The organism is Pseudomonas sp. UBA5666, assembly GCF_002420785.1.
GTDB classification, from domain to species: Bacteria; Pseudomonadota; Gammaproteobacteria; order Pseudomonadales; family Pseudomonadaceae; genus Aquipseudomonas; species Aquipseudomonas fulva.
Genome location: NZ_DIIQ01000024.1, coordinates 1 through 113,150 on the forward strand (window position 1 = coordinate 1; position 113,150 = coordinate 113,150).

Annotated in this window: 105 protein-coding genes, 4 tRNA genes and 4 pseudogenes (1 of these 113 running past the window's edge); 76 read left to right on the plus strand and 37 right to left on the minus strand. The window is 59.6% G+C overall.

Features of this window, described 5'->3' with window-relative positions:
- Window positions 1-185: 185 nt before the first annotated feature.
- Genes B2Y33_RS11935 through B2Y33_RS11945 form a run of 3 tightly spaced genes read left to right on the plus strand, consistent with a single transcriptional unit; the run spans window position 186 to window position 3,748 of the window.
- Window positions 186-845, plus strand: coding sequence for a paraquat-inducible protein A (locus tag B2Y33_RS11935; protein WP_049695400.1), 660 nt, complete (start codon window positions 186-188; stop codon window positions 843-845).
- Window positions 832-1,455, plus strand: a complete 624-nt coding sequence (locus B2Y33_RS11940; RefSeq protein ID WP_027915686.1) for a paraquat-inducible protein A — start codon at window positions 832-834, stop codon at window positions 1,453-1,455. The genes B2Y33_RS11935 and B2Y33_RS11940 overlap by 14 nt, the downstream gene beginning before the upstream one ends.
- The gene (locus B2Y33_RS11945; RefSeq protein WP_027915687.1) at window positions 1,448-3,748 is read left to right on the plus strand and encodes a PqiB family protein; all 2,301 of its coding nucleotides are present in this window, start codon (window positions 1,448-1,450) and stop codon (window positions 3,746-3,748) included. The genes B2Y33_RS11940 and B2Y33_RS11945 overlap by 8 nt, the downstream gene beginning before the upstream one ends.
- A gap of 128 nt (window positions 3,749-3,876) precedes the next feature.
- Here B2Y33_RS11945 and rpsT read toward each other — a convergent pair whose 3' ends face one another.
- Window positions 3,877-4,155: a 30S ribosomal protein S20 gene (gene rpsT / locus B2Y33_RS11950; RefSeq protein WP_023533220.1), complete on the minus strand. Its 279-nt coding sequence runs from the start codon at window positions 4,153-4,155 to the stop codon at window positions 3,877-3,879.
- Between the two features lie 250 nt (window positions 4,156-4,405).
- On the opposite strand from rpsT, the gene murJ reads away from it, so the two are divergent.
- The 6 genes from murJ (at window position 4,406) to ispH (ending at window position 11,741) form a co-directional block, all read left to right on the plus strand.
- Window positions 4,406-5,944: a murein biosynthesis integral membrane protein MurJ gene (gene murJ / locus B2Y33_RS11955; RefSeq protein WP_027915688.1), complete on the plus strand. Its 1,539-nt coding sequence runs from the start codon at window positions 4,406-4,408 to the stop codon at window positions 5,942-5,944.
- Between the two features lie 118 nt (window positions 5,945-6,062).
- Window positions 6,063-7,013, plus strand: coding sequence for a bifunctional riboflavin kinase/FAD synthetase (ribF, locus tag B2Y33_RS11960; protein WP_027915689.1), 951 nt, complete (start codon window positions 6,063-6,065; stop codon window positions 7,011-7,013).
- Window positions 7,010-9,841 carry an isoleucine--tRNA ligase gene (gene ileS, locus B2Y33_RS11965; RefSeq protein WP_206405835.1) on the plus strand — a complete coding sequence of 944 codons (2,832 nt, stop codon included), beginning with the start codon at window positions 7,010-7,012 and terminating at the stop codon, window positions 9,839-9,841. The genes ribF and ileS overlap by 4 nt, the downstream gene beginning before the upstream one ends.
- Window positions 9,834-10,349: a signal peptidase II gene (gene lspA, locus B2Y33_RS11970; RefSeq protein WP_027915691.1), complete on the plus strand. Its 516-nt coding sequence runs from the start codon at window positions 9,834-9,836 to the stop codon at window positions 10,347-10,349. The genes ileS and lspA overlap by 8 nt, the downstream gene beginning before the upstream one ends.
- Window positions 10,342-10,779 (plus strand): FKBP-type peptidyl-prolyl cis-trans isomerase, encoded by a 438-nt coding sequence (gene fkpB / locus B2Y33_RS11975; protein WP_027915692.1) that lies wholly within the window; start codon window positions 10,342-10,344, stop codon window positions 10,777-10,779. The genes lspA and fkpB overlap by 8 nt, the downstream gene beginning before the upstream one ends.
- A gap of 14 nt (window positions 10,780-10,793) precedes the next feature.
- Window positions 10,794-11,741: a 4-hydroxy-3-methylbut-2-enyl diphosphate reductase gene (gene ispH / locus B2Y33_RS11980; RefSeq protein ID WP_027915693.1), complete on the plus strand. Its 948-nt coding sequence runs from the start codon at window positions 10,794-10,796 to the stop codon at window positions 11,739-11,741.
- 36 nt (window positions 11,742-11,777) lie between these two features.
- On the opposite strand, the gene B2Y33_RS11985 is transcribed toward ispH, so the two are convergent.
- Entirely contained in the window at window positions 11,778-12,275 is a 498-nt protein-coding gene (locus tag B2Y33_RS11985) for a GspH/FimT family pseudopilin (protein ID WP_027915694.1), read from the minus strand.
- 109 nt (window positions 12,276-12,384) lie between these two features.
- On the opposite strand from B2Y33_RS11985, the gene B2Y33_RS11990 reads away from it, so the two are divergent.
- Genes B2Y33_RS11990 through thiO form a run of 5 tightly spaced genes read left to right on the plus strand, consistent with a single transcriptional unit; the run spans window position 12,385 to window position 15,205 of the window.
- The gene (locus tag B2Y33_RS11990) at window positions 12,385-12,567 is read left to right on the plus strand and encodes a type IV pilus modification PilV family protein (protein ID WP_027915695.1); all 183 of its coding nucleotides are present in this window, start codon (window positions 12,385-12,387) and stop codon (window positions 12,565-12,567) included.
- Window positions 12,564-13,202 (plus strand): PilW family protein, encoded by a 639-nt coding sequence (locus B2Y33_RS11995; RefSeq protein ID WP_027915696.1) that lies wholly within the window; start codon window positions 12,564-12,566, stop codon window positions 13,200-13,202. Before B2Y33_RS11990 ends, B2Y33_RS11995 begins: the two co-directional genes overlap by 4 nt.
- Window positions 13,199-13,663 (plus strand): hypothetical protein, encoded by a 465-nt coding sequence (locus B2Y33_RS12000; protein WP_027915697.1) that lies wholly within the window; start codon window positions 13,199-13,201, stop codon window positions 13,661-13,663. Before B2Y33_RS11995 ends, B2Y33_RS12000 begins: the two co-directional genes overlap by 4 nt.
- A 1-nt stretch (window position 13,664) precedes the next feature.
- Entirely contained in the window at window positions 13,665-14,051 is a 387-nt protein-coding gene (locus B2Y33_RS12005) for a type IV pilin protein (protein WP_027915698.1), read from the plus strand.
- A gap of 56 nt (window positions 14,052-14,107) precedes the next feature.
- Entirely contained in the window at window positions 14,108-15,205 is a 1,098-nt protein-coding gene (thiO, locus tag B2Y33_RS12010) for a glycine oxidase ThiO (protein ID WP_088523216.1), read from the plus strand.
- 8 nt (window positions 15,206-15,213) lie between these two features.
- On the opposite strand, the gene B2Y33_RS12015 is transcribed toward thiO, so the two are convergent.
- On the minus strand, window positions 15,214-15,444 hold the full coding sequence (locus tag B2Y33_RS12015; protein ID WP_023533255.1) for a PP0621 family protein: 231 nt from the start codon (window positions 15,442-15,444) through the stop codon (window positions 15,214-15,216).
- Between the two features lie 94 nt (window positions 15,445-15,538).
- Window positions 15,539-16,558 carry an outer membrane protein assembly factor BamD gene (locus B2Y33_RS12020; RefSeq protein ID WP_027915700.1) on the minus strand — a complete coding sequence of 340 codons (1,020 nt, stop codon included), beginning with the start codon at window positions 16,556-16,558 and terminating at the stop codon, window positions 15,539-15,541.
- Between the two features lie 147 nt (window positions 16,559-16,705).
- On the opposite strand from B2Y33_RS12020, the gene rluD reads away from it, so the two are divergent.
- The 7 genes from rluD to B2Y33_RS12055 all read left to right on the plus strand — a co-directional run bounded on the left by rluD (window position 16,706) and on the right by B2Y33_RS12055 (window position 23,023).
- A complete protein-coding gene (gene rluD, locus B2Y33_RS12025) occupies window positions 16,706-17,668 on the plus strand; it encodes a 23S rRNA pseudouridine(1911/1915/1917) synthase RluD (protein ID WP_288632955.1) in 963 nt (320 codons plus the stop codon).
- The gene (gene pgeF / locus B2Y33_RS12030) at window positions 17,665-18,405 is read left to right on the plus strand and encodes a peptidoglycan editing factor PgeF (RefSeq protein ID WP_027915701.1); all 741 of its coding nucleotides are present in this window, start codon (window positions 17,665-17,667) and stop codon (window positions 18,403-18,405) included. The genes rluD and pgeF overlap by 4 nt, the downstream gene beginning before the upstream one ends.
- 177 nt (window positions 18,406-18,582) lie before the next feature.
- Complete coding sequence (gene clpB / locus B2Y33_RS12035; protein ID WP_023533276.1) at window positions 18,583-21,147, plus strand: ATP-dependent chaperone ClpB; 2,565 nt, start codon at window positions 18,583-18,585, stop codon at window positions 21,145-21,147.
- Between the two features lie 467 nt (window positions 21,148-21,614).
- A tRNA-Asn gene (locus B2Y33_RS12040) sits at window positions 21,615-21,690 on the plus strand.
- 4 nt (window positions 21,691-21,694) lie between these two features.
- Window positions 21,695-21,771 (plus strand) — tRNA-Pro (locus B2Y33_RS12045).
- A gap of 6 nt (window positions 21,772-21,777) precedes the next feature.
- Window positions 21,778-21,853: transfer RNA gene (locus tag B2Y33_RS12050), tRNA-Lys, on the plus strand.
- Window positions 21,854-21,976: 123 nt separating this feature from the next.
- Window positions 21,977-23,023, plus strand: coding sequence for an NAD(P)/FAD-dependent oxidoreductase (locus tag B2Y33_RS12055; protein ID WP_260507332.1), 1,047 nt, complete (start codon window positions 21,977-21,979; stop codon window positions 23,021-23,023).
- Between the two features lie 35 nt (window positions 23,024-23,058).
- Here B2Y33_RS12055 and B2Y33_RS12060 read toward each other — a convergent pair whose 3' ends face one another.
- Together B2Y33_RS12060 and B2Y33_RS12065 are read right to left on the minus strand one after the other, a co-directional pair.
- A complete protein-coding gene (locus tag B2Y33_RS12060) occupies window positions 23,059-24,354 on the minus strand; it encodes an NAD(P)/FAD-dependent oxidoreductase (RefSeq protein ID WP_027915703.1) in 1,296 nt (431 codons plus the stop codon).
- Window positions 24,355-24,703: 349 nt separating this feature from the next.
- Window positions 24,704-25,333, minus strand: coding sequence for a DUF1780 domain-containing protein (locus B2Y33_RS12065; protein WP_023533234.1), 630 nt, complete (start codon window positions 25,331-25,333; stop codon window positions 24,704-24,706).
- A gap of 146 nt (window positions 25,334-25,479) precedes the next feature.
- On the opposite strand from B2Y33_RS12065, the gene B2Y33_RS12070 reads away from it, so the two are divergent.
- Entirely contained in the window at window positions 25,480-26,163 is a 684-nt protein-coding gene (locus B2Y33_RS12070) for an energy-coupling factor ABC transporter permease (protein ID WP_027915704.1), read from the plus strand.
- Window positions 26,164-26,211: 48 nt separating this feature from the next.
- On the opposite strand, the gene yacG is transcribed toward B2Y33_RS12070, so the two are convergent.
- Genes yacG through B2Y33_RS12090 form a run of 4 tightly spaced genes read right to left on the minus strand, consistent with a single transcriptional unit; the run spans window position 26,212 to window position 29,108 of the window.
- Window positions 26,212-26,412, minus strand: a complete 201-nt coding sequence (gene yacG, locus B2Y33_RS12075; RefSeq protein WP_027915705.1) for a DNA gyrase inhibitor YacG — start codon at window positions 26,410-26,412, stop codon at window positions 26,212-26,214.
- Window positions 26,409-27,032, minus strand: a complete 624-nt coding sequence (coaE, locus tag B2Y33_RS12080; RefSeq protein WP_027915706.1) for a dephospho-CoA kinase — start codon at window positions 27,030-27,032, stop codon at window positions 26,409-26,411. Before coaE ends, yacG begins: the two co-directional genes overlap by 4 nt.
- Entirely contained in the window at window positions 27,029-27,898 is an 870-nt protein-coding gene (locus B2Y33_RS12085) for a prepilin peptidase (RefSeq protein WP_049695406.1), read from the minus strand. Before B2Y33_RS12085 ends, coaE begins: the two co-directional genes overlap by 4 nt.
- A gap of 1 nt (window position 27,899) precedes the next feature.
- Window positions 27,900-29,108 (minus strand): type II secretion system F family protein, encoded by a 1,209-nt coding sequence (locus B2Y33_RS12090; protein WP_196110195.1) that lies wholly within the window; start codon window positions 29,106-29,108, stop codon window positions 27,900-27,902.
- Between the two features lie 213 nt (window positions 29,109-29,321).
- On the opposite strand from B2Y33_RS12090, the gene B2Y33_RS12095 reads away from it, so the two are divergent.
- From B2Y33_RS12095 to B2Y33_RS12200, 22 genes are all read left to right on the plus strand, one after another.
- Window positions 29,322-29,732: a pilin gene (locus tag B2Y33_RS12095; RefSeq protein ID WP_027915709.1), complete on the plus strand. Its 411-nt coding sequence runs from the start codon at window positions 29,322-29,324 to the stop codon at window positions 29,730-29,732.
- 70 nt (window positions 29,733-29,802) lie between these two features.
- Window positions 29,803-29,878, plus strand: a tRNA-Thr gene (locus tag B2Y33_RS12100).
- A 160-nt stretch (window positions 29,879-30,038) separates the two neighbouring features.
- Window positions 30,039-31,361, plus strand: coding sequence for a tyrosine-type recombinase/integrase (locus B2Y33_RS12105; RefSeq protein WP_181074052.1), 1,323 nt, complete (start codon window positions 30,039-30,041; stop codon window positions 31,359-31,361).
- Window positions 31,362-31,416: 55 nt separating this feature from the next.
- On the plus strand, window positions 31,417-32,205 hold the full coding sequence (locus B2Y33_RS12110; protein ID WP_181074051.1) for a DUF6387 family protein: 789 nt from the start codon (window positions 31,417-31,419) through the stop codon (window positions 32,203-32,205).
- Between the two features lie 95 nt (window positions 32,206-32,300).
- Window positions 32,301-32,558: a helix-turn-helix transcriptional regulator gene (locus tag B2Y33_RS12115; protein ID WP_181074050.1), complete on the plus strand. Its 258-nt coding sequence runs from the start codon at window positions 32,301-32,303 to the stop codon at window positions 32,556-32,558.
- Window positions 32,559-32,912, plus strand: a complete 354-nt coding sequence (locus B2Y33_RS12120; protein ID WP_181074049.1) for a hypothetical protein — start codon at window positions 32,559-32,561, stop codon at window positions 32,910-32,912.
- 320 nt (window positions 32,913-33,232) lie between these two features.
- Window positions 33,233-33,460, plus strand: a complete 228-nt coding sequence (locus B2Y33_RS12125) for a hypothetical protein (RefSeq protein WP_058603146.1) — start codon at window positions 33,233-33,235, stop codon at window positions 33,458-33,460.
- Window positions 33,460-33,609, plus strand: a complete 150-nt coding sequence (locus tag B2Y33_RS12130; protein WP_178102750.1) for a hypothetical protein — start codon at window positions 33,460-33,462, stop codon at window positions 33,607-33,609. Before B2Y33_RS12125 ends, B2Y33_RS12130 begins: the two co-directional genes overlap by 1 nt.
- A complete protein-coding gene (locus B2Y33_RS12135; protein WP_181074048.1) occupies window positions 33,606-33,938 on the plus strand; it encodes a hypothetical protein in 333 nt (110 codons plus the stop codon). Before B2Y33_RS12130 ends, B2Y33_RS12135 begins: the two co-directional genes overlap by 4 nt.
- Entirely contained in the window at window positions 33,935-34,234 is a 300-nt protein-coding gene (locus B2Y33_RS12140; protein ID WP_181074047.1) for a hypothetical protein, read from the plus strand. Before B2Y33_RS12135 ends, B2Y33_RS12140 begins: the two co-directional genes overlap by 4 nt.
- Complete coding sequence (locus B2Y33_RS12145; RefSeq protein ID WP_058603143.1) at window positions 34,231-34,446, plus strand: hypothetical protein; 216 nt, start codon at window positions 34,231-34,233, stop codon at window positions 34,444-34,446. The genes B2Y33_RS12140 and B2Y33_RS12145 overlap by 4 nt, the downstream gene beginning before the upstream one ends.
- Window positions 34,443-35,159: a hypothetical protein gene (locus tag B2Y33_RS12150; RefSeq protein ID WP_058603142.1), complete on the plus strand. Its 717-nt coding sequence runs from the start codon at window positions 34,443-34,445 to the stop codon at window positions 35,157-35,159. Before B2Y33_RS12145 ends, B2Y33_RS12150 begins: the two co-directional genes overlap by 4 nt.
- A gap of 2 nt (window positions 35,160-35,161) precedes the next feature.
- Window positions 35,162-35,446, plus strand: a complete 285-nt coding sequence (locus B2Y33_RS12155) for a hypothetical protein (protein WP_206405833.1) — start codon at window positions 35,162-35,164, stop codon at window positions 35,444-35,446.
- The gene (locus B2Y33_RS12160) at window positions 35,439-35,666 is read left to right on the plus strand and encodes a hypothetical protein (protein WP_060709044.1); all 228 of its coding nucleotides are present in this window, start codon (window positions 35,439-35,441) and stop codon (window positions 35,664-35,666) included. The genes B2Y33_RS12155 and B2Y33_RS12160 overlap by 8 nt, the downstream gene beginning before the upstream one ends.
- Complete coding sequence (locus B2Y33_RS12165; protein WP_181074045.1) at window positions 35,663-36,553, plus strand: toprim domain-containing protein; 891 nt, start codon at window positions 35,663-35,665, stop codon at window positions 36,551-36,553. The genes B2Y33_RS12160 and B2Y33_RS12165 overlap by 4 nt, the downstream gene beginning before the upstream one ends.
- Window positions 36,540-38,339, plus strand: coding sequence for a DUF927 domain-containing protein (locus B2Y33_RS12170; RefSeq protein ID WP_181074044.1), 1,800 nt, complete (start codon window positions 36,540-36,542; stop codon window positions 38,337-38,339). Before B2Y33_RS12165 ends, B2Y33_RS12170 begins: the two co-directional genes overlap by 14 nt.
- A gap of 336 nt (window positions 38,340-38,675) precedes the next feature.
- Complete coding sequence (locus tag B2Y33_RS12175; RefSeq protein WP_058603137.1) at window positions 38,676-38,978, plus strand: hypothetical protein; 303 nt, start codon at window positions 38,676-38,678, stop codon at window positions 38,976-38,978.
- Window positions 38,975-39,574: a hypothetical protein gene (locus B2Y33_RS12180; protein WP_181074043.1), complete on the plus strand. Its 600-nt coding sequence runs from the start codon at window positions 38,975-38,977 to the stop codon at window positions 39,572-39,574. The genes B2Y33_RS12175 and B2Y33_RS12180 overlap by 4 nt, the downstream gene beginning before the upstream one ends.
- A 3-nt stretch (window positions 39,575-39,577) precedes the next feature.
- Window positions 39,578-40,522 carry a hypothetical protein gene (locus B2Y33_RS12185; protein WP_241015282.1) on the plus strand — a complete coding sequence of 315 codons (945 nt, stop codon included), beginning with the start codon at window positions 39,578-39,580 and terminating at the stop codon, window positions 40,520-40,522.
- Window positions 40,523-40,588: 66 nt separating this feature from the next.
- The gene (locus B2Y33_RS12190) at window positions 40,589-40,981 is read left to right on the plus strand and encodes a hypothetical protein (RefSeq protein WP_181074042.1); all 393 of its coding nucleotides are present in this window, start codon (window positions 40,589-40,591) and stop codon (window positions 40,979-40,981) included.
- Window positions 40,982-40,983: 2 nt separating this feature from the next.
- Window positions 40,984-41,574 (plus strand): tail assembly protein, encoded by a 591-nt coding sequence (locus tag B2Y33_RS12195; RefSeq protein WP_058603133.1) that lies wholly within the window; start codon window positions 40,984-40,986, stop codon window positions 41,572-41,574.
- Window positions 41,575-41,642: 68 nt separating this feature from the next.
- Window positions 41,643-42,056 carry a hypothetical protein gene (locus B2Y33_RS12200; protein WP_193754387.1) on the plus strand — a complete coding sequence of 138 codons (414 nt, stop codon included), beginning with the start codon at window positions 41,643-41,645 and terminating at the stop codon, window positions 42,054-42,056.
- Between the two features lie 434 nt (window positions 42,057-42,490).
- Here B2Y33_RS12200 and B2Y33_RS12205 read toward each other — a convergent pair whose 3' ends face one another.
- Complete coding sequence (locus B2Y33_RS12205; protein WP_181074041.1) at window positions 42,491-43,216, minus strand: hypothetical protein; 726 nt, start codon at window positions 43,214-43,216, stop codon at window positions 42,491-42,493.
- A gap of 194 nt (window positions 43,217-43,410) precedes the next feature.
- Window positions 43,411-43,794 carry a DUF2513 domain-containing protein gene (locus B2Y33_RS12210; RefSeq protein WP_181074040.1) on the minus strand — a complete coding sequence of 128 codons (384 nt, stop codon included), beginning with the start codon at window positions 43,792-43,794 and terminating at the stop codon, window positions 43,411-43,413.
- Window positions 43,795-44,249: 455 nt separating this feature from the next.
- On the opposite strand from B2Y33_RS12210, the gene B2Y33_RS12215 reads away from it, so the two are divergent.
- The 6 genes and pseudogenes from B2Y33_RS12215 (at window position 44,250) to B2Y33_RS12245 (ending at window position 50,726) form a co-directional block, all read left to right on the plus strand.
- Window positions 44,250-45,131 (plus strand): hypothetical protein, encoded by an 882-nt coding sequence (locus B2Y33_RS12215; RefSeq protein WP_181074039.1) that lies wholly within the window; start codon window positions 44,250-44,252, stop codon window positions 45,129-45,131.
- Between the two features lie 1,091 nt (window positions 45,132-46,222).
- Complete coding sequence (locus B2Y33_RS12220; protein WP_181074038.1) at window positions 46,223-46,426, plus strand: hypothetical protein; 204 nt, start codon at window positions 46,223-46,225, stop codon at window positions 46,424-46,426.
- A 625-nt stretch (window positions 46,427-47,051) separates the two neighbouring features.
- On the plus strand, window positions 47,052-48,206 hold the full coding sequence (locus tag B2Y33_RS12225) for a Fic family protein (RefSeq protein ID WP_121757543.1): 1,155 nt from the start codon (window positions 47,052-47,054) through the stop codon (window positions 48,204-48,206).
- Window positions 48,207-48,483: 277 nt separating this feature from the next.
- A pseudogene (locus tag B2Y33_RS12230) lies at window positions 48,484-48,657 on the plus strand (integrase); the annotation flags it as partial.
- A 286-nt stretch (window positions 48,658-48,943) separates the two neighbouring features.
- Window positions 48,944-50,344: a PAAR domain-containing protein gene (locus B2Y33_RS12240; protein WP_206405832.1), complete on the plus strand. Its 1,401-nt coding sequence runs from the start codon at window positions 48,944-48,946 to the stop codon at window positions 50,342-50,344.
- On the plus strand, window positions 50,337-50,726 hold the full coding sequence (locus B2Y33_RS12245; protein ID WP_049695408.1) for a hypothetical protein: 390 nt from the start codon (window positions 50,337-50,339) through the stop codon (window positions 50,724-50,726). Before B2Y33_RS12240 ends, B2Y33_RS12245 begins: the two co-directional genes overlap by 8 nt.
- A 77-nt stretch (window positions 50,727-50,803) precedes the next feature.
- Here the strand turns inward: B2Y33_RS12245 and B2Y33_RS12250 are convergent, their stop codons facing one another.
- The 3 genes and pseudogenes from B2Y33_RS12250 to vapB form a co-directional block, all read right to left on the minus strand.
- Window positions 50,804-51,325: a cysteine hydrolase family protein gene (locus tag B2Y33_RS12250; RefSeq protein WP_206405831.1), complete on the minus strand. Its 522-nt coding sequence runs from the start codon at window positions 51,323-51,325 to the stop codon at window positions 50,804-50,806.
- 256 nt (window positions 51,326-51,581) lie between these two features.
- Window positions 51,582-51,983 (minus strand): annotated as a pseudogene (vapC, locus tag B2Y33_RS12255) (type II toxin-antitoxin system tRNA(fMet)-specific endonuclease VapC).
- Window positions 51,983-52,213, minus strand: coding sequence for a type II toxin-antitoxin system VapB family antitoxin (vapB, locus tag B2Y33_RS12260; protein WP_028688069.1), 231 nt, complete (start codon window positions 52,211-52,213; stop codon window positions 51,983-51,985). Before vapB ends, vapC begins: the two are co-directional and overlap by 1 nt.
- Window positions 52,214-52,678: 465 nt before the next feature.
- On the opposite strand from vapB, the gene B2Y33_RS12265 reads away from it, so the two are divergent.
- Window positions 52,679-53,209 (plus strand): ATPase AAA, encoded by a 531-nt coding sequence (locus tag B2Y33_RS12265; protein WP_028688070.1) that lies wholly within the window; start codon window positions 52,679-52,681, stop codon window positions 53,207-53,209.
- An 18-nt stretch (window positions 53,210-53,227) separates the two neighbouring features.
- On the opposite strand, the gene B2Y33_RS12270 is transcribed toward B2Y33_RS12265, so the two are convergent.
- Window positions 53,228-55,186 carry an ATP-binding protein gene (locus B2Y33_RS12270; protein ID WP_206405830.1) on the minus strand — a complete coding sequence of 653 codons (1,959 nt, stop codon included), beginning with the start codon at window positions 55,184-55,186 and terminating at the stop codon, window positions 53,228-53,230.
- A 211-nt stretch (window positions 55,187-55,397) separates the two neighbouring features.
- On the opposite strand from B2Y33_RS12270, the gene B2Y33_RS12275 reads away from it, so the two are divergent.
- The 3 genes and pseudogenes from B2Y33_RS12275 to B2Y33_RS23245 form a co-directional block, all read left to right on the plus strand.
- A complete protein-coding gene (locus B2Y33_RS12275; RefSeq protein ID WP_028688071.1) occupies window positions 55,398-57,173 on the plus strand; it encodes a sensor domain-containing phosphodiesterase in 1,776 nt (591 codons plus the stop codon).
- Between the two features lie 176 nt (window positions 57,174-57,349).
- A pseudogene (locus tag B2Y33_RS23240) lies at window positions 57,350-58,036 on the plus strand (PAS domain-containing protein); the annotation flags it as partial.
- A gap of 102 nt (window positions 58,037-58,138) precedes the next feature.
- Window positions 58,139-58,588, plus strand: a pseudogene (locus tag B2Y33_RS23245) (methyl-accepting chemotaxis protein); the annotation flags it as partial.
- Window positions 58,589-58,663: 75 nt separating this feature from the next.
- On the opposite strand, the gene B2Y33_RS12285 reads toward B2Y33_RS23245, so the two are convergent.
- Together B2Y33_RS12285 and B2Y33_RS12290 are read right to left on the minus strand one after the other, a co-directional pair.
- Window positions 58,664-59,485, minus strand: a complete 822-nt coding sequence (locus B2Y33_RS12285; protein ID WP_028688073.1) for an amino acid ABC transporter permease — start codon at window positions 59,483-59,485, stop codon at window positions 58,664-58,666.
- On the minus strand, window positions 59,482-60,303 hold the full coding sequence (locus B2Y33_RS12290) for an ABC transporter substrate-binding protein (protein WP_128610158.1): 822 nt from the start codon (window positions 60,301-60,303) through the stop codon (window positions 59,482-59,484). The genes B2Y33_RS12285 and B2Y33_RS12290 overlap by 4 nt, the downstream gene beginning before the upstream one ends.
- Before the next feature lie 118 nt (window positions 60,304-60,421).
- Here B2Y33_RS12290 and B2Y33_RS12295 point away from each other — a divergent pair, with 118 nt between their 5' ends.
- The gene (locus B2Y33_RS12295) at window positions 60,422-61,306 is read left to right on the plus strand and encodes a homocysteine S-methyltransferase family protein (RefSeq protein WP_206405837.1); all 885 of its coding nucleotides are present in this window, start codon (window positions 60,422-60,424) and stop codon (window positions 61,304-61,306) included.
- Between the two features lie 164 nt (window positions 61,307-61,470).
- Window positions 61,471-63,444 (plus strand): choline BCCT transporter BetT, encoded by a 1,974-nt coding sequence (betT, locus tag B2Y33_RS12300; RefSeq protein ID WP_288632960.1) that lies wholly within the window; start codon window positions 61,471-61,473, stop codon window positions 63,442-63,444.
- Between the two features lie 6 nt (window positions 63,445-63,450).
- On the opposite strand, the gene B2Y33_RS12305 is transcribed toward betT, so the two are convergent.
- A complete protein-coding gene (locus B2Y33_RS12305) occupies window positions 63,451-64,407 on the minus strand; it encodes an arsenic resistance protein (RefSeq protein WP_206405829.1) in 957 nt (318 codons plus the stop codon).
- Between the two features lie 147 nt (window positions 64,408-64,554).
- Here B2Y33_RS12305 and B2Y33_RS12310 point away from each other — a divergent pair, with 147 nt between their 5' ends.
- The 9 genes from B2Y33_RS12310 to B2Y33_RS12350 all read left to right on the plus strand — a co-directional run bounded on the left by B2Y33_RS12310 (window position 64,555) and on the right by B2Y33_RS12350 (window position 78,344).
- Window positions 64,555-65,100: a fimbrial protein gene (locus B2Y33_RS12310; RefSeq protein ID WP_206405828.1), complete on the plus strand. Its 546-nt coding sequence runs from the start codon at window positions 64,555-64,557 to the stop codon at window positions 65,098-65,100.
- 73 nt (window positions 65,101-65,173) lie between these two features.
- Window positions 65,174-65,929: a fimbrial biogenesis chaperone gene (locus B2Y33_RS12315; protein WP_027915491.1), complete on the plus strand. Its 756-nt coding sequence runs from the start codon at window positions 65,174-65,176 to the stop codon at window positions 65,927-65,929.
- Between the two features lie 40 nt (window positions 65,930-65,969).
- A complete protein-coding gene (locus B2Y33_RS12320) occupies window positions 65,970-68,501 on the plus strand; it encodes a fimbria/pilus outer membrane usher protein (RefSeq protein ID WP_241194966.1) in 2,532 nt (843 codons plus the stop codon).
- Window positions 68,498-69,847 carry a fimbrial protein gene (locus B2Y33_RS12325; RefSeq protein WP_042139696.1) on the plus strand — a complete coding sequence of 450 codons (1,350 nt, stop codon included), beginning with the start codon at window positions 68,498-68,500 and terminating at the stop codon, window positions 69,845-69,847. The genes B2Y33_RS12320 and B2Y33_RS12325 overlap by 4 nt, the downstream gene beginning before the upstream one ends.
- Window positions 69,837-70,574 (plus strand): fimbrial biogenesis chaperone, encoded by a 738-nt coding sequence (locus B2Y33_RS12330; protein WP_033695094.1) that lies wholly within the window; start codon window positions 69,837-69,839, stop codon window positions 70,572-70,574. The genes B2Y33_RS12325 and B2Y33_RS12330 overlap by 11 nt, the downstream gene beginning before the upstream one ends.
- A gap of 72 nt (window positions 70,575-70,646) precedes the next feature.
- On the plus strand, window positions 70,647-73,469 hold the full coding sequence (locus B2Y33_RS12335) for an ATP-binding protein (protein WP_027915487.1): 2,823 nt from the start codon (window positions 70,647-70,649) through the stop codon (window positions 73,467-73,469).
- Window positions 73,466-74,653, plus strand: a complete 1,188-nt coding sequence (locus B2Y33_RS12340; protein ID WP_097223527.1) for an EAL domain-containing response regulator — start codon at window positions 73,466-73,468, stop codon at window positions 74,651-74,653. Before B2Y33_RS12335 ends, B2Y33_RS12340 begins: the two co-directional genes overlap by 4 nt.
- A 114-nt stretch (window positions 74,654-74,767) precedes the next feature.
- Window positions 74,768-77,668 (plus strand): ATP-binding protein, encoded by a 2,901-nt coding sequence (locus tag B2Y33_RS12345; RefSeq protein ID WP_027915485.1) that lies wholly within the window; start codon window positions 74,768-74,770, stop codon window positions 77,666-77,668.
- 28 nt (window positions 77,669-77,696) lie between these two features.
- Window positions 77,697-78,344, plus strand: coding sequence for a response regulator (locus B2Y33_RS12350; protein ID WP_027915484.1), 648 nt, complete (start codon window positions 77,697-77,699; stop codon window positions 78,342-78,344).
- A gap of 145 nt (window positions 78,345-78,489) precedes the next feature.
- Here B2Y33_RS12350 and B2Y33_RS12355 read toward each other — a convergent pair whose 3' ends face one another.
- From B2Y33_RS12355 to B2Y33_RS12365, 3 genes are all read right to left on the minus strand, one after another.
- On the minus strand, window positions 78,490-79,077 hold the full coding sequence (locus B2Y33_RS12355; RefSeq protein ID WP_027915483.1) for a hypothetical protein: 588 nt from the start codon (window positions 79,075-79,077) through the stop codon (window positions 78,490-78,492).
- A 135-nt stretch (window positions 79,078-79,212) separates the two neighbouring features.
- Window positions 79,213-80,466 carry a serine hydroxymethyltransferase gene (gene glyA / locus B2Y33_RS12360; protein WP_023533265.1) on the minus strand — a complete coding sequence of 418 codons (1,254 nt, stop codon included), beginning with the start codon at window positions 80,464-80,466 and terminating at the stop codon, window positions 79,213-79,215.
- Window positions 80,467-80,717: 251 nt separating this feature from the next.
- Window positions 80,718-84,587 (minus strand): sensor domain-containing protein, encoded by a 3,870-nt coding sequence (locus B2Y33_RS12365; RefSeq protein ID WP_110606912.1) that lies wholly within the window; start codon window positions 84,585-84,587, stop codon window positions 80,718-80,720.
- Window positions 84,588-84,786: 199 nt separating this feature from the next.
- Between B2Y33_RS12365 and B2Y33_RS12370 the strand changes: the two genes are divergently transcribed.
- From B2Y33_RS12370 to B2Y33_RS12380, 3 genes are all read left to right on the plus strand, one after another.
- Window positions 84,787-85,182 (plus strand): hypothetical protein, encoded by a 396-nt coding sequence (locus B2Y33_RS12370; RefSeq protein WP_028688085.1) that lies wholly within the window; start codon window positions 84,787-84,789, stop codon window positions 85,180-85,182.
- A 960-nt stretch (window positions 85,183-86,142) separates the two neighbouring features.
- A complete protein-coding gene (locus tag B2Y33_RS12375) occupies window positions 86,143-87,126 on the plus strand; it encodes an AAA family ATPase (RefSeq protein WP_046784617.1) in 984 nt (327 codons plus the stop codon).
- A 23-nt stretch (window positions 87,127-87,149) separates the two neighbouring features.
- Window positions 87,150-89,564 carry a S8 family peptidase gene (locus tag B2Y33_RS12380; RefSeq protein WP_046784616.1) on the plus strand — a complete coding sequence of 805 codons (2,415 nt, stop codon included), beginning with the start codon at window positions 87,150-87,152 and terminating at the stop codon, window positions 89,562-89,564.
- A gap of 611 nt (window positions 89,565-90,175) precedes the next feature.
- Here the strand turns inward: B2Y33_RS12380 and B2Y33_RS12385 are convergent.
- The 3 genes from B2Y33_RS12385 to B2Y33_RS12390 all read right to left on the minus strand — a co-directional run bounded on the left by B2Y33_RS12385 (window position 90,176) and on the right by B2Y33_RS12390 (window position 91,706).
- Entirely contained in the window at window positions 90,176-90,775 is a 600-nt protein-coding gene (locus tag B2Y33_RS12385; protein ID WP_080952059.1) for a DUF6088 family protein, read from the minus strand.
- Window positions 90,776-90,830: 55 nt separating this feature from the next.
- Window positions 90,831-91,097, minus strand: coding sequence for an antitoxin Xre/MbcA/ParS toxin-binding domain-containing protein (locus tag B2Y33_RS23250; protein WP_080952058.1), 267 nt, complete (start codon window positions 91,095-91,097; stop codon window positions 90,831-90,833).
- 321 nt (window positions 91,098-91,418) lie between these two features.
- Window positions 91,419-91,706: a helix-turn-helix domain-containing protein gene (locus B2Y33_RS12390; protein WP_046784614.1), complete on the minus strand. Its 288-nt coding sequence runs from the start codon at window positions 91,704-91,706 to the stop codon at window positions 91,419-91,421.
- 85 nt (window positions 91,707-91,791) lie between these two features.
- Here B2Y33_RS12390 and B2Y33_RS12395 point away from each other — a divergent pair, with 85 nt between their 5' ends.
- Window positions 91,792-92,244, plus strand: a complete 453-nt coding sequence (locus B2Y33_RS12395; protein ID WP_046784613.1) for a hypothetical protein — start codon at window positions 91,792-91,794, stop codon at window positions 92,242-92,244.
- Between the two features lie 340 nt (window positions 92,245-92,584).
- Here B2Y33_RS12395 and chrA read toward each other — a convergent pair whose 3' ends face one another.
- Window positions 92,585-93,955 (minus strand): chromate efflux transporter, encoded by a 1,371-nt coding sequence (gene chrA, locus B2Y33_RS12400; RefSeq protein ID WP_046784612.1) that lies wholly within the window; start codon window positions 93,953-93,955, stop codon window positions 92,585-92,587.
- Window positions 93,948-94,889 carry a chromate resistance protein ChrB domain-containing protein gene (locus B2Y33_RS12405; protein ID WP_144415396.1) on the minus strand — a complete coding sequence of 314 codons (942 nt, stop codon included), beginning with the start codon at window positions 94,887-94,889 and terminating at the stop codon, window positions 93,948-93,950. The genes chrA and B2Y33_RS12405 overlap by 8 nt, the downstream gene beginning before the upstream one ends.
- Before the next feature lie 188 nt (window positions 94,890-95,077).
- On the opposite strand from B2Y33_RS12405, the gene B2Y33_RS12410 reads away from it, so the two are divergent.
- Together B2Y33_RS12410 and B2Y33_RS12415 are read left to right on the plus strand one after the other, a co-directional pair.
- Window positions 95,078-96,382, plus strand: a complete 1,305-nt coding sequence (locus B2Y33_RS12410) for an MFS transporter (RefSeq protein ID WP_046784611.1) — start codon at window positions 95,078-95,080, stop codon at window positions 96,380-96,382.
- A gap of 43 nt (window positions 96,383-96,425) precedes the next feature.
- On the plus strand, window positions 96,426-97,397 hold the full coding sequence (locus B2Y33_RS12415; RefSeq protein WP_046784610.1) for a zinc ABC transporter substrate-binding protein: 972 nt from the start codon (window positions 96,426-96,428) through the stop codon (window positions 97,395-97,397).
- Between the two features lie 2 nt (window positions 97,398-97,399).
- Here the strand turns inward: B2Y33_RS12415 and B2Y33_RS12420 are convergent, their stop codons facing one another.
- From B2Y33_RS12420 to B2Y33_RS12430, 3 genes are all read right to left on the minus strand, one after another.
- Window positions 97,400-98,842 carry a sensor histidine kinase gene (locus B2Y33_RS12420; RefSeq protein WP_046784609.1) on the minus strand — a complete coding sequence of 481 codons (1,443 nt, stop codon included), beginning with the start codon at window positions 98,840-98,842 and terminating at the stop codon, window positions 97,400-97,402.
- Between the two features lie 293 nt (window positions 98,843-99,135).
- Window positions 99,136-99,813, minus strand: coding sequence for a hypothetical protein (locus B2Y33_RS12425; protein WP_046784608.1), 678 nt, complete (start codon window positions 99,811-99,813; stop codon window positions 99,136-99,138).
- A gap of 10 nt (window positions 99,814-99,823) precedes the next feature.
- A complete protein-coding gene (locus B2Y33_RS12430) occupies window positions 99,824-100,561 on the minus strand; it encodes a HupE/UreJ family protein (RefSeq protein WP_046784607.1) in 738 nt (245 codons plus the stop codon).
- 512 nt (window positions 100,562-101,073) lie between these two features.
- Here B2Y33_RS12430 and B2Y33_RS12435 point away from each other — a divergent pair.
- Genes B2Y33_RS12435 through B2Y33_RS12445 form a run of 3 tightly spaced genes read left to right on the plus strand, consistent with a single transcriptional unit; the run spans window position 101,074 to window position 102,567 of the window.
- Entirely contained in the window at window positions 101,074-101,391 is a 318-nt protein-coding gene (locus B2Y33_RS12435; RefSeq protein WP_046784606.1) for a metal-sensing transcriptional repressor, read from the plus strand.
- A gap of 4 nt (window positions 101,392-101,395) precedes the next feature.
- Window positions 101,396-101,836 (plus strand): YqaA family protein, encoded by a 441-nt coding sequence (locus tag B2Y33_RS12440; RefSeq protein ID WP_046784605.1) that lies wholly within the window; start codon window positions 101,396-101,398, stop codon window positions 101,834-101,836.
- Entirely contained in the window at window positions 101,833-102,567 is a 735-nt protein-coding gene (locus B2Y33_RS12445) for a TraX family protein (RefSeq protein ID WP_046784604.1), read from the plus strand. Before B2Y33_RS12440 ends, B2Y33_RS12445 begins: the two co-directional genes overlap by 4 nt.
- A 59-nt stretch (window positions 102,568-102,626) precedes the next feature.
- On the opposite strand, the gene B2Y33_RS12450 is transcribed toward B2Y33_RS12445, so the two are convergent.
- The 7 genes from B2Y33_RS12450 to B2Y33_RS12480 all read right to left on the minus strand — a co-directional run bounded on the left by B2Y33_RS12450 (window position 102,627) and on the right by B2Y33_RS12480 (window position 110,362).
- Window positions 102,627-102,758 (minus strand): YHYH domain-containing protein, encoded by a 132-nt coding sequence (locus B2Y33_RS12450; protein WP_144415395.1) that lies wholly within the window; start codon window positions 102,756-102,758, stop codon window positions 102,627-102,629.
- A 513-nt stretch (window positions 102,759-103,271) separates the two neighbouring features.
- A complete protein-coding gene (locus B2Y33_RS12455) occupies window positions 103,272-104,300 on the minus strand; it encodes a DUF4238 domain-containing protein (RefSeq protein ID WP_046784603.1) in 1,029 nt (342 codons plus the stop codon).
- A 69-nt stretch (window positions 104,301-104,369) separates the two neighbouring features.
- The gene (locus B2Y33_RS12460) at window positions 104,370-104,663 is read right to left on the minus strand and encodes a hypothetical protein (RefSeq protein WP_189339939.1); all 294 of its coding nucleotides are present in this window, start codon (window positions 104,661-104,663) and stop codon (window positions 104,370-104,372) included.
- Between the two features lie 215 nt (window positions 104,664-104,878).
- Window positions 104,879-105,277: a hypothetical protein gene (locus B2Y33_RS12465; RefSeq protein WP_046784602.1), complete on the minus strand. Its 399-nt coding sequence runs from the start codon at window positions 105,275-105,277 to the stop codon at window positions 104,879-104,881.
- 2 nt (window positions 105,278-105,279) lie between these two features.
- Complete coding sequence (locus B2Y33_RS12470; protein ID WP_206405827.1) at window positions 105,280-107,517, minus strand: hypothetical protein; 2,238 nt, start codon at window positions 107,515-107,517, stop codon at window positions 105,280-105,282.
- A complete protein-coding gene (locus B2Y33_RS12475) occupies window positions 107,514-109,100 on the minus strand; it encodes a tyrosine-type recombinase/integrase (protein WP_046784600.1) in 1,587 nt (528 codons plus the stop codon). The genes B2Y33_RS12470 and B2Y33_RS12475 overlap by 4 nt, the downstream gene beginning before the upstream one ends.
- Entirely contained in the window at window positions 109,097-110,362 is a 1,266-nt protein-coding gene (locus B2Y33_RS12480) for a site-specific integrase (RefSeq protein ID WP_046784599.1), read from the minus strand. The genes B2Y33_RS12475 and B2Y33_RS12480 overlap by 4 nt, the downstream gene beginning before the upstream one ends.
- A 147-nt stretch (window positions 110,363-110,509) precedes the next feature.
- Between B2Y33_RS12480 and ettA the strand changes: the two genes are divergently transcribed.
- The gene (gene ettA, locus B2Y33_RS12485; RefSeq protein ID WP_206405826.1) at window positions 110,510-112,204 is read left to right on the plus strand and encodes an energy-dependent translational throttle protein EttA; all 1,695 of its coding nucleotides are present in this window, start codon (window positions 110,510-110,512) and stop codon (window positions 112,202-112,204) included.
- A 288-nt stretch (window positions 112,205-112,492) separates the two neighbouring features.
- Window positions 112,493-113,150, plus strand: partial view of an NADP-specific glutamate dehydrogenase gene (gene gdhA, locus B2Y33_RS12490; RefSeq protein ID WP_110606942.1) — the start only. The gene runs 683 nt beyond the window's last position; only the first 658 of its 1,341 coding nucleotides appear in the window; its start codon is at window positions 112,493-112,495; its stop codon lies off the right edge, out of view.

Genomic DNA, 113,150 nt, shown 5'->3' on the forward strand with positions numbered 1-113,150 from the left:
CAGGTAGGGGTTTTGTCTTTGGGCTGAAAAAAACCTTTCTAGCCTGCCTGTCGCTCAAGGCACCCCTTCCTGTTCGTCAAGAGCCCGCATTTCGAGCGCCGGGCCATTCGAACCGCAATCTCCAGCCTATGCCGGCCTCCATAAGATCACTAGAATAACCCCACGCACTTACTCAGAAGCGTCCTATGTCCAACCCCGTCGAGCCAGAAACGCTGGCTGATCTGCCACTCGAAGACCTGGTCGCATGCCATGAATGCGATCTGCTCTTGCGCAAACCTGTGATCCACCCCGGTGAAAAAGCGCTTTGCCCGCGCTGCGGCTACGAGCTCTATGCGCACCGGCATAATGTGGTCAACCGCAGCCTGGCGTTGGTGCTGACGGCGCTCGCGCTGTTCATCCCAGCCAATTTCCTGCCGATCATGCAGTTGCATCTGCTAGGCCAGACATCGGACGACACGGTCTGGAGCGGCGTACTGGGGCTGTATGATTCGGGCATGCAGGGGGTGGCCATCGTGGTTTTCCTGTGCAGCATGGCCATACCGCTGGCAAAACTGATGTGTCAGCTGGCCGTTCTACTGGCGATTCGGCTCAACACAGGGCGCAGGTTAGGTTTGTTGCTGTACAGAACCTATCACCACTTGCGTGACTGGGGCATGCTCGAGGTCTACTTCATGGGCGTGCTCGTGGCCATCGTCAAATTGGTGGACTTGGCAGAACTTACCGTAGGGGTTGGTCTGTTCTGCTTCATCAGCTTGCTGTTGATTCAGGTTTGGCTGGAGGTTGTCATGTCACCGCACCAGGTCTGGAGTGCGTTATCGGGGGAGGACCCGCATGCGGGCGATTGATGCAGGTATCGTTGTCTGCAACGAGTGTCATGAACTGAACAGGCAAACCACAGGTGACGCATCCCAAACGTGTACGCGGTGCGGTGCCAGGGTGCATCCGCGTCGACCGAACAGCATCATGCGTACCTGGGCGCTGCTCATCGCTGCATCCATTCTCTATATTCCGGCCAACGTGCTGCCGATCATGACCGTCAGCTCATTTGGTCAAGGCACGCCCGACACCATCATGTCGGGCGTCATCGCCCTGCTCAAGCACGGGATGGTTCCGATTGCGGCCGTGGTATTTACGGCCAGTATTCTCGTACCTACGTTCAAACTGGTAGGAATCGGTTTGCTCCTGTATTCCGTGCAGCGCAGACAGCCCCTGTCGGCGCGGCAACGGATCTGGATGTACCGTTTCATCGAATTCATAGGACGTTGGTCCATGCTCGACATATTCGTCATCGCCATTCTGGTGGCAGTGGTGAATTTCGGCAGGATAGCCAATGTCGAAGCCAATCTGGGCGCTGTCGCCTTCGCAACTGTGGTGATCCTGACGATGCTTGCTGCTTTGACCTTCGATCCCCGATTGATTTGGGATAACACGGAGTCGGATGACGACCATGAGTGACCTGCCAACGGCTAAAACTCGGCCTGCCTCCAATTGGTCGGCCATCTGGATCCTGCCCTTGATCGCGCTGATGATCGGAGGCTGGCTCGCATGGCAGGCTTACCGTGAGGCCGGGGTGCAGATCGAGGTGCGTTTCGAATCGGGCGAAGGCATCGTCGCCAACAAGACCGAAGTCATCTACAAAGGCATGCCGGTCGGTAAGGTCAAGAGTTTGGTACTCGATGCCGAGGGCGAGAATCAGGGTGTCATCGCCACCATCGAGATGAACCAGGCGGCTGAAGGGCACCTGAACAAAGGCACGCGTTTCTGGCTGGTCAAGCCGAGCGTCAGCCTGGCGGGCATTTCCGGCCTCGAGACGTTGGTATCGGGTAACTACATTGCCGTCAGCCCCGGAGAGGGTGAGCCAACCAAGCGGTTCACCGCGCTCAAGGTGGCACCGCCCCTGTCGGATTCCGAACCTGGTTTGCACCTCACCCTCAAGGCCGAGCGCCTGGGGTCGCTCAATAAAGACAGCCCGATCTTCTACAAGCAAATCCAGGTCGGCCGCGTGAAAAGCTACCGGCTTTCCGACGACCAGAGCACGGTCGAGGTAAAAATCTTCATCGAGCCTGCCTACGCGAGCCTGGTGCGCAAGCATACGCGCTTCTGGAACGCCAGCGGCGTCAGCATCGATGCCTCGCTATCGGGGGTCAAGGTGCGCAGTGAATCGCTGTCGAGTATCGTCGCCGGCGGCATCGCCTTTGCCACGCCAGAGCACCGCAAGGACAGCCCGCCTACCGACCCAAGCCTGCCATTTCGCTTGTACGAGGACTTCGATGCAGCCCAGGCCGGTATCCGGGTGAAAGTGAAGCTGAGCGACTACGAGGGCCTGCAGGCCGGGCGTACGCCTGTCATGTACAAAGGCATCCAGGTGGGCTCTCTGAAGACCCTGAAAATGGAGGACAACCTTGCCAGCGCCACTGCCGAGCTGACACTGGACCCGTTGACCGAAGATTACCTGGTGGAGGGCACTCAGTTCTGGGTGGTCAAACCTTCCATTTCCCTGGCGGGTATCACGGGCCTGGAAGCACTGGTCAAGGGTAACTACATTGCCATCCGCCCTGGGGAGAAAGGTGCTCGACCTGAACGGGAGTTCGAAGCGCGCGCCAAGGCGCCGCCGCTGGACCTGAAGGCGCCGGGCCTGCACATGGTGCTGTTCGCAGATACCCTGGGTTCCCTGGAGGTGGGTAGCCCCGTGACCTTCAAACAGGTGAAGGTAGGTAGCGTGCAAAGCTATCAGTTCGCCCGTGACAGCAACCGTATTCTGATCGGTGTTCACATCGAGAAAGAATACGAAAAACTGGTAAACGGCTCGACACGGTTCTGGAACGCCAGTGGTATTACCCTCACCGGTGGCCTGTCTGGCATCAAGATCAAGAGTGAGTCCCTGCAAACCCTGATGGCAGGGGGCATCGCCTTCGACACGCCAAGGCCCAATGTGCCGCTAAAACGCCATATCCCGCGTTTCCGCCTGCATGAAAGCCAGGAGGCAGCCAACCGTGCCGGGACCCTTATCACGATCCGTGTGGAGCGCGCCGATGGGCTCAAGCCAGGCACCGCCATCCGCTTCCGGGGGCTGGATGTGGGCAGTGTGGAAAGTGTCGACCTTACCAAGGACATGCAGGCCGTGCTGTTGAAGGCACGTATTACCGAAGCTGCAGAGCGCATTGCCCGTGCCGGCACTCAGTTTTGGGTGGTCAAGCCATCCTTCGGCCTGGTGCGCACCGAAAACCTCGACACGCTGGTGGGCGGGCAGTACCTGGAAGTACAGCCTGCGGTCAAGGACAGGGGCCCGCAGCGTGACTTCATCGCACTGGCCGAAGCGCCCGAAGTAGCCGGTCCGGAGGTGGGTCTGCCAGTGACCCTCAGCGCACCTCGGCTAGGCTCCATCAAGCCCGGTGTGCCCGTGACATTCCGCGAGGTGGCGGTTGGCAAGGTGACCGACGTCGAGCTAGGCCAGAGTGCCGACAGGGTGCTGATCCACATTCTGATCGAGCCGCGTTATGCCAGCCTGGTACGTAGCGGCAGCCGCTTCTGGAACAGCAGCGGTTTCGGCTTCGACTGGGGCTTGTTCAAGGGCGCTACCGTGCGCACGGAGTCGCTGGAAACACTGATCGATGGTGGTATTGCCTTCGCGACGCCCGAGGGGGAACGCATGGGCACTCCGGCTCGGCCAAGGCAAACGTTCCCGCTGTTCGAGAAAGCTGAAGATGAATGGCTGCAGTGGGCACCCAAGATTCAGATCGCCAAGTAATGCAGGGTAGGGCCGCCATGCGGCCCTGCCACTTTACAGCGCGTGCGTTGAGCCGCGAGCCTGGCACTTCACAAAACCCAGGCATAAAAAAACCGACCCTGAGGTCGGTTTTTTGACTAGCGCGTCGCTTAGGCAGCTGCAGCTTCTTTCAGCGCCTTGATGTGGCCATTCAGACGGCCTTTGTGACGAGCAGCCTTGTTCTTGTGGATGATACCTTTGTCGGCCATACGGTCGATTACAGGTACAGCCAGAACGTAAGCGGCTTGCGCTTTTTCGGCGTCTTTTGCGTCAATGGCTTTGACTACATTCTTGATGTAGGTGCGGACCATGGAACGCAGGCTGGCGTTGTGGCTGCGACGCTTCTCAGCCTGTTTTGCACGTTTCTTGGCGGAAGGTGAGTTGGCCACCGTCGAGCTCCTCGAAAGACTTTAGGTAAATAGCAAACAAAATAGGCCGCGAATCATGCCGATCAGTCGGGCGGATGTCAAGGCCACTTGCAAGGTTCCGCCGAGCGGTGCGCCAACAAGCGGGAAAGATTCCTTTCTGCTGCGCGACCTGTACACTCGGGAATTTTTGGCTCCCCTGCGAAGGCGCGGGAGTATCGCACATTCGGACGCGCTCTGGCAGCGTCCTCTGTCATTGGCGTGAATCTTTTCGATGAACCTGCTCAAATCCCTCGCTGCGGTAAGCTCGATCACCATGATTTCGCGGGTGCTGGGTTTTGTCCGCGACACCATCCTGGCGCGTATTTTTGGCGCCGGCGTTGCTACCGATGCTTTCTTCATTGCGTTCAAGCTACCCAACCTGCTGCGCCGCATCTTCGCCGAGGGTGCGTTCTCCCAGGCATTCGTGCCTATTCTTGCCGAATACAAAAGCCAGCAGGGCGAAGAGGCCACGCGTACCTTCGTGGCCTACGTCAGCGGCCTGCTGACGCTGGTGCTGGCCGTGGTGACCGGCATCGGTATCCTGGCCGCGCCCTGGGTGGTGTGGGCCACGGCGCCTGGCTTCGTCGACAACGCCGAGAAATACCAGCTCACCACCGATCTGCTGCGGGTCACCTTTCCTTATATATTGCTGATCTCGCTGTCATCCCTGGTGGGCGCCATCCTCAACACCTGGAACCGCTTCAGCGTGCCGGCCTTCACGCCGACCTTGCTCAACGTGGCGATGATCGTGTTCGCCGTATTGCTCACGCCGTATTTCAATCCGCCGATCATGGCGCTGGCCTGGGGCGTGCTGGCCGGTGGCCTGGCGCAACTGCTCTACCAGCTTCCGGCCCTGAAAAGGATCGGCATGCTGGTGTTGCCGCGGCTGAACCTGAAAGATGCAGGCGTGTGGCGGGTGCTCAAGCAGATGCTCCCTGCCATCCTCGGCGTCTCGGTGAGCCAGATATCGCTGATCATCAATACCATCTTCGCCTCGTTCCTGGTGGCAGGCTCCGTCTCCTGGATGTACTACGCAGACCGGCTCATGGAGCTGCCGTCGGGTGTTCTGGGCGTGGCTCTGGGTACCATCCTGCTGCCGACCCTGGCCAAGACCTACGCCAACAAGGACCGGGAAGAGTACTCGCGCATTCTCGACTGGGGCCTGCGCTTGTGCTTTTTGCTGGTGCTGCCGTGTACGCTGGGGCTGGCGATCCTAGCCGAGCCGCTGACCGTGGCCCTGTTCCAGTACGGCAAGTTCAGTGCAACCGATGCCGCCATGACCCAGCAGGCGCTGATCGCCTATTCCGTCGGCCTGCTGGCAATCATTATGGTCAAGGTGCTGGCGCCGGGCTTCTATGCGCAGCAGAATATCCGCACGCCGGTAAAGATCGCCGTCTTCACCCTGGTCTGCACGCAGCTGTTCAACCTGGTGCTCATCGGCCCGCTGGCGCATGCCGGACTGGCCCTGGCCATCAGCCTTGGCGCCTGCCTCAATGCCGGCTTGCTGTTCTGGAAGCTGCGCACCCAGCAGCTATTCCAACCGCAACCAGGTTGGGCCATGTTTCTGCTCAAGCTGGTGTTGGCGGCAGGCCTGATGTCCGGTGTCCTGCTGGCTGGCATGCACTACCTGCCGGCCTGGGTCGAGGGAAACATGCTTGAACGACTGATGCGGCTGATGGCGCTGATCATGGCAGCCGTCGTCACCTACTTTGGTTGCCTGTACCTGTGCGGTTTCCGACCTCGGCAGTTCGCCCGCAAAGCCTTGCACTAAGGCTGCGGGCGCGTCAGGCGTCGGTTTTTCGCAATCCACGCCGCCCTTGGGCGCTGCTGCCTGTCACCGGCGCCCGGGTGTGGTTATAATCGGCCACTTTATGAGCAAGAAGCGCGTTATGCAGCTGGTTCGAGGTCTTCACAACCTGCGCCCCGAGCACCGGGGGTGTGTCGCCACCATTGGCAACTTCGACGGGGTTCACCGCGGCCACCAGGCAATCCTGGCGCGCCTGCGCGAGCGAGGCCAGGCCCTGGGCCTGCCGACCTGCGTGGTAATCTTCGAACCGCAACCGCGCGAGTACTTCACGCCCGATACCGCGCCGGCCCGCCTGGCCCGGCTGCGGGACAAGATCGCGTTGCTGGCCGGCGAAGGCATCGACCGCGTATTGTGCCTGGCCTTCAACCAGCGCCTGGGTGAGCTCGACGCCGATGACTTCGTCAGGACCATCCTGGTCGATGGCCTGGGCGTGCAGCATCTCGAAGTGGGTGACGACTTCCGCTTTGGCTGTGATCGCAAAGGCGATTTCGCCTTCCTGGTCCAGGCCGGCGCGCAGTATGGTTTTACCGTAGAAGCCGCCAACACCGTGATACAGGACGGCCTACGGGTCAGCAGCACCGAAGTACGCAAGGCGCTGGCGCAAGGCAATTTCGAGCTGGCCGAGCATCTGCTGGGCCGCCCGTACAGCATCACCGGCCGCGTATTGCATGGCCAGAAGCTGGCCCGCCAGCTCGGCACACCCACTGCCAACATCCAGCTCAAGCGTCGCCGCGTACCGTTGGCCGGTGTCTACCTGGCCAGCATCGAGATCGACGGCAAGGCCTGGGCGGGTGTCGGCAACATTGGCGTGCGTCCTACCGTTGCCGGTGACGGGCGCCCGCACCTGGAGATCCATCTGCTGGACTATGCCGGTGACCTTTATGGTCGCCGTCTGACGGTGGTGTTCCACCACAAGCTGCGTGAAGAGCAGCGATTCGCCTCCCTGGAGGCGCTGAAGTCGGCGATCGACGCGGATATCGCCGCCGCACGTGCACATTGGCACGCTCAACCGCTAACCAAGAGCCTGAAATGACCGACTACAAAGCCACGCTAAACCTTCCGGACACCGCCTTCCCCATGAAGGCCGGCCTGCCTCAGCGCGAACCGCAGATTCTGCAGCGCTGGGACAGCATTGGCCTGTACCAGAAGCTGCGTGAGATTGGCAAGGATCGTCCCAAGTTCGTCCTGCACGACGGCCCGCCCTACGCCAATGGCAAGATCCACATCGGTCATGCGCTGAACAAGATCCTCAAGGACATGATCGTCCGCTCCAAGACCCTGGCCGGCTTCGATGCGCCGTACGTGCCGGGTTGGGACTGCCATGGGCTGCCGATCGAACACAAGGTCGAAGTCACCCACGGCAAGCACCTGACCGCCGACCGTACCCGCGAGCTGTGCCGCGAGTACGCTGCCGAGCAGATCGAAGGGCAGAAGACCGAGTTCATTCGCCTGGGCGTGCTGGGCGACTGGGACAACCCCTACAAGACCATGAACTTCGCCAACGAGGCTGGTGAAATCCGCGCCCTGGCCGAGATGGTCAAGCAGGGGTACGTGTTCAAGGGCCTCAAGCCGGTGAACTGGTGCTTCGATTGCGGCTCGGCACTGGCCGAGGCGGAAGTCGAATACGCCGACAAGAAGTCGCAGACCATCGACGTGGCGTTCCCTGTCGCCGATGACGCCAAGCTGGCCGCAGCCTTCGGCCTGGCGGCACTCGAAAAACCGGCCGCCATCGTGATCTGGACCACCACCCCGTGGACCATCCCTGCCAACCAGGCGCTGAACGTTCACCCCGAGTTCCAGTACGCCCTGGTCGACATCGGCGAGCGTCTGCTGGTCCTGGCCGAAGAGCTGGTCGAGTCCTGCCTCAAGCGCTACGAACTGGAAGGTTCGGTGATCGCCACCGCCCCAGGCTCGGCCCTTGAGCTGGTCAACTTCCGTCACCCGTTCTACGACCGCCTTTCGCCGGTTTACCTGGCCGAGTACGTGGAACTGGGCGCAGGCACTGGCGTGGTGCATTCTGCGCCGGCCTACGGTGAAGACGACTTCGTGACCTGCAAGCGCTACGGCATGATCAACGATGAAATCCTCACGCCCGTGCAGAGTAACGGCGTGTACGTCGAATCGCTGCCGTTCTTCGGCGGGCAGTTCATCTGGAAGGCCAACCCGGCCATCGTCGAGAAGCTGGGCGAAGTCGGTGCGCTGATGCACACCGAAACCATCAGCCACAGCTACATGCACTGCTGGCGTCACAAGTCGCCGCTGATCTACCGTGCCACCGCACAGTGGTTCGTCGGCATGGACAAGCAGCCACGCGACGGCGAACCGCTGCGCGAGCGTGCCCTGAAGGCCATCGAGGACACCAAGTTCGTCCCGGCGTGGGGCCAGGCACGCTTGCACTCGATGATCGCAAACCGGCCTGACTGGTGCATCTCGCGCCAGCGTAACTGGGGCGTGCCTATCCCGTTCTTCCTGAACAAGCAGACGGGCGAGCTGCACCCTCGGACCGTCGAGCTGATCGAAGAGGTCGCCAAGCGCGTCGAGCAACAGGGCATCGAGGCCTGGTTCAAGCTGGACGCCGCCGAGCTGCTCGGCGTCGAAGCCGAGCAGTACGACAAGATCGCTGACACCCTGGACGTATGGTTCGACTCCGGCACCACGCACTGGCATGTACTGCGCGGCTCCCACGACATCGGCCATGCCACCGGCCCCCGCGCCGACCTGTACCTGGAAGGTTCCGACCAACACCGCGGCTGGTTCCACTCGTCGCTGTTGACCGGCTGCGCCATCGACGGCCACGCGCCATACCGCGAGCTGCTGACCCACGGCTTCACCGTGGACGAGAACGGCCGCAAGATGTCCAAGTCGCTGGGCAACACCATCGAGCCCGAGAAGGTCAACAACACCCTGGGTGCCGACATCCTGCGCCTGTGGGTCGCTGCTACCGACTACTCCGGTGAAATGGCAGTGTCCGAGCAGATCCTGCAGCGCAGCGCCGATGCCTACCGGCGTATTCGCAACACCGCACGCTTCCTGCTCTCCAACCTGACCGGCTTCGACCCGGCACGCGACCTGCTCGCGCCGCAGGACATGCTGGCCCTGGACCGTTGGGCGGTGGATCGCACCCTGTTGCTGCAACGCGAGCTGGAAGAGCACTACGGCGAGTACCGCTTCTGGAACGTCTACTCGAAGGTGCACAACTTCTGTGTGCAGGAGCTGGGTGGTTTCTACCTCGACATCATCAAGGATCGCCAGTACACCACGGGTGCCAACAGCGTCGCCCGCCGTTCCTGCCAGACCGCGCTGTACCACATCAGCGAGGCGCTGGTGCGCTGGATCGCGCCGATCCTGGCCTTTACCGCCGACGAAATCTGGCAGTACCTGCCGGGTGAGCGTAACGAGTCGGTCATGCTCAATGGCTGGTATGAAGGCCTGAGTGAGCTGCCGGAAGGCACCGAACTCGATCGCGCCTATTGGGACCGCGTCATGGCGGTCAAGGCTTCGGTCAACAAGGAACTGGAAAACCAGCGTACCGCCAAGGTCATCGGCGGCAACCTGCAGGCCGAAGTCACCTTGTACGCGGACGAGGGCCTGAGCGCCGATCTGAACAAGCTGGGCGATGAGTTGCGTTTCGTGCTCATCACCTCGGCTGCCAGCGTGGTGCCGTTCGCGCAGGCGCCTGCCGAAGCGGTGGCGACCGAGGTCGAAGGCCTCAAGTTGAAAGTGGTCAAGTCCGGCTACACCAAGTGCGGCCGTTGTTGGCACTTCCGTGCAGACGTCGGCAGCCATCCGGAGCATCCGGAAATCTGCGGTCGCTGTGTGGAAAACCTGACCGGCTCCGGCGAGGTGCGCCACTATGCCTAACCTTGCAGCGGGGCGCTTCGGGCGCCTCGTATGGCTGTGGCTGAGCTTGCTGGTCCTGGTCGTCGACCAGGCCACCAAGCTGTACTTCAACAACGCCCTGACCATGTACCAGCAAATTGTCGTCATCCCCGACTACTTCAGCTGGACCCTGGCCTACAACACCGGCGCTGCGTTCAGTTTTCTGGCCGATGGCGCCGGCTGGCAGCGCTGGTTGTTCGCCCTGATCGCCGTGGTGGTCAGTGCAGTGCTGGTGGTGTGGCTCAAGCGCCTCGGCCGTCATGAAACCTGGCTGGCCGTAGCGCTGGCCCTGGTGCTGGGCGGGGCCATCGGCAACCTCTACGACCGTATCGTGCTGGGCCATGTGGTCGATTTCATCCTGGTGCACTGGCAGAACCGCCACTACTTCCCGGCCTTCAACGTGGCCGACAGCGCCATTACCGTCGGCGCAATCATGTTGGCGCTGGACATGTTCAAGAGCAAGAAATCCGAGGAGCCGGTCCATGACTGACATTCGTATCGGCCAGAACACCGAAGTTACCCTGCATTTCGCCCTGCGCCTGGAAAACGGTGACACGGTCGACAGCACCTTCGACAAGGCGCCTGCCACCTTCAAGGTGGGCGACGGCAACCTGCTGCCGGGCTTCGAGGCCGCGCTGTTCGGTTTCAAGGCTGGCGACAAACGCACCGTGGAGGTGGCCCCGGAGAACGCCTTCGGCCAGCCTAACCCACAGAATGTGCAGGTTATGCCAAGGTCTCAGTTCGAAGGCATGGAGCTGTCCGATGGCTTGCTGATCATCTTCAAGGACGCCGCCAACGCCGAGCTACCGGGCGTGGTGAAGGCCTTCGACGACGATCAGGTGACCATCGACTTCAATCACCCACTGGCTGGCAAGACCCTGACCTTCGAGGTAGAGATCCTCGAGGTGAAGGCCCTGTAGGCCTGGAGCCGATCATGCAAATCAAACTCGCCAACCCGCGCGGCTTCTGCGCGGGGGTCGACCGGGCGATCGAAATCGTCAACCGCGCGCTGGAAGTGTTCGGCCCGCCCATCTATGTGCGCCACGAAGTGGTACACAACAAGTTCGTCGTCGAGGACCTGCGCAGCCGTGGCGCCATTTTCGTCGAGGAGCTGGACCAGGTGCCTGACGATGTCATCGTCATCTTCAGCGCCCATGGGGTTTCCCAGGCCGTGCGTCAGGAAGCCGGTGGGCGTGGCCTGAAGGTATTCGATGCCACCTGCCCATTGGTCACCAAGGTGCACATCGAGGTGGCCAAGTACAGCCGCGATGGCCGTGAGTGCATCCTGATTGGCCATGCCGGCCACCCGGAAGTCGAAGGCACCATGGGGCAGTATGACGCTAGCAACGGCGGGGCCATCTACCTGGTAGAAGACGAGGACGACGTAGCCAATCTGCAGGTGAGAGACCCTGACCACTTGGCATTCGTGACCCAGACCACCTTGTCGATGGACGACACCAGCCGCGTGATCGACGCGCTGCGTGCGCGCTTTCCGAACATCGGCGGGCCGCGCAAGGACGACATCTGCTACGCCACGCAAAACCGCCAGGATGCCGTTAAGCAACTGGCCGACGAGTGTGATGTGGTCCTGGTGGTCGGCAGCCCTAACAGCTCCAACTCCAACCGCCTGCGTGAGCTTGCCGAGCGAATGGGTACCCCAGCCCATCTGATCGACGGCGCTGAAGACCTGCAGCGGGCCTGGTTCGACCAGGTTGGCCGCATCGGCATCACCGCAGGCGCGTCCGCGCCGGAAGTGCTGGTGCGCGGCGTCATCGAACAGCTCAAGGCCTGGGGCGCTACGGGCGCCGAGGAGCTGGACGGGCGTGAAGAGAACGTCACCTTCTCGATGCCCAAAGAGCTGCGTGTGCGCTCGTTGATCTGATCGCCTGCGCGGGCCTGAGCGGTTAGCCGCGAACGCTCAGGCCCCTGCACCTGCGCACCCTCGGGTGTCGCGAGTTTCATTCGATACCCTGACTCTGCCGCTGGACGCCATCACCACTTGATGCTGGCTGGTGCCAGCCGACCGCGCGCATACTTCGAAAGTCGCCGCCAGCCAGTTGCCGGCGGGGTTCACTGGCAGGCCCATGGCCGTGAACGTCATCGTCGTACCTAGGTTCGCGGCGATCTGCAGAGGCCGACGCAGGCGGTGTTCATGCAGCACCCGCGAATCCTGCTCCAGCGTCACTCGCCATCCATTGCCCCATGCTTCGTCCAGCGCTTGCACCCGCACGGCCTCACCCAGCAGCATGGCGCGCCCACGCGCGCTCCGCAGCGTTTGCGCCAAGTCTCGCGTGACGGCAGCGCGGTGCACGTCATCGCTGAGCTTGACGTAGGCAGGCGCCCCCAGCTGCGTCAGGACAGCGAGCACCGCCAATGCCGACACCGTTTGTATCAGTGTTACTCCCTGTTGCTTCACCGTGCATTTCTCCTTGGACGTGCTTGGCTTTAGCTTCACGCACGCTGGGCCACCCTTCCAGTGGCAGGCGTACATCGACAATGCATGAAAAGTCGCAGGAGCTGCAGGGATGCAGGTAACGCAACGGGGCATGACGCTCCTGGAAACGCTGTTGGCCATGGTGGTGATTGCGGTGGGCATGTTTGCCGCAGCAGCGCTGCACATGCAGGCTTTGCAGGCCTCGCAAGACGCTCGGCAGCAGGTGCAGGCGGTGCTGGCATCTGCCAGTGCACATGAGCAGGCGCTGCCATGAGGCCCTGGCAAAAAGGGGTCGGATTGCTCGAGCTGCTACTGGCGCTGGCACTCGGGTTGATGCTGTTGGCCGGCGCCAGCCAGTTGTTCACCTCTGCCCACCGAGCGTGGCAGCTGCAAGGGGCAGCGCTGCGCATGCAGGAAGATGCACGGCTGGCCTTGTTGCGCATGGCCCAGGACATCCGCATGGCTGGCATGTTCGGCTGCCTGCGGTTGGAGCCCGCGGATCTGCCAGACGGCGACACCTTTACCGCATTTAGCCGACCTCTGGAAGTCGAGGGCTCAAACCTTGAGGTGGTGGTGGCCGACCTTCCTGGCCATCCGCTGAAGCCTCAATGGACCCTGCTCACTGACTGCGTGGGGTACGCCAAGGTACATCGAGGGCATGTCCAAGCCGCCGCGCCGCTAATGGCCATCCCCATCACCCGGCATCGTTACGCCGTCAGGGGCGCTACCCTGTACTTCACCCGTGGCAGCAGCACCCAGCCCCTGCTTGAGCATGTGCGCCGTCTGCACGTGGTGGCTGCGGCCGATGGCCAGCGCATCGACCTGCACTTGGATCTGTTCGATCCCGTGTTGGCGCTGGAGCAGCAGTACGTTGTCAGTGTGGCCCGCCGCAACGGGGGCGAGCCATGACGCGCGAACGTGGGGTGGTGCTGCTGTTGGCATTGGTGCTGAGCCTCTTGCTGGGTGTGCTGACCACCTCGGCGCTACGTGCGGCCGCCGTTGAGACGCAAATGGTGGGCCTGTTCAAAGAAGGGCAGCTGGCCTTCGAGCAGGCCGAAGCCACATTGGACGTTGGCAAGCAGTCGATCATGCAGGTACGGCCACCGCCATGTGAAGTGTGCCCGCCGCCTGAGCAGCCGCATCGCCTGGCCGGGGTCTGGGAAGCCGGGCCAGAAGGCTTTTTTCAGGTGCAGAACCTGGGCACCACGCAACGCGCCGTGGGTGTCCCGGCCGGGCGATCAGTGACAGTGTTCCGGGTAACCGCGGTCAGCCAGCTAAGTCATCCTCGTCAGGTGGTGGAAGCGGTGTATGCCAGCGATGGTAGTGCGCTTGTACGCATGACGTGGCGACAAAGATTCAGAGGAGACTGACATGCAGCAAGGCATCAGCCTGATCGAGCTGTTGATTGTGCTGGCCGTCACCGGCATTCTGGCAGCCATTGCCTACCCCCGTTACAACGACCACCTGCGGCAGGCAGCGCGCCACGAGGTGGTCGCCCTGTTGCAGGATGCTGCATTGCGCCTGGAACGCCATCGCTTGGTTACTGGCCAGTATGCCGAAGGCGACCCGAGCCTGCCTTCGGGCAATCGCTACTACAGCCTGCAAGCGCTGCGCGAAGACCAGACCTTCACCCTGCGCGCCCGACGTTTGCCAAAAGGGCTGATGGCCGAAGACCGCTGTGGCGATTTCGAGCTTGATCAAGCTGGGGTAGGGCGCAACCACGGCGCCATCGACAGCGCGCGCTGCTGGGGAGGCTGAACGGTCACAGGTGCCCGGTGCATCGCGGTTTTTTACTTCAGGTGTTGAATCGACAGATGAGCAAGCAAGTAGTGGTGGTCGGTGGCGGGGTCATTGGCCTGCTGACGGCATTCAACCTGGCGGCGAGCGTCGACCAGGTAGTGATATGCGACCAAGGCGAGGTAGGTCGCGAGTCCTCCTGGGCCGGGGGCGGTATCGTCTCGCCCCTGTACCCCTGGCGCTACAGCCCGGCAGTGACCGCCCTGGCGCATTGGTCGCAGGACTTTTATCCACAGCTGGGTGAGCGCTTATTCGCCAGCACGGGCCTGGACCCTGAAGTACATACCACCGGGCTGTACTGGCTTGACCTGGATGATCAAGCCCAGGCCTTGGCATGGGCGGACCGTCAGCAGCGGCCGTTGAGCGCCGTGGACATTTCGGCGGTGTACGACGCAGTCCCTGTGCTCGGGCCAGGCTATGAGCGAGCCCTCTACATGGAGGGCGTGGCCAATGTGCGCAACCCGCGCCTGGTCAAATCGCTGAAGGCGGCGTTGCTGGCATTGCCCAATGTGAGTGTGCGGGAGCACTGCCAGATCACGGGGTTCGTGCAGCAGGGCGGTCGTATCATTGGGGTGAGCACCGCTGAAGGCGAGCTGGCGGCCGACGAAGTCGTACTCAGCGCCGGTGCCTGGAGCGGCGAACTGCTGCGCTACTTGGGCCTTGAGCTTCCGGTCGAGCCGGTGAAAGGGCAGATGATCCTGTTCAAATGCGCTGAAGACTTTCTGCCAAGCATGGTGCTTGCCAAAGGTCGTTATGCAATTCCGCGCCGGGATGGTCACATTCTGGTGGGCAGTACGCTGGAGCATGCCGGCTACGACAAAACACCCACCGATGAGGCGCTGGCAAGCCTCAAGGCATCGGCAGTGGATCTGCTGCCCGGCCTGGAAGGCGCGCCTGTGGTTGCCCACTGGGCCGGGCTACGGCCAGGTTCGCCTGAAGGCGTTCCGTTTATCGGGCCGGTGCCCGATTTCGAGGGGCTATGGCTGAATTGCGGCCATTATCGAAACGGGCTGGTGCTGGCGCCAGCCTCGTGCCAACTGCTGGCCGATTTGCTCAATGGCGCCGAGCCTATCATCGATCCGGCACCCTACGCCCCGCAGGGGCGCCTTGGCTAACCGCCCGATCAGCCCTGTCGGCCAGGCCCCTGCTGCAAGTGTGCCTGGCTGCAATACCAGGTGTTGCCCTGCGCCAATGCCTGGTCGGTGGGCAGGTGCACGCCACAATGCGCGCAGCGAACCATTTTCAGCGGCGCGTCGAGCTTGGCCTCTTGGCGCGGTTGCTGGCTGAGTTTGAATTTGCGCCACAGCCAGAACGCGGCGGCGATCAGGACGATCCAGAAAAGTAGGCGAACCATGGTGTTCAGCTTGTCGAATGAAAGAGGATGACAGTCTAGGGCGCAGGCATAAAAAAAGGGAGGTCCCAGACCTCCCTTTCATGCAACGGCTGAATCAGTCGAACAGACCGAAGGTCATGTAGCTGAACCAGGAGCGGTTGCTGTCGGCTTCCTTCGGCCCTGGTGGCTCGATCGGGTCGCCGTTTTCATCCTTGGGCAGCAGCTCCTTGGGCATTTCATCACGCGCATCCTGGAACTGCTTGATCACGTCCTGGTTGGCGCGGGTCTGACCCGGTGGCAGCGGGGTGTCGGTTTCGATCAGGCCCAGCGTGGCCTTGGACAGCCAGCCGCGACCGTCAGACTCGGTCTGCTTGGGCTGGAACTCACCATCGGCCAGGCTTGGGTGGTCCGGGTAGTTGAGCTTCAGGGTTTCCAGGCTGGTGGCAGCCAGGTCGTCCAGGTGCATCTTCTGGTACGCCTCGACCATCACCGCCAGGCCGTCGCCAACCGAGGGCGTTTCCTGGAAGTTCTCGACCACGTAGCGGCCACGGTTGGCGGCAGCCACGTATGCCTGACGGCTGAGGTAGTAGTCGGCCACGTGGATTTCATAGGAGGCCAGCAGGTTGCGCAGGTAAATCATGCGCTGCTTGGCGTCTGGGGCGTAACGGCTGTTGGGGAAGCGGCTGGTGAGCTGCGCGAACTCGTTGTACGAGTCGCGGGCCGCGCCCGGGTCGCGCTTGGTCATGTCCAGCGGCAGGAAGCGCGCCAGCAGGCCACGGTCCTGGTCGAAGGAGGTCAGACCCTTGAGGTAGTACGCGTAGTCGACGTTCGGGTGCTGCGGGTGCAGGCGGATGAAGCGCTCGGCGGCAGACTTGGCAGCCTCCGGCTCCGCGTTCTTGTAGTTGGCGTAGATCAGCTCCAGCTGCGCCTGGTCGGCATAGCGGCCGAACGGGTAACGCGACTCCAGGGCCTTGAGCTTGTTCACGGCGCTGGTGTAGCTGGAATTGTCCAGGTCAGCCTGGGCCTGTTGATACAGCTCGGCCTCGCTGAGGTTCTCGTCGATGACTTCCTTATTAGAGGAACAGGCCGCGGTGAGCCCGAGGATGGCGATCAGCAGCAGGTGTTTCACTTGCATGGCGGCTTGCGTCCCTTTGACGGCCGCTGTCTTGGGCGGGGCCGTCCTGTTATGATGAGCGCCCCGGCCAACCCCGGGACAAAAGAAGCCGTATTTAACCACAAGCTCGCAGCTGAAACCAAAGGCTGTGCGCCCACTGAATCGAGCATGTCCGAGATCATTCAACTTAGCGCAGAGGTCCCGTCCGAACTGGGCGGTCAACGCCTCGACCAGGTCGCCGCCCAATTGTTCGACGAGTATTCGCGCTCGCGGCTGACGGCATGGATCAAAGATGGCCGTCTGACGGTCGACGGGGCTGTCCTGCGCCCGCGTGACACCGTGCATGGCGGTGCCGTGCTGGCCCTGGAAGCCGAGCAGGAGGCCCAGGGCGAATGGGAGGCCGAGGACATCGCGCTGGACATCGTCTATGAAGACGACCATATCCTGGTCATCAACAAGCCTGCGGGCCTGGTGGTGCACCCGGCTGCCGGCCATGCCAGCGGTACCTTGCTCAACGCCTTGCTGCACCACGTGCCCGACATCATCAACGTGCCACGTGCCGGCATCGTCCACCGCCTGGACAAGGACACCACTGGCCTGATGGTCGTGGCCAAGACCTTGCAGGCGCAAACCCACTTGGTCGACCAGCTGCAGAAGCGGTCGGTCAGCCGTATCTACGAATGCATCGTGGTGGGCGTGGTCACCGCCGGTGGCAAGATCGACGCCCCCATCGGTCGTCACGGCGGCATGCGCCAGCGCATGGCCGTCACCGACGGCGGCAAGCCAGCGGTCAGCCACTACCGTGTGCTCAAGCGCTTCCGCTCGCACACCCACGTGCGGGTCAAGCTCGAAACCGGGCGTACCCACCAGATCCGCGTGCACATGGCCCACGTCGGCTTCCCCCTGGTTGGTGACCAGACCTACGGCGGGCGTTTCCGCATCCCGCCTGCGGCAAGCCCGACCATGGTCGAGGCGGTCAAGACCTTCCCGCGGCAGGCCCTGCACGCACGCTTCCTGGCACTGGTGCACCCGGCGACGGGCGAGCGCATGGAATGGGAATCGCCTCTGCCCGACGATTTCGTCTGGCTGCTGTCGCTGCTCAATCAGGATCGCGAGAGCTTCATCGGATGAGTGGCTTGACGCAGTCGCTGCTGACGCCGGACTGGCCTGCACCAGCCTCGGTTCGCGCCTGCGTCACCACCCGCCAGGGCGGCGTCAGCCTGCCGCCTTTCGATACTTTCAATCTGGGTGACCATGTGGGGGACGACCCTGCGGCCGTTGCCCAGAACCGCCTGCGCCTAAGCGGCGAGTTCGACATCCAGCCCGCCTGGCTCAAGCAGGTGCACGGTCTGGCCGTCGCCGATGCAGACCCTTCCCGCGTGGTCGAAGCCGATGCCAGCTGGACCAACCGGCCAGGCATCGCCTGTACGGTGATGACCGCCGATTGCCTGCCTGTATTGTTTTGTGACCAGGCAGGTACGCAAGTGGCGGCCGCTCATGCAGGCTGGCGCGGGCTTGCCGGCGGTGTGCTCGAAGCCACCCTGGATCGTCTGAACGTACCACCGGCTCAGGTGCTGGTGTGGTTGGGCCCGGCCATTGGGCCGCAGGCATTCGAAGTGGGCCTGGAGGTGCGCGATGCTTTTACTGCGGTGCACCCTGAGGCCGCACGGGCATTCGTCGACGGCGAACGACCCGGCAAGCTGATGGCCGATATCTACGCCCTGGCCCGTATTCGCCTGGCAGCCCGTGGGGTCACGGCTGTTTACGGTGGCGGCTTGTGCACGGTGAGCGACGAGCGGTTCTTCTCCTATCGGCGTACCCCGCAAGGCGGGCGTTTCGCTTCTTTGGTGTGGCTGGCGCCGCGCTAGCGCGCAATGGGCTGTACCTGCCATTACACCTGTGCAAATCCAGCAGCTTGACCTCCGTCAACCGCGCTACGCTTGAATCTTCCAGAATCAGCCTTATCTATAAGACATCTCAGGCAGGTTTCTTCATAAACAGGCGCTGTCCATCGCTCCGACCTGCCCTTTACAGGAAGGTACATCATGCGAATAGACCGTTTGACCAGCAAGCTCCAGCTTGCAATATCCGATGCGCAATCCCTGGCCGTTGGCATGGACCACCCTGCCATCGAGCCTGTCCACTTGCTGCAGGCCCTGCTCGAACAGCAGGGTGGCTCCATCAAGCCACTGCTGATGCAGGTCGGCTTCGACATCAATAGCCTGCGTCAGGCCATGGTCAAGGAGCTCGACCAACTGCCGAAAATCCAGAACCCAACGGGCGACGTGAACATGTCGCAGGATCTGGCGCGCCTGCTCAACCAGGCAGACCGCCTGGCCCAGCAAAAGGGTGACCAGTTCATTTCCAGCGAGTTGGTAGTGCTGGCGGCCATGGATGAGAACAGCAAGCTGGGCAAGTTGCTGCTCAGCCAGGGCGTGAGCAAGAAAGCCCTTGAAAACGCCATCAATAACCTGCGCGGTGGCGCGGCCGTAAACGATGCCAACGCCGAGGAATCACGCCAGGCGCTGGACAAGTACACCGTCGACCTGACCAAGCGTGCCGAGGAAGGCAAGCTTGACCCTGTGATCGGCCGTGACGACGAAATCCGCCGCACCGTCCAGGTGCTGCAACGCCGTACCAAGAACAACCCCGTGCTGATCGGTGAGCCCGGCGTGGGCAAGACCGCCATTGCCGAGGGCCTCGCCCAGCGCATCATCAACGGCGAAGTGCCAGATGGCTTGAAAGGCAAGCGCCTGCTCGCCCTGGACATGGGGGCCCTTATTGCCGGCGCCAAGTACCGGGGTGAATTCGAGGAGCGCCTCAAAGGCCTGCTCAACGAACTGTCGAAGCAAGAAGGGCAGGTGATCCTGTTCATCGACGAATTGCACACCATGGTCGGCGCCGGTAAAGGCGAGGGTGCCATGGACGCAGGCAACATGCTCAAGCCTGCCCTGGCCCGTGGTGAACTGCACTGCGTAGGCGCCACCACCTTGAACGAATACCGCCAGTTCATCGAGAAGGATGCGGCCCTGGAACGTCGCTTCCAGAAGGTACTGGTGGAGGAGCCTAGCGAAGAGGACACCATCGCCATTCTGCGTGGCTTGAAAGAACGTTATGAAGTCCACCACAAGGTGGCCATCACCGACGGCGCTATCATCGCGGCGGCCAAGCTCAGCCACCGCTACATCACCGATCGTCAGTTGCCCGACAAGGCCATCGACCTGATCGACGAGGCAGCCAGCCGTATTCGGATGGAAATCGACTCCAAGCCAGAGGTGCTCGACCGTCTTGACCGCCGTCTGATTCAGCTGAAGGTCGAGTCCCAGGCACTCAAGAAAGAAGAGGATGAGGCTGCCAAGAAGCGCCTGGAGAAACTGACCGAGGAAATCGAGCGCCTGGAGCGTGAATATTCCGACCTCGAAGAGATTTGGGCGTCGGAAAAAGCTGAAGTCCAGGGTTCGGCCCAGATTCAGCAGAAGATCGAACAAGCGCGCCAGGAGCTCGAGGCCGCCCGCCGCAAAGGCGACCTGAGCCGCATGGCTGAGCTGCAGTACGGGGTTATCCCGGACCTGGAACGCAGCCTGCAGATGGTCGACCAGCACGGCAAGACCGATAACCAGTTGCTGCGCAACAAGGTCACCGAGGAAGAAATTGCCGAAGTGGTTTCCAAGTGGACGGGCATCCCAGTGTCCAAGATGCTGGAGGGCGAGCGCGAGAAGCTGCTGAAAATGGAAGCGCTGCTGCACCAGCGCGTCATTGGCCAGAGCGAGGCCGTTACTGCCGTGGCCAACGCGGTGCGCCGGTCCCGGGCAGGTCTGTCCGACCCCAACCGGCCCAGCGGCTCGTTCATGTTCCTCGGCCCGACCGGCGTGGGCAAGACGGAGCTGTGCAAGGCGCTGGCCGAATTCCTGTTCGACACCGAGGAAGCCATGGTGCGTATCGACATGTCCGAGTTCATGGAGAAACACTCCGTGGCGCGGCTGATCGGTGCACCGCCAGGCTATGTGGGGTACGAGGAGGGCGGTTACCTGACCGAGGCCGTGCGCCGCAAGCCGTATTCGGTGGTGCTGCTCGATGAGGTGGAGAAGGCTCACCCCGACGTCTTCAATGTGCTGTTGCAGGTGCTGGAAGACGGACGCCTGACCGACAGCCATGGCCGCACCGTGGACTTCCGCAATACGGTCATCGTGATGACGTCCAACCTGGGCTCGGCGCAGATTCAGGAGTTGGTGGGCGACCGCGAGGCGCAACGTGCCGCTGTAATGGATGCGGTAGGTGCGCACTTCCGTCCCGAGTTCATCAACCGGATCGACGAAGTGGTGGTGTTCGAACCGCTGGGCCGCGAGCAGATCGCCGGCATTACCGAGATCCAGCTGGGACGGCTGCGCAGCCGCCTGATGGAGCGTGAGCTTTCGCTGAGCTTGAGCCCGCAGGCCCTGGACAAGCTGATCGCAGTCGGTTACGACCCGGTGTATGGCGCGCGGCCGCTCAAGCGTGCGATTCAGCGATGGATCGAAAACCCGCTGGCGCAGTTGATCCTGTCGGGCAAGTTCGTGCCAGGTACGGCGATCACTGCCACCGTGGAAGGCGACGAGATCGTGTTTGCGTGATGTTGGTCGCATAGGATTGTTGGGGCCGTCTCGCGGCCAATGGGCCAGGCAGGCCCCGCGCGGTCAATGTAGGCGCGCCCTTGCCGGGGCGCCGGACCGGCCGTGATGGGACGCAACGCGGCCCCAACAACCTCTATGCTGTCTTCAAGGAGACCAGCTAACCCCCGTAAATCCGGGCCTTTGTACCCATCCAAGATAACTCGCTGAAATTTTTGAAATTTATGCTTGCATGATCAATCGAGTGGCCCTAATATACGCCGCGTTGTCAGGCACTAAGCGAATCACCAGCAACACCGGTGACCGCAAAACAACTTAGAAATCAGTAAGTTGAATGAAAAAAAGTTGTTGACAAGCAAAACGAAGAATGTAGAATAGCCGGCCTCAGCAGCGATAACGCGAAAGCGGATAGCCAAAGAGACCGAAGTTAACACAAGCTTCGAAGATGCAAGGTTGTACCGAAGTTCAGTTCCGCGATAGCTCAGTCGGTAGAGCAAATGACTGTTAATCATTGGGTCCCTGGTTCGAGTCCAGGTCGCGGAGCCAATCTCGGGGTGTAGCGCAGTCCGGTAGCGCGCCTGCTTTGGGAGCAGGATGTCAGGAGTTCGAATCCCCTCACCCCGACCATTTTCCGGGTCGTTAGCTCAGTTGGTAGAGCAGTTGGCTTTTAACCAATTGGTCGTAGGTTCGAATCCTACACGACCCACCATGTAAGAAGGGCATCTCGAATGAGATGCCCTTTTTCTTTTGTCTCGGTTTTTCCAAAGCCCTGTATTTTCCCGCAAATCCGCTATTCTGCCCTGTGTCTTTGGCAGTCTGGGGACCTATTGGCATGGGAGCCAACACATCAAGTGTCGTGGTCGTGGGTGGAGGCATCATGGGTGCTTCCATTGCGTGGCACCTTGCAAGGCTCGGTGCCCGGGTCACTGTTCTGGAGCAAGGGTCCCGCGCCGCCAGTGGCGTTACCCGTTGGTCCTATGGCTGGGTAGGCACCGCCAGCGCCAGTGCATCGGACAACCCGGCGGCATTTTCCTCCACGTTGCAGGCTATTGCCGATTTCAAACGGCTGGCGCTTGACCTCGGGCCTTTGCCGATTGCCGCCCGTGGCGCCATGGTGTGGTTGGAAAACGATGCACAAACGTCCGCCCTCATCAATCAGCAACGTTCTGCCGGCGTAAACCTTCAACCACTGAATGCCCAGCAGATAAGCGCCCTTGAGCCTTGCATGATCACGCCACCGGCCCTGGCGGCGTGGGCGCCGGACGATTTTGCCGTGGAGCCCGTTGCCTTGGCGAAGATGCTGTTGAGCGGCGCTGAGCAGGCCGGGGCAGAGATTCTCTACGGCCGGCGGGTCGATGGCATAGACACGCACAACGGACGCGTGACGGCCGCCAGGTGCACAGCGCAAACCTACGCCGCCGATACCGTGGTGCTGGCCAATGCCGGTGCCGCTATCGGCCTTGCAGCGGGTGTCGGTCTGCCCTTGCCCTTGCTTACCCGGCCTGCCGTACTGATGCGCTTCGCGGCGCCTGCCGGTGTAGTGCGGCACCTGGTCTGCGGTAATGGTTTGGAGTTACGCCCGGCATTGGAAGGGGGCGTGGCCTGCGCCGAAGAAGCGCCCGCCGAGGGTGAGGCAGGGTTGCCAGCCTTGGTCGAGCTTACGACCAAGGCCATCCGGCAGATGTTCATCGGCGCCACGGCGCTTTCGCTGCGCGCGGTCAGTATCGGGCACCGACCGATGACCCCGGAAGGCAAGCCTGTGATGGGTTACCTTCCTGGTGTCGAGGGGTTGTATACCTTGGTGGCACACCCTGGGATCGTGCTTGCGCCCCACCTCGGCCGTCTGGCAGCCGAGGAAATCGTACGAACGCGAAGCTAGCCGGGCGCCTGCGAACGCACCGGTCAGCAGCCAGGTCAGTGCAACTTCAGCCTTGGTTCGGTGCCGCGGCCAATCTTGCTGCCCAGCATCATCAGGGCCGTGCGGAAGAATCCGTACAACGCCATCTGGTGCATGCGATACAGCGACACGTAGAACATCCTTGCCAGCCAGCCTTCGAGCTTCACACTGCCCATCAAGTTACCCATCAGGTTACCCACTGCCGAGAATCGCGAGAGCGACACCAGCGAGCCATAATCCTTGTACTGGTAGGTCGGCAGCGGCTTGTTCTCCAGGCGTGCCTTGATGCTCTGTGCCAGCATTGAAGCCTGCTGGTGAGCTGCCTGCGCCCGGGGCGGCACGTTGCGATCGCTGTCTGGCTGCGGGCAGGCGGCGCAGTCACCGAAGGCGAAAATATCGTCATCACGGGTGGTTTGCAGGGTAGGACGTACGACCAGTTGGTTGATGCGGTTGGTCTCCAGGCCATCGATCTCCTTCAAGAAGCCCGGCGCCCGGATGCCCGCTGCCCAGACCTTCAGGCTGGCCTGGATCACTTCGCCGTCCTTGGTCTTGAGACCTTCAGCCGTCACTTCGCTGACAGCCGCGTTGGTCATTACTTTCACCCCAAGCTTCTCAAGGGTCTGATGCACGGGCACGCTGATGCGCTCCGGCAGTGCCGGCAGCACGCGTGGGCCCGCTTCGATCAGGGTGATGTGCATGTCCTTGGGTTGGATGCGATCCAGGCCGTAGGCCGCCAGCTCATGCGCCGCGTGGTGCAGCTCGGCAGCCAGCTCCACGCCCGTGGCACCCGCACCGACGATGGCCACGCTGATCTTTTCGCTGGCCACATCGCCTGCATGGGCGCGCAGGTAATGGTTAAGCAGTTGCTGATGAAAGCGCTCTGCCTGTTTGCGCGTGTCCAGGAACAGGCAATGCTGCGCCGCACCCAAGGTGCCAAAGTCGTTGGTGTTGGACCCGACGGCGATGACCAGGGTGTCGTAGGCAAGGGTGCGCGCGGGCAGCAACTCGCGACCATCTTCATCCAGCGTGGCAGCCAGCTGGATCCGCTTGCTCTCACGCTCCAGGCCACTCATGCGCCCCAGTTGGAAGTTGAAGTGGTTCCACTTGGCTTGCGCTACGTAGTTCAGTTCGTCTTCGGAGGAGTTCAACGAGCCGGCGGCCACTTCGTGCAGCAGCGGTTTCCAGATATGGGTGAGGTTGGTGTCCACCAGGGTGATGTCAGCTTGCTTGCGCTTGCCCAGGGTCTTGCCCAGGCGGGTCGCCAGTTCCAGGCCGCCGGCGCCGCCGCCGACAATCACGATGCGATGAGTCATGGGAATATCTCATAAGGTTTACGAAATTCTTGGCCCAACGGGCCGGTCGCACGGGGCATGAGGGGAGGGCGAGCGCAAGGCAGCTCATAGCTCCGGTCCACTCAACAGGTGCCTGACCCAAGACGACGGGGGTAGCGAGGTACTCGACACAGCGTCCCAAGGGCTTGCAGGTCATCATCGACACTGGCTGACACGCAGGGTTCAGGCGATGGGTCATGCTGGGCCTCTAGGCATAGACGTTCGCGCATCGGCAAACGCTACAGCGCACGCGCACGCGGCTGTGACAAATGATAATCCTTTCTATCGGCGCCGCCGAGTGTACGTCATCGCAAGCGATCACTGCATAGGATCAAAGACTGATCCCCACATCGAAGACGATGCTGCGCCCCAGGTTACCGCGTAGGAAATCCGGCGCATCTGGGTGGGCGAACAACACCCGGGCAAAGGTTGGCCCGACCAGCGACAGTGAGCGCCAGCCCTGGCGCAAGTACTCGGTGGGCGGCGGGAAGTGGGTGTTGAGGTCCAGCACCTCGCGTTTGAGACTGGCGAAGGCAATGATGTCCAGCTCGTTCAGGTCTAACCCGCGTTCACGGTAGTTGTGCGCTTTCTTGCGCAGGGTGGGCGCCAGCCTGCCCAGCAACTCGGTCGCACTGATGCGGCGAGGGCGTGCTTCGCGTCGCACCAGTTGCGCTAGTGAAAAGGCGCTGCGCCTGCGTTGCAGCTCTTCTCGCCATTCATCGTTAAGTCGGCGACCCTCGTCCAGCACGAAGAACACCTCGAAGGCCGCATCGCGGAACAGTACGTCAGGCGGCTCCTGGCCGGCGGGCGTGAAGTCGTCGTTGCGATAGGCGATATTCAGGCCTTGGAGCAGGCGCTGGCAGACCCAACGCTCGCGCTCCCATTTGCGGGCATTGGACAAGAAGGCGTTGGCTTGTTCGGCCTGGATGGTAAGCAGGCGCAGGTAATCGGAGTCATCCATGAAGCAAGCTTAGCTGTAATTTGATGACGATCAGGAGTTGATCGCGCCTTGAATCAATGAATTACCTGCCCTTTGGGCCAAAAGCACGCTGATGGCAATCCGTGTAGACTCGCATTTATCCATGCATTGATTGAGGTTATTCCTACATGATCAGCGCGCAGGTGCTGTCGGCAACAACGCTGACCGTTGGCTGGCTAGGCTACGTGCCACTGCTCGCGTGGGCCGCCAGTCAAGCCCGCTGGGTCGAGCTGGTCACGGACCGGCGGCGCCAGCACTTGCTGTTCGGCACTGTGGTTGGGTTGTTCGCGCTGTGGTTGGTTCGGCGCGATTTCGACACGGGCGTGTCCTACCACTTCATCGGCATGACCGCCGTCACCCTGCTGCTGGACTGGCCGCTGGCGGTACTGGGTGGCTTCATGGCGCAGCTGGGCCTGCTACTGCTCGGGCGTCAGGAGTTGGCTGGGTTAGGGGTCAACGGTCTGCTGCTGGTCGGCCTGCCGGTCCTGGTCACCGAAGCCTGTGCCATCGCGGTGGAACGAGCGCAGCCGCGAAATCTTTTCGTGTACATCTTTTGCTCAGGGTTTTTCCCGGCGGCACTGACGGTGGCCGTGTGCCTCACCGCCGCGCTGGGGCTGCTCTGGCTCGATGGCCTGTTCGCCATGCCAGAGTGGCTAAGTGATTTTGTGGGCTACCTGTGGCTGATGATGTTTCCCGAAGCGTTCATCAACGGAACCGTGATCAGCGCACTGGTGGTCTTTTGCCCTGAATGGCTGGAGACGTTCAACCGCACTCGATACCTGCAGGCTCCCTGGAAAGAAGGGGGTGACTGAAAGCCATGCCCCCTGCACAGCGTCTACGGGGTGTGTTTCTCCAAAGAATCAGTGACGAGGCTCTAGATCCCCCGAATACAATTCGTCTTCCGAGTCCTCGGCCCCGGGAATCTTGTGCTCCTCGGACGCCCAGGCGCCCAGGTCGATCAGTTTGCAACGGTCGGAGCAGAACGGCCGGAAGGTATTCTTATCGTTCCATTCCACAGGTGCGCCGCAGGTCGGGCAATCGACGGTCAATGGCTGGCTCATGGCTGGCCTCCTCGTAAAGTCAGGTAAAAGTTGTGCAATCGGTCGATCTGCGCATGCAAGTGGCCCAGGTCGCCGTCATTGACCACCACGTCATCGGCATGGTGCAGGCGTTCTTCACGCGGCAGCTGGGCCTGAAGAATGGCCTGCACCTGTTCGGCGCTGGTGTGGTCGCGGGCAAGGGTGCGTGCTACCTGCAGTGTTTGCGGTACGTCGATGACCAGTACGCGCTGAGTTTTTCGATACTGCCCCGACTCGATCAGCAGGGGCGAGACATACACCGCATAGGGCGATTGCCCTTTGGCCAGGTAACTGAAAATCTCCTGGCCGATCAGCGGATGCAGCAATTGCTCCAGCCATTTGCGCTGCGCCGGGTCGGTGAAGATCAACTGGCGCAGCGCGGCACGGTCAAGCTGCCCATCGGCCTGCAGCACGGCGGGGCCGAAGTGCTCGACGATGCTCGCCAGAGCCGGGCGTCCGGGCTCGACCACCCAGCGCGCCGCCTGGTCGGCATCGACCAGGTGCACGCCAAGCTCGACAAAGCGCTCGGCTGCGGCGCTCTTGCCGCTGCCGATGCCGCCGGTAAGGCCCAGAATCCAGGGTGTTGTGGCCGCTGTGGTCATTGGGATCCAAGCAGTTGCATGTAGGAGGGGGATATTTCATCATCCCAGAGCACGGCAATCCACCCTGCAATGGCCAGATAAGGCCCAAAGGGCATTGCCGCCCCCATGGCATGCCGACGCAACGCGATCAGGCACAGCCCTATGAATGCGCCTGCTACCGAAGACAGCAAAAGGGTTAGCGGCAATGCCTGCCAGCCACCCCAGGCACCGATGAGCGCCATCAACTTGAAGTCACCGTACCCAAGGCCTTCCTTGCCGGTCAGCAGCTTGAATGTCCAGTAGACGGCCCACAGGCTCAGATAACCCAGCACGGCACCCCATAGCGCATCGCCAAGTGGCGCGAACCCATCGCCAGCATTGACGATCAGCCCCAGCCACACTGCCGGCAGCACCAGTACGTCGGGCAAAAGCTGATGATCCGCATCGATCAGGCTCAGCGTCAGCAGGCACCAGGTCAGCAGCAGCGCGTAGAGCGCTTGCTCCGACGGGCCGAAGCGCCAGGCAATCGCCACCGACAACACAGTACAGGCCACCTCGACCAACGGATAGCGCATGCTGATTTGGCCCTTGCACCCCCGGCAACGGCCATTGAGTGCCAGGTAACTGAGCACAGGAATGTTCTGCCACGCACGGATGACGTGCTTGCACAGAGGGCAATGCGAGCCGGGCAACCATAGATCGAACCGCGCAGACGTACTCAAAGGTAACTTCAGCACCTCTTGCGCAGTGCGTCGCCATTGCCGCTTGAGCATGATCGGCAAACGATACGCCACGACATTGATGAAGCTGCCTGCCAGCAGACCGAGCAGCGCGGCCCAGGCGATGAAGTGCGCAGGTTCCATGCCCTGCAGTGTCCATACCGTCATATCAGATCAGGCTACCCAGTTGGAAAATCGGCAGATACATCGCCACCACCAGTCCACCGACCAGCACCCCCAGCACCAGCACGATGGCCGGCTCCAGCAGACTGGCCAGCTGGTCCAAAGCCTGGCTGACCTGGTCCTCATAGTGGCTCGCAGCCTTGTCCAGCATCTGGTCCAACGTGCCGCTGGCCTCGCCGATCGCCGCCATTTGCACCAGCAAGGGAGGAAACACGCGTTCCTCGGCCATCGCCTGATTGAGCACCCGACCGTTTTCCATTGCCTGCCGCAACCGCATCACCGCCTGCTCGTGAAGCTCACTACCGCACGCGCTGGCCACTGTGCCCAGCGCGTCCAGCAACGGTACCCCAGCCGCATAACTGGTCGCCAGGCTGCGGGCGAACCGTGCCAGCGCGGCCTGCCCCAATAGCGCCCCGAACACCGGCATTCTCAGCAGTTGCTGTGCGCACCATAGGCGTGTTGGTGCATGCTGGCGATACCGCTGGCGCCCACCGACGCCCAGCAGCACCCCCACAAGCGCCATCCAGGGCGCCACCTGCCCGAACCCCGCAGACAGGTCTATCACCCACTGGGTGAGGGCGGGCAATGCCGTACCCATGCCAGCGAACATCGACTCGAACTGCGGAATCACTTCCAGCAACAGGATGGTCGAAACTCCCAACCCTGTAAGGAACAGCAGAATGGGATAGGCCATCGCCTTTCGGACTTTCTTCTCAAGCGTACGCCGCTGCTCCAACATGCACGCCAACTGTTCGAGCTGCCGATCCAGCGTCCCCGACTGCTCACCTACCCGCACCAGATTGCAGTACAACCCATCGAACCAGTGAGGATGGCGCTGCAAGGCATCCGCCAGCCCCAACCCTGCGCCCAAGTCTTTTTTCAGCGCCAGCAGCACCGCCGCCTGCCCTTCGGGGCAGCCGCTACGGCTCATCACCTCGAACGCCTGCAACAAAGGCACCCCCGCTCGCAGCAAGGTCGCCAGCTGCCGACTGAAGCCCGCAGTGTCCGGCCTGGCCTGCCAACGCGGCCAGCTCAGTGCCAGCCCACCCGCTGGCCGTACCCGCGCCACCGTGATGCCCTGGCGAATCAGCGCAGCCTGTACATAGGCCGGGCTGCGCCCCGTGGTCTTGCCGCTGACGTGGGCGCCGCTGGCGTCCGTCCCCTGCCAGGTGTAGAGATGCGTAGATGACGTCATTCACATGTCCTATTCGTCCCTGCGACAAGCCTGGAAACAGCTTGCCCCGTCCCTGGAAAGGCGCGCCTTTCCGATGGTCACTAGAGTAGTGCAGCGAGGGCAAAGCCCAAGCGGGCAGGGGTGACAAAAGGTGTCTGTTCAGGCCTACTGCGCCGCTGCCGGTCGAGGCAAGCCTGACCTCACTGAGTCTGCGTATCGAAAAGGAAATTGTTCATGAAAGGGCAACGCGGCATCACCCTGATCGAACTGATGATCGTCGTCGCGATCATCGGCATTCTGGCGACCATCGCCTTACCGATGTACACCAACCACCAAGCCCGCTCCAAGGCCGCCGCCGGCTTGCTGGAAATCAGCGCCCTGAAAACCGCGATGGACCTGCGCCTGAACGAAGGCCGCGACGTCACCGACGTCGCCAGCCTCGGCGGCCAGCCCAGCACCGCCCACTGCGCGATCACCGCCACCGGCAAGGCCACAGATGCCAGCGGCCGTATCGTCTGCACCCTGGTCGACGCCCCCGCGACCGTGTTGGGCAAGGCCCTGACCCTGACCCGCTCAGCGACCGGTTGGGCCTGCACCACCGACATCGAAACCGACCTCGCACCCAAAGGCTGCGCCGCGCCGTGAGGGTGGCGGAATAAATGAGCGGAAACAGGGGTTTGCGTAACGGGTGCAGCAGTGGTACGTTGCGCTACACGCCGGTGTAGCTCAGTCGGTAGAGCAGCGCACTCGTAACGCGAAGGTCGCAGGTTCGATTCCTGTCTCCGGCACCATCCAGCTGTTCCGTTACGTCTCTCCTTGTACACGGAACCCCTGAAAAGCCCGCCAAGCGCGGGCTTTCTTGTTTCTACCTGTCTCGTTCTGTCTCTAGGCATATACCGATTTTAGGTATACGTTAGGGTATACGCCGGTTCGACGAGAAAACGTATACCTATGGCACGCACCGTTACGCCCCTCTCAGACCCCAAATGTGAGGCCGCCAAGCCGCGGGACAAGGACTACACCCTGTTTGACGGCCAGGGCCTGTTCCTGCTGGTCAAGAGGAACGGCAGCAAGATCTGGCGCATGAAGTTCAAGCGGCCTGATGGCAGGGAGGGGCTGGCCACCTTCGGCAACTATCCGGCGCTGAAGCTCAAAGCTGCCCGTGAGCGCCGGGCCGAAGCGCTGGAGTTGTTGGCGCATGGCAAAGACCCGATCGAGAGTGCTAGGCAGGGGAAGGTCGAAGCGGCGAACGCGAGGGCCAACACCTTCGGTGTGCTGGCCAAGGACTGGCACGACGCCTGTTCTAAAAAATGGTCACTAGGCCATGCCGCGACTGTGTGGCGGCGGATCGAAACTTATCTGCTCCCCGCCCTGGGCCAGCGCCCGGTGGCTGGCCTCAAGACCCGCGACCTGCTGGCGCCGCTCAAGGCGGTGGAGAAGCGCGAAGTTCTGGATACCGCTGGCCGGCTACGGCAGTACATGACCGGAATCATGCGTATGGCCGTACAGCATGGGCACATCGACACCAACCCAGCAGTGGATCTACAGGGCGCAACCGCCACCCGTAAGACCGTTCACAGGCCTGCGCTGGCGCTGGATCGGCTGCCCGAGCTGCTGCAAAGAATCGACAGCGACACCGGTCGACCGCTGACCATGTTGGCAACACAGCTCACCCTGCTGGTTTTCATCCGGTCCAGCGAGCTGCGGTTTGCACGCTGGCCAGAGATCGACACCGGCCGCTCCATGTGGGAGATCCCGGGCGAGCGCCAGCAGATCGAAGGCGTGAAGAACTCGCATCGCGGCTCCAAGATGAGCACGCCCCACCTAGTGCCGCTGAGTCGCCAAGCCCTGGCCACGCTTGAGCAGGTGCGCCAACTGACCGGGCGCTTCGACCTGGTGTTTGCAGGTGACAGCAACCACTGGAAGCCGATGAGCGAGAACACGGTGAACAAGGCGCTTCGGCGCATGGGCTACGACACAAAAACCGAAGTGTGCGGGCATGGGTTCAGGGCTATGGCCTGTTCCGCTCTGGTCGAGTCAGGGCTGTGGAGCAAGGACGCGGTAGAGCGACAGATGAGCCACCAAGAGCGCAACAGCGTGCGAGCCGCCTACATCCACAAGGCCGAGTACATCGAGGAACGCCGGCTGATGGTTCAGTGGTGGGCGGATTATCTCGAAGCCAATAAAGAGACACACATCACCCCCTACGACTTTGCGCATAGGGATGGACACGTTGCGAATGCCGTGCGAGGCATCTTCGGTAAGCGAGCGTGAAGACTGGCTGCTCCTCGGATAGACTGCCGGCGCTGGTATATGGAGAGGTCTGGCTATGGCCAAGATTGAAAGTGTGAAGGATCTGCCGAGTTGGTTCAGTCTCGTCAAGTACGAGGCTTCTGCTCGCTTTGATGCGGTGGAGTGGTACAGGCAACTGCTGGAACGGCAGAGCTTGTTCATAGAGGCTTTAGATAGCCGAGAGCCAAATTCGCTTCTACCAGACTGGTACCCGGGAGCAGTTGGTGACCTTCGTGAGTCGCCGCTTGAGCTCCCCGAGTCGATTAATGATGTAGAGGTGAAGCGACTCGCCGTTAGCTCTCTCCGAGCATATGACTTGCGGATCACCGCTTTTGAGGAAATGCACAGGCTGGGTCGCAATAATTCGAGCGGTGTGGACTACCACGTGCTATTTGACGGCTCGTGGCAGACAAAGATTTCGGTGCTTACACCTGGATCGAATGTGAAGCAGCCTGCGGTGGTCGTCGATCTGGGAGCGACCGATTCAACTCTGAAGGCCGCTTTTGCTGTTTGGCTTGCTGAGGCAAGAAGGGCGCAACCGGCCTCCGCTCCCAGTCGAAGTAAACCAAACTGGCGGCGCTGGGCCAGGTATGGACTGCTCCCATACATTGACCTCTGGATATGGTCCATTGAGACGGGGAGCCACATTCCTGACCGGGTCATGTCAGCCGCTATCTCTACCTATGACGCTGGCGAAGCCAACCTACGGAAGACTGTCGTGCCGCTTGCAAAGGATTTGTTGCTCGACCTCTCTGCCCTGCAGGCACTTGCTGCGATGGCAGGAGTGCAAAACTCATCTGCGAATTCGGAAAGTTTTGAGGGATAAAAGCTTCCGGACAGTTTTGGCTGCATAAACTCGGATCGTACTGATCGGGCCCGTTTCTTAATCTGCACCCGTCCTAACCACAACGGGAAGCAGATATGAACACGCTCAAGCCTACCCAAATCCCACCTATAATCCAGTTCGATCCAGCTAATACGATCATCCGCTTTCCCGAGGTCGAGGTCATCACCGGCCTGGCCCGCGCCACCGTATACAAGCGTCTCAAGGATGATCCGACTTTCCCCAGGCCAGTATCGCTGAGCAACAGCAAGTCGCGGGGCTCGCCCGTTGGATTCGTTCTGGCTGAGATTCAGGCCTGGGTGCGCCAGCGCATCGCATTGCGCGAGGTGGCATAAATGAAAAAGAGCCAGCCCCAAAGTAAGCAGGCCAGCCCGTCGCAAGGCAATGTTACCACCAGCAAGCCGCCGAGCAAGATCGCCCGGGTGTTAGCGTACATGTTGAATGACGGCAGCTTGCAACGCTTCGAGGCCGAACGCCTGGGCGACCACTGCTTGCACTCGACCATCAGCAGCCTGGCCAATGGCTATGGCCTGAAGTTCCAGCGCCAACTCGAGCGTGTACCTAATCACTGGGGCGAGCCTTGCACCGTGACCCGGTACACCCTTCCTGTCAGCGAGCGCCACCGCGCTAGCGCCGTGCTGGATATTCTGTGCTCGCCGTTGAAGCAGCGCCAGCGGGTGGCGGCATGATTAGTTTGGCGCTCAAGAACCGCGATGAACGGTCGATATTTCTGGTTGCAGGCAATCGTGATGCTCGGTATGGTTCGCCCGTCGCTGCCAATTCAGCGACCGGGTTTGGCGACCCGTCACACGTTAGGCGCATAGGCGCCCCCATCACGATTGCAGGCGCTTTTTTTGTGCCCGCAGTCCCGTGTTATGGCGGCTGTGCGCGGGAGACCTTCGGGTCTGCCGGGTTCCTAACGTCCCGGTTCGCCAACCTGCGTACAGCTGCCACCCCAAATCGTTTGGCGACGGTTCGTGGCAGCTCCTCAACGTTAGGAGCTCGACCCATGCACGCCCTCAATCCGTCCGAAATATCCCGCGAGCATCAGCGCGCCTACTGCTCAAAGCTGCTGAAGACGCTTACGCGCTACTCCACCCCCTCTGAGCTTTCCCGTATCACTGCCACCCTTGAAGGTGAGGTGGCGAAGACCTTGGCAACTCGCTTCGTCCCTGGCCTCAATGATGCAGCCTATGAGGTCTACCGCAGCTTCTGGCTGAAGGGTGGTGCCCAGTGATGAAGAACTTCAGCCTTCGCGCATACGCCCACCGCCGCCTGGCCCTGGCCGCACTTCGCGCTGACTCCAGCCTTGCCACGCGCCTCAAGCGCTACAACGCCGCCATGGCGAAAGCCCGCGCCCTGGAAGCGCAAGGCGGTGCCCAGTGACTTGCGTTCAACAGGCCGTCGAAGCTGTACAGGGCTTCATTCAATCTCAGGTTGTGGTCACCATGCCGGGCCAAGAGATGTTCCGCATTCCTCCGGTGATCGGCTGCGGCATTGCTACGGATATCGCGGCCATCGTGGGCGCTGATTTCCCGTCCGCATCAATCAGCATCCAAGGGCGCTGCCGCGGTTCCTTGGCGGGCCTGGATCATGCCTTGCGCGTATCAGAAGAAGTCTCCGCCGCGCTGGAGAAATGCCAGCGCCAGCCGCGCCCAGGCGCTGCGCTGGTTGAGCATTTCAAGGACGCAGCCCAAGTCGGGGGTGCCCAATGAATCACTTCCCGGCAGTAGCGGCTCTTGATGGTGAGGTTCTGTCTGAGGCGGTGCTGGATGCTCGCGAGATGTGCTACATGAATTTCGCCCGCGAAGAGCACAAGAAGCTGGAGAAGATCCTGCTCACGCTGGTGATCCCGGCGATGGGCGGGTATGACAACGAGCTGGCCTGCGACATTGCCCATCACCTCGAGCAGATCCAGTCGTTCAGTGGCAATTATTGCTGGCGCCACCGCCACCTTGGTGCCTCGCATGGTGTTGTTGGCCAGCCTGCTGCTAACGGAGGTCTTGTATGACTTCCGTTATCCAGTTGCCGAGCGATATCCAAGACGATCTGCGCGACGTACAAGGCGTGCTGGTACTACTGAGCATGGCTCTGGCGCTGATCGCCGCACCCACCACGCCAGTCATCGTCGCCCGCGTCACCGCAGTGATGGCGCAGCACACCGCCATGGCCTGGGCCGAGCTGCTGGACGGCGTGATTGCTGAGCAAGGGGGTGATCTGTGAAGACCGACACGACCCTGCGCATTACCCGCCGCCAGTATCGCCAGTTCGCAGAGTTGGCCAAGTCGAATGGGGTTGGCTTGACGTTGGACACCTTCACCAACCTGGGCGGCATTTGGGGCGAGTACAGCTGCTGGGCGCAGCCGATCATTCATGACGTGTCGAGTGACAGCCGCCTGTGTGATGAACGTATTGCTATCAAGCTGGCCACCAGTGTGAATGCTGGTGCTTTCCGTGGTACCCACCGCCCTGAGCTGGACTGGTCGGCGCTGGATGACAGCGAAATTTACCCGTTCATCGTCAGTCATGAGATCGGCCACCACGTCGACAATTTCGCGTACTGGGATATCGCCCTGATGCCTGATTTGGCAGCCCGCGATCGGTGCCACAAGGTGATGTACCGCGTGAACGAGATGCTTGCAGATCGCTATGCCTGGGAGCAGGTAAGGCCCGGCGAGCCACTGCCGCTGAGCGAGACAGGCAAGCGCTTGCAGGAGGAAATGGCTACCGACCTGGAGTTGCTCAACCAGCATATGCCTCGCACCCGCAGGGCGCCCAAGGCGCTGCCAAGTGGCCAGTACGCCTATGTGCCTGCCTCGATGCTGAAAACCGAGGAACTGGCCGCATTCGTCGGGCCGCACGTCTCCCCGGCGCTGATTGAACACACCCGAAACCGCCGCCGCGTCCATCGCCGCGACTCCAGATTGAGGGGTTAAAAATGACCAGTTTTCAACAGCGCCTCGCTGCGCTGACGGGATCGGCTTGCCCGAAGAAAGCCACCGAGCTGTTTTACGTGAGTCATCCGAAGGCCGAACGTGCGCTGCTGGGGCCGTTCTTGAGCCAGGCCGATGCCGAGTGCGGGCGCGTAGTTTTGCGTAGTGCTGAGGCGATGGTGACGGCCTGCCTCGTCGAGTCGCTGGACGAACTGACCTACTGGCACGCTGTGAACAACGGCCAGGTCTGCCGGGCCTTCGCTGGCGCCGAGGGGGTGAGCCATGAGTAAGGTTACGCCGATTCGCCGCAAGGGTGCCGGTGGTCCGCCGACTGCTGACGCCTACATCGACACCGCCAGCTATGCCCTGCTGGTGGAAACCCTGGTGGGCTTCTTGGAACTGCGCATTGCCGAGGGTGACGCTGGTCGTCACTGCCCTGAGTTGGAGCGCCTGACCAATCAACTGGAGCAGCTGGCCAAGCGCTTCACGCCACCGCGGGGGGCCGCATGACCGACGCGACGATCCTTTTTCGTGACGTGCTCCAGTCGGCCTACGGGCCGCTCGACTGGATGCCCCTGGACGATGGCGATATCCACCGCTTCCACGTTCCCGGCGACAAGCCTGGCACGCTCAATGGCTGGTACTGCCTGTTTGCTGATGGCATTGCCTCGGGCGCGTTCGGGAGCTGGAAGACGGGCGGCACCAACACCTGGTGTAGCCGTGAACCGGTGGACGCCCGCGAAGCCGAGCATGTGCGCCAGCGCATCGAGCAGGCCCGGCGACAGCGGGAGGCCGAACGGCAGCGGCGCCAGCTCAGAGCGGCCGGCCTGGCGCAGCGCTGGTGGCGTGATGCCCGTCGTGCTGATCCGGCCCACCCCTACCTGGTCGCCAAGGACATTCGAGCCCATGGTTTGCGCCAGCGTGGTGACGACCTGCTGGTCCCCCTGTATGCCGGTGGTGTGCTGGTGAACCTGCAACGGATCGCCCCGGACGGCGACAAGCGCTTCCTGTATGGCGGGCGGATCAAAGGCGCCTATTCGCCACTGGGGCGCATCACGCCGGGCAAGCCACTGTGTATCTGTGAGGGATGGGCCACGGGTGCCACGCTTCACGAAAGCGGCTACACGGTCGCTTGTGCGATGAACGCCGGGAACCTGAAACCGGTGGCGCTGGCGCTACGGGCCGACCACCCCGACACCGAAATCATCATCGCCGGCGACGACGACCGCCAGACCGAGGCCGAAGGCAAGGGCAATCCGGGGCGCACCGCCGCCCATGATGCCGCAGCCGCATGCGGTGGCCTGGTGACCTTCCCCGAGTGGCCTGCCGACGCGCCGCTGACCCTTACCGACTTCAACGACCTCGCCGCCTGGAGGTGCCGCCATGCGCCCGCCTGATACCAATGTCATCAACCTGCGCCCCGAAGCGCCCAGGGTCGAGCCTGATCGCCCGTGCTGGGGCGTGTACGAGCACTGGGTAACCAATGAAAAGGGCCGCAGGCTCAAGCCCGGCGTGTACTGGCACGGCTTCAAGCGCAGCGCCGGCGATGATGACAGCGACGACGACAAGGCCGACCGCCCGATCACTGACGAGTGGATCGCCACGCCGGTGACCGTCGCTGCCCGCACCACCAACAGCGACGATGGTAGCGAAGGCCGGTTTCTGCGCCTGCTCACCTACAGCGGTCCCAAGGAGTGGATCATTCCCATGGAGGTGTTCGGTGGGAGCGGCGAGGACGCCAGGCGGACGCTGTTCGGCATGGGCGTCATCATCGCCTTGAAGAAGCGCGGCCAGTTCATGGAGTACCTGCTGGACCAGCGCCCTGCAGAAGTGTTTGCCACCACCTGCCGCCCCGGCTGGCATGAGTCGGGCGCCTTTGTGCTGCCTGGGCGCACCATTGGCAGCGACAAGGTGCGCTACCAGGCCAGCGCCAAGGGACAGAACCTGTTCAGCGTGCGCGGTAGCCTGGAGGGCTGGAAGGTCGAGGTTGCGGCCAAGTGCGAGGGTAACCCGGTACTGACCTTGGCCATCGGCTGCGCCCTCGCTGGCCCGCTGCTGAGCCTGGTGGGCGTGCTGGGTGGCGGTGTTCACCTGGTGGGCGACAGCTCCAGCGGCAAGTCGCTGGCGCAACTGATCGGCTCGTCCGTATGGGGCGACCCAGGCATCTTCGCTGCGTCCTGGGACATGACCAAGGGCGGCCTGGAGATCGAGGCGTCCAGCCGTAACGACACCATGCTGCCCCTGGACGAGATCAAGAGGGCCGACCCCAAGCGCGTACAGGAAATGGCCTATTCGCTCGCCAACGGCCAGGGCAAGGGCACCATGACCCGTGATCGGGAGGCCCGCGGAAAACTGAGCTGGCGCCTGCTGGCGCTTTCCAGCGGTGAGCGCTCTCTGTCCGAGCACGCGGCCATCAGCGGCAATGCCGCCCATGCTGGCGCCGAGCTGCGTATGGTCGACGTGAATGCCGGTACCCGCACACACCGCGCCTTCGATGAATTGCATGGCCTGGAGGGCGCCGACTTCCACCGCCAGCTCACGGTGGCCGTAGGAGCGAACCACGGACACATCGGGCCGGCTTTCGTGGAGAAGCTGCTGGCCAGCGATGACCGCCCCGGCCTGCTCGAGGACTTCGCCGGCATCCGCGCCCAGTTCGTCGAAGACAACGCCCAGGCCGGGCGGGTGGCGGATCGCTTCGCGGTGATCGCGCTGGCGGGGGAGATGGCCATTGCCTATGGCCTGCTGCCCTGGACACCGGGTACCGCTCTGGCCGACTGCCAGTTGCTGTATGGCGAGTGGCTGAGCCGGGTGGGTGGTGGCAATGCCGAGGACCGCCAGATCCTGGCCGGCATCCTCGACTTCATCGACAAGCACGGCAGCAGCCGTTTTTCGGACGTAGAAGACCAGACGCCGGACACCAAGGTGTTCAACCGCGCCGGGTACTGGGAGGTGGTCGGCGTCAAGCGACTGTACCTGTTCAACAAGTCCGCACTGACCGAGGCCGCCCATGGTCACGGGCTGGCGCGGGTTGTGAAAGCGCTGGAAGGCGCTGGTGCTCTCGCCAAGCACGATACCGACCGGGACAGCCGCAGGACCAAGAAGTACCGCCTGCCTGCTGGTGGGTCTGCCCGGCTGTATGTGATCGACCCCGACGCCATGGATAGCGAAGGCGGTGGCCTATGACCGTCATCACCACCCAACGCCATTGCCCGAATTCACAGGAACCTAAAAACGTGGGGAACAGGGGGAACGGGGGAACAGCCAGCAAATACGCGGCCTGTAGCCGTTCCCCCTTATTGAAGTGTTGGGGAACAGGGGGAACACAAACATGTTTTTGAATATAAGCGCCATTTCTGACCCTTCTGTTTGGTTATCACTGTTCCCCCGTTTTTCGGGTGGGGAACACGTACCCCCGCTGGAGGCCCCGGAAACACTGGGTGTTCCCCGCGTTCCCCCGTTCCCCCGATTTTTTTTCACAGACACATTTGGGCGTTACGGGAATCCGTGTGAGGTGTCGCCATGAGCCTCCTTTCCGACCTGCTCAATCACACGCCGCCGAACGTTGCTGGTGCTGGCAAACCACCCATGGCGAAACGCACCCCGGATCGTCCGCGCCTGGTGCTGGTCGAGCCTGCCCAATTGCCACCCAGCCCATACGCCAACGCCGCCAATGCCACGCCTGAATGGCGCCAGGCCCGCGACCGGTACATCAGCCATGTGATGACCTGCCGGGGCTGCTATGCGCCTGCTGGCCGCCATTGCCTGATCGGTGCCGAGTTGCGCGCCACCTACGACAACACGCCCATGGAGGCCCACCCATGACGCTCACACCGACCATGCGCCTGTGCGATATCGCCTTGAAGCCAGGTATCAGCGCCAGCACGCAACTCATCACCACCCGGCGCATCTGCCGCAACATCAGCCGCAACCTTGATGCGATCCACGCTGAGCGACGTGCCATGCGCCGCCAGGCGGGCAAGCTGAAAGCGTTTCTGCCGTTCACCCGACAGGCCATTGCCGATCTGGAGGAACAGGCACAGACGCACCGAACGGTTGAGCGCGCCAAGGCGCTGGTGGCGCTGGCCGGGTTCGGCCAATCGCTGCTGTTCGACCATGACGGGCTGGCCAAAGCCCTGGGGTTCGTCCGCCTGTGCGACCTGCTGAGCGTGAATACGGTGGAGCGCGAGCGGGCTAGGCAGGAGGGCGTCACCAGCCTGGAAGGCCTGGTGTTCACCAATGCGCTGGAGGACAGCGCAGAGCGCCGGGCGCAGGAGTGGAATGACGCGCCGCTGTTCAACGCCTGTCACGCGGCTATGGCGGACTTCATCAGGGACTGCCCCGATGGCGTGTTGCCTGACCCATTCGCACCTGGGGCGCCGTTCGGGCCGAAGCTGCCACCGAAACTGAGGGTGGTATGAACCATGACCGCGCCAGCAATGAAACAGGCGGATTCAGCCGCCAAGACGAAACAGCGGGTTTCAGACGATCAGCGCCGGCAGGTGCTGGACCTGCGCCGCCGTCACTCGCTGCGTGAGGTGGCCGAGATCACCGGCCTGCCGCTGGGAACGGTGAAGACCCTGGTTTCACGCTCCGGGGCGTTCCGCGACAACGAGCAGCATCGCGCCATGTTCACACTGCCGCCGATCAGCGCCAGCACCGAGACCCTCCCGAGCGTGCCCGAGCTGCCGCCGCAGGAGGTGGTCACAGGCGACAAGGAGGTGGATGCGGTGCTGTGGCTGCGCTCGATCATCAACACCGGTCAGGCCGTTCTGATTGACCGGGCCATGGAGGGCGTCAAGAAGATCAAAACGTCGCTCGATGTGCTGGAGAAGCGCTACACGGCTCACCTGATAGCCACCAACCCCGGCAACCCATTCGCCGCCATGTCGTCGTTCGGCTTCGCTGACCTGGAGGCGCTGGCCACTCGGGCTATCGAGCGGCACCGGCTGAGGCTGGAGGGTAACGCTCGCTTCGGTGATGCCCTGCTGGCTGACACCGAGGCGGAAACGTTCTGCATCGATGCGCTGCGCGGGCTGGAGGCTACCGGCCAACTCGGTGACTTCGACAAGAGCGAAGTGGCTGCCCGGTTCAACGCCCACCCTGAGCTGCTGCCTCACACCTTGGCGGACTGCCTGTACGAGCTGGGCTACTGGGATCACCTGTACCGGCTGCGCAACGCCGTAGACCGAGACGCCAGCGATGGGCCGCCCGAAGCGACGGCGCGTGACTGGTTCGTGTTCGGCCTGCTGGCGCAAATCAGGCCACGCGATAAGGCCGAGGCGCTGGCGGTATTCCGCTACTTGATCGCCAGCCAGCGAGACGACATGGCGGAGTCAGAGGCGATTCTTTGCAACCTGATCGGGTGACCGGCCCGATCAACCACACCACCGGGCATCTGCCCACAACAAGCGCCAGCGGCGCCAGAGGTACCCATGACAGAACCAAGCAACAGCAGCACCTCACAGCCAACACACCGTGAGCGCTTTGCGGAGGCCTGCAAGAGCACGGACTTCGAAGAGCACCCAACAATGGTGGCCGGTTACAAGGTCTGGAACGTGTCCGACATTGTGAAGGGCGGGCGTAAAGACTTCGATGGCCCGTACTTCACTGAGGAAGAGGCGAAGATCGCAGAGGAGCTTTGGCAAGCAACATCAGAGCGCAAGTGCGCCCGTGCCGAGGTGGCCTTCCACTGCGCGGCCTGGAACCCAGATCCACGACGAGAAAAGGCCATCCGAGAGGATGCGATGGCCGCTCGCATGATCCTTGCCGAGTTGATCGGCGCCGCTGTTCCCAAATCAAGCGCAACTGGCGCAGAGGAAAAATAACGATGGCCGCTATCGTTCGTAGTACCCCAGAGATGACCACTGTGTACCTGTCAGGCCCGCTGATTCGGAAGTTCTTCCGCAAGAAGGACTACCTGCTGGACAGCCAAAACACCTGGGAGGTCTTTCGGGCCCTGAAGGCAACGCTGGAAGGCTTTGAACAAGAGATTAAGCGACTTGAAGCGCTGGGCATGAAATTCGCCATCTTCAGGAATCGGAAGAACGTTGGAGCGAATGAGTTCGATCGGGGAGGAGCCAGGGAGGTGCGCATCGTCCCTGTCATCGCCGGCAGTAAACGCGGCGGTGTTCTGCAAACTGTGTTGGCAGCTGTCCTGATTGTTGTTGGTGTGGTTGCCCAGCAGCCATACCTGGTTCAAGCAGGTGTGGCCGTAGGTGTTGGAGGAGTAATGCAAATGCTTAGCTCCCAGGCCAAGGGTCTCTCTCAAAGTGGAGCCCCTGAAAATCTTCCGAGCTATGCATTCGGCTCAGCGCGAAATACCACTGCCAGCGGCAACCCTGTCCCTATTTGCATTGGAGAGCGTCGCTGGGGCGGGGCGATCATCTCTGCCTCAATTGTTGCGGAGGACAAGGCGTAAAGGGAATTTGTGTAGTCACTGGGGCGTGTTACTTTCAGCGCCCCTGTGCGCAACCAATGGATGATCGTATGCGTATCGCCTATATCGCCTTTGCCGGAATGGCTTTGCTGTCTGGCTGTGCAACATCCCCTGTTCCTTCTTCCCAAGCAGATCCTGTTCCAGCGAGCCGCTTGATGGCGTTTCAGAAAGTACCTGCCAGCCCCTATGGAACGCTTGTCGTGACCCGCGACTCAGGCTTCACCGGTAGTGCCTGCAATACCATCCTTTACATTGACGGTAATCGGTCAGCTGAAATAGCTTCGGGGGAAAGCGCCAGATTCTACCTTGAGCCGGGCGAACGAATCGTCGGGGTCAACTCTACTACCCTATGCGGTGGTGGCCTGAAGGAGCGTTCATTCGTGTTGGATGCTGGCGGCATCAAGAAATACCGCATCTCGATCGATACCAGCATGAGCATGGATCTCTCGCCTACCGCGTTTTAGCCAGCTTGTGTCTTGCACTACACGCGCCACGAAATGCGACCTCACCGTTTTGTGGCGCGAGACAGACCAAAACGTCTCACTCGGGCCATATCGTCTGTCCCGTTGAGCTGGCGGCCAGGCCGCTTGAGCAGGGCTGGTAACCAAGGGTGGTAACAGCACCTGGTAACCAGCCTGACCGTGGTGACCGACACTCCCAGCGGTAGCGCTCACCGTTGACAATTTTAACAGGCTGGAAGGCTGACCAGCCCCGGCCAGGCGCTAACATTTGCTAACAGGGCAGGCGCTCGGATGGCGCCGCCGGGCCGTTCTGATGTCAACATCTGGCCTCGTCTCGACACGTTAGCTCGGGTACTCGTTTTGCTAGGTTGATACTGACTCCTGTAATAGGTGTCTAGGTTCGGCTCCTACTGCATTGATAGCGGGTATGGCGGCAATTACAGGTGGCTCCTGTAATGCGCCCACCATGCCTCCGCCTCGCTAAGCAGACCTTGCACATCATTTTCCGTCGAAACGCCAGATTTCAACGAGTCACGCAACTCCTGGAATGTGTTGAATGGCAAGCCGCCATTTGCTGCCTGCTCGTTCATTATTATTTCAATGTGTCGTTTATTTTTTTCTGAGCAGTGCTCCATAGACCTAACCATGTCAAGTGCCACTTCAAGAGATTTGGCTGGGTCTCTATCCCACAAATGCTTGCGTGTCATGAAGCTTTCAATAGCTGGACCGATCTTGGCTTCGCAGAAAAATATAATGACAGTGAGGAAAGGTGAAAATCGCGAGAAAGACTTTCCTCCCCTCGCAGTTAGTACCGGTGGAGCTAGAGGGCAAGTGGTGCCATTCACGTCGACACCCGCGCTTGTTAAGTCCGCACCTCTATGAATCATGGCGTGGCGAAGGAGTCGAAGGTACTGGAAGTTATTTGTTCCCGAGTGTCCGCCATACCCATCAAGTGCAGCCACCATGTAGTCATTAAATGAGTCGTCGAAGTCGATCAGGATCTCCATTGCGCTAACGATATAGAGGAAATATTCACCGTAGTATTGACGAGCATTAGCGGCGAAATTTGAGGCGTTCAGCGACTCAAAGCCTCGGTAAGCCTCTACCTTTCGAGACCAGTACCAATCAAGGCCGTCGAGTAATTCGCCGTGTTTATCGTCCATCCAGAAACTCCTTAAGTATTTGGGATGAGCTGTCACAATGAGCACAAGCCAGCTCCAACTATAAGTACGCAGCCAGGTACGCGCTGCTGATACGCTTTCAGGCGCCGGTACCGGGCCAGTTCGCACCGGTGGTTCGCACAGAAAGTTCGCATCTCTCAAGGCGCGAACCTGGGCGGAGTCATAGTCGGTTGGCATCAGAGCTCTATCCCTGTGTGCTCGGCAATTTTCTTCCGAATGAAGCCTTTGGCTAAATCCTTCAGTAAGTCAACGCTGAACCCGCCCGCAGCTTTGGCGCCTTGGCGTGTCTTGCCCCATATCTCGTCATCCCTGACGGCATCCACAAAGTCATGGCCAGACCAAGTGAGCTGACGGAACTGGAATCCGTTCAATAGCCCTTTGCCACCCTGGTCGACCAGGCCGGCTTGAACGGCTAGGTTAAGGTGGTACCGAACTTCATCGTCTGTATATCCTTCGATGGCCAGTTCACCGTTGCGAAACACCAAAATTGAGTCAGCTTTGGTGCTTGCTCCTTCTAGCCGAAGCAAAAGCAAGCGCAGTAGGTCCATATCACGTTGCATATCACATCCCCTTTGTTTGAAGGCTAGGTCCACGGGTCGACCGCCCGCTGAGTATTTACCATTCCGCATCACCTTGTCGCAAAGCTGAAGCGCAACCTCTACGTACGAACCTCTGAGACCTGCTTGTTATCAAAAGTTATGGTTTCCAGGCATCGGTTTCCACTCTGGTTTCCACGGTATTGCAGCCCTCACTGGCAACCGCACCGCCGTGCCCACCGTTTGCGACCACATCAAAACCACGAATCTCACCCAGCGCTAGCTGGTCCGATCTTAGGTTTTCTCAGGTTCTACCGCGTCAGAGGGTCCAGCGTGCGCGTCGGGTGCTCACAAATGGTTCGCAACCGCCATAGGACCAAGCCTGCCTACTGGTACCGTATTGCGTATTCTTCAGTGCTGCCGCTTAAAATTTAGTAGTGATCTCATCTGCGATAACACGCAGAACCTGGAGAGTGTTGATGAAGCTACGAATGAATTTCAAAGCTGACTGGCATGCCATATTGAAAGCTGAAATGGCTAGCTCATTTGGCATGGATGTGGCTGCCCTTGGGCCTGATGCGCCGGTTCTATTTTTCAACGCAGTTCAACGCCGTGTTTCCCCACGGCCAAGGACCGTTTACCTGTCCGACACGTTCAGCTGTCCAGAAAAACTAATGAGAGGCTGGGGTACGCTCAAAAAGAAGTTCGAGGCAGGAGAAGACCTGACGGCCCATCTCAGCAAGCTAATCGTTAAGCCAAGACACACTGACCAGATGCTCAACGACTGGGGCATTCATCACTTCCATTTAGGTAAAGAAGTGGAGCAAGGATGGGTTGAGCGCACTGGGGAGTTGCTTTTCGCTAGAGTTAAGGAGGATGCGATTTACGTAGTGGGGCTTTATGAGCATGGAGATTGGGTAAATGACACAATTGTCGAAACGGTCCATCGCAACTGGCCAGATTCCATTTCACAGTGGAAGATGAATGGTACGAAAGGTGTTCCCCTTACCCCTGACCAGCGGGGTTCGCTGCGAAAGAAAAATTTCAACGCATTCTTCACCACGCGAGACGGCACGACATATGGACCATTAGGTGGCGGGGTGACCTTTACCGGACAGAACATAATGGCGTTTGTCGAAATGGACAAATTCCATGATTTCCTGGAAAAGCTCGAGCTAGCACTTGTCGATATTGCGCAGCTCATTGAGCCCCATCTTAGGCTCAGAGGCTACCAAGGAACCGAAGAGGTTGATGCAACGCTGAAGTTGCCCAAAGGATACTTTGCTGCCTTCTTTCCAGCATATGGCGTGATGGTCAATTTTCATCCTCGCGAGGAAGGTGCCGGAGGAGTATCGCCATGAAGATAGGGTTGAAGCTATAGCCAATCTTTACCGAATGTGAGACAGGCATGAGACGGAAGCCGCATGACTTGCGCGTCCGAGGCCAGGTGCCAGGCCGTGCCGGTAAAGACTGGTGGTCGGCGCCGTCTCACATTGCCGGTGGTGCTGGGCGCTACTTTGACCACGCTTTGACGGAGTACGGGCCGGGCAGATAGCAGTAGCCCCTGTGGCCGTGCGTCTGAGGTCTTCCCGGCGCTGGATGCCGTCAAAGCAGAGGCTTTGGCCCATGCCTCACCCCTGACAGCCCCCTGACGGATTCTGGACAGGCTCTGGACGGATCGGCGCCAGCACCAGCAGGTGGAATGGCGTGGGAATGGTGATTTTCCTGATGCGCGGGAGGCTGGCCACCATCGACCGGCGCATACCCGTCTAGAATGGCCAGGGGATGGCGAAATTCTTGACAGGCCTTGACGGATTCAGCCGATGGAGCTTGAGCAGGATCGGCTGCAAGCCTTGCTGTATAAGGGCTGGCGCTGTATATGGCGGACCTGTGGGAGCGGAGGCCGTCAAGAATTTCCGGGCGTGCTCGTCAAGAGAAAACCGGCAGTTAGGAACCTGTCAAAACCTGTCATGCCGAGACTGCGAAGGGGGCACCCAAAGTGACCAAAGATCGGTCGGTGGGCGCACCGTGGGAGCGGGAGCCAGGCCGCCATCACGGCTAAGGAATGGTGGATATCACCACGCCCTTGTGGCGAAGGTGTCTCCAAGAAGGGGACGCCCTCATAACTGAGGGCATCGCCTGGGGCTGGCCAGCCTTGGCGAAACTACCAATTCCAGCAGTCTCGACTGATATTGGTAGGCTCGTGGCACCATGGCGGGTAACGCCAGCAGCGTTACCTGGCAGACGACTGGCGCGATTTCTCCGGTTTGAAACCGGACTATTGCCGAAGATCAAAACAGGCCACATCGCCCGACGCGGGGCCTGCTGATCTGCCTTGATGTGGAAGACCCTGACAGCAGGCCAGAGCAGGTGGCCGGGCGACCTGGCACAAACTACCCGGATACTGGGTAGTTATCAGATAATCAGGCGCCACCACATCGAGGGCCGCACCATGTCCGTTATCGACTGCGACTACCTACCCGACCCAGAACCGATCACTTTCCCGCCTGAGCTGGCGCTGCTGATCGTCAGGAAGGCCGCCGTCATGGCCGAAGTATTCGAGAGCAAGGCGCTCGACCAGATGACCATGGACGCCTGCCGAGCGCTTCGCAATGGAATGGAGCCGCGCAGGATCATCAGGCAGATGGGGCTGTAATTACGGGATTTCCCGTAATTGCTTGGCAAGGTGTTGCTGTCATCGCAACACCCGCCGGCGAGCACACACGGTCATTGGGGGATGAAGCGCCACCCCGCCGTTTCGGGTTAGTCAGGCCCGGCTATACACGACCCCCCCTGGCATCGACTTGGTTGCTACGTACTGCGGGCATGTAGTGGTGAGCAAAACCGACCGGGGTAGGCCTGGGTTCGCGTTGATAAGCGCCCGGTTCCCGATCCTCGATCGTGGTCTGCGTTGGACAGGGTGAACAATCCGTTCTCCCCATGGCCTACTCGTGGCAGGTGCCGCCCACTACCTCGCGGTGGGGTGGTGGATGGAGTCGCATACCAAGGGATGTTTGATCGGCCTGACCTAGGCATCGGTAATCCGCGCCCATCAAAATGCACGGCCAGTGGTGCTGAGACTCGGTTGAGGCCATTGAGCCCTTGGATTGACTGAGCGTGCTCACCCTTCCAATTCGAGTTAAGGATTCGCTAGCTTTCACTTAGGTCTGTACGTTTTTTGAGATAGTGTTTACCTTTTGCTAAGCATTCGTGCCGTGTATTCGGGCTTGAACACGAAAATTTTCGAGATACCTTTTTCAGCGTTTAGAGATAATTTTGGTATGGCTAAATTTTCCCATCACGACCTTCAGTTGCTGAACCCATCGTTCGATTCGCCTCTGGTCGATGTCTTGAGCGAGCTTGAGTATCTGCGCAGGCTGAGGCTGGAGGGAGACACCCCACCGCAGGTTTTTTTCCAGCTCAAGTCGCTGTTCCATGCGCTAGAGAGCTTGGGATCTGCCCGCATCGAGGGTAACCACACCACCCTAGCGGACTACATCGAAAGCAAGGTTGAGGGGAAGGCTGAGAGCACCGATCAGTTGCTGGAGGTTGCCAATATCGAGAAGGCAATGGACTACATCGAGGCAGGGATCAAGCCTGGTGTGGATTTGACGGAGCATATGATTCGGGAATTGCACGCGATGACTGTGCATGACCTAAAGCGGGAAGGGGACAAGACGCCTGGAGCGTACCGGGGCGGGCCAGTCAGAATCTCTCAGTCGGAACATCTCCCTCCGGATGCTGTATTGGTACCGCAGTACATGCAGGACCTTGTCCGCTTCATCAACCATGATGATTCCCCAAAATACGCTTTGATGAAGGTCGCGCTGGCGCACCATCGTTTCGGGTGGATTCACCCCTTCGGCAATGGGAATGGGCGTGTGGTAAGGCTGCTCACATACGCTCTGTTGATGAAATACGGCTTCAACGTGAACATGGGCGGACGAGTGCTGAACCCTACAGCAGTCTTCTGTAATGACCGAGAAAAATACTACGCCATGCTTGGGAGGGCTGATACGGGCACTGCCGAGGGGCTTGAGGAGTGGTGTGTTTACGTTCTCGAGGGGATTCGGGACGAGCTTGAGAAGGTTGATAAGCTCACGAAATATGAGTACCTGACGAAATGTATTTTGTCTCCAGCGGTGAGCTTTGCCCGGAGCCGGGAGTGGATCACGGATGCAGAAGAGCGGATTCTGTCTGCAGCGATAAAAGAGAAGGTGGTTAAGTCTGGCGATATTGCCTCGGTGCTCCCAAAACTCAATCCTGGCCAGCGCACCTACCAGATAAAAAAGCTAGTAGATGAGGGGATGTTGTTGCCGGTGAGCCCAGGCGCACGCCAGTACACAATTGGCTTTTCGAATAATTACCTCATTCGGGGAGTGATAAAAGCGCTGAGGGAGCAAGGATTCATCCCTGAGCCGCTTGATAAGCCGTGAGGGTACTTTTCGTTTTAGGTATATGTTTAGGTATACAGTGGTGGCCTGAGGCTATCTGGATGCCTGATTTTGCTGGGTTAAAGGTGCCCAATTCGACTCCTGTCTCCGCACCACATCCAGCTCCACTGCATTCCGCTGAATGCTTTGGAAGCCCTCTAAACCGGCCTTCTGGCCGGTTTTTCTTTTCCACGACCCTCCGTCGCGAACCAACAAAATCCCCAATAAACGGGGGTATTTTTGGGGTACAGCGTCTTTCCTGAATGGAGAACGTACCCCTATGCCACGCCTAGCCTTTCCGCTCAGCGACCTAAAATGCTGTACGGCCAAACCGCGTGATCGTGCATACAAACTGTTCGACGACGGGCGTATCCACCTGTAAGTCGCGCCCAGTGGCTTGAAGACTTGGCGGCTGCGGTATTTCAAACCCAGCGGCAAGGAGGGCACGCTGATCGCTGCAAGATGCCAGCCCCGCGAAAACTGGGCGCTCACGTCCAACAACCGTTCTTCTGTTCCGCACCAGTATCACTTGGCCTATAGCGATGTCTCGCTAGCTGGCATCAATAGGAGTCCGCCTCATGCGGGTTTTTCTGTTGTGCGTAGCTCCCAAACCGCCAAGTCGTGCCCTAGTCCTAAATCCGCGTTACTCGTAGGAATCGTCTCGTTAGCTGCTTGAGGCCTCATTTTCCCCTTCTTAGCTGTTAGGTTCTCTCGATCCTACAATTCGCAAGGGACTCTAAATGCGCGTCAGTCTGGATGGGCTTGGCCAAGCAGTAGATGGTGATATGACCACCACAGGTGCGATTTGCATCGCCACCGGGGAAGATTACCTCGACGAGGGGCGAATGGTCCTGAGGCTGGGGGATCCCACCACACCTTGTCCACTGTGCGGGCTGGAAGGAAAGGTCGTCGAAGGGATATGGCACTTCATCTCGGATGGCCAGCCAGTCGCGATGGATGGGGCGTTAGTTGATTGCGGTTGCCCAGAGGGTAGCAACCGGGTGGTGGCGCCTTTAGGGGAGATGCCCCCGCCGCGGCTACCGGTTGCCGTACGCACTAGCGTCGAGCCCGCTGGCCCTGGGAGCTCTAGCGCTTTAGCAGGGGCCTCGCCCGCCAGGGTTGGCGGGTTGCCTGGGCAAATGCAGCCGGGATTCTATGTGGTGCCCCGGAGCATGTCGTTCCCGCAGATTCTGTTGGAGCTGGCTAGACATGATCCGACCTTGCCCATTTCGTACCTTCAACGCCTGAACCCGACTTTCGAGCAGGGGTTCAAGGCAGGGGAAATCTTCGTCATCGGCGATCCGGATAACGGTTATGCCTGCACCCAGGAGGAGGGCCAACTCATGGCAGCCGCTGAGCACGCGCGACGTTCCTTGGCTGTACTCGATTTTGCCGAGTCAGATTTCATGATGGAGTACCAGGCTGAAATTGCCGGACTGCTTAGTGACGCCAGTCTCGCCATGGGTGTGGGCAAGGACATGATGGATCAAGGCCTCCGGCAGCTTCGCAGCACACTTGGCAATATCGAGCGTTTGCATCAGCAAGAATTTCTGCGCCATGGCCATCTGAATAGCCCATCGTTTTTCGCCGAGCGACGACTGTTATTGGAGCAGCTAAATGGTCAGCTGAAGGCGACTTTTCTTAATAAACATCTGAATCTAGGGGCTTACGAGAAGCTCAAGAAAAGCTTGAATATTTCCACCAAGAGCCTTGTGCATCATTGGTCGAAAGCCGGTGGGCCAGGGCATATTCCTGGGTATGCCACATACTTGGACAAAGTGGCAAAACTTAGTAAGTACCTCAGGTATGGGGGGTATGTCGGAATTGGCTTAGGTGGGACATCGTCCTATCTGAAAGTCCAGGAGGCCTGCCGTGCAGGGGAAACAGAAGCCTGCAAAAAAATTCGTTTGTCTGAGGCAGGAGCTTTTGCTGGGGGTTTAGCGGGAGGGATCCTGGGTGGATACATTGCTGGGATCACTGCGCTCGCTGTATGTGGGGTGTTCTCTGCGGGTACCGCAGGTCTCGGGGCACCGATCTGTGGCATTGCGCTGGTCGGGAGCGGATCTTTTGCTGGGAGCACCGCCGGTGCGCAGGGCGGTGAGCACATGGGCGAGCTGATCTACGAGTCACATTATGACTGAGTTCGAGAATTGGCCCGTGTGGCTGAAGTGGATAATGCTGGCGTGTCCGTTCGTGATCGGGTTGGCCGGTTGTGCAATCAGTGCATTCATCGCGTGTACACGAAATTTCACTGTTGCAACCTCGGCTATTCAAAGTCATCCCGGTCTGGAACAGATGAAACTGTTTTTGGGCACGCGGCGCTTTCGCGCTCGGTGGCTGCTGATAACATTTCTTTGTGGAATACTCATTTGGCCTGGCATACACATGCGCAGGGGGCATCTGGACATTGAAGAATTCGAAAACTTTCCTGCAAAAATTAAGTTGGCTCTACAAATATCCTCGTGGCTGACGGCCTTCGGCTTCGCTTGGATGTGGGTGACCTACGCATTCATCAAGGCATGAACGTTGATGCCACGGCGGTCGTCGCTCTCGCGCAATGCGATTTTTAACCTCCGCCTAAGCAGGCATCACCGTACCAATCACTTAAAAGTCCAATCTCGTCCTAACACCACCTCACAAAACGCCCCCTCAAGCGTCGCATTATGATGCGCAACAATCTGCTCACCCCGCATCTGCGCTGTATCCGTACAACTGTGTCCATCCGCAACCAGCACCGCTTCGAACCCGAGATCCCGAGCAGCCCTGCAGGTACTGTCCACACAGTACTGAGTCTTCATACCGCCAATCACCACCCCAGTCACCCCGAGTGCCCGCAAATCCTCAGCGAGCGCCGTCCGTGTAAACGCATTGGGCCGGTGCTTCTCGAACACCACCTCGCCACCCGCAAGCCTCAGTTCCGGCGCAAGTTGCGTCAACACACTGTCAGGCGCAATCGGCGAGCCAGCGGGGCCTACATGACGGGCGAGAAAGATCGGCGCGCCAGCATTGCGCGCCTTGTCCATCAGTTCGTTGACGGTTGCCAACAATGCTTCGCAACGCCAGGGCTTTTCCTGGCCATGCACCAACCCAACTTGAACATCCAGAATCAATAGCGCGTACATTCGTGCGTTTCCTTGCATGAGGCCATTGAGGCAAGGGCACAAAAAAGGCCCTGTCCATCGCTGGCGGGCCTTTGAAGTCTGTTCGCTATCTGCTCACGACACCTCGCACGCTCCGCCATGGGCGGTCGTGGTGGTGGTTGCGGTGGTCGAATGGTAGATGATCATTGCCCGACACTAGCAACACGGCGCTGCGCTGACAAGCGTGGTCGGATTCAACATCACTGCCCCATGAGATCCTTGCCACGGCCATCGATCATTATCGGATAACCCAGTCTTCGCTCCGCAGTCCAGGTACTCGCTCAAACTCACGACGGTTATTAGTGACAATAATCAGACCTTGTGAGCGAGCGTGACCAGCGATCATTTGATCGAAAGGGCCAATAGGCGTGCCCAAACGTGCCAATTCAGCACGGAGCTGTTCAGTGTGGGCGGCAGCGTTTCTATCATATGTAAGAACTTCCAAGCGCGCTGCCAGGTCTTCAACCGCTGCTAGATTACGCTCGGGATTCGAGGATTTCTCAGCACCATAAATCAACTCCAAAGTGACGGTGCTTATGCACATCTAGTCATGATGCCGCTTGAAGGCATCGCGTACTTAGATAGGACGGTTTTTGATAGTGAAAATACATATAGTTGTGTCGAGCATGAATTTGAGCATCAAAAACGCTCGCGCTCTTGATCAGCCGGCTGATCACGCTCTGTCATGAAATCTTCTGTAGGGGCTAAGTCGTCGAACCAGCTATCCCACGCTTCCCCGGCAGGTGTGATGATGCGTGTGCGCCCAATCGCGACGACGTCAACGCGCTTGACGTCTTCCGAAAATGCTGCAGCTTTGGGCAGTCTTATAGCTTGGCTACGATTACTCAAAAAAACGGCACCATGTTCCATACCTACCTCCAGAACATGGGGGAAGAAGTCATATGGGATGATAACGTGAGTAAGGGACATGGCAATGGGATATGGCAGATACTTACCCATCATTCCCAAGCGTCGAAGGATCAACCACCGCTCACGGCCTATCCTCGCTCGCGTTTTCCACAGCACAAGTTCTGATCATACTGCGCCCCGTCGCAGCGCACCGGTTCAGTTCCGTGGGAGGTACGCACCGTACCCTGGCACAGCGCTGAGCCTAGTGCTCGGCGGGGTAGCATGCCGCGCCGTGGGCGCTTCAAGCCATCCGAGCTCCATCAGGAGCCGGATGGCTTACCCGTATTCAGCATGTGCTGGCGTTGGCCTGCATGCACTCGACGGTGCGTCCCGGCTCTGAACCGTTCCATCCATTGCCTGCCAGCGCAACGCGGCTTTACAACACTGACCTGACGTTCAAAATGGCGGGCTGAAAAGGAGCCCCCAATGAAACGCGTCATGATCGTTGGTCAGCCAGGCGCCGGCAAAAGTACGCTTGCTCGCCAGCTGGGCGAGCGAACCGGCTTGCCGGTCGTGCATATCGACACCATTCACTGGCTACCCGGCTGGGTCGAGCGCAGTCGGGACGAAAAGACCCGCCTGTGCCATGAAGTGGAGGCGCGCGAGCGGTGGATTTTCGAGGGAGGGCATTCGGCAACCTGGGAGAACCGTCTTGCCAGGGCCGACCTGTTTATCTGGATTGACCGTTCCCTGACGGTCCGACTGTGGCGTGTCCTGGTCAGGACCTTGACCCAGTTGGGCCGCACACGTCCGGACTTGCCAGATGAATGCCCCGAGTCGCTACGCAACTTGCCTGGCTTCATCCGGTTCATCTGGTCCACGCGGCATTCTTCACAGGACAAGATCAAGCACCTGATGGCGACGGCGCCTCCCGGGTGTCAGGTAGTGCACCTGCGCTCCAACCGGCAGACGCGTCAGTTTCTGGCATCGCTCGATTCGCCGTCCCCTGGCATGTAGCGCGCGTCGACCATGGCGCTAGCGTCGTGTGGCCTGGTCCCGCAATGGGGGCGCATCCTGCGGGTCAGCGAGCATCTCTTCGACACACGCCTTGAACTGGCCGAGCGTGAAGGGCTTGGGCAGCAAGCGCGTATGCGGCTGCTGCTCGGCAAGGCTGGCCGGCGCCTCGATCAACCCAGAAATGAACAGCACCCGCACCGCTGGCACGAGCGCCTGCACCCCTTGGGCGATGTTGTCTCCCGTCAAGCCGCCGGGCAGGACCAGGTCGGTTACCACAAGCTGCAGGTCCTGGCACTGTTCGATCAGGTGCAGCGCATCGGCAGGATGAGTGACTTCGATTACGTCGAAACCCAGCTCCTGCAAGGCTTCGCTGACCAGCTCCCGGATCGCGCCCTCGTCTTCGATCACCAGTGCACTGCCGCGGTGGTCGGTGCGGGCCGCCAGGGTGGCGTGCGTGATCGCTGTGACACTGGACGAAACGGACTCAAGGTGGACGGGCAGCAACAGGCTGACTGTGGTGCCGCTGCCCATCACCGACTCGATCACTGCAGTGCCGCCCGCCTGGCGAGCGAAGTCCCTGACCATCGACAGCCCCAGACCCGTGCCCGACCCCAGCGGCTTGGTGGTGAAGAACGGTTCGAAGGCCCGCTCGGCAATGCTGGCCGGCATCCCCAGACCCGTATCGGTGACGCTCACCTGAATGTATTCGCCAGCGCGTAGCCCAAGCTGCTCCAACTCAGCCGTGCCGCTCGTCACCTTGCTGACCCGCACCTGCAAACGGCCCCCTTGGGGCATGGCGTCACGTGCGTTGATGCACAGGTTCAGCAGCGCATTTTCCAGTTGATGGGGATCGCAGTAGCACAAGGCTGGCGACGGATGCGGGCTGAGCTGAAACTCGATCTTGGGTGTAAGGGTTCTGGCCAGCAGCTCTTTCATGTCGTCCACCAGCAGCACCACATCGACCGTGGCGCTGGCCAGCGGTTGTCGTCTGGCGAAGGTCAGCAGGCGGTGGGTGAGGGTGCTGGCTTTGCGAGTGGCAGTTCTGGCCAACGACAGGTAACGACCCAGCTCGTCGTGCCGGCCTTGCGCCAGGCGTTGTTCGATCATGTCCTGCGTGCCGGTGATCACGGTCAGCAGGTTGTTGAAGTCATGGGCCAGGCCGCCGGTGAGCTGGCCGAGCGCTTCCATCTTCTGGCTTTGCTGCAGTTGCTGGCTGACCTGCTCGAACGCCTGCTGCCGCTCGCGGTACTGGGTGACGTCCCGCGCCACGGCGAAGTAACGGCCCTCGAACCTGGCTATGCGCCAGTTGAGCAGCAAGGGTTGGCCATCGCTGCGCACGCTCTGGGTGTCGAGCTCGACGATGGGCTTGTGGTTGAGCTCACGTAACGCGTTCGCCAATTGCGCGGGGGAGATGAAACTGTAGAACGTCCCAGCCTTGAGTTGCTCTTCAGTGAAGCCCGTTTCTACCTGCCATGCCGGGTTCACCGACAGCACCTGACCGTTTTCGGACAACGTGCAGATCAGGTCGGGGGACACGTTCCACAGGCTGTCGCGCTCACCCGTTCGGTGTTGCACTTGCTGCTCGAGCGTTTCATTGAGCCGTTCCACGGCGCTCAGGTTACGCCTGAGCGAAGCACACACCACTGCCATGGCGAAGGTCACCACGCCAAAACTCAGGCTGTTGGCCCATGTGGTCCAGTCAGCATCGAAACCCAGCGGTCCGATGAAGAAATACTGGGCGATCAGCACCGCCATGATGCAGCCCAGCAGTGACGGGCCTGCGCCGAACCAGAACCCGATCAGCATCAGGCCAGGAATGAAAAACAGGTACGGGAGCGCGGCAGGCGACATCTGCGCGCGCGCCAGGGAGCACGCAGCGATGATCAACGCGGCGCCCACGTAGCGGCTGGCCGTGCTCGGCTTGGCACGTCGCAGGCGTTGCAGGATGGCGGTAATCCTTTCTTTGAACCAGGCCAAGGCTGACTCCGTAACAGGCTGAGCATCATCTATGCAATCTGCCGTGCCAAGCGCGGCTGACAGCCTTTTAGGCTAGCTGACCGCAGGCGTCCAATAGATTTTTTGGCCGACCACCGGTGGGGGCGCTCAATTGTCGAGAGAAACCGATCACAGCTAAGCTGGCAATGTGCCTTATGGGCTAGAATTTGCTGTTACCGCGACCGGAGTTTTCATGGACAACTTGACGACCCTTCGAGACGAGCGCTTGCGCCTGGTTGAAGTGGACCGCCTTACATCGGACCTGGCAAATGGAGAGGATCCGGTGCTCAACGGCGTCGTCAACATGCTCTGTGCGCACTTCGACGTCCCGACCGCGCTGGTCAGCATCGTCGACCGCGATTACCAGGTATTCAAGGCCAAGATCGGCATGGCCGACGACCGCACGCCGCGCGAAATGTCCATCTGCGCCCACGGCCTGCGCCAGGAAACGCTGCTGGAGATCTGCGACACGCTGCAGGATCCCCGCACGGTGGATAACCCCCTTGTGCAATCGGCCCCCCACATTCGCTATTACGCCGGCGCGCCGCTGATCGTTCGGCCAGGCGTCAGCCTGGGTGGGCTGTGCATCATCGACCATGCCACGCGCGAAGCCTTGTCGGAGCGCGACCGTAACCTGCTGACCAACGCCGCCAACGTGGTGGTGGCCCGGCTGCAATCGATCCACCGGCAGAACTTCTACGATCCGATGACCGGGCTGCCCAATCGGCGGCGCTTCGAGACGGACTTCAAGGAAGGTGCCGTGACGGCCGGGCAGGTGGCTGTTTTCATCGAGCCGGTGTCGGCTGCGGGTATGGACCGGCTGTTCAAGGCGCTGGGCATCGAGTTCTTTACCGATTTCATGCTGGCAGTCAAAGAAGTGCTGCTCACGGCACTTGTGCCCGGTTGCCGCCTTTATCGGGCCAGCACCCTGGGCTTCATGACGGTCATCGATGCGTGCGATACCCGCTTTCTCGCCGGTTGGCTTCAGACGCTGGTGGCTTCGCTCAGTGGGCCGCTGCGCAGCGGTCACATACCGGTTACGCCGGATGTTGGCATCAGCGTCCTGACGCTGGGTGTGGACGCCAGCGCCTCGTCGGACATCCTGCGGCTGATGGCCAGCATGACCGACACCGCTCGCAAGAGCGAGCAACGCTGGTTAGCGTACGACCCGGTGGTGGACGCGAACCTGCGTCGCAACACCGCCATACTCAACGCCCTGGAAGCCGCACTGCTGGCACCGGACCAGTTGAGCCTGGCCTACCAGCCCAGGATCGACCTTGGCAGCAACCGCTGCGTGGCGGTCGAGGCGCTCTTGCGCTGGACGCACCCGCAACTGGGTGTGATCAGCCCGGCCGAGTTCATTCCGCTGGCAGAAACCACCGCTTCCATCCGCGGCATCACGCGCTGGGTCGTGGAGCAGGTGTGTCGTCAGATCGCCCAGTGGCAGGCCAGCAACGTGGTGTTGCAGGTCTCGCTGAACATCTCGGCCCTCGACCTGGGTGATGGCCAGTTGTACGAAGATGTGACCCGAGCGCTGGCCCGACACCAGGTCCACCCGAGCCTGGTAGAACTTGAGTTCACCGAAAGCGCCCTGGTGGCCGATTTCGATGCCGTGCAGGAACAGCTCCAGCGCTTCCGCGCCCTGGGTATCTCGATTGGCATCGACGATTTTGGCAGCGGCTACAGTAACTGGATCTACCTGCGCAAAATCCCCGCCACCAGCGTGAAGCTCGATCGCTCCCTGCTGGCCGAACTGCAGCCAGGCGGTAACGACTGGCACATCGTGCGCGGGTTGGTCAGCCTGCTGCGTGACCTGCGCCTGACGGTAGTGGCCGAGGGCGTGGAGACGGACCTGCACCATCATGTGCTACGGGGATGGGGCTGTGATCAAGGACAAGGCTATTATTACGCAAGGCCCCTCTCGGCAGATGACCTGGCGACATGGTTGTGTCAGCCGCGGCAAGCCTGACGTTGTGTGAAGCAGCACTCGGTGTGCGCTGCCTGACAGCGCCTGTTCATTCCCAACAGTTGTCATCCGCAATGACGAGGATCGCCATGTTCAACAAAGCGCTTAGGGATGAGGTCGAGGCACTCAAACGGGAGCTTCATGGGCTCAGGGCTGCGCAACAGAGCAGGTCCGACGAGATGCTTGAAATCACCGTGGACCGTGACCTGCTGATCACGGCCGTCAATCCGCGGTTTTCCAGCTTCGTAGGGATCGACGCTTCGAAGCTTGTCGGTACATCGATGGGCACGCTCACGCCTGGCTATGTGAGGGACTTGCCATGCTACGAGGATTTTCAGACCGCGATGAGCCAGGGCACTGGGGTGAGCGACGACTACCGCTACATCGCGGCCGATGGGCGCCTGGTCTGGATGCGCGCGGCGTGGTGCCCGGTCAAGACCCCCAGCGGCGAGGTGACCCACATGACGGCTTACGGCACCGAGGTCACCGCTGCCATCGACAAGGCCCGGGAAAACGATGAGTTGATCAAGGCGCTTTCCCGCTCCACGGCGGTGATCGAGTTCGGGCTGGACGGCACCATACTCACCGCCAACCAGAACTTCCTGAATACGGTGAACTACACGCTCCCGGAAATCGTCGGCAAGCACCACAGTATTTTCTGCGATCCGGCCTACATGAAGTCGCCGGACTATCAGCGACTGTGGGCCAGCCTCAACGATGGTCGCTTCGTCGCCGAACGTTTTCAGCGGTTCGACAAGGGCGGCCGCGAGCTGTGGCTTGAAGCTTCCTACAACCCCGTGCGCGATACCCGGGGGCGGCTGTACAAGGTCGTGAAATTTGCGGTGGATATCACCGCTCAGGTCGAAAGCGAGAAACAGGTCAGCTCAGCGGCGGACGTTGCCTACGAGATCTCCATGAAGACCGACAGCTCCGCCCAGCGCGGCGCTGAGGCGGTCAGGGACACGGTAGAAACCATGAACCGCATCGTCGAGCAGGTCTCGAACGTATCCAGCGGCGTCGAGGCGCTGGGGCATCAGTCGCACCTGATCACGTCCATCGTGTCGACCATCGGCGGCATCGCCCAACAGACCAACTTGTTGGCCCTGAACGCGGCCATCGAAGCTGCGCGTGCAGGTGACCAAGGGCGGGGCTTTGCCGTGGTGGCGGACGAGGTGCGCAAGTTGGCCGGCCGAACCAGTGCCGCGACCCAGGAAATCGTCGAGGTGGTGCAGAAGAATAACGCCTTGGTGGAGGAGGCAGTACACAGCATGGGCGAGAGCAGGAAGCAGGCTGAGCTGGGCCTGAGCCTGGCCCAGCAGGCAGGTACCGTGATCACGGAAATACAATCAGGTGCGCAGGAGGTGGTCACTGCCGTGGGCCAGTTTTCCTCGAAACTGGTGGCAGAGGCGGGACGTTAGCCCCATCGGCGTCTGACTGGCGATTGATTGCTACGCTCGCCCCTGCGCAGTGGCCGGGGCAGGCGCTACGCACCTTCAGCGCTGATAGGCCTTGCCGTAGTGCCGCTCAAGGCGCGCCTGCACCAGCTCCAGCGCGATCGACAGCACCCAGTAGATCACGGCAGCGGTGGTCAGCATTTCCAGGTAGCGGTAGCTCGACCGTCCGTAGGACTGGGCCAGGAACATGATTTCCCACACCCCCATCACCGAGATCAACGACGAATCCTTGAGCATGGAGATGAACTGGTTGGCGGTTGGCGGGATGATCACCCGCATGGCCTGCGGCAGTACGATGTGGCAAAAAATCTGCGGCGGGCGCATGCCCAGCGCCAGCGCCGCTTCGCGTTGGCCTCGGGCAACACCCAGGATGCCTGCGCGAAAGATCTCACTGAGATAGGCGCCGTAGTTCAGCGACAGGGCGATGATACCGGCACTGATCGCGCCGGGCACCAGGCCTATCTGGGGCAACCCCAGGTAAATGAGCAGAATCTGGATCAGCAGCGGTGTACCACGGAAAAAAGACGTGTAGAAACTGGCAACACCCACCAGCACCGCGCTGCCGGACAAGCGTGCCAGCGCGGCGGCAAAGCCCAGCGCCACCGACACCACCATCGAGCACATGCACAGGAACAGCGTCAGCGCTGCGCCCTGCAGAAAACCATTGGGCCCTAGTTTGAAACCGGCCAGATTGGGAAACTTCTCCAGGATGATCGAGAACTTGAGGTCGAAGCTCAGGAAGAACCCGACGAACAGGGCGAACATCACCAGCCAAGTGAGCATCAACCGTGTGCGAAAACCCAGCAGGCGTGTGCCCGTGGTATTGGCCACGGGCTTGGGGGAGGGCGTAAAGGTGCTCATTTGCTGATATCGGCGCCGATCCACTTCTGCGAGAACTTGCTCAGGGTGCCGTCTGCCTTGAGTTCGGCGAACACCTGGCGAACTTTGGCATCCCACTCCGGGTCGCCCTTCTCGATGGCGACCGAGTTGGGTTCTTCATACAGCGGCGCACCGGCGAGCTTGAAGCGTTTGTCCTGGTCCAGGCGCGGCTTGGCCGTGACCAGGTTGGTCAGGATCGCATCCAGGCGCACGCCCGCGCCCAGCCCAAGGTCCTGGAACGCCACATTGTCGGTGTCATACGGGGCGATCTGCACGAAATCGAAGGGGTAGTCGAGGGCGCGTTCTTCGTCACCCTCGATGACCAGGTTCTTGTTCAGGTAGCTTTCATAGCTCGACGCGCTGGTCAGGCCGACCTTGCGCCCGTCCAGGTCCTTTGCACCGTGGATGCGCTCATCCTTGGCATTGACCACGATGACGGCCGGGGAGGCGTAGTACTCCACCGGGAAGTCGAACACCTGGGCGCGGGCCTTGCTGGGGGTCATCGAGCAGATGCAGATGTCGTAGCGCCCACTCCAGCGACCGGCGGCGATTACATCCCAGGAAGGGGTCTCCAGGCGCAGCTTCACGCCCAGTTTATCCGCCACCGCCTTGGCAACATCCACGTCAAAGCCGTCGAGCTGGTTCTGGTCATTGAGGAAAGAGAACGGGGGATAGCTCTCCATCAGCACATTGACCAGTTCCTTGCGTGATTCGACCCGCTCCAGCGTGGCGCCGGCAAAAGCCTGAGTGGCGGTCGCAAGCAGCGCAAGGCCTGCACCGAGCAATGTGGAAAAGCGCATGTTCATACCTGAAGTGTTGGCCAAATGAGTATTAGGGTATTAAATAGTTATATATCCAACCCACATAATGAATTTTATTCATAAGCACCTTTAGAGTAGTTATATGAAAGAGCGAGCGATGGTGATTCTCGACGGTGGCATGGGCCGCGAACTGCAGCGCAGCGGTGCGCCGTTCCGCCAGCCAGAGTGGTCTGCACTGGCGTTGACCGAGGCCCCGGAAGCGGTGGTGGGGGTGCACGCGGCGTTCATTGCCGCAGGTGCCCAGGTCATCACCAGTAACAGCTATGCGGTCGTCCCCTTCCACATTGGTGAAGCGCGCTTTGCCGAAGAGGGCCGGCAGTTGGCCAATGTCGCCGGTCAACTGGCCCGCCACGCGGCCGACACCGGCCCGCACCCAGTGAGGGTGGCCGGTTCGCTGCCGCCGTTGTTCGGGTCCTATCGTCCCGACCTGTTCCAGCCTGAGCGCGTCGAGGAAGTCCTGCGGCCGCTGCTAGAGGGCCTGGCGCCACACGTTGACCTGTGGCTTGCCGAAACCCAGAGCGCGATCCCTGAAGTGCGCGCCATACGTGCCCACCTGCCCGAAGACGGCCGCCCGTTCTGGGTGTCCTTCACCTTGCAGGACGAAGACGTCGATACGGTGCCGCGCCTGCGCTCCGGTGAGCCGGTGGCCGAGGCGGTGCAAGCGGTGATCGAGCTCGGCGCGGCAGCGGTGCTGTTCAACTGCAGCCAGCCAGAAGTGATCGGCGCGGCCATCGATGTCGCTCGTTCGGTCATCGATCAGCAGGGTGGAGAAGTCGCCATCGGCGCCTATGCCAATGCCTTCCCGCCCCAGCCCAAGGAAGCCACCGCCAACGACGGGCTGGACGAACTGCGCGAAGACCTGGACCCACCGGGCTACCTGGCCTGGGCCAAGGACTGGCGCGCACGCGGCGCCAGCCTGGTAGGTGGCTGCTGCGGCATTGGCCCCGAGCACATTGCCGAGCTCAAATTAAGCCTCGGCTGACGGGTTCCAGAGCATCTGCAAGGCAAACGAAGCGTTTAAGTTTGGGAAACGCTGGAACTGACGGTAAGGTTTCAGCATCTTCCATTCATCATGCGCCACGGGCAGTCGTGTTCTGACTGCCCAACCATGGAGCGCAGCGCTGAACGTCAGAAGGAGCAATGCCTATGCCTGAAGAACAACAACGCACGAGTACCATCAACCCGCCTGTCTTTTTCACCAGTGCCGTACTGATCCTGTTATTGGTGCTGTATGCCACTTTGTTTCAAGAGCATGCCCAAGGTGTGTTCGAAGCGGTTCAGCAATGGATCATCACCAATGCCAGCTGGTTCTACATTCTGTCTGTCGCGTTGATATTGATCTGCGTGGTCTTCCTCGCCATCAGTCGATATGGCGATATCAAGCTCGGGCCTGACCATAGCGAGCCGGATTACCGCAACAAGAGCTGGTTCGCCATGCTCTTCTCTGCCGGTATGGGCATCGGCCTGATGTTCTTTGGCGTAGCCGAGCCGGTCATGCATTTCATCAACCCCCCTGTGGGCGACCCCAACACCGTTGCCGCTGCCCGGGAGGCCATGAACATCACGTTCTTCCACTGGGGGCTGCATGCATGGGCCATTTACGCCATGGTGGCGTTGATCCTGGCCTACTTCAGTTTCCGCAACGGCCTGCCGCTGACGCTGCGATCAGCACTGTATCCGCTGATCGGTGAGCGCATCTACGGACCCATCGGCCATGCCGTAGACATCTTCGCCATTCTGGGTACGGTTTTCGGTGTCGCGACATCGCTGGGCTACGGCGTGCTGCAGATCAACAGCGGCCTCAACCAGTTGTTCGACTTGCCGATCAACACGACCGTCCAGGTGATCCTCATTGCCGTGACGTGTACCTTGGCCACGCTCTCGGTAGCGAGCGGGCTCGACAAGGGCGTCCGGATTCTGCCCGAGGTCAATCTTGGCCTTGCCGCCATACTGATGCTGTTCGTGCTCACCGTAGGGCCGACGGTATTTCTGCTGCAAGCGTATGTGCAGAACACTGGCGCGTATCTGTCTGACATCGTCAGCAAGACCTTCAACCTCTTCGCCTACGAACCCACCGACTGGATTGGTGGCTGGACCCTGCTCTACTGGGGCTGGTGGCTTTCCTGGTCGCCCTTTGTCGGGTTGTTCATCGCACGCATCTCGCGTGGCCGGACCATTCGTGAGTTCGTCTGCGGCGTCTTGTTCGTGCCTGCCGGTTTCACCCTGCTGTGGATGACGGTATTCGGCGACTCGGCCATCCATATGATTCTGCATGGGGGTGTCAAGGAACTCGCGGCGGTGGTGGACAAGGACAGTTCACTGGCCCTGTTTGCATTCCTTGAACAATTCCCTTGGTCAACGGCCATTTCCATGGTGGCAGTGCTGATGGTGGTGGTGTTCTTCGTCACCTCCGCCGACTCGGGTGCATTGGTCATCGACATGCTGGCCTCCACCGGCAAGGGGCAATCGCCGTTGTGGCAACGCGTGTTCTGGTCGATCACAACTGGCGCGGTGGCCATTGCCCTGCTGTTGGCCAATGGATTGAAGGCGTTGCAGGCGGCCACTATCGCCAGTGCCTTACCCTTTGCGATCATCCTGCTGGTGGCCATGTGGGGGCTGTTCAAGGCATTAGGCATGGACGCCACGCGCCGCGGCCTGCGCACACAGGCGCTACCTGGCCAGCGTCAGCACCGGCAGAACCACGGTGGATGGCAGCGCCGTCTGCGCAACATCGCCATGATGCCGCGTCGCGCTCACGTCACCCGGTTCATTGGTGAGGTGGTGAAGCCAGCCTGCGAGGAAGTTGCTCAGGAACTGCGCAAGCAGGGCTATGACGTCACTGTCGATGAACGTGAAGACGGCCGCGTTGCACTGGAACTGTCCCATGCCGGCGAAGGCCGTTTCCGGTACGAAGTGCGCCCGCGTGCGTTCAACACCCCGAGCTTCGTGTTGCGCGAAACCGACGACAGCAATGATTCACGCAAGTATTTCCGTGCGGAGGTGTACCTGCGCCAGGGTGGGCAGGACTACGACGTCATGGGCTGGAGCCGTGAAGATGTGATCGGCGACATCCTCGACCAGTACGAGCGCCACCTGCACTACCTGCACGTGGTCAGCTGAAGCCGCCTACGTGCGGGCGATCACTGGAATCGCCCGCACGTACACCAACTCGCAGATCAGCTCGACCAATGTCTGCGTGATCACCGCCGCTGCTGCCAGCGTTCGTATCTGCTCTGGCAAGGCGAGCGCCAACGGCAACACTACCAACGAATTGCGCGTCGAAGCACTGAACATCACGGCGCGCTTTTGTTGTACAGGCAAGCCCATCAACCTTGCCGTCGCCCAGCCAATGACCGGTGCCAAAAGCGCAAAGCCCAGGTACACCGGCACCACCGGCAGCAATTGGTCCAGCCTGTGCAATACCATGCCGATCTGCGAGGCGATCACCACGAACAGCACGAGGGCCATCGCCGGCACGGGCATCCACGCCCAGGCGTCGTTCCAGCGACTGATCCGCTCTGCTTTGGCCACGTGCGCACTGGTCAGCACCGCCAAGGCCAATGGCACGGCGATCATCAGCAAGAACGCCTGCACGAAAGGCCCGACCGTCAGGCTTATCGCATGGTCGTCTTCGATCATGAGCGTCAGGTAAAGCGGCAGAAGCACCAGTTGCAGCAGCAACAGCACGGGTGTTGCGGCCAGCATGAGCCGTGCATCGCCCTTGCCCATGTGCGTGAACACCACCACGTAGTCGATGCAGGGTGCCAGCAGGACCAGCAGGGCGCCGATGAGCAAGGCCGGGTGGCCTGTCAGCCCACGGGTCAACGCCCAAGCCAGGACGGGCACCAGCACAAAATTGGCCAGGAGCAAGGCTGTCATGAACCGCCGATTTGCCAGGCTTGCGCGCAGGTGCAGAAAGGGGATTTGCAGGAACATGGCGTACATCAGCACGGCGATGGCTGGTGTGATCAGTGCTTCCAGAACAGCGCTAGTGATATCGGCTACAAGGCCGAAGGCGATGGCTGCCAGCACGGTGGCGAAATACACGGGTGTCTGCCGGGTTTCGAGTTGGTCTTTGGTCAAGAGCGTACCTGCTTGGAAAAAGGCGCAGCGCTGCTGGGGGATGCGGCAATCGAGCGCGTGTAGCCGTTTTAAGACTCGTCTGAGTTATCCAACAGCGCCAGGGCTGCATTCTATGCGCAGCCCACATAACAACCACAGGACGCTGTAATGAATATTCGCGCTATCGCTTTTGCTGCAGCTGCAACCCTGGCCGTGCCTGGCCTGGCAAACGCGGCCAACACCATCACGTTCAGCGGCGAGGTCACCGACCAGACCTGCTCGGCTGTCGTCGATGGCAACACCGAGCCAACCGTTGTCATGCAAAGCGTGCCAGCCAGTGCGCTGAACGGCAGCATCGGCAAAAATACCGGGGAAACCCAATTCACCCTGCGCCTGACCGGCTGCGCCGCGCCGACCGACGCCAACGAGCAATTCACCACGCTGTTCCAGGCCACCAACCCGACGTCGCTGGGCAACCTGACCAACACCGCCGCCAATGGCGCGACCGGCGTTGCACTGCAGTTGCTCGACGCACCCGGCGGCAGCCCGGTGGACCTGGCAGGTGGTGCGGCCGTCACCGCCGGACAAATCATCCTGAGTTCCGGCCAGACCTCCACAAGCCACGACTATGCCGTGCGTTACGTGTCCGAGGCCGCCACCGTTACGGCAGGCCCTGTCCTTGGCGCCGTTACTTACACCCTGCGTTACGAGTGATTGGCGCACGCCACTTTTTCCGACTGCCGCCATGGGGCTTGTATCCAGAGCGGCAGGCCTTCGAGGTATCTGCATGAGAACTTTGCCAGTGGGCCGGCTCAGGCTGGTCGCCATTGCGCTTGCCTTCGTGCTAGGCATGACGGGCGCCACCCTCGTCCAGGCCAGCGTGGTAGTGACGGGGACGCGGGTCATTTATCCCGGAAATGCGAAGGAAAAAACCCTGCAGCTCACCAACCAGGACCCCTTTGCCAATGTTGTGCAGGCCTGGGTGGACGTCGATGACCCCGCCTCCACACCTGAAACCGCCAAGGCTCCGTTCATGGTCAATCCGGCCGTGTCACGCGTGGCTCCGGGCAGCGGACAATCCCTGAGGCTCATATATACCGGCGCCGCGCTCCCCCAGGACCGGGAGTCGGTGTTCTATCTGAACGTGCTCCAGATCCCCCCGCGCAACGCTGCACAGGCCGACAGAAGCCAGATGCTGCTGATCCTGCGCAATCGCCTGAAGCTGTTCTACCGGCCTGCTGGCATCGCAGGCGCGGTCGAGCAGTTGCCTGAAAAATTACGTTTCAGCCTGGTCGAAAACGGCGCCAGCTGGCAAGTGCTCGTCGATAATCCGACGGGCTTCTATGCCTCGTTCGGGGCTGCGACGATCACTGTCGGCAACAGACAGGTGAAACTCCATGCTGCCATGGTGCCGCCCTACGGCTCGGTGCACTGGACGCCAGAGGCTACCGGAGCGCTCACAGGTACAGCGCCGCAGCTCACGGCGCAGTTGATCAACGACTATGGTGCACGTGTGGGCATCACTCATGCCTTGCAGCGCTAATGTGCGGCGCACCTCGGTCCTGCTGGGCAGCATTGCCTGGATGATGGCCCGGCTGGCCCACGGCGAAGGCGACTACCGTTTCGACGACAGCCTGTTGCTGGGCTCGGGGCTGGCCGGTGGCAGCCTGGAGCGCTTCAATCGGGTGCAGCAGATCGACCCGGGTACTTACCTGGTCGATGTGTACGTGAACACGCACTACGTGAACCGAAGCGACGTGAGTTTTCGACTGCAAGACGATGCTGTCGAACCTTGTTTTTCCGAACGGTTTTTGCATCGACACATGAACGCCCGCAAGCTTGAAACCCCTACCGCCGACGCGGGCCAGTGCCTGGCGCTGAGCACGCGGCTACCAGGGTCAACGTTCCAATATGACTCAGCCCGCTTGCGCCTGGACCTCTCCGTGCCCCAGGCATTGCTCGACATCAAGCCGCGCGGCTACGTCGATCCGCAGGACTGGGACGCAGGCGGTATGATGGGCTTCGTCAACTACGACGCAAGCCTGTACAACTCGCGCTACGAAGCCTCAGCAAGCGAGGCGGCCAATTACGGTTACCTGGGCCTGAACACGGGGGTGAACGTTGGGCTCTGGCGTTTGCGGCATCAGTCCAACTACAGCTACTCAAGCTTCGGCGGCGCCGCGGTCAGCCGCTGGAACAGCATTCGCACCTATGCTCAGCGTGCCATTGCCCCTTGGCAGAGCGAACTGACGGTCGGTGACAGTTTTACCGAGGGCAACCTGTTCGGTAGCATCGGCTTTCGAGGCGTGCGGCTGGCCAGCGACGATCGCATGCTGCCCGACTCTCAGCGTCAATATGCCCCACAAGTGCGCGGCACGGCGGTGAGCAACGCGCGCGTGGTAATCAGCCAGAACGGCCGCAAGGTGCATGAAACCACAGTGGCGGCGGGTCCCTTTGTGATCGACGATCTGTACGGTACGGCCTACAACGGTGACTTGGACGTGCAGGTAATCGAGGCCGACGGCAGCGTCACGCGCTTCACTGTCCCTTATGCGGCGGTGCCCGACTCCATCCGTCCGGGTATCTCTCGCTACAGCGCCACGCTCGGTGAGGTACGCCAGACGGGCGCGAACCAAGGGGCTTTTGCCGAGGCCACTTATCAACGGGGCCTTAGCAATGCACTTTCCGCCAACCTGGGCGCTCGGGTAGCGCAGGATTACCTCGCCGTGCTGGGCGGTGGCGTACTGGCAACGCCCTATGGTGCCTTCGGGGTCAACAGCACGTTTTCCAGTGCCACCGTTGAAAACCAACAGCGCAAGCAAGGCTGGCGCATGGGGCTTAGCTACAGCCGTACCTTCCAGCCAACCAACACCACCCTCAACCTTGCCGGCTATCGATACTCAACCCAAGGGTACCGGGATCTGGCCGATGCGCTAGGTGCGCGGCAGGCCTCCGAGCGCGGTGACAGTTGGGACTCGACCAGTTTCAAGCAGCGTAACCAGCTGACCTTGCTGGTCAACCAGGGGCTGGGGGGGTACGGAAACCTGTACCTGTCTGGCTCGAGCAGCGACTATTACGACGGCAAAAGCCGTGATACGCAGGTGCAGTTCGGTTATTCCAACACCTGGCGGCAGCTCAATTACAGCCTGGCCTATTCACGCCAGCGCACGACGTGGTACCGGGACACGGTAACCAGTGCCGTGCCCGATTTCGCAAACCCGGCAGACCAGCGCGACACCAGCAGTCGTACCAACACCCTGACGCTGACGTTCTCCATGCCCCTGGGCAACTCGACCCGGGCACCGAGCATCAGCTCGATGCTGACGCAGCGCTCAGGTGATACCCGGGGCAGCAGTCTCCAGACGGGGATCAACGGCACCCTGGGCGCCCAACGCGACATGAGCTACGCAATCGCAGCCAGTCGTGACAGCGCCGGACGCGGGACGAACTGGACTGGCAATCTCCAGGCACAGAGCGCCGTTGCCACCTTCAACGGTGGCTACTCGCAAAGCGCCGATTACCGGCAAATCAATGGCGGCATTCGCGGTGCAGCTGTCTTGCATGAAGGCGGTCTGACCTTGGGGCCTTATGTGGGCGACACCTTCGCGCTGGTGCGGGCCAAAGGCGCAGGTGGCGCGACCATCCGGGGCGGGCAGGGGGCTCGTGTGAACGCTGATGGCTATGCGCTGGTGCCTTCGTTGTCGCCCTACCGGTACAACCCGGTAGGGCTCGACCCCAGCGGCATGGGTGATCAGGCCGAGCTGATCGAAACGGAGCGAAAGGTCGCGCCCTACGCCGGTGCTGCGGTGGTGGTGGATTTCAAGACGTTGATCGGCCATGCCTTGTTGATCCAGGCCAGCTTGCCGGGCGGCGGGGCTATCGCGCTGGGCGCCGATGTGCTGGATGAGCAGGGCACCATCATTGGCATGGTGGGGCAGGGAGGACAGGTGTATGCACGCGCCGAGGCTGATAGCGGGCACCTGCAGGTTCGCTGGGGCGCAGGCCCTGACCAGGCATGCCTGTTGCCCTTCGACGTCAACAGCAGCAACGCCCATGACAGCCAGGGCTTCATTCATCTGAAAAGTATATGCACGCCTAACGAGGAACCCACATGACGCTCAGGGCCTGGCTATTGGCAGCCTTCATGTTCGTAACCGTTCAGCACGCCTGGGCGACCTGCTATAAAGTGACCTCTGTGGGGGGCGCCACTACCACGGCCAACACTGCTATCAGGCCTGGTGAGGGAACTGCCGGCAGCTGGGCCGGGGCGTGCGATACCTGCAATGGATCATTGGGCTTACCGAGTGTGATCAACGTCAGTGATCCAAGCTTTCAACCCTATGGCACGTTGATTGCGAGTTCCGTAGTGCCCTTCACGCAGTATGGTGTGACCGCTGGCTACAATCCGGAGTACGTATTTTTTCGCTGCGCGGGGCAAGATGCGGTTTACGAAATGTGGTCCACCAATGGCGATGACCTCTATAGCGGTTGGTACCAAGGGGGCGACAGCGTCGGTCAAAGTATTGGTTTGCAAGACGCCTACAGGACAGCCTGGCCGAATGTGCTGTTGAAGCTATTTCATCTCGAAAGCGGCGAGCCTTTTACCCACATTTGGCGCGAGCGCAGGCTCACTGGCCTGGACATCGATTCTCGCGGCTTCCAGTTGGTCAAGGCCAAGAACCTCAGTGCCGTACGCGCGGAGCTATACAGTGCACCGAAAGACCCCAGTTACAACTACTACAGCGAAACCGTCCCATCGCAGCTCTACGCCTACGCACAGGCGGCGGCCTATATCGCCATCAAGGGGCCAGGGCTGGCCTATCCAACAGTGGGTCAAACGCACTATGGAAACTGGAGTGGCTGGTACGGAAACTGGCCGGGAGCGTTGGGCTTGTACAACAAGGTCACGCTCAAGCGTTACCCCACCTGCAGCGTCACCAGTGTTACTCCCTATGTGGTGTTTCCCTCGATCAGCGTGAGCGAGATCAACGCGGGCGGGCGCCGCGAAATGCCTTTTCAGATCAACTTTCGCTGCCAGAGCAACATCGTCAACAGCACCAGCGCCAACGGCACGGCCATTGGCATCAAGGTTTCATCCGGTGCCCTGGCTGCGTCGTCTTCCCTGGGTTTGGTCAATGCCCAGGGCGGCCTTACCTACCTGCTGGCGGACCGTTATGGCCAGGCAGGTGTGGCGCAGGGAGTAGGCATACAGTTGCTGCGCGACGGTGCGCCCATCAATTTGCTGGCCAATGAGGATTCTGCCAATGGCAGCGGCGCGGCTGGCCGGGGTTGGTACCCGGTGATCAGCAGCGCTGCCAACCTGACCGGTACCGTCAATGGCATCGGTCAGTACACCGAGACATTCCGAGCGCGTCTGGAGAAACTCTCCACCGGCACCATGCCTACCGTAAGGCCCGGCCGGGTCGAGGCCACAGCGCAGGTGGTGATACGTGTTCAATAGCTGCGGGCAGCGTCTGCTGCTGCTGGTCGCCGTGCTGATCAGCACCCCCGCCAACGCTGGGGTCACTGCCGAGCGCACGAGGGTCATCGTGCATGAGGGCCAGCGCGAAACCTCACTGGCGCTGGTCAATCAAAACGCCTATCCGGTCGTGGTCCAGACCTGGATCGACAATGGGGATCTGGCTGTTACCCCGGACACGGCAAGCGCACCGATCATGCCGCTTCCTCCGATGTTCAGGCTTGAACCCCAACAGCAGCGAAGCGTGCGCCTCGTGACGACCGGGCAGGTGCTTGCCCAGGACCGAGAGTCGCTGTACTGGCTTAATGTGTACGAGATTCCACCTCGGCCAAGCGAGGTGCTGGAGGAGGGCGCGACGCGCCTGACGATCACCCTGCGCACTCAGCTGAAAGTCATCTACCGGCCCAAGGGTTTGTCAAACAAGGCCGAGCTAGCGCCTTCGCACCTGGTTGTCAGGGTCCAGGGTCGCCGTGTGCAGTTGCGTAATCCGACGCCGTTCTACATCTCCCTCTCCCACGCACAGATCGGCGAAGGCGAGCGTTCGATCATTCTGGATGCGCCCATGCTGGCACCGTTCAGTACGCAGCATCAGACGGCACCGGCCACCGCGCCGAGCGACGCGACGTTTCGCTTTTCATGGCTGGATGATGAGGGTAATGCGCAGCGCGGTGAGCGGCCCATCACGCACGCGGTGTCCATCAGCCCGTAAGGCCACATACCGTCTCGCCAGATTGAGATTCGTCCTATTCAGGTCTGTCGGTGCCGCCCCTAGGCTGGCTGGATGAAGCTAGCCAACCTGTTACCTGCCGCCCAGTGGAACCTGTCGACGCCTATTGCAGCGCGTAATCTCTTACGCCTGTTTGCGATCACCCTCGTAGCGGGTGTCTATGTCGGCGCCTACGGTTACATGCGCATGACCCTGAACGAGGAGATTTCGTCCCGGCGCAGGTACATGAACGAGGCCATCTTCAACGCTCAGGATTTCTTTGTCAGCCGTCAGACCCTGCTCAGATCGCTGGGGCTCTCGACGGTCAAGCACGCCGCTGCTGCGGGCGATAGCGAGACCTACATTCCAGGCGAGGAAGTCCACATTTTCCTCCGTCAGCCCGGGGGTACCTGGAGCTTGTGGCTGACGCCACGCATGCTGGATTTTCTACGCGCCAAGCAGACCAACCTGGTCTACGTGCCGCACGCCCTGGATGCCTCGGTGCAGTGGCTCTACAGCCGGCCTGAGGTTCCACCCCTGGTCCCCAACGCCGTGCTGCAACGTCTGCGTGGATCGACCGGCGAACCTGGGGACGAGCAAATCTGGCTGGCAGACCCTGGAGACGATAAACCGCCTTCGCTCTACATTTTCACTGCCATGGATGAGCGCGACCGCGCTTCAGGTTGGCTGGGGCTCGAAGTCGAGGGCCCGCAGTTGGTCGCAGCGTTGCGCCATGAGCAGGCGGGTGACTTCCAGCTGGTCGACAGCGCAAGCCAGATCATCGCCAGCAAGGACCGCGAGCAGCAATTGACTTCCCAGCGCCATACGGCAACGCGCGTGGATGATGGTTTCGGTTGGGAGGGCGGCTATTGGCTCCCGGACCGCCTGACCATTCGCAAACAGCTCGACCATTCGGACTGGCAGATCATCTACAGCGCACCCTTGGCCTCTATCATTCCGGCGCTGATTCTGCCGTTCGGGCTGGCAGTGCTGATCAGCGTTGCCGTCACACTGTTGATGCTGTGGCTGGTCCGCCGGGTCGACGTGCGACTCATCCGCCCGGCAGCTGCTCGAATCGAGGCATTGGTCGAGAGCGAAGCGTTCAGCAGTGCCGTCATCCGCACCGCCCCGGTTGCGCTGTGCGTGTTGCGCCGCAGTGACGGTGCAGTGGTGCTGGCCAATCGGCTGAGCGAGCAGTGGCTTGTAATGGGTGATGAGCGAACCCGAGTCTGTCAGGACTGGATTACCCGTGCGTTCGGCAAGCCTGCGCAGACCAGTTGCACACAAGAGCTGCAAATGGCCGATGGCCGTCACCTGTGTCTGAGTTACGCACCTACCCGCTATCGACGTGAAGATGTTCTGATCTGCGCCTTCAGCGACATCACCGAACGAAAAACCGCCGAGCTGTCGCTGCAACAGGCCAGGGCACTGGCCGATGCTGCCAATGAAGCAAAAACGCTGTTTCTCGCCACCATGAGCCATGAAATCCGCACGCCGCTCTACGGCATGCTGGCAACGCTGGAACTGCTTTCACGCACCCACCTCGATAGCCAGCAAAGGGGGTACCTCAATGCCATCGAAGGTTCATCGGCTACCTTGCTGCAACTGATCTGCGATGTGCTGGATGTGTCCAAGATCGAGGCTGGTCAGCTGGCGCTGGAGGTCAGTGCGTTCTCACCCGTCGAGCTGACCCAGGACGTCATGCAAGGCTATATGGGGGCCGCACACACCAAAGGGTTGCAGTTGCTGAGTTGCATGGATCCGCAGCTTCCTGAACAGGTAGTGGGTGACACGACGCGTACGCGCCAGATCCTTGGCAATCTGCTTAGCAACGCGGTCAAGTTCACTCGCAGTGGCCGAATCATGGTCAGGCTTCACCTGGTTGGGGTCGAAGGTGATCGCATGATGCTGCGCTGGCAGGTAGTGGACACGGGGCAGGGCATCCCTGAGCAAGACCAGCAACACTTGTTCGAACCGTTCTTCCAGAGCGGTCCCAGTACCAACACGGTGGCAGGGACCGGCCTTGGCCTGTCCATTTGCAAGCGGCTGGTCGAGTTGATGAACGGGTCGATTCGTGTGTTCAGCGAGCCGGGTCTGGGCAGCAGCTTCTCGTTCACGCTGCCACTGGGGCAATTGGCGCTCGATGAGGACCAGAGCTGGGCCCAGCCTTTGCTCAACCAGGGCGTCATGGTTTATTCACCTGTGCCCGAACTGGCCGATCATGCCGCTGGCTGGCTACGTCGCTGGGGCGCCCGGGCGCAAGTGATTGCCGTGCCGGACGTCCGTCATGAACCGGGCATCGTGCTGGTCGAGTTATGTCCAGGGCCTGCCAGCTCGGCTGTCATCAGGCAATGGCCTGGCCCATTGGTACTGGCCTGCGCCGATGAGCACGCGCTTTCGCGTCCTTCGGCTCAATACTGGCAGGTGGGGCTGAACAATCTTCAGTGCCTTAACCAGGCGGTGAGCCAGGCCCAGGGCATCGAGGCACGACACAGCGCAACGGCCCGTCAGGCAATGATCGAAACCAAACTGTGCATTCATGTGCTGGTGGCGGAGGACAATGTCATCAACCAGTTGATACTGCGGGATCAACTGGAGAAGCTCGGCTGCACGGTCACCCTTGCCAACGATGGCGAGCAAGCGCTGGCCCTGTGTCAGAAGGAGGTCTTCGACCTGGTACTGACCGATGTGAACATGCCCAGACTCAACGGGTATCAGTTGGCGCAGAACTTGCGCCAACAGGGCCATGCCCTACCCATCATCGGCGCAACTGCCAACGCCATGCTCGATGAGGCAGAGCGTTGCCTGGGCGCCGGAATGGATCAGTTTCTGGTCAAGCCCTTCACTCTGCACGCGCTCTATCAGTGCCTGCTGCCGTATCGCAAGGGCTCGGCCTGATGATCCACCGCGTCTTGATCGTCGAGGATCATCCCTTTCAACACCAGTACCTGGCTCAGCTGTTCCGGTCCGTCGGTGGGTTCGACGTCGAGCTGCAAGCCGATGCCAACCTGGCGATCGAGCAGTTGCGCAATCAAGCCTTCCACCTTGTCGTCACTGACCTGATGATGCCGCAACTGGATGGGGTACAGTTCATCCAGAGAATGAGCCTGCTACCGTCGCCTCCGGCGCTGGGGCTGATGACCGCTGCCTCTGCGCGCGTGCTCGCAGGCGTTGGCAAGGTCGCCGAAAACCTCGGTATCCGCCTGGCCGGCATGATCAGCAAGCCCGTGCAGGGTCATCATGTCGCTGCACTGCGTCGCTACATGGATAGCACCTGCGATCAAGGCCATCTGCAACCTCGATCCTGTTCCGGTGGCCATTCGGTCAGTGCGCTTACCCGTGCACTGCAGGCGGGCGAGATCCAGGCGTGGTTTCAACCCAAGAAATCCATGCTCGACGGCAGGATCGTCGGTGCCGAGGCCCTGGCCAGGTGGCTGCATCCGGTCGAAGGTCTTTTGTTGCCGCGGGCATTTCTGGCCGATTTGGAATCTGCAAGGCTCGATTTGCCGTTGCTGTACAACATGCTTGAGCAAACGCTCACCGCTCAATCACGCTGGGCCGCAGCAGGATACAGGCTGCCGGTCTCGATCAATCTGCCTACACACCTGCTGGACCGTCCTGATCTGGTCGACACGTTGTACCGAACGGTCCGAGAGCGAGGTGCCGACCCCAGGACCATCACCTTCGAGCTGACCGAAACGTCGACCACCCGACGGTCCAGTGATTACTTTGCAGGGACGTGCCGGCTGCGCATGATGGGCTTCGGCCTGGCCCAGGATGATTTCGGCAAGGGGTACAGTTCCTATTCCAACCTGGTATCCACGCCCTTCACCGAAATGAAGATTGATCGCTCTCTGGTCAGTGGTTGTGCGAGCAATCCTGACATGGCCATCGCTTTGGCCAGTGCCGTCCACCTCGGCCGCGCACTGGGGCTTGTGACAGTAGCAGAAGGCGTTGAAACGCGTGATGAGCTGGAAGTTGTCCGCAAGGCTCAGTGTCATCAGGTGCAGGGGTTCATCATCTCCCCGGCTGTGGATCGAGACGGCATGCTCCCATTGCTCAACGGACAGCTCTCCGAGTGAGGGGTGAGTTGGCGAAGAAACGTTTCAGCATCTGCAATGTGCCGTCATATGGCATGAATTTTGTGTCTGTTTGAGCACTCTCATCTTCATAACGTGATGTCGACGATCAACACCATGAAAAATGCCAGCCTGCGCATGGATAAACTTGCGCGCAGCTCTCAGCGCCTGAACAAAGCCATCTTGCTGCTCAGCGGGCTCATGCTGCTGTTGTCCAGTACCTGTTATTGGGCAGTATCGCGCCTTCTGGAATCGGAACAGCAGCGGTTGGAGCTCCATTTTGCCCGGGTGATCGAAATCATCCATGAGCATGAGATCTTCTTGCGCAATCTCGCCAACAGCATGCCAGCCGGTCGCGCGCTTCCTGCGCCGGTGGAGCAGGGCGTCATGATGCTCGATTCGACGAGCGTCGATGGCAAGACACTGGTCAAGGCAAAAGGATTCGAACTCTCCTTACCCTTCACCCTGGCCTACACCGGCGACTTTCGGGCTCAGGAGATACGCGGCGCCTTGGGGTTGGGGTTGCGTCTGACCGACTACTACGGGGGGTTCTGGGCCCGCTCGTTCTACGCATCGCCTCAGCTGTTCGTGCTCGAACGGGGAACCGGCGCGAGCATTGCCGTCCCCGCGGCTGGCGACCAACGTCAGCATCAGCCGCTGTTGCCTCACCATTATGTGACCGTGGTTGATCGCTTGGTGCACTTACTGGCTCAACCCGACCTGCTACCCGATCAGCATGTCCACTGGGTGCGAGCGCCAGCACGCCTTTACAATGACAACCTGCGCATGGTGGCGCTTCTGAAGTTGGGGGCTGAGCACACCCTCAAGCCGAGTACGACGGGCGACCGGACAATGGTCTTGGCTGCCGTAATGGATACGGAGCAGATCGACGAATTCGAGCGTGTGCTCAGGTTATCGGTCTACAACCAGTTCACCCTGATTTCCCCGGATGGCAAGGTCTTGATGGGAGAGCGCAGCAAGGGTGATCTGGCGCCGCTTGGCCTGAGCTTCAACCGTAGCGGCTTGCGTTTCAAGATGATGTCTTCGTCGGGAGACGCGTGGACTGGGCTGTATGCCATCAGTTACGGGGACTTTCTGCGCTACGCCAAATGGCCGCTGCTTGGCCTGGCGTTGACAATCATCGCTGCGATCCTGCTAGGGCTCTGGGTCAATCACTGGTACAAGTCGCGCATTGTTCGGCCCGCCCAACGAGCACAAGTCCGGCTTGCAGAAAGCGAGGCCTTCAGCCGCATCATCCTTCACAACGTGCCGGTCGGGCTGTGCGTCGTGAGGCGACATGATCACAGGGTGTTGTTGGAAAACGAATGCGCGGTACACCTAGGCGTTACCGCAGCGGTGCTGCAACTGCTGCGTGATAACCACGGTGACCAGGCGCCGGGCGAACTGTGCCTGCTGGTGGATGGGCGTTACGTCCAGGTGGTGGCGGTCGCTACCCGTTATGACGGAGAAGACGTGTTTCTATGCGGCTGCAACGACATCACCCGCCACGTTGGCGAGCAATTGCAGCTCAACCAGGCTCACCAGCGTGCAACGGCGGCCAATGAAGCCAAAACCGTTTTCCTGGCCACCATGAGCCATGAGATAAGAACCCCGCTCTACGGTGTGCTGGGCAACCTTGAGCTGCTGTCGCTGACCGAACTCAGCGAACGCCAGAGGCATTACCTGCAGATCATCGAAACCTCGTCGACAGTCCTGTTCCAGCTGATCAGTAATGTTCTGGATGTGACCAAGATCGAGTCTGGGCAGATGGCCTTCGAGCATGCCGCATTCGATCCGCGTCAGCTGGTCGACGATGCGCATGCCAGTTTCGAGGCCACAGCGCAAAGTAAAGGGCTGCAACTTGAGGCTGAAATCGACGCACAAGTGCCTGCACGGGTGGAAGGAGATGCCGGGCGAATCAGGCAGATCCTGCACAACTTGCTGGGCAACGCGATCAAGTTCACCCCCTCCGGACGCGTACGTCTGCGCCTGATCGTTCAAGAGCGAAGCGACCAGGATGTGTTGTTGCAATGGCAAGTGACGGACACCGGAAAAGGTATCCCTGAAAAAGCCCTGGAGCATCTGTTCAAACCGTTCTATCAGGTGTCCGCAGGGCAGGAAGGTGGGGGTGCAGGGCTCGGGCTTTCCATCTGTTCACGCTTGAGTGAGTCGATGGGCGGTACCATGCGCGTGGTCAGTGAGCCCGGTCTGGGGAGCAGCTTTTCCCTGTTCATACGCTTGCCAATCGTGGCCTCCTCGCCGGTCTTGGTGCCTGTGCCGAAAGAGGGTTCGCAGGCGCCGTCTGCGCCGTTGAAATTGAGCGTGTTGGTGGCAGAGGATAACCCAGTCAGCCAGGCGGTCATGCGTGAGCAGCTCGAAGCCATCGGGGCTTACCCAACCGTCGCGGCTGACGGCCACCAGGCACTTCAGCTTTGGCAATCCAAGCGTTTCGACATGGTCATCACCGACATCAACATGCCCAGGATGAACGGCTACGAGCTGACCCGCGCGCTGCGAGAGGCAGGTGTCGAAGCACCTATCATCGGCATCACCGCCAATGCACTGCGCGAAGAAGGTGAGCGCTGCCTGCAAGCGGGTATGACCGCGTGGATAGTCAAGCCTCTGAGCCTTGGTACCCTTCGGCAGGTACTGATGAACCACTGCCCTGGAACGATTGACACTCACGTTGCACCCGACCCGGGCAGGGATGATTTTTCAGGCTGGATTCAACTGTCCCAGCCCATGCGCCAATTGCTTGCCCAGACGTTGGCCAGCGATATCGAGCAGTTGGAGAAGGGGGTGATCGAGCACGATGCGGTTCTGGTCGAACAACGGTTGCACAGCTTGAGCGGTGCACTGGCCAGCATCAATGCCACGGCGTTGTACGGCGCATGTCAACGGCTGGAAAACATGTTTCAGGAGCTGCCGCTCGACGCACGCCTGGGCGGGCAAGTCCGTGCTCTGTGCAGGCGGCTTGCCAAGGTCGCGCAGCGCTTGTCAGACGAGATTCCCGGATGAGCCTTGTCCCCTAATGGAGTAATTCTGCATGCCTCATCACAAGGTTGTCATCGCTGACGATCATCCCATCGTCCTGCTGGGGGTGCGTGAAGTCGTTCAACGCATCGGGCGCTATAAAGTCGTCGGTCAAGCCACCAACTCATCGGAATTGATCGATCAACTGCGCCTGCACAACCCCCGCACCCTGATCACCGACTTCAATATGCCGGGGGATTGTACCTACGGAGATGGCTTCAAGCTCATCGAGTACATTCTGCGTCACTTCCCGGACACCCAGGTCCTCATTCTGACCATGATTTCCAATGGGTTGATTCTTTCCCGGCTTCAGGAACTGGGTGTGGCAGGGGTCATTCAAAAAAACCACCTGCATGATGAAATCGAAAAAGCGCTGAGTGCCATCCGCAAGCGGCGTCGGTACCGAAGCCCGTTGCCGCCACCTACATCCGTGGTACGCGAAGCAGTGAAGGTCGAGGCCCGCTTCAATCAGCTGTCCCCCAGGGAGCTCGAAGTCGTCCGGCTCTTTGTCACTGGCATGACCGTAGGTGATATCGCGCGGCAACTGTCGCGCAGCAACAAGACAGTCAGCGCCCAGAAGGTGTCGGCGATGCGCAAGCTCAACGTCGACAGTGACCAGGACTTGCTGACTTACTGTATCGAATCCAGGCAGTTTCAGTAACGAGGTTCTGTGCCTGGCGAGGCGTTGCCCAGCCGGTGCGTGGCCCTGATGACACGCGTACAGACGATTGGACCCGCAGCGCAAAAAGCCCAGCTACTCGCTGGGCAATCTATCGGTCTTCAGCCGACGATCATCATTCAAAGCGCTACGCTGGCTTGAGCCAATCTACATTCCGCTCCTGAATGACCAATTTGAGCGAGCGGCCAACTGCATTGGCGTGACATACCGAATAGTCGCCAACAGGGTAGAGCGCATGACGTCCCCACGGCCCTGCCTTGCTTTCCAGTTTGATATCGACCTGGTCACCTTCGCTGGTTGTCAGATCAAACGCGTTACCGCTCGACGCCTCGGTGATTTTCCAAGCGGTAGGGTCTTGCTGCTCGATGCGCTTCACTTCCACCAGACCATGCGTTGTCGCGAAAATCCCCTTACGAAGATGTGCTCCGCTGCGAACGTAGAGGCGGTAGCCGTCCTCACTGTGCCGGAAATACAGCAACAGGGGTAGGACAGCAGAGGATTTCTCGAAAGTGACCAGCCCCAGTTCTTGACCGTGGTGCCAATCGTCTTCGGAACAATTCAGTGCACCCAGCGTAGCGGCGCCGTCCACGGCATATCCGGGCGTGGTCAGGGGGCTTGCCAGTACCACATTGTCGTTCGTCATGCTGTCGAAGGTGTTCAACGGGCAATCAGCTGCATGCAGTGTCGCGAGAAAAGAGTGCGCTTTGTGATTCATCGTATACCTCCAGTGTTCATGAATGCACTCAGGAGGCTATGCCGACACGCGCGAGGGGACTAACCGGAACGGGTTCCAGACGCAGGATGCAAAAAGCCCGGCACTTGGCCGGGCTTTCCAGTGGGCGATCAGCGATCAGTTGCCGTAGACCGGCAGCTTCTTGCAGATGGCTTTGACCTTCTCGCGCACGGCGTCGATCACCGCTTCGTTGTTCAGGTCGGCAAGGATGTCGCAGATCCAGCCAGCCAGCTCACGGCACTCGGCTTCCTTGAAACCGCGGGTGGTCACGGCCGGGGTGCCGAAACGCAGGCCCGAGGTGACGAACGGAGAGCGCGGGTCGTTAGGAACCGAGTTCTTGTTGACGGTGATGAACGCCTTGCCCAGCGCCGCGTCAGCGTCTTTGCCCGAGATGTCCTGCTTGATCAGCGACAGCAGGAACAGGTGGTTTTCGGTGCCACCGGAAACCACGTCGAAACCGCGCTCGATGAAGACGCTGGCCATGGCCTGGGCGTTTTTCACCACTTGCTGCTGGTAAGCCTTGAACTCCGGCTGCAGGGCTTCCTTGAAGCAGATGGCCTTGGCCGCGATCACGTGCTCCAGTGGGCCGCCCTGGGCGCCTGGGAATACAGCGGAATTGAGCTTCTTCTCGATCTCTTCGTTCTTGCGAGCCAGGATCAGGCCGCCGCGCGGACCGCGCAGGGTCTTGTGCGTGGTGGTGGTGACGACGTCGGCGAAAGGAACCGGGTTAGGGTAGACACCGGCGGCGACCAGGCCAGCCACGTGCGCCATGTCGACGAACAGGTAGGCACCCACCTTGTCGGCGATGGCGCGGAAGCGGGCGAAGTCCAGCACCTGCGAGTAGGCCGAGAAACCGGCGACGATCATTTTCGGCTTGTGCTCGACCGCCAGGCGCTCGACTTCGTCGTAATCGATCAGGCCGTTGCCATCGATGCCGTACTGCACGGCGTTGTACAGCTTGCCCGACGAGCTGACGGAGGCACCGTGGGTCAGGTGACCACCATGGGCCAGGCTCATGCCCAGAATGGTGTCACCGGCCGACAGCAGGGCCAGGTAGACAGCGGCGTTGGCCTGGGAGCCGGCGTGCGGCTGGACGTTGGCGTAGTCGGCACCGAACAGTTGCTTGGCGCGGTCGATGGCCAGCTGCTCGACGACGTCGACGTATTCGCAGCCACCATAGTAGCGCTTGCCTGGATAGCCTTCGGCGTACTTGTTGGTCAGTACCGAACCCTGGGCTTCCATGACGGCCGGGCTGGTGTAGTTTTCCGAGGCGATCAGCTCGATATGCTCTTCCTGGCGCAGAGCTTCTTGCTGCATGGCTTCGAAGAGCTCGGCGTCGTACTTGGCAATGGTCAAATCACGGCTGAACATGGCGGTCCTCAAGGATCGGGGGTGAAGTGGGTGGGCATTCTACCCCATTGATCCGCCGCTGGCATATGAAGTGGCATCAAGTCGCGGACCAGTGGGGTTCATGTTGCATCCCGCGCCGTTGCTGGGCTGGGCGGGCATGCGAGTTGACTTTCAGGTCCGGTTTCTGGCGTTGCCTGTGCGTGGTGGCGGGCCGGGCGTGATGGGCCCCGCTGGCGTTTCGGCAGCCGCGTGAGGGCAGGGTCAGGGGCGACTCAATTGAACATGAACAACGTCTCATTGGCGAATTGCGCCTCGAACTGATGCGCCGGCATCGGTCGCCCGAACAGGTAGCCCTGTACTTCGTCGCACCCGTGCTCACGCAGAAACTCAAGTTGCTCATGGGTCTCGACGCCTTCGGCGATGACCGCCAGGTTCAGGCTGTGGGCCATGGCGATGATCGCCCTGGCGATCTGCGCATCCTGCTCACCTTCGGGCAGGCCGTCGACGAAGGTGCGGTCGATCTTCAACACATCGATCGGGAACTGCTTGAGGTAGTTGAGCGAGGAATAGCCGGTCCCGAAATCGTCCACCGCGATGCTCAGGCCCAGGTTCTTGAGGCTGGCCAGAATCTGCAGCGCTTCGTTTACTTCGCGCATCAGGATGCTTTCGGTCAGCTCAAGCTCAAGACACGCCGGTGGCAGGCCGCTTTCTTCCAGGATGTTGGCGATCCGCGTGCCCAGTTGACCATCGGAGAACTGGCGCGCGGAAATGTTGACCGACACTTTCGGCACACGCACCTTGGCCTTGTGCCAGGCCTTCAATTGTCGGCTGGCTTCGCGCAGTACCCAGTCACCCACGTCCACCACCAGGCCCAGCTCTTCGATGACGGGAATGAAGTCGCCCGGTGGCACCAGGCCGCGGGTAGGGTGCCGCCAGCGTAGCAGTGCCTCGGCGCCGGTCAGGCGCTTGCCGTCGCCGCTGAATTGCGGCTGGTAATACAGAATGAATTCGTTCTGCTCCATGGCATGGCGCAGATCGCTTTCCAGTTCCAGGCGCTCCAGGGCACTGGCGTTCATTTCAGCCTGGTAGAACTGGAAGTTGTTCTTGCCGCGCTCTTTGGCGTGGTACATGGCGGTGTCGGCGTTCTTCATCAATTGGCTCAACTCGCCGCCATCCTGCGGGCTGAGTGCGATGCCGATGCTGGCCGTGACGAAGAACTCGCGGTTCTCCAGCACGAACGGCTTGACCAGGCTGCCCAGGATGTTTTCGGCCACGTGAATGGCGCGGTTCAATGCCAGCTCGCGAGTAGGCCGAGGCTGGAGCAGCAGCGTGAATTCATCGCCGCCCATGCGCGCGACCGTATCGTCCTCGTCCACGCAGGCCAGCAAGCGCAGGGCCATGTCCTTGAGCATGCGATCGCCCGCGGCATGGCCCAGGGAGTCGTTGATGGGCTTGAAACGGTCCAGGTCCAGGAACATCAACACCACCCAGGCCTTCTGCCGCTCGGCCTGCTGCAAGGCGTTGTACAGCCGGTCCTGGAACAACGTACGGTTGGGCAAGTGGGTCAGGGCGTCGTAGTAGGCCAGGCGGTGAATGCGCTGTTCGCTGGCCTTGCGTTCGCTGATGTCGGTAAAGAAGCACACGTAGCTGGCCAGGTCGCCTTCATCGTCCAGCACGGCAGTGATGCCTACCCAGGCCGGGTAGTGATCGCCATCACGGCGCTTGAGCCACACCTCGCCCTCCCAGCTGCCACGCTGGTTGAGCTGCTTGAGGATGTAGCGCAGGTGCGCCTGCTGCTGGTCGTTCATCACCAGCATGCTCGGCAGTTGGTCCAGCACCTCGCTGACTGCGTAGCCGCTGACCCGGCTGAAAGCCTCGTTGGCCTGCACAATGTAGCCGGCAGGGTCGGTGATCAGAATGGCCGAAGTCGAATGCTCGAAAACCGTCGCAGCCATGCGCAGGTCTTTCTCCGCCCGGCGCTGCTGGCTGATGTCGCGACCTACCCCCAGTACGCCCTCGAAACGCTGATCGTCATCCCAGACCAGTACCAGGCGCAACTCGATGGGGATCTTGCGGCCGTCGGCGCGCAGGCAGTCGAACAGGAACAGCTGGGTCGGCAACTGGCCACGCAGTTCGGCCAGTTGAGCCGGATCGTCCATCGCCTTGCTTACCCGCTCCATCAACCCGTAGATGCCAGTGAGCTGGGCGGGGTTGGCGATGATCGAATGCCACCCGTTGGCGAAGATCCAGTCGGCGTGATAGCCCAGCACGCTTTGCACCGAGGGGCTTACGTAGTCGAGCTTGAGCTGGCTGTCGGTGGAGAAGATCACGTCACTGATGCTTTCGGCCAGCATCCGGTAGCGCTGTTCGCTGTCGCGCAGCGACTGGCTCGCCTCGATCTGCACGGTCACGTCCTTGCCCACGCCGATGATGCGCGTCACCCGGCCGTCGGCGTCACGCGCCAGCACCTGCTCGCGTATGTCGTAGCAGCGCCAGTTGCCATCGCGGTGCCGGAAACGCAGCTGGCAATGCAGCGGCAAGTCATGGCCGTTGTCGAGCTGCTGTTGGCGCAGGTCCTGGTAATGCGCAGCGTCTTCGGGGTGCAGCAGCAGCTCCCAGAAGCGGTCGCCCATGCGGGCCAGTTCCGTGCGGTCATACCCCAGCGTCTGGCCCAGGTGACGGTTGCTGAAGATCATCCGCTGGCTGTGGATATCCTGGACGTAGAGCTGATCCGGCACGGTACGCACCACGTCCGACCAGAACCGCTCGCGTTCGAGCAGCGAGAGCTCCACTTTCTTGCGGCTGGTGATGTCGCTGATGCTGAGGATCACGGCCTGGTAATTGCGGCGCAATTGCGGCAGGCGCGCTGTCAGCCACAGGTGCAGCTCGCCGCCATGCGCAGCAGGCAGGCGCACCTCGAGCTCCAGGGACGGGCGTTGGTCGATCAAGGCGTCGAGCAACTGCATACCGACACTGTCCTGGCCGTCGCCGCTGTCGTCGATCAGGCGCTGCCAGGCTTGCTGGTGATCTTCGATATGAAGCAGCTGGCGCGCCACCTGGTTGATTTCGGTGATCTTCAGTTGCGCCAGGAGCGAGCGGCGCAGTTGAGGGTCCAGCATCAGGCTGTGCTTGAGTGCGGCGCGGTTGCGCAGGTGATAGCGGTCCAGTTGGCCGGGCAAGCTGGACAGGTCGAGCACGCACAGGGCCACACCTGTACCTTCGAAGATCTCTTGATAGCGCCGGCGATCTTCCTGCAAGGCCCGCTGGCGGCGGCGCATGTTGACCAGGGCCAGGACCGGGAGCAGGGCGCAGAACAGCACCAGCAGGCATTTGCCTATCAAGGCAGGCAGCAGGTCGTTGCGCGCCTGTTCAGCATCGAACAGGCCGCGCAGTTGCCAGGCACTATTGTCGATGAACGCCAGCATGACGCTCTGCAAGGGCGCGTCGGGGCGCTCGGAGGCCAGGTAGCGTTGCAGCACCTCGCCCGTACGGCTGTTTTCCAGCAGCCACAACAGCTGATCGGCCTCATGCAGATGGCCGGTAAGCGCGCGGTAATAATCAGGTGACAAGCGCAGCAGCCAATGGCCTTGGCCTGGCGACTGGCTCAGCAACAGGTACACGCTGGCGTTGCTGGGCGCATTGGTAAAGAAATAGGGCCGCTCTTGGTTGAGCCTCAGCACCTCACCGACGACTGCGTGATCGTCGCTGGCAGGTGCGCTGTCGGCAACGATCTGCCCGGCTCCGTCTATCCAGACCACGCTGCGCAGCGCGGGCATTCGTTCGCGCAGCGTATCCACCAAGCCGCCAGCTGCCGGTGCCGCCACGGTGGGATAGGGCTGGAGCAGGTTGATGGCTTGCTGCGCCTTGAGCGCCATGTTCAAACCCAGGTGGTCCGCCAGTTCGGTCGTGTCTTCCAAACGCTTGTCGCGCAGCTCGGCCTGGGTAAGGCTGAACTGCGCGAACAGCTGCCACAGCAGCAACCCGAGCAGAATCAGGGCGAGCAGTGCCAGCGCACCCTTGATCGACCCGCGCAGACTGGCAGCGGGCGCCTTGGACGCGCTACGCGATGACGGCGGTGGAGTGAGTTTGATCAAGCGTCGATCCTGCGATGGGCCTGGCGATGGCAGGGAGGGGTCGGGCATGGCGTATGCTTTTTTTATGAGGTAACCGATGCGCGGTGGCGCACTATAAGCCGACCACTCGAAACCGGCTAGCATGCCTCGCATTATGGCAAAGTGCCAGTGCCATTCATGCTTCCGACCGCTCGTATTCGGCAAGCACGTGCCTGCTGTGCGAGAATGCCGCCCGCTTTACATGACACTGCTTGGGAGATGTTCGGTTTTGGTTACTCATTTTTCCATCAATGGCCTCGATTCCGCCTGTGGGCGCAGCAGTCAGACCCTTGTCAGCTCTGCCGTGACCGAGGACGTATCCTGCAAATCGTGCCAACGCTCGCTGGCAAAGCCCGAGGCGGCCACGTCAACCAAGCGCAAGGCGCCATCGCTGGCCGAGCTGCGCACGTCTGCCAAGGCACCCGTCCCAGCTGCAGTCGTTGCCGACGCACCGCGCCCGGCGGCGGCATCGGTCACGTCCGGCACCTCTGTCAATCGTGTCGCCGCTGCGCAACCTGCGCGCCCGGACGGGTTCTGCGTCAAGTCCGCCTGGGCCGCGCGCCTGGCCGAGCAGGGCGACCGTTGCCGGCTGCCACGGGGCAAGGCGCGCCAGCGTCACGTCTGAACAAGGGCTGCTCGCCAGGCGCGACTACAGGGCAAGGCCGCTGCTGCCGGACCACCGCTTCAGGCCTGCGCCGCCGGCGCGGCGCCTCCTATCAAATACTGCGCGTTGGCGTAGAATGGTCCACTTTGTTCAACGACACCCGACCCCTGGCCGACCCGCTGGGGCGATCGTCGATGTCTTTACCTATCTGAATTAGAGGCTTGGTTTTGGCTCAATACGCCTATCTGCGCTATTAGTTTTTGGTTGCGTTTTCTGATTGAGCGATTTTCCCCCTAAAGTTCTGGGCTCCAGCCTATCGGCAATGGCAAAAAATCTAAAAAACGTTGCCTTGTCTAAACTTTAGTAACCTTTTGGCGCTTTTGGGGCCGGATGTAACCTCGAAACTTAACTTTTTTCATCTGGCAGAAAGCGCGGTTCGCCGGTCATCGCATTTGTGGCGCAACTCTAATCTCTAAAACTGCAGGTCCTAAGCACCCTACATGCTGAACAGACAGCTGAAAAGTTTGATAGCTGTATAAGATTGCAGAATTTGTAGGTGTTCTGGTGCACGCATGGATCATGCTTGGTGTTCGACTTTTTAATTTTAGCGAAAGTTATCTAGTTGCAGATGCTTGCAGGTTCTCCCGGCCAGCATGCTGGTTCGCGGGTACCTGGCTATCCTTGGAGTGGCATTTTTACAGAGGGCGGCTCATCGTCCTCGCAAGCAAAGCCGCTCGTCGACTGTCATTGAAAATCCGAGCTGAGGCTTTGGAAATACTGGACAAATAGCCACCCTAGGCGATACTCTTGCAGTAAGCTTGGTGTAAGAGTTTTTAGAGTTTGCACTATAGTAATTATTGGAAAGGAGTCCGTTCATGTTAGCTCTCATTGATTCAGCCTGTTAGTTGTACTGCTTAGGGCAAGAATTGGTTTCATGAGTTGACGACTCTGAGAAACAACCTAATTGCAGGACCATATCAAATGGCTAACGGAAAAATACTACGGCAGCTCTTCAAGGCCGGAACGCTCGGAGATCAGGCGGCCTTCCGTCGTGCTTCGGAAGCTATTATCGAAGAAGAGCGGCAAAAACAGCACCACCTTCTGGCCAACGATTTGGAACAGATTCTTTACGGCGGCGACATGCATGTTCAGTCCGCACGTAAACCGCAATTTACCGCTGACATTCCTGTAGATAAGGAGCGTGGACTTCCGCTTCTCGATATTAGGCCGCCCAAGCGATCGCTTGAAGAGATCATCCTCCCTGAGAGCAGTGCCGTCATGATCGAGGAGATGCTTGAGGAGCATCGCCGTTCTGAGGTCCTTCGCAGTTACGGCATGAAGCCATCAGGCAAGGTCATTTTCTTCGGTCCACCAGGTTGCGGTAAGACTCTTGCGGCTGAAGTGATCGCCTTCGAGTTGGACCGGCCACTGGCTATCGTCCGGCTCGACGCACTGGTGTCGTCGTTCCTCGGAGAAACTGCCGCCAACCTGCGAAAGGTGTTTGAGTTCATTTCCAGGCATCAGTTGGTTGTTTTGTTTGACGAGTTTGATGCGATTGGCAAAGAGCGTGGTGATAGTTCTGATCACGGTGAGCTCCGCCGTGTGGTCAATGCTGTATTGCAGATGATGGATGCTTACGATGGTCAGAGCCTCATTTTGGCAGCGACCAACCACGAAAGTATTCTTGATTCAGCAATTTGGCGCCGGTTTGATGACGCCATTGAATTTCCACTTCCTGATAGGAAACAGCTTACCTCGTTGTTGCAGCTAAAGTTGCGGGGTATTCGCCGACAATTTGAGCTAGATGACGGCGAGTTGCTGGCAGAGCTTGAAGGGAAAAGTGGTGCCGATGTCGAACGAGTTGTTCGGCGTGCCATTAAGCGTATGATATTGCGAAACCAAGAGTTCCTCACCATCAAAGAGCTTCGTAGTGCACTGGTGCGAGAGGGGCTTCGAAAACACTGATCCGCTGCAATCAAGGACGATGAATGGCAACGTACAAGCACCTGAGCTTTGAGCGCGAAAATCTCGACAATGCCCGCCGGACAAAAAATCCGCCGAAGTTCGCCAAGCGTGGTGACTTGCGCGGGCATGGTCAAAAGCTGAACGGCTACTTCGCCACTGCCGCAGGCATTGCGCGCCAGCAAATCAAGTCTGCAGAAAACTCCCCTTTCGTGCTTAAGTTGCAGTACGACGGCGCGATGACCTTCGAAAATCTCCAAAAGCATGGCCTGGAGTTCATCAGTCAGGAAAGCAAGCAGGTGTGTGTCGTCTTCGCCACCGAGCAGGGCCTAGCGGTTTTCCAAGATCACCTGAACAAGCTCGGCGTCCTGGGTCAGACCGTAAGCTATAAGCAGATTCTCGAAGCCATCGAGGGTATCGACGCCTGGTCTGCCGAGGATAGGAAGAGCTGGGCGCTGCGCAATCTTGGTCTCCCCGAGGGGGAGCACTTCAAGCTGGATGTTGAGCTATGGCCTCACTACGTCATGAATCACCCAGCACGGATTCGCCTCGTCACGGGTTTTGAAAAATGGTTGGAAGAGGCTGGCATCCAGACAGTGCACAAGCTGAATTACGACAGCTTGGTCATGTATCGCGTCGAAGCTACGCAGGCGCAGGCTGACCTACTTTTGAATCACAGCGATGTGCGTCTGGTCGATCGGATACCGCAGACTGGCATCACTTATGCCCAGCTGAACCGAGATATAGCTGAGCTTCCAGGCAATATTCCGCAACCTGCTCTCGAAGCAGCACGAGTATGCATTCTCGACAGTGGGATCAATACGAACCATCCACTTCTTAGATCCGCAATTGCCGAGAGTGAATCATTCGTTGAAGGCCAAGACGAGTTTGATGAAGTGGGGCATGGTACCGCTGTAGCCGGCATCGCTCTGTATGGTGACGTTGAAGCTTGTGACCGCAGTAATTACTGGCGTCCGGAGTTTTGGCTCTACAACGGCAAGGTCATGCGGAAATGTCCAGATACCGAAAATCCTATTTACGACGAGCACACCGTTGAGGCTACTCTGACGGAGGCTGTTGAGCACTTCGTAGGTTTAGGGTGCAGGATCTTCAACCTCTCATTGGGGAACAGTAATGCTCCCTATGACGGCAGCCACGTTCGCGGGTTGGCTTACATCCTGGATGTGCTTGCGCGTAAGCACAACGTCCTGTTCGTAGTCTCGACCGGTAACTTCATGGGGTCATCTGACCCAGCTGTACCTATCAATAGCTGGCGCGAAGAGTACCCAGAATACCTGTTGCACGAGAGCAGCGTCATCATTGATCCAGCACCTGCGATGAACGTGCTAACGGTAGGCAGTATTGCCCGACACGATGCCACCGTGGATAGTCAGCGTTATCCTGAAATTCATCAACTATCCCCGTCCTGTGAGAATCAGCCATCACCATTCACGCGGCATGGCCCGTCGGTTAAAGGCGCGTTGAAGCCGGAGCTGGTGGCTCATGGAGGAAACCTGGCGTGCCCGGTACATTTCAGGAACAACCAGTGGAAGACGGAAATGCGCGGCCTGGGCGTTCTGACCTTGAACTACCAGTTTCAGGGCAATACGCTGTTCAAAGAAATCTGCGGTACTAGTTTCTCTGCCCCCTACATCACCTACCTTTCCGGCCGTTTACTCAATGAATATCCGGACGCCTCGGCCAACTTGCTGCGAGCGATGCTGGTGAGTCACGCATCGCTGCCGAGCGAGATTGAGACCGCTTTCCCTGACGAAATGAGGAAGGGATACAAGGTCAACAAAGCCACCTATAACCGTGAGATTTCTCGCGACGTTGCCGGCTATGGGCAGGTGAACGAAAGCGATTTGTTTCGATCCTCAGATCACTGCGTAGTGCTAATGTGCGAGGAGACGATTGAAAAAGACGCCTGCCAGTTCTTCGAGTTGCCACTGCCAGCGTCTTATCTGCGCAAAGCGAGAGGGCTGAGGGAATTGAGCGTGACCCTCGCTTATTCGCCAGCTGTGAGAACCACGCGGTTGGATTATCTCGCCACGCAGATTAGCTACAGGTTGGTCAAAGGTAAGTCGCTTGATGAAGTGCAGGCGCACTTCAACAAGGAAAACCAGGACGAAACAGAGACACGAAACGACGATGCAGCCGCCAATCGTGATATCTCTGCGCAGCTGCGAAGCAGAGGTACTGTGCAATCCTCAAAATGGACCTTCAAGCAGCGCAATCCGGACGAGAAGTGGTTCGTGGTGGTAATTCGCCAGGATCGGGAGTGGAAACATCCGGATGTGCTGGTTGAAGAACCATACGCGCTTGTAGTGACGGTTTCAGACCGTGATAACGAGCAGGCGCAATTATACAGCGAGATTCAAGCCACCCTAGCTCTGCAGTTACAGGCAAGAGAGCAGGCACGTCAGCGGGCCGCGATATAGTTTGCAAAGCGAGAGCGTCTAGCCAAAGCTCCCTTGTTTACGCTAATTTGACGGGGCCGCCACCCCAACTGCAGTACGGATTGTGGTGGCTCCTCCTAGTTGCTAGTCTGAGAGTATCAGCTATGCATCACTCGTCTATTGATTAAGGTGGAGTATAAATTCAGCCTAAATCAAAGCATGTTTGCACAACTCTGACTGCTCTTGAATCGAAAATGGCATTCAAGTTTTACAATGCGGATAGTGACGAATAAGATATGCGGAGCCTCTCGTGGTAATTCAGGCAGGTGACGCGTCTTTTTTAGCGACGAGTTCGATATTGTCTCCCTGAACGACAAGCGTCCAGATGATGCTGATCAGAAGTAGCTTTCGTTCGGCGTGCCGCCGAGCTACGCGATGACTGACCAATTGAACCTGCTCAACGAAATTTGGCGAGGTCAGTGGAGGCACCAAAAATATCAATCTCTCTTTCTCGTGGTCGATGCCCAAACTTTATTGTTTATATCCCGAACGACTTTTAGTGCAATTGTCGGAGCCTGAATTCCAGAATCGGTCGCGACAACGGAGATGTTAGTTGTATCTTGAATCGAGAATTTTATTGTTCCCTAAATCTTTCAGTTCGCATTTCTAGCGCAGTTGGCCAGTGCTGAGCGCATCCACTTGGGCATTTTGCATGCCATGAGCTTTTTGAGTTCTTCAGCGCTGAGCGAGTTGGCAATCTTGCTCGCGACCTGCTCATTCACCCCATTTTCTCCGAGATAGAAAAAAGCAGTCAGGGCCGTACCTATTCGCGTTCCTGCTTGCTGGAGTCGTTGGCGAGACGCATGGCGCAGCCGAACAACCGCGCTACCTATCTTGATCTCACGGGTCGCTCCACTGGTGTAGTAAGTAGGCAAAACCTGCATCTGAACACTCAGTCCAAGTCGACGAACAGCTTCTGCACCATGGATCTGGATAGTCTCGCCTCTTGCCCTGGCAACAGCTTCCATTACAGAAATCGGGTTGGCTCGAACCCTTTTGCCCGTGTATTGGCTGTACTTGGGACGCATGTAAACGCCGCGGGCCACACGCTCTAGGTAACCCCTGAGTACCATCCGAGACAGAGCTTTGTTCACCGCAGAGCGGGAGCCCGCTCGCTCGAATACCGCCCTAACAAAGGGCCTTCCCTTAGGCATGCGCTTTATACGGTTCGAAATAGATTCTGCGACAGACACAGCTAATCCTATGTCATGCGGGTTGACAGGTCGTCTGGATATGAACCTACCGGCGTTAAGCGTAGACACCGTACTCAATTCGACCTAGAAGTGTCACCACCTGCTGGTAGCCCGATCGGGTTTCCAAGATGTTGCAAGGCACTTGATGCCTTAGGCCGATCGCTGGCTTGTATAGCCATTGTGCGGCAAGTACTCGACTGCCAAGTACTCGCGTTGCCAGGTGCCCGATTTGCTCGCACCTTCCCTTGAAGCATCGGTGGCCGATGCTCCAGCACCCCAACGGTGAACTGGGGCAAAGCGCCAGTATATGTGGATCGTTCATTTGCACACCTCAAATGTGAAAGCGTATCTCTCAACCGGCAAGTCGGCCAACGGGCTCCATTCTCTTGCCGGCTTGTGCCGCGATATCGAGGAGCTTTCCTTGCGTCTGTGCCCGCCCTCGCAAAAGCTCTTGGGCGCTGCCTTCCTGTTCCGACTTGATACGCCACTTCTCAGTCTTTACCTTCCGCCGACCTTTCAATGTCTCTCCTTTTCTGCATAGGTAGGGCCCAGGCGCAACCCAGCCACTGGCTCAGGCAGCGCAGACTTTGGTTGCATCAGACAGTACATCTCAGCCCAAGCTGAAGGGGGCAGGTGCCCATCCTCATCGGTCAGATGGCGTCACGCTGAGCTCCTCACGAACGCGCTGAATGATTGAATCCAGAGTGGCATCCTTGTCCATAAAAAGGTAGCACTGGGTCAAGATCGTCAAAGGATGAACATTCATGACAGTGGCGAGCCCATGCACCATTTCGAGGGTAGGGCCTTTTCCACCGGCTTCCAGTTGACTGAGGTAGGTTTGGCTGCTGTGGCCACCGAAATCTTCTTGGTTGAGGTTGCGGGATTTTCTAAGCTGCCTCATTGCTTTCCCAAATGCCTGTTTCAGTTCCATTTTTTCATTCCTACAAAAGGAATGATGAAGCCGTCTTGAACGTCGGACATCCATTAACTATTGTTAATATTTTGAGGATTTTTCGATGTTCAAGACCTACAGGCACGCCGAACTCAGCTCAGCCGACATTTTCGGAGAGCCTTCCAGTCGCCGCTGGAAATTTATTGAGCTGGAACTGCACCACCCATGGTTTTACGTGGAGCTCGTGCGTGACTATGGTGATGACATCGTGGGCAGCATGCTGATGATCCCTACGGTACCGATTCTTCAACAGATGCTTTCGGAGCTTGATGACCGCTCATGGCTTGCGCAGGCTCACCTGATGTCTCCTGGTCACATGAGAGGCGGGAAGGACTGGGTGATGGAACCGCTCCAGGAAGTGAGCATTGCTGAATGCGATTCAGGAGCTGAAGAGGGTTATATCTATAAGGTAGTAGGTGGGGCTTGTTACAGCATCCATCTCTCGCCTCGGCAAGAAAAGCTCAAGGTCACAGAAATCATTTTTTCTGCTGAGCGCGATCTGCGCGTGAGTGGATGAGTTAAAGGGCTTGTGCATTTCATTTTTCGCCACCACTCGTTAAAAACCAAAGCAACTACTTCAGTGTCGTTCACGATCAGCAGACCAAAGGCGGCTCCTCTAAGCGGCCTCAATGATGGCCTTCAGACGTCGCTCAAGCGCTTGTACTATGACGTGTCGGCTGTCTTCGTCGACTACTGTAGCAGGCAGCTTTGGATCGATAGGGGTCGCTCGCGAATGACCGCAATCGACCCAAAGCGGACCTCCATCCGAACTTCTTTTCCCTTCAATGATTCACAAGGTGCCAGCAGGCGATAGGTCATGAAAACCCGACCGACGATGTGCCGGTCGGCAACTGGTATCAAATACGCAGCATGTGGACTGCCAGACCTGCCAGGGCGCAAGCAAATAGAACCTGGATCACACCCCGCTTGAAGCGGAATAGGGCTATTGCTGCAGCAACCGCTATCACCGCTGAAGGCCAGTCAAACGCCCCACTGAAGCCCGTTGGCCAAAGCACGTGGTAGCCGAAGAACATGGCGAGGTTCAGGATCACCCCCACCACAGCGGCGGTGATGCCTGTCAGCGGTGCGGTGAACTTCATCTCGTTATGTGTCGACTCCACGACCGGGCCACCGGCCAGGATGAAGATGAACGAGGGCAGGAAGGTGAACCAGGTGACGAGGCTCGCCGCGACTGCACCGGCGAGGAATGGGTGCTCTAGCCCGAACATCGGATGCACGTAGCCTCCGATGAATCCGACGAAGGCAACCACCATGATCAGAGGGCCTGGCGTGGTTTCCCCTAAGGCGAGGCCATCGATCATTTGTGTTGGTGTCAGCCACCCGTAATGCCCGACAGCCCCCTGATAGACATAGGGCAGTACAGCGTAGGCACCGCCGAACGTCATCAGGGCGGCCTTGGTGAAGAACCAGCCCATCTGCGTCAGGGTGCCATCCCAACCAAACGACAGCGTCAATAGCCCCATGGGCAGGATCCAGAGCCCAGCGCCGATCAGCAGCAGACGTACCAGGTGGCTCCATCTGAAACGCGCATGTTCAGGGGTTGGAGTGTCGTCATCGATCAGTGCTGGTCCATAACTGTTTTTCGCCGCCCCATGACCGCCGCCGATCACGAATTTGCTTGGGGCGAAGCGACCGCCTACATAGCCGATGATGGCGGCCGCCAGCACGATCAGCGGGAACGGCACGTTAAGGGCGAAGATGGCCACGAAGGAGGCCGCAGCCATGGCCCACAGCCAGCCGTTCTTCAGGGCTCGCGAACCTATCCGGTGTGCAGCGTGTACGACGATGGCCGTGACTGCCGGTTTGATGCCGTAGAAGATTCCCGCGACTACCGGCACCTCGCCAAAAGCAATGTAGACCCAGGACAGTCCAATCAGGATGAATAGCGAAGGCAGCACGAACAATGCACCGGCAATAACCCCGCCCCAGCTGCGGTGCATAAGCCAGCCGATGTAAGTCGCGAGCTGTTGGGCTTCAGGCCCAGGTAACAACATGCAGTAGTTCAGCGCGTGCAGAAATCGCTTCTCGCTGATCCAGCGCCGGCGCTCAACCAGTTCCTGGTGCATGATCGAGATTTGCCCGGCGGGCCCGCCAAAGCTGATGAAGCCCAGCTTGAGCCAGAACAGGAAGGCTTCATAGAGGCCGATCGGCTGCTGAGTCGCTTTCGATGGCGGCTGTTCACCCACTGCGGAGGGACTATCAACCATTTGGGGTTTCCTCGCTTGCGAAAGCCGTCAGCAGGCCATCGAAGATGCCTCCGGCGACCGTTGTCAGTTGATCGTCATCGCCAATGCTTTCTCTCAAGCCTGCGAGGACACGCTCGATACCGGGTGCCTCGGAGGGTTGGATACCTCCAACGTCCAGGTAGTGAATGACACCTGCCAGGCGTGCCAGACCTGGCTGCTGAACGTCAAAGCTCTCGATAAGGGTTTCAAAGGACACCCGCTGGCCGACATGGCTGAATCTGGCCCCATCAAAATCGAAGCCCAGTGCATCTCCAGGGCAGTCGCTGGGACTCTCTAGCCACAAGAACTGTGCATCGGCATCGATGAAACGACGGATCAGCCACGCACAGGCCAAGCGATCCACCCATGGGCGCTTTCGAGTTGCCCAAGTCCGCCCCTGGTATTCGCTGCGCTCTAGCCGATTGATGACCTCGTCGTGCGCACTCGGCTCATCGGACGACAGTGCACGGCTAATCGCGGTCTCAAATTCCTGCAGGGCCGAGTCGGCTTGCCCCTTCCATACGCCAGGGAAGAAGTCGATCGCCGCCAACTGAGTGAAGCTCTTTCTCAGTTTGCGCACCTGCCTTGCCGTCTGCAGTGCGTTGTCTGGCGAAAGCTCCCCTCGGCAACCTGCAATCTCTTCGAGGAACTTGGCGTATTCGTCACTTCTGTCGAACAGCCCACTGAAGCGCTCCTTGCGCTCAGGCAGCGACAGCAGAAATGCCGTGCCGTTGATGGCCAGCACATCTCGCTCCACGGCTTCAAATGTCTCGCGGCCCGCGCTTTGGTCAGGCAACAGATACACGCCATCCCGCAGCACAGCTGCGCCAGAGGCCTTGAGGGTTCTCCAGGCACGCATGCGCTCGGTGGCATTGGCCGTGGGTAGCCCGAGAATCAGGAGCAACCAATCGATCATGTAATATACTCAACACAAAACGTATCTTTCACTACATTAACCAAGATTGAGCCAAAAGCAACGGGTATTTGCGGGAGGGTTTGAATTACAGGTTGTCGCGTTGACCACATCCCCCCAGGGGGGATACGCTATTGCCTCGTGATGTAACCAAGGCGATAGGATCGCCTACAGCCGTGCACAGAGGTGCCATGCTCTCCGTCCTGAAAAACCGCACTTACAGGCACCTGTTTATCGCTCAGGTGATCGCCCTGATCGGCACCGGCCTGGCGACGGTGGCGCTTGGGTTGCTGGCCTACGATTTGGCCGGCGCGCAAGCCGGCGCGGTCCTGGGTACTGCGCTCGCGATCAAGATGGTGGCTTACATTGTTGTGGCCCCGATCGCCGGGGCGTTCGCCGAGCACCTGCCCAGGAAAGCCATGCTGGTCTTCCTCGACCTGGTCAGGGCAGCGGTGGCGCTGCTACTGCCCTTCGTCACGGAAATCTGGCAGGTCTACGTACTGATTTTCGTGCTGCAGTCTGCTTCCGCCGCATTCACCCCAACCTTTCAGGCCACCATCCCCGACATCCTTCCCGATGAGCGTGAGTACACTCGGGCGCTGTCGCTTTCGCGTCTGGCTTACGACCTGGAGAGCGTCATCAGCCCGATGCTCGCGGCTGCACTGTTGACCGTGGTGAGCTTCCACAGCCTGTTTGGTGGCACTGTCGTGGGTTTTCTCGTTTCAGCTGCCATGGTGGTTTCAGCAGTACTGCCGGTAGCGGTTCGTGGACCCAAGCGGAGCATTTACGAGCGTACGACCAAAGGCCTGCGGATTTTCCTGAATACTCCGCGCCTGCGCGGCCTGCTTGCCCTTAACCTGGCCATTGCTGCTGCCAGCGCGATGGTGATTGTGAATACGGTCGTGCTGGTACAGGCGAAGCTTGGGCTGGACCAGAGCGCAATGGCTATGGCGTTGATGGCCTTCGGAGGTGGCTCGATGGTCATTGCGTTGGTGCTCCCGCGACTACTGGAGCACCTGGACGATCGCAAGGCTATGTTGGCCGGCGGAGCGATCCTGGTGGCCGGTTTGCTAGTCGGGGCCTTCGTGTCCAGCTATTCGGCCTTGATTGCGTTGTGGGTGGTACTGGGCGCTGGCTACTCCCTGGCTCAGACGCCATCTGGACGGATCCTGCGACGGTCCTCCTCTGCCCAAGATCGACCGGCGCTGTTCGCTGCTCAGTTCGCGTTGTCCCATGCCTGCTGGCTGATCACCTATCCGCTGGCCGGATGGTTGGGAGCCAGCGTCAGCCTCACCGCTGGGTTCATCGGTCTAGGTCTGCTGGCTGGGGGTGCCTGGCTATTGAGCAAATGGATTTGGCATCCCGATTATGATCACGAGGTCGTGGCGCATCATCACGACGACCTTTCTGAAGATCATCCCCATGTTGCAGATGGAAAATCTCACGCTCATCCGTTTGTGATCGATGACGAACACCGGAAATGGCCTCGCTCCTAGCACAAGGCTCGACGCACCTCAGCACTTCCCAAATGGAGCACTTATGAAAAACCGCCACACCGTGTCGATCATCGGCGCTTCCCTCATTCTGGCTGTAACCAGTGCTGCCGCTTCCGCCGAAGTTAAGGTTGTGACCAGCATCAAGCCTCTCCAGCTCATCGCTGCAGAAGTTCAGGACGGTGTAGGCGATGCCGAAGTCCTGGTACCCGCCGGTTCGTCAGCACATAGCTTCTCGCTCAAGCCTTCAACGGTTCGAGATATTCAGGCTGCAGATGTCGTTTACTGGATTGGGCCGGATCTCGAAATTTATCTCGCCAAAAGTCTCTCTGCCCGCAGCGGAAAGACCGTAGCCATCCAGAATCTGCCAGGTCTGCACCTACGCCACTTCGGCGAGGAGCATGACCACGCTGAACATGGTCACGACGAAGTACTGAACAAGGTCCCTGAGGGCGACGATCATGACGATCAGCACCGCCCCGGCTCTGTTGACGCCCACCTTTGGCTTCGCCCGAGCAACGCGGTGGTGATCGCCAGGCAGATGGCCGCTGACCTGTCCGCAGTTGATCCTCAGAACGCCACTCGCTATCAAGCGAACGTCGAGGCGTTTGATGCCCGAATGAGCAAACAGGATCAAGAACTCAAGGCTCGCCTGCAGCCGCTTGCGGCCAAACCTTTCTTCGTCTTCCACCAGACCTTCGACTACTTCGAGGAAGCGTACGGCCTGAACCACACGGGCGTCCTGGCGATCGGCGGTGAGGTGAGACCAGGTGCGCGACATGTCGCAGACATGCGAGCCAAGCTTGAGGCTGCAGGTCCCAGCTGCCTCTTCAGCGAGCCTCCCGTACGACCGACGCTGAGCGACACGCTGGCGGCGGGGCTTCCGGTGCGCTTTGCTGAGCTCGATGCGTTGGGTTACGGCGTCGCTGCCAAAGCTGGGGGCTACGGAGAGTTGCTTTCACGCGTAGGGAACGAGCTGGCGAAATGTCTGGAGAGCCTGGACAAGACAAAACAATGAATCTAGCTGGCCAGCTGCAGCGTTAGCTCAACCCGGGTCCCTTGGTCCTGTGTGCTGTGAATATCAACGGCTCCCCCAAAGCGCTCCATGATTCGCTTCACCATGACGAGCCCTACGCCCAGGCCCCCTCGCTTCGTTGTGGTGAAGGGTTGAAAGAGTCGCTTGCGCTGAGCCTCGGACATGCCCTCTCCGGTGTCGCTCACGATGATCGCGAACTTGCGACTGGACTCGGCACGGGTTAGCTCAATGCTGAGCTTTCCGCCCTTTGGCATCGCCTCCAGCGCGTTGGAAACAAGACTGTTCAGCACCTGAAGTAAAAGGACCCGCTGGCTCACTACCGGTTGGGCTGTCTCTGGAAGGGCCAACTCGACGTTGACCTGGCAAGCTCTGATTTGAGGTTGGTAGGCGGCCAACGTTTCATGGATAGCGGCGATGGGATCGACAGGCTCGGCTGCGGCCGCTGATGGGCTTGAGGTGGCAAGGAGGTCTCGCACCCATGAGGCCATTCGATCGACCTGAAGAATGATGTCGGCGACGTTGCGGTGGACATTGGGCGGGGCGATTTCCTGAACCAACTCAGCACTGGAGCGAATACTTGCCAATGGGTTACGCAGGCTGTGAGCTACCGCTGCGGACATCTCGCCCATGGCGACAAAGGCCTCGTTTTGCATGATCTGCTTTTGCTGAGCCGCCAGGATGGCTGAAGCGCGGCGCACGATGCGGTACAGAGCCAAATAGATCAATGCGCCGCCGACCGACGTAGCGAGCCACATCAGGATGTAGCCATGTTGGGTTCTGGCCACCAGATCTGAAGGTTCTTTGTAGATCTCGATCATCGCCACGGCATCACCCGATGCGTTGAGCATCGGAATGTAATTTTCGATGAAAAAACCCTTAGGTGGTCGCGGAAACTTCTGCTCTTCGCGTTCAGGCACCACGTCATGGTAGGTCGCGAATATGCGGGCTTTGGTGGCAAATGATTCGTTGAGCTGGTCGTCCTCGTCCACCGTGGTCCCCATCAGCGCTGGATTGCTCGACCAGATGACAACGTTATCAGGTGCGTAGATGGTTACCAGCAAGGTGTCCGGCTGCCGGGCGATGTTCTCAATGTGCTCAAGAAACTCTCGACGTGCCATCTGGCGCTTCGATCGGGTTACGTTGGAATAAACCAGATCCGCTCGGGGATCGAGCATTTCGCCCATCTGATGCTGCGGCAAATGGTGAGTGCCAACTTCGGTCGAGGCCAGCGACTGGATGAACTGAGCTGTGAGTGCCGCATCACGCTGGATGCTTTCGTTCACCACGAACCGTGAAGCGATAAATCCCAGCCCCAACGCAACGAAGGTGATGATCAAGACACTGACCAGTGAAAACCAGCGCAGCAGGTCGTATTGCACGATTCCGGCGGTGTCTCCCTTGATCCCTAGCCACTGCGTGAAACGCATGCCCTCGACCCCTTTATGGTCAACTGGTGCATATCGTTTTATAGACCATGAGACGCCTGCGCGACATCCCAAGGTCTTAGATTGTGCGAGGTAGAGCCATCCGTGGCTCTGCTTAATCAGTCGTGGGAATGTCCATGCCCGGCGTTGTCGTTGGTAGTGGCAGGCTCTTCACTGCAGGCGCCCAGCAGGCTAAGCAGGCTTACGAGTAGGACAGAGCGCAACAGTTTTGTGGTCATCGTAGATTATCCAATCAAGATCAAGGAGGTGCCTGCTAGTCGCAAGCACCGTGGGTTTCACTTCTTAACGGCCAGGTAATCGCCGGTTGTGTTCAGGACAATGGTGACGTTGCCTGACGTGCGGTTACGCCAGAACCAGCCATGGGTACCGTCGAAAAGCGCTGTCAGCTCACCTTTGTCGCCTTTCACCTGGCGGCCCTTGCTGTAGCTGTGGAAATCGCCCTGGGCTGCGTCGTAGGTTTCACCGTGGGTGTCGTGGTTGACCGGACCTGAGGCGCTCCACTCGTAAGTCACGACGCTTCCTTTGCGCATCTCCAGTTTGATTTCACGGCCTTCTCCCGGCTTGAGCGTCAGACTGACCTCATCCGATTTCGCCGCCGGGGCTGCGGACTTTGCTGGTTTCGCGATTGCCACCTGCTGTACTGGTACCGGCACGCTAACGGGTGGCGGTGCCGGGATGGCCGCCGGTGCAGGGGCAGAGACGGTGACAGCGGGGGTAGAGTTCTTGGCTGCAGCCTCGTCCGCCAGTGCCTCCTGGGCCAGAGAGATCTTGATCTCGCCCATTTGCGTCAGGCCCATCGCCCGGCCCAGGCCAGTAGGATCGACCGCATATTCAGACGGCATGACAACCGTAACCAGCAAACCCATGGCCACTGCGAAGGCAATGGCCGTGGAGCGGACAAGTTGACGGCTGCTCGGCAGTTCGCTTGCCGAAGGAAGGGGGGAATTGAACATGTGAAGCACCTCAGGCAGTAACAAATAGACCGGTCAGCTGATAACCCATCAGCAGGAAACCGGCACTCATCATGGCAACGTTGGCGGTGTAGGCGTGACGCCAGAAACCACCGGTTCTTCTCCAGAAGCCCATCAGGATCAGGATGGCGCTCAACGCGAGCAGCTGACCGATCTCAACCCCGACATTGAAGGCAATGAGGTTGGGGATCAGGCCGTCGGCCGAGATTTCGTACTCCTGAATCTTCGTTGCCAGGCCAAAGCCATGCAGCAGGCCGAAGGCCAGTGTCGCGGCTTTGGTGTTCGGCTGATAACCAAACCAGCGCTTGAAGGCCCCCAAGTTATCCATCGCCTTGTAGACCACCGAGAAACCGATGATCGCGTCGATGATGTAGGAGCTGATGCTGATTTCGGTGAGCACGCCGAATAGCAGCGTGACCGAATGCCCCACGGCGAACAGCGTGACGTAGAGGCCCACGTCCTTGAGGCGGTAAAGGAAGAAGATGACGCCGAACAGGAACAGCAGATGGTCATAGCCCGTCATCATGTGCTTGGCGCCCATGTAGATGAACGGGATTAGCATGATCCCCGAGCTTTCCTGGATGAATCCCTTGTCGCCTTCCGCTACGGCATGTGCCAACGCTTCAGGCATGCCGACGAGCAAGGACGCAACGAACAGGAACAGGAGGAAGATGGGATGGCGTGCGCGCACGGCGAGCAGGCTCCCACCCGGTATCGAGTGTAAACGCATGGATCAATCCTTTTTGCAGTGATCGAGAGCCGCAAAGCGGCCAGGGTCAGGAAGCAAAAGCAGGACGAGGTGGGCGTTCGATCCGGAAGATTGGCGGGTGGGGTACCGATTCGCCTGACCAGGCCAAAGGCGTGGATGCGCCGAAGACCGGCATCAGTTGCGCGGCAGAAGAGAGCTGAGGCGTCTCGTGCTGATGGTCGGGTGTGAGCGGAGCATGGTAGTGGTCAGTGCAGTGCGAACAGCTCCAAGTGGCCTCACCGTGGTCATGTCCATGATTAGTGACCACCGCCTCTTGGGGAACGACTTGAGTCGGTACCGCCAACGAATAGGCGTGCCCTGTCCAGGCCAGCATAAAGGCCATAGCCAGAGCGACGATCATGGTCGATGACAGGAAACGACGAGACATCCAGGTGCCTATGAGGCTGTTCCAATAGCAAAGCTGCACGTTTGACCTAACCCCCAGGGGGGGATAGCATCGCTAGCGTAATGTATCGCCAACAGAGACTCAAGATATGCCCGATCACTCTCATGACCACACGCACGATGCCGAACACGGCCATGGCCATACTCACCAGAGCCATGAGGCGATCATCAAGCGCCTGAAGCGTGCTGACGGTCATCTGCGCAGCATCATCGCCATGATTGAGGACGGGCGTGAATGCGTGGACATTGCCCAGCAGTTGCATGCAGTTGAAAAGGCTGTCTGCCAGGCCAAGCGCACGCTGATCCAGGATCATATTGACCATTGCTTGGAAGACTCGGTTACAGCTTTGAGCAAGGGCGATCGATCGGCCCTGGACGAGTTCAAGCAAATCACCAAGTACCTGTAGGGCTGTGTTCGAGCTCACCAGCTATCTCGGCCTGTTTCTGGCAGCGTTCGCGGCAGCGACGCTGTTGCCAATGCAGTCCGAGGCAGCGCTGGTCGCGATGCTGGTGTCTGAGCACTACCTACCTGTGGCGCTTCTCGCGGTGGCCACCGCCGGCAATGTGCTGGGTTCAGTGGTGAACTGGGTACTGGGCCGAGGCATCGAGCGTTTCAAGCACAAGCGCTGGTTCCCGGTCAGTGAGGCCAATCTGCAGAAAGCGCAAGGCCTTTACCAGCGCTATGGGTACTGGTCGCTGCTGCTGAGCTGGGTACCCATCATCGGCGATCCGATCACGCTGGTGGCTGGGGTCATGCGCGAGCCGCTTTGGCGTTTCACGCTGCTGGTTACCTTGGCCAAGGGTGGACGATACCTGTTGCTGACACTACTTGTGCTTGGAAGCATGCCATGACGTCCGATTCCAGCCGTCCTGCAGCAGAGCGTCACGCGGGCCAGGACTTGATCAAGTGGATTGCCTTGATCACGATGGTATTCGATCACATGCGATTGGTCTGGCCGGCTACCAGCGACCTGTTTGTACTGGGTCGTCTGTCATTCCCCTTGTTCTGTTTGGCAGTGGCCATCAACGTCTCGCGGAATCAACCAGGCGAATTATTTACCCGGAGCAACGGTCGGTATCTCGCTCTTTTGGTGCTGTTCGCACTGCTCTCTGAATTCCCTTACCGGATGGTCAGTACTTCGGGCACATTCAACGTTCTGGTCACACTGGCGCTAGGTCTTCTGGTCGCTTGGGGAGTGCAGCACCGAACGCTCGAAAGCTGGATACTGGCAGGTGGCGCGATTCTCGCGGGCTATCTGCTGAGCGAGCCGCTGATGTTTGGCTTTTATGGGGTGTTGGTGCCGGCGGCCCTCTTGTTCGCGATCAAGCGCCCCGAGCTGTTCGCGTTACTGCCAGTCGCACTTTGCGCGGCAGCCAACTCTCGAACAGGTCTGTTCGAGCAAGCGGCGCAACTGGAACCCTTCGCTATCCTCGCACTGTCGACCGCCGCCCTGGCGCCGCTGCTGGGGCTAGCTCTGTTCTGGGCGCCGTTGCCGTTGAAGGTCCTGCCAGTCACACAATGGAGCTATTGGTTCTACCCCGGCCATCTCGTGGCGCTGATGGGTATCCGCAATTTGCTGTAGCCGCAGCTGGCATCCTTGGAATCAAGAACGCCAGCGTAGGAAATAATCGGTGAACAGCCTTAGTGGCAGTGGCGGTCGCCCGTTTTGTGGTTGGTATGACAACCCTTGGAGTCGGTACCGCCGCTGTGCGCGAAGGCAGCAACCGAGGAGAACGAAAGGACCGCAGCAATCACGAGGGAAACGATTTTCATCAGGCTACTCCATGCTTGGTTTTGTAGTGGCAAATTGCCTCATTAAGCATATAGCCATGAGTATTATCTTAACAATCCAAATTCTGGCTCTTGGCAATGTCCGCTAAGGGTCGAAAGCAGTCTATGGGCGGATTCCGCGATGCGGGTTTAGCTGCTCCTGAACCGCTCCGCGAAGCGAACCAAGGGGGTGAAGCTTGACCTTCGAACCTACGCTTATCGACTGGCCAAAAACAGCCATTCGCAGCAAAGACAAATCGACGAGATTACAGCCCCATAGCCTGCGTCATCCCCAATGGTCGATGGCACAAGCTGCGCAAAATGGGTAACCTGTGGAGGATTGCTCTGAGACTTTGTTGGCCATGGCCTCCCCTCGGAGACACTTGATAGCCCGCCTCACATGGCGGGCTTTTCTATTTTTTACTGGAATGCTACTGAACAGCCCCAGCTTACCGCTCCCAAGGGCGCCATTGTGAAGGCGAGTTGGCTCATGAAAGCGTGGGCGAGCCGCAATAATCAGCGGTCGGGGTAATTGGCTTCCTCTCTCGACTGGCTGTCATGCCATTCCGCCCAATGCTTTCGCACTGCTTTGAATTGCTCGGGACAGACCGTACGTGGCCTGCACTCTTCGATATCTCGCGTATCTGTTGCAAACACATAGTGATGGGCCCCGGTCAAAATCATCGTCCTGAAAAATGCTGCTTGAGCGAGACTCAACGTGGTGCCACGCCGACGTGGCGGTGAGCCCACACACGTGAACAGGAGATGCTTGGGGCTGAGTGGCATGAACAGCTGTGTGCCTGGCACATCCCAGCCGCCCTCAAGACTAATTGTTCCATTCGTACCAACTCCGACCCTCATGAAAGGGTTGTCGGACGTTGGCCAGGTGACTCCAGGTGGCGCGTGTAGAATGGTCCAACGATGATTTGGCAACCGATTGATGGTGCTCTTGAGCACATGTTCGATCTGCCAGAGCCAAAATTTCCGGCCGATTAGGATTTCGGCTTTGATGCCTTCTTCGCCATCCTCACTCTTCGAACGGTGAATTCTCAGCGGCAGCCTGCCATAAGGGTCTACAACCGGAGGGGGTTCAGACTGAACTCCGGCGGCTGAAGCTGCCTCGATTTGGCTGATTGACCACTCCATGGTCTCTGACAGAAATGCCTCAAGCGTTTCAGTTTGGCGTTTGAAAAAGCTCTCCATTTGGGCAGGAGTACGGACAGATTGCGCAACAGCAAAGCGGAATAAGTTGTTCCAATCCTCGCGGGTCAACTGCGACTCGCTAACTACCTTTTCGATGGATGCGAATCCAGGCGTTTCGAAGTCACGCTCAAGCCATCGCTCGACTTCGTCACTGGCTTCAGAACCAGACAAGCGAGTATAAAGATGCCGAAGCACCGCCACGCTTTTGGTTGAATACGGCTTCCAAACCGCGCTTTTTTCATGGGGCACTAGCAGACGATAGGCAAGGACTTTGCCCTCTATCGTCCAGTGCTTCAGATACGACTGCGGTACGTAATGGTTGTCCTTTTTGAAGCCTTTCATTCCCTGCTATTTCCTTGAATTTCTTGCCACTTGGCAGCCGTGCTCGCATCCGTGTCTCGCCAGCGAACCTTATTCCGAAGCATCCCGAATGAAGTCCAGCGTCGCCCCTATTTCCTTTTTATTGGCAGGCTGTTTCCCGCCCTGCGCATCAGCTTTCTCGGCAGCTGCTTGCTGATCATCAGAAGATGGCCAATGGGTACCAAATTCCCTCACCAAATAGCGGTTAGTCCGGTCAAATTCGTACTCGCTCTGAAATTCCCCTGGCCTGAACGATATAAGCCGGGAATCGTACAGTCGGGTGATGGCATCGGCTACCTGATGCCTGAGCATCCCCGTGTAGTGGACCAGGCGATCATAGCTCAAGGTCGCAATCCCTCTGCGGTCTCTAAAGGCGAGCAAGGTGAGGTAGATCTTCGACGCGTGGACGTCCAAGGAACGGGCCAACGATTACCGGGGACGCTACGGGAAAGCTGCACCCCACGCGAGCGCCTGGTCAAGTCGATGCAAACGGGTGGTCACGTGGAATGCAAACAAGTGGCCAAGTGAATGCAATTACGCAAGTACGCACAAATGCGCAATCATCTCTTCTTTTGAAGCTGTGAAACCGGCCGCTCCAGCATCGATTGCGTTAGCCCGTGTATATCAGCATTTGCTTGCCAGATCAAAAAACGGCTATGCATGTCTCGAACAGCAGCTAACAGCTTTTGGTTACTCGCTTTCAGTTCCTCAATGCGCTCGTTGGCTGCTTGTATATCGGCAATCCAGCCCGGCTTTAGCTTCTTAGCCTTCAATGCCGCCTTGCAATTCTTCATCGCTAAATCCACGGCAGGTAGATTCATCAGGGACTGGCGAACACGACTGATCCCCAGTTTTTCTTTGCATGCCTCAACGAGCAAAGGCCAGGTCAGCTTCGGCTCTGACCATTCCTCAATTAGCTTAATGATACGTTTCTCATCCTTTGGCGTTAAATGCCCCATCGTTAACCCTCGATCTCATCTAGGAAAGCCAAGACGTCATCCAACGATGGCAACGCCTCTTGCGCCTGGTTCTCTTCAATTACTTTGACTTCGATCAGTCCCGACATTGCGGCGGCGTTCTTGGTCAGCGTCCAACCGTTATCGACGTTCCACACAATGGCACCGTTTTCGAGTTCCGGGTTTTCCATCATTTGGATGAGCGCCTCGCACTTAAAAAGCTTCTCACCCAGTTTTTTGGCCGACTCCGACGCCCCAAACACACCCCGAGACTGCGCATCCAGGGCTTTATCGAGACGGCGTTTGAGGTCGTCGCGTTCTTCCTTGAGGTTGGCCAGCTTTACGTCATCCCCCTTCACGCAGCCAAGCCGCCCGCAGTCCAAACAGGCACCCATTTTCGGGCAGGGCTCGGACGCAAAGTTGTGCACACACACGCCGAGAGGGGTTTGATGGATAATGCGGTCCTGCTCACCTTCGCGCAGTTCCCTTACATCAGCAAGATTCAGAGGCTGATTGGTTTTTACCTTGGCCAGACGCTGAGCGGCGCTGCTGTTCTTCGTTTTGGGGTGGTAAGCCGCAACCCGTTGGGTGCGCTCCTCGATGGTCTCGTGGTTGTAAACCGATCCCATCGTCGTGCGCCCGGAGAAAGCGTCAATCAGGAGCTGCGACAGACCGGCCTGTTGCATCCGCGTGTTCAATTCGTGTCGAAACGCATGCGTGTTGACCTTGACACCGGGGTAGCCATGGCGCTCGAACAGACTTTTCCTTGCCGGGTTGTTCATACTGGCTAATTGCGCCTTCATTCGGTTAGGGTTCGCCGCGATCTCTACGCCAAACCCGTGCGTCACGGCAGTGCCACCTGCGTCTTCAGCCAGCGCTCCCGTGCGCACGGTGAATAAGGCATCACGAAACTTCACCCGCGCCTTGCCCTCCGTGTACGGCGTGGTGTAGGGAAAATCCTTTGGGAGATACTTCTCACGCAGCAGCACATTGAGCGTGCGCAGCGTGATCACACACCGGCCGTCCAACTCAACACCCTGGACTCCTGGCTTGTCCGTCACGTATATCCGCGTCCCTCTAATGGCATCCAAACCATCACGAATCTCGGCCAAAAGGGCTCGGGCGGCGGGGCTGAGAGCCTTTTTCTGCTCCATGGGTTTTAGGAAACCATTTTGGAATGTAGTTCGCGGGTTGTGGTTCTCATGAACACTGAGTTTCAGCGCGGCACAGGCTTCGGCAAAGGTGAGCGGTTCATCAGGCCCCTTGGGTGGCAGCCCTTCATGGGGCGGAAACTCATCGGGATGCTCTTCCAGCCAGGCGGCGTAAGCCCGCGCCTCATCGGTGATCGGTTTTAACAAGGTGATGACCCGATCGACAACCGGCTCCATCTCGGGCTTAACGACTGGCTTCAGCGTAACCTGGTTTATCTTTTCCGCGTACCAGCGCAGGAACATGCGCCGTTTGCCGTGGGTATCCTCTTTGAACACCCGACAATCCAATTCAACATCCGCCAACTCACCCACGCGACTCGGGGCGCTAAGCAACAGCGCACAGGCGGATGTCACAACTATATCCAGAGGGCGGGTCAATTCGTTAGTGAACACTTCCCCGAGCGCTTTGATCGCTTCGGGGTTGGGCAGTTTCTGTTCCCAATCCGCTTTTTGCTGCTTGAGCGTGCCACGCGGCTTCATCGTAAGCGGAGAGGTCCACCGAAAATCGGTCTTGAGCAGTTTTTTGGCCCGCATCAGTGAGATGAGGGCCTCAAGTGCCTTGCTGCTACAGTATGCGTTGTTGCCTTTTGCCCAGTGACGACTCAGTTGCTCGCACGCTTCATTGCAGGCAGCGGCAGACACCTGCGTCACATCCCGCGTACCGGTCAGCTTGACCAAGGCAGCTTCCAGCACCTTCAGGGCACTTAGCCAGTCTCTAATTGCCTTTTTCTGCAAATACACCCGTCGGTACACCATGATGGCCTTGGCAAACTCCGTGAAGGGTGCCTGTATCGCCTTTGGGGCTGCCTTGGTCGATCCGTGCGCCGTGAAGCTACAGCTATGGACGCCATGCTTGTGCCAACTGCCGTCCTCCCAGCAAATACTCGAGTGCACGCGATTGGGAATGCCTTTGGGCAGGGTCTGTTTTGCCCATTCGATAAACGCCGCGAGCTGAGCCTCCGCAGCCAGTTGGCTCCTAGGCTCGAAATCAACAATGTTGTTCGTCAGTTCAGAATCAAACGCATCGGTCATTCGCCTTTCCTCCCTGATTGGCGCATGGCCTCACAATCCAGAATCACCTTGCGGCACGCCAGAATGGCCCGATCCCAGAGCACGCCGGTCGTTCTATCCGTGTCAATGATTTGCGCCCGCCGACGTTCCAGTCGCTCAAGGACAGCGCGGTGATTGGCATACAGAAGGGGCTGGAATTTTCCGCATGCGTAACAGGTAAAGGGCGCATCGAGATGGCAGGCGGCATTGGCACCGCACACTGCCAGATCCTCGATTTGTCGATCCGCTCGATCCCCGTTTTTTGCTGAGGTGCGATCCGTGACGATGATCCCGTTGAACGCATTCACAACCAAGGCCAGATGGTCGCTCATCTTCGCGTCGATCAAGGCCAGCAGCTCCGGCGACACCTGGCGGTACTTTCGCACTGTCCGAGTATTCTTGTGCATCAATGCGCTGGCCATCGTCCACTCATCCAGCCCGGTATTGGACAGGTCCGTGCCGAGGGTGTGCCTGAACCGGTGCCCCCGCGTCACTTTCAGCGGCTGATGGGTGCGAGGCGAAATCGGAAAGCCCTCAATCCGCTCGATGCGATCAAGCCATGCCTGAACCGTGCCTGCTCCAACATGAAAGATTGGCTGCGGCGCCTCTTCGAGGGCTTTTTGCAGGGGGCTATCGAGTAAAATAGGGGGATTCACCCGATTCGGAAATTCTGCTTCATCATCCATCTTCCGACGAAAGAGCGGCACATTCTCAATGGCTGCATCCCAGTCGGCGCGGTCTGGATAGGTTTGCCAGAGTTTCGCCAGAACCATGGCCTTGTAGGCCTGCACGGTGGTGTAGAGGTCCTCATCCAGACTGAAGATTTCGGACTTTGCTCGCCAACCCGCCTCGCCGTCTTTTTGCTTTGCCCAATGAAACCTGACCTTGCAGCCATTATCGGTCTTCGTGAAATCACCAAAAACCATCATGCGCACCTGAGCGCCACGCTGCCCGTAAATCATCAACAGGCGCAGATACAGGTATTGCTCGGGATCTAGCTGACCGTGACAGAACCGCTCATGTATCCATTGGTGCAGCGCGTCCTGCTCCACCTGGGTGAACGGGCCCTGTTCGGGGTCCAGGCTGAGGATCACATCGTGGCTGGATTTCTTTTTTCTGGGCAGTGCCTGGTAGGCCTCGATCAGGGATTGTGGCGGACGTTGTTCGAGGGACTCGCAGCCGCGCCAAAACGCCATGAAAGCGGCGAACTGACTGAACTCGCTGACGTTAAAGCGCTCCCGCAGAGCGATTAGGTGATCCTCGTTGAGCGGGTCAAGACTGGCCTGAGCAGCCCGCGACAACACGCTGCCGACTTTAGCAACCGAGCCCGTTGCATGATCAGCCATTCGATAGGCCAGGGCGGCGTGCAACCAGGGCTGCCAATCCGGCGAAACGCAGGCAAGGGCCGCTTTCCAGTTGACTGGGTTTCTGGCCGATTTATCGGGTTTCCACATGGGGTGAGTCGGTGTGAACACCTCCCCACATTTCGCCAGGCGAGGCGTGCTCAGCCATGCATCGAGGCTGTCCTTCGTGGGGGCCTGAAGTGCTTCGACGGCGATGTTCACGCTGAACCTCCTGGTGTCATGCCGGCCTTCTGACGGCTGGACGTAAACCGCTCGGCCCGTTTCTGTATCGCTTTGTCTGCCTCCTCCTTCCAGAACTTTGCGCCGTAGAGGCCGGGCATGTTCGACTCGGGACTCCAGCCGAACATCCATGTCAGAGTCTTTTGAACTTGCGTGGTACGATCCTCCGGCGTGAGCGCTGCCAGTTCCTCACGCATGCTTTCCAGCATGGTGTAGACCGCGTCATGCCTGAGAATATGCGGGTGGACATGAGCCAGTTCCGGCGCTATTACTCGAATCCTCGACAGAACGCCATCCACTGCCTTGATGGTCAGAGGCCCGCCCTCATTTCGCTTGTGCGCCACAAGCAAAAACGGATGCTTCCTTGCTTGCGATGTGCCGCTACGGGCCTTTCTGTGGCGATATTTCGATTCGTACTCAGTGATCGCGTCATACAGGTCATCGGTCATCACCAGCATGCGCTCGTGGGTTTTGAATTGCGGGGCCATGGTTCGTGGATCGATGCTCTCATCCTCCAGGTTGACCACCGCCAGTTGACGACTGTGCCAGTGAATATCTTTGGTCTTGATCAGCAGCATCTCGGAGCGTCGCAGCCCCATGTCGAGACCCAACAGCAAAATGATGTAGTTACGCAGCCTGATGGCATCATCTGAAAAGGGATTCTCGGCGCTATCCGGATGCATGATTTCCAGCAAACGAGTTCGCTCCTGGGCAGTAAGCCCCTTCATTTGGTCCGTTCGCGTTTTTTTCCACGCAAGGCTGGCCGCTTTGATCTTGCGGTTGATGCGCTTCTTCAGATCGTCAACCGCCTCATATCGTGTTGAGTGATCACCCAACTTGTCATAGAGGAAGGCCAGATAGTCGCGTACCGCCTCGATTCGCTGCTGCGCATGGACTTTGCTAACGGATTTGTAGGCGGTCGGATGCAATCGCATCCCCGCATACTTCATGGCCAAGGTTTCCTTGCTGAACCCCGCGTCCGACACAAACCTGGAAAGCTCACTGTCTGTCAGGTACCGGCTGTGAGGGCGCTGTTCGAGGTGAGAAATCAGATCAGTGGAGGAAAACGCCAGAAACTCCTCAAACACAGCAAGATGCTCAAGATATTTCTTGGTTGTTTCGAGGGCTCTGCCCGAGTGCTCCATGGTGATGTATAGGTTGGGGTAGTACACAGGGATGTAGTCTTGCACCAACAGCTTTCTTCGAGCAGCATTCACCACCTGCTCTATGACCTGGAAACCCATGATGCTCCCTCATAAACATAACTTTTCGAAGTATAGTCAGGGGTATCGGACGGTCAACGCAAAACCTAACGTTTTACTTTCCAGGGTTTGAGCGCCTGTCTCTACCCTCAAGGCACTGAAAATACAGGATTAAAGGCGAATCAAACCATGTCAAAAAATGACAAATCAGGCAAAACAGGCTCTTACGTCTACACCATGCATCGGCTGAGCAAGGTCGTGCCGCCGAAGCGGGAAATCCTGAAGAACATTTCCCTGTCGTTCTTCCCTGGCGCCAAGATCGGCGTGCTGGGCCTCAACGGCGCAGGTAAATCGACGCTGCTGCGGATCATGGCGGGCGTCGACAAGGAATTCGACGGCGAAGCCCGTCCGATGCCTGACATCAACGTGGGCTACCTGCCCCAGGAGCCTCAGCTGGACCCGAGCAAGTCGGTCCGTGAGGTGGTCGAGGAAGCCGTCAGCGTCATCAAGGACGCCCAGGCGCGTCTTGACGAGGTCTACGCGGCCTACGCCGAGCCGGACGCCGACTTCGACAAGCTGGCTGCCGAGCAGGCCAAGCTCGAATCCATCCTGCAGGCCGCCGACGGGCATAACCTGGAACGCCAGCTGGACGTCGCCGCCGACGCGCTGCGCCTGCCGGCCTGGGATGCACGCATCGAGCACCTCTCCGGTGGCGAGAAGCGCCGTGTCGCCCTGTGCCGCCTGCTGCTGTCGGCCCCCGACATGCTGCTGCTCGACGAACCGACCAACCACCTGGACGCTGACTCGGTCGCCTGGCTCGAGCGCTTCCTGCACGATTTCCCCGGCACCGTGGTGGCCATTACCCACGACCGTTACTTCCTCGACAACGTCGCAGGCTGGATCCTGGAGCTCGACCGCGGTGCCGGTATTCCCTATGAAGGCAACTATTCGGGCTGGCTGGAAGCCAAGTCCGATCGTCTGGCCCAGGAATCCAAACAGCAGAGCGCCCATGAAAAGGCCATGAAGGAAGAACTGGAATGGGTGCGCAAAGGCGCCAAGGCCCGCCAGTCCAAATCCAAGGCACGTCTGCAGCGTTTCGAGGAACTGCAGTCGCAGGAATTCCAGAAGCGCAGCGAAACCAACGAGATCTACATCCCGGCCGGTCCGCGTCTGGGCGACAAGGTCATCGAATTCAAGAACGTCACCAAGGGTTATGGCGACCGCGTCCTGATCGACAACCTGTCCTTCGCCATGCCCAAGGGTGCGATCGTGGGCGTGATCGGGGGTAACGGCGCCGGTAAATCCACCCTGTTCCGCATGCTCATGGGCAAGGAGCAGCCGGATTCGGGCAGCATCGAGATCGGTGAAACCGTGCAACTGGCGTGTGTCGACCAGAGCCGCGAGGACCTGGACGGCGCCAAGACCGTGTTCCAGCAGATTTCCGACGGCTCGGACATGATCCGTATCGGCAACTACGAAATCCCATCGCGCACTTACGTGGGCCGCTTCAATTTCAAAGGGGGCGACCAGCAGAAGTTCGTCAAGGACCTCTCGGGCGGTGAACGTGGCCGTCTGCACCTGGCCTTGACCTTGAAAGAGGGCGGCAACGTCCTGCTGCTCGACGAACCGTCCAACGACCTCGACGTCGAGACCTTGCGTTCCCTGGAAGAGGCGCTGCTGGACTTCCCCGGCGCCGCCATCGTGATTTCCCACGACCGTTGGTTCCTGGACCGCGTCGCGACTCACATCCTGGCATACGAAGACGACTCGAACGTGGTGTTCTTCGAAGGCAACTACACCGAGTACGAAGCCGATCGCAAGAAGCGCCTGGGCGATGCCGCCGCACAGCCGCACCGTGTGCGTCACAAGAAGCTGGCGCAATAAGCCAGCGTCTGCTGCACAGAAATGGGGCCCTCAGGGGCCCCATTTTCGTGCGTGCTTCACAATTTGTTCGGATTCTGTCCATAGGTCATGAAGGGCTACGGCAGGCCTTCTGGTAGCTGACATCTAGTGGGCCGCGCCTGAGTTGCCGTCTGAGCGGTTTGTATACATTTACATAAAACGCACCAAATTATTTCAATAAAACGACATTTCGCCCTGTTGCAGGGCAATTGCTTCTTGGTACATTCGGGAAAAACCAATAAGTCCAATCCTCTTGGTGAGATGTCTACCATGATCGAATCCGTCGACAATTTCCTTGCACGCCTGCAACAGCGTGACCCTGGCCAACCCGAGTTTCACCAAGCCGTCGAAGAAGTGCTGCGCACCTTGTGGCCCTTTCTGGAAGCCAACCCTCACTACCTGCAAGCGGGCATTCTCGAGCGCATGGTCGAGCCTGAGCGTGCAGTGTTGTTCCGGGTGTCGTGGGTGGACGATCACGGCAAGGTTCAGGTCAACCGCGGTTACCGTATCCAGATGAACAGCGCCATTGGCCCCTACAAGGGCGGCCTGCGCTTCCACCCTTCGGTGAACCTCAGTGTTCTGAAATTCCTCGCATTCGAGCAAGTCTTCAAGAACTCCCTGACCTCGCTGCCCATGGGCGGTGGCAAGGGTGGGTCTGACTTCGATCCCAAGGGCAAGAGCGACGCCGAAGTGATGCGCTTCTGCCAGGCCTTCATGAGCGAGCTGTACCGTCACATCGGTGCCGACTGCGATGTTCCGGCCGGGGACATCGGGGTAGGGGCGCGCGAGATCGGCTATATGTTCGGGCAATACAAGCGTCTGGCCAACCAGTTTACCTCCGTGCTGACCGGCAAGGGCATGACCTATGGCGGCAGCCTGATTCGTCCGGAAGCCACGGGCTATGGCTGTGTGTATTTTGCCGAGGAGA

Bases quoted from the DNA above. Each gene is read 5' to 3' on its own strand.
- B2Y33_RS12430 (WP_046784607.1), bottom strand. From the start codon at position 100,561: ATGCGTTTACACTCGATACCGGGTGGGAGCCTGCTCGCCGTGCGCGCA.
- B2Y33_RS12175 (WP_058603137.1), top strand. From the start codon at position 38,676: ATGAGCCTCCTTTCCGACCTGCTCAATCACACGCCGCCGAACGTTGCT.
- ribF (WP_027915689.1), top strand. From the start codon at position 6,063: ATGCAGCTGGTTCGAGGTCTTCACAACCTGCGCCCCGAGCACCGGGGG.
- lspA (WP_027915691.1), top strand. From the start codon at position 9,834: ATGCCTAACCTTGCAGCGGGGCGCTTCGGGCGCCTCGTATGGCTGTGG.
- B2Y33_RS11945 (WP_027915687.1), top strand. From the start codon at position 1,448: ATGAGTGACCTGCCAACGGCTAAAACTCGGCCTGCCTCCAATTGGTCG.
- B2Y33_RS12120 (WP_181074049.1), top strand. From the start codon at position 32,559: ATGAAAAAGAGCCAGCCCCAAAGTAAGCAGGCCAGCCCGTCGCAAGGC.
- B2Y33_RS12465 (WP_046784602.1), bottom strand. From the start codon at position 105,277: ATGGGGCATTTAACGCCAAAGGATGAGAAACGTATCATTAAGCTAATT.
- B2Y33_RS12020 (WP_027915700.1), bottom strand. From the start codon at position 16,558: ATGCAAGTGAAACACCTGCTGCTGATCGCCATCCTCGGGCTCACCGCG.
- clpB (WP_023533276.1), top strand. From the start codon at position 18,583: ATGCGAATAGACCGTTTGACCAGCAAGCTCCAGCTTGCAATATCCGAT.
- betT (WP_288632960.1), top strand. From the start codon at position 61,471: ATGCCTGAAGAACAACAACGCACGAGTACCATCAACCCGCCTGTCTTT.
- B2Y33_RS12425 (WP_046784608.1), bottom strand. From the start codon at position 99,813: ATGTTCAATTCCCCCCTTCCTTCGGCAAGCGAACTGCCGAGCAGCCGT.
- B2Y33_RS12470 (WP_206405827.1), bottom strand. From the start codon at position 107,517: ATGACCGATGCGTTTGATTCTGAACTGACGAACAACATTGTTGATTTC.
- B2Y33_RS12200 (WP_193754387.1), top strand. From the start codon at position 41,643: ATGCGTATCGCCTATATCGCCTTTGCCGGAATGGCTTTGCTGTCTGGC.
- B2Y33_RS12450 (WP_144415395.1), bottom strand. From the start codon at position 102,758: ATGAAAATCGTTTCCCTCGTGATTGCTGCGGTCCTTTCGTTCTCCTCG.
- B2Y33_RS11935 (WP_049695400.1), top strand. From the start codon at position 186: ATGTCCAACCCCGTCGAGCCAGAAACGCTGGCTGATCTGCCACTCGAA.
- B2Y33_RS12325 (WP_042139696.1), top strand. From the start codon at position 68,498: ATGACGCTCAGGGCCTGGCTATTGGCAGCCTTCATGTTCGTAACCGTT.
- B2Y33_RS12170 (WP_181074044.1), top strand. From the start codon at position 36,540: ATGCGCCCGCCTGATACCAATGTCATCAACCTGCGCCCCGAAGCGCCC.
- B2Y33_RS12055 (WP_260507332.1), top strand. From the start codon at position 21,977: ATGGGAGCCAACACATCAAGTGTCGTGGTCGTGGGTGGAGGCATCATG.
- B2Y33_RS12180 (WP_181074043.1), top strand. From the start codon at position 38,975: ATGACGCTCACACCGACCATGCGCCTGTGCGATATCGCCTTGAAGCCA.
- B2Y33_RS12225 (WP_121757543.1), top strand. From the start codon at position 47,052: ATGGCTAAATTTTCCCATCACGACCTTCAGTTGCTGAACCCATCGTTC.
- B2Y33_RS12105 (WP_181074052.1), top strand. From the start codon at position 30,039: ATGGCACGCACCGTTACGCCCCTCTCAGACCCCAAATGTGAGGCCGCC.
- B2Y33_RS12365 (WP_110606912.1), bottom strand. From the start codon at position 84,587: ATGCCCGACCCCTCCCTGCCATCGCCAGGCCCATCGCAGGATCGACGC.
- B2Y33_RS12245 (WP_049695408.1), top strand. From the start codon at position 50,337: ATGACTGAGTTCGAGAATTGGCCCGTGTGGCTGAAGTGGATAATGCTG.
- B2Y33_RS12240 (WP_206405832.1), top strand. From the start codon at position 48,944: ATGCGCGTCAGTCTGGATGGGCTTGGCCAAGCAGTAGATGGTGATATG.
- B2Y33_RS12065 (WP_023533234.1), bottom strand. From the start codon at position 25,333: ATGGATGACTCCGATTACCTGCGCCTGCTTACCATCCAGGCCGAACAA.
- B2Y33_RS12275 (WP_028688071.1), top strand. From the start codon at position 55,398: ATGGACAACTTGACGACCCTTCGAGACGAGCGCTTGCGCCTGGTTGAA.
- B2Y33_RS12415 (WP_046784610.1), top strand. From the start codon at position 96,426: ATGAAAAACCGCCACACCGTGTCGATCATCGGCGCTTCCCTCATTCTG.
- B2Y33_RS12015 (WP_023533255.1), bottom strand. From the start codon at position 15,444: ATGGTTCGCCTACTTTTCTGGATCGTCCTGATCGCCGCCGCGTTCTGG.
- B2Y33_RS12380 (WP_046784616.1), top strand. From the start codon at position 87,150: ATGGCAACGTACAAGCACCTGAGCTTTGAGCGCGAAAATCTCGACAAT.
- B2Y33_RS12145 (WP_058603143.1), top strand. From the start codon at position 34,231: ATGACTTCCGTTATCCAGTTGCCGAGCGATATCCAAGACGATCTGCGC.
- B2Y33_RS12160 (WP_060709044.1), top strand. From the start codon at position 35,439: ATGAGTAAGGTTACGCCGATTCGCCGCAAGGGTGCCGGTGGTCCGCCG.
- B2Y33_RS11940 (WP_027915686.1), top strand. From the start codon at position 832: ATGCGGGCGATTGATGCAGGTATCGTTGTCTGCAACGAGTGTCATGAA.
- glyA (WP_023533265.1), bottom strand. From the start codon at position 80,466: ATGTTCAGCCGTGATTTGACCATTGCCAAGTACGACGCCGAGCTCTTC.
- B2Y33_RS12355 (WP_027915483.1), bottom strand. From the start codon at position 79,077: ATGAATCACAAAGCGCACTCTTTTCTCGCGACACTGCATGCAGCTGAT.
- fkpB (WP_027915692.1), top strand. From the start codon at position 10,342: ATGACTGACATTCGTATCGGCCAGAACACCGAAGTTACCCTGCATTTC.
- B2Y33_RS12285 (WP_028688073.1), bottom strand. From the start codon at position 59,485: ATGAGCACCTTTACGCCCTCCCCCAAGCCCGTGGCCAATACCACGGGC.
- B2Y33_RS12090 (WP_196110195.1), bottom strand. From the start codon at position 29,108: ATGACGTCATCTACGCATCTCTACACCTGGCAGGGGACGGACGCCAGC.
- B2Y33_RS12405 (WP_144415396.1), bottom strand. From the start codon at position 94,889: ATGATCGATTGGTTGCTCCTGATTCTCGGGCTACCCACGGCCAATGCC.
- B2Y33_RS12350 (WP_027915484.1), top strand. From the start codon at position 77,697: ATGCCTCATCACAAGGTTGTCATCGCTGACGATCATCCCATCGTCCTG.
- B2Y33_RS12455 (WP_046784603.1), bottom strand. From the start codon at position 104,300: ATGAAAGGCTTCAAAAAGGACAACCATTACGTACCGCAGTCGTATCTG.
- B2Y33_RS11990 (WP_027915695.1), top strand. From the start codon at position 12,385: ATGCAGGTAACGCAACGGGGCATGACGCTCCTGGAAACGCTGTTGGCC.
- B2Y33_RS12435 (WP_046784606.1), top strand. From the start codon at position 101,074: ATGCCCGATCACTCTCATGACCACACGCACGATGCCGAACACGGCCAT.
- B2Y33_RS12205 (WP_181074041.1), bottom strand. From the start codon at position 43,216: ATGGACGATAAACACGGCGAATTACTCGACGGCCTTGATTGGTACTGG.
- B2Y33_RS23250 (WP_080952058.1), bottom strand. From the start codon at position 91,097: ATGAACGATCCACATATACTGGCGCTTTGCCCCAGTTCACCGTTGGGG.
- thiO (WP_088523216.1), top strand. From the start codon at position 14,108: ATGAGCAAGCAAGTAGTGGTGGTCGGTGGCGGGGTCATTGGCCTGCTG.
- B2Y33_RS12115 (WP_181074050.1), top strand. From the start codon at position 32,301: ATGAACACGCTCAAGCCTACCCAAATCCCACCTATAATCCAGTTCGAT.
- B2Y33_RS12375 (WP_046784617.1), top strand. From the start codon at position 86,143: ATGGCTAACGGAAAAATACTACGGCAGCTCTTCAAGGCCGGAACGCTC.
- B2Y33_RS12265 (WP_028688070.1), top strand. From the start codon at position 52,679: ATGAAACGCGTCATGATCGTTGGTCAGCCAGGCGCCGGCAAAAGTACG.
- ileS (WP_206405835.1), top strand. From the start codon at position 7,010: ATGACCGACTACAAAGCCACGCTAAACCTTCCGGACACCGCCTTCCCC.
- B2Y33_RS12095 (WP_027915709.1), top strand. From the start codon at position 29,322: ATGAAAGGGCAACGCGGCATCACCCTGATCGAACTGATGATCGTCGTC.
- coaE (WP_027915706.1), bottom strand. From the start codon at position 27,032: ATGACCACAGCGGCCACAACACCCTGGATTCTGGGCCTTACCGGCGGC.
- B2Y33_RS12140 (WP_181074047.1), top strand. From the start codon at position 33,935: ATGAATCACTTCCCGGCAGTAGCGGCTCTTGATGGTGAGGTTCTGTCT.
- B2Y33_RS12185 (WP_241015282.1), top strand. From the start codon at position 39,578: ATGACCGCGCCAGCAATGAAACAGGCGGATTCAGCCGCCAAGACGAAA.
- B2Y33_RS12215 (WP_181074039.1), top strand. From the start codon at position 44,250: ATGAAGCTACGAATGAATTTCAAAGCTGACTGGCATGCCATATTGAAA.
- B2Y33_RS12295 (WP_206405837.1), top strand. From the start codon at position 60,422: ATGGTGATTCTCGACGGTGGCATGGGCCGCGAACTGCAGCGCAGCGGT.
- B2Y33_RS12220 (WP_181074038.1), top strand. From the start codon at position 46,223: ATGTCCGTTATCGACTGCGACTACCTACCCGACCCAGAACCGATCACT.
- B2Y33_RS12310 (WP_206405828.1), top strand. From the start codon at position 64,555: ATGAATATTCGCGCTATCGCTTTTGCTGCAGCTGCAACCCTGGCCGTG.
- B2Y33_RS12210 (WP_181074040.1), bottom strand. From the start codon at position 43,794: ATGCAACGTGATATGGACCTACTGCGCTTGCTTTTGCTTCGGCTAGAA.
- B2Y33_RS12155 (WP_206405833.1), top strand. From the start codon at position 35,162: ATGACCAGTTTTCAACAGCGCCTCGCTGCGCTGACGGGATCGGCTTGC.
- B2Y33_RS12320 (WP_241194966.1), top strand. From the start codon at position 65,970: ATGATGGCCCGGCTGGCCCACGGCGAAGGCGACTACCGTTTCGACGAC.
- B2Y33_RS12060 (WP_027915703.1), bottom strand. From the start codon at position 24,354: ATGACTCATCGCATCGTGATTGTCGGCGGCGGCGCCGGCGGCCTGGAA.
- ispH (WP_027915693.1), top strand. From the start codon at position 10,794: ATGCAAATCAAACTCGCCAACCCGCGCGGCTTCTGCGCGGGGGTCGAC.
- B2Y33_RS12420 (WP_046784609.1), bottom strand. From the start codon at position 98,842: ATGCGTTTCACGCAGTGGCTAGGGATCAAGGGAGACACCGCCGGAATC.
- B2Y33_RS12410 (WP_046784611.1), top strand. From the start codon at position 95,078: ATGCTCTCCGTCCTGAAAAACCGCACTTACAGGCACCTGTTTATCGCT.
- B2Y33_RS12345 (WP_027915485.1), top strand. From the start codon at position 74,768: ATGAAAAATGCCAGCCTGCGCATGGATAAACTTGCGCGCAGCTCTCAG.
- B2Y33_RS12000 (WP_027915697.1), top strand. From the start codon at position 13,199: ATGACGCGCGAACGTGGGGTGGTGCTGCTGTTGGCATTGGTGCTGAGC.
- murJ (WP_027915688.1), top strand. From the start codon at position 4,406: ATGAACCTGCTCAAATCCCTCGCTGCGGTAAGCTCGATCACCATGATT.
- B2Y33_RS12165 (WP_181074045.1), top strand. From the start codon at position 35,663: ATGACCGACGCGACGATCCTTTTTCGTGACGTGCTCCAGTCGGCCTAC.
- ettA (WP_206405826.1), top strand. From the start codon at position 110,510: ATGTCAAAAAATGACAAATCAGGCAAAACAGGCTCTTACGTCTACACC.
- vapB (WP_028688069.1), bottom strand. From the start codon at position 52,213: ATGGAACATGGTGCCGTTTTTTTGAGTAATCGTAGCCAAGCTATAAGA.
- B2Y33_RS11995 (WP_027915696.1), top strand. From the start codon at position 12,564: ATGAGGCCCTGGCAAAAAGGGGTCGGATTGCTCGAGCTGCTACTGGCG.
- chrA (WP_046784612.1), bottom strand. From the start codon at position 93,955: ATGGTTGATAGTCCCTCCGCAGTGGGTGAACAGCCGCCATCGAAAGCG.
- B2Y33_RS12195 (WP_058603133.1), top strand. From the start codon at position 40,984: ATGGCCGCTATCGTTCGTAGTACCCCAGAGATGACCACTGTGTACCTG.
- B2Y33_RS12250 (WP_206405831.1), bottom strand. From the start codon at position 51,325: ATGTACGCGCTATTGATTCTGGATGTTCAAGTTGGGTTGGTGCATGGC.
- B2Y33_RS12315 (WP_027915491.1), top strand. From the start codon at position 65,174: ATGAGAACTTTGCCAGTGGGCCGGCTCAGGCTGGTCGCCATTGCGCTT.
- B2Y33_RS12395 (WP_046784613.1), top strand. From the start codon at position 91,792: ATGTTCAAGACCTACAGGCACGCCGAACTCAGCTCAGCCGACATTTTC.
- B2Y33_RS12085 (WP_049695406.1), bottom strand. From the start codon at position 27,898: ATGACGGTATGGACACTGCAGGGCATGGAACCTGCGCACTTCATCGCC.
- B2Y33_RS12290 (WP_128610158.1), bottom strand. From the start codon at position 60,303: ATGCGCTTTTCCACATTGCTCGGTGCAGGCCTTGCGCTGCTTGCGACC.
- B2Y33_RS12130 (WP_178102750.1), top strand. From the start codon at position 33,460: ATGAAGAACTTCAGCCTTCGCGCATACGCCCACCGCCGCCTGGCCCTG.
- B2Y33_RS12390 (WP_046784614.1), bottom strand. From the start codon at position 91,706: ATGGAACTGAAACAGGCATTTGGGAAAGCAATGAGGCAGCTTAGAAAA.
- B2Y33_RS12190 (WP_181074042.1), top strand. From the start codon at position 40,589: ATGACAGAACCAAGCAACAGCAGCACCTCACAGCCAACACACCGTGAG.
- B2Y33_RS12070 (WP_027915704.1), top strand. From the start codon at position 25,480: ATGATCAGCGCGCAGGTGCTGTCGGCAACAACGCTGACCGTTGGCTGG.
- pgeF (WP_027915701.1), top strand. From the start codon at position 17,665: ATGAGTGGCTTGACGCAGTCGCTGCTGACGCCGGACTGGCCTGCACCA.
- rluD (WP_288632955.1), top strand. From the start codon at position 16,706: ATGTCCGAGATCATTCAACTTAGCGCAGAGGTCCCGTCCGAACTGGGC.
- B2Y33_RS12005 (WP_027915698.1), top strand. From the start codon at position 13,665: ATGCAGCAAGGCATCAGCCTGATCGAGCTGTTGATTGTGCTGGCCGTC.
- yacG (WP_027915705.1), bottom strand. From the start codon at position 26,412: ATGAGCCAGCCATTGACCGTCGATTGCCCGACCTGCGGCGCACCTGTG.
- B2Y33_RS12110 (WP_181074051.1), top strand. From the start codon at position 31,417: ATGGCCAAGATTGAAAGTGTGAAGGATCTGCCGAGTTGGTTCAGTCTC.
- B2Y33_RS12125 (WP_058603146.1), top strand. From the start codon at position 33,233: ATGCACGCCCTCAATCCGTCCGAAATATCCCGCGAGCATCAGCGCGCC.
- B2Y33_RS12445 (WP_046784604.1), top strand. From the start codon at position 101,833: ATGACGTCCGATTCCAGCCGTCCTGCAGCAGAGCGTCACGCGGGCCAG.
- B2Y33_RS12480 (WP_046784599.1), bottom strand. From the start codon at position 110,362: ATGGGTTTCCAGGTCATAGAGCAGGTGGTGAATGCTGCTCGAAGAAAG.
- B2Y33_RS12335 (WP_027915487.1), top strand. From the start codon at position 70,647: ATGAAGCTAGCCAACCTGTTACCTGCCGCCCAGTGGAACCTGTCGACG.